The organism is Halolamina pelagica (assembly GCF_900115675.1).
Classification (GTDB): domain Archaea; phylum Halobacteriota; class Halobacteria; order Halobacteriales; family Haloferacaceae; genus Halolamina; species Halolamina pelagica.
In genome coordinates this window covers 108593-219653 of sequence record NZ_FOXI01000004.1, presented here as the reverse complement: position 1 = coordinate 219653, position 111061 = coordinate 108593, and the positions used below count along the sequence as shown (strand labels likewise).

106 protein-coding genes, 2 tRNA genes and 3 pseudogenes (2 of these 111 cut by a window edge) are annotated in these 111061 nt (G+C 68.0%); 60 read left to right on the top strand and 51 right to left on the bottom strand.

Going from position 1 to position 111061, the window contains the following annotated elements; genetic code table 11:
- Both mre11 and rad50 read left to right on the top strand, forming a co-directional pair.
- Window positions 1–784, top strand: partial view of a DNA double-strand break repair protein Mre11 gene (mre11, locus tag BMZ83_RS07600; RefSeq protein ID WP_074877286.1) — the 3' portion only. Its footprint begins 503 nt before the window's first position; the window shows 784 of its 1287 coding nt (coding positions 504–1287); its start codon lies off the left edge, out of view; the stop codon is at window positions 782–784.
- Window positions 781–3474, top strand: coding sequence for a DNA double-strand break repair ATPase Rad50 (gene rad50, locus BMZ83_RS07595; RefSeq protein WP_074877284.1), 2694 nt, complete (start codon window positions 781–783; stop codon window positions 3472–3474). Before mre11 ends, rad50 begins: the two co-directional genes overlap by 4 nt.
- On the opposite strand, the gene BMZ83_RS07590 is transcribed toward rad50, so the two are convergent.
- Genes BMZ83_RS07590 through BMZ83_RS16820 form a run of 3 tightly spaced genes read right to left on the bottom strand, consistent with a single transcriptional unit; the run spans window position 3471 to window position 4583 of the window.
- Complete coding sequence (locus BMZ83_RS07590) at window positions 3471–3914, bottom strand: DUF7346 family protein (RefSeq protein ID WP_074877282.1); 444 nt, start codon at window positions 3912–3914, stop codon at window positions 3471–3473. The genes rad50 and BMZ83_RS07590 overlap by 4 nt on opposite strands.
- A 46-nt stretch (window positions 3915–3960) precedes the next feature.
- The gene (locus tag BMZ83_RS07585; RefSeq protein ID WP_074877280.1) at window positions 3961–4362 is read right to left on the bottom strand and encodes a DUF7322 domain-containing protein; all 402 of its coding nucleotides are present in this window, start codon (window positions 4360–4362) and stop codon (window positions 3961–3963) included.
- A gap of 44 nt (window positions 4363–4406) precedes the next feature.
- On the bottom strand, window positions 4407–4583 hold the full coding sequence (locus BMZ83_RS16820; RefSeq protein WP_166623226.1) for a DUF7331 family protein: 177 nt from the start codon (window positions 4581–4583) through the stop codon (window positions 4407–4409).
- Window positions 4584–4685: 102 nt separating this feature from the next.
- Here BMZ83_RS16820 and BMZ83_RS07575 point away from each other — a divergent pair, with 102 nt between their 5' ends.
- The 6 genes from BMZ83_RS07575 to BMZ83_RS16815 all read left to right on the top strand — a co-directional run bounded on the left by BMZ83_RS07575 (window position 4686) and on the right by BMZ83_RS16815 (window position 13389).
- Entirely contained in the window at window positions 4686–11177 is a 6492-nt protein-coding gene (locus BMZ83_RS07575) for a DNA polymerase domain-containing protein (RefSeq protein WP_074877276.1), read from the top strand.
- A gap of 68 nt (window positions 11178–11245) precedes the next feature.
- A complete protein-coding gene (locus BMZ83_RS07570) occupies window positions 11246–12013 on the top strand; it encodes a glycosyltransferase (RefSeq protein WP_074877275.1) in 768 nt (255 codons plus the stop codon).
- Window positions 12010–12456, top strand: coding sequence for a GtrA family protein (locus BMZ83_RS07565; RefSeq protein ID WP_074877272.1), 447 nt, complete (start codon window positions 12010–12012; stop codon window positions 12454–12456). The genes BMZ83_RS07570 and BMZ83_RS07565 overlap by 4 nt, the downstream gene beginning before the upstream one ends.
- Window positions 12457–12525: 69 nt before the next feature.
- Window positions 12526–12600, top strand: a tRNA-Met gene (locus BMZ83_RS07560).
- A gap of 169 nt (window positions 12601–12769) precedes the next feature.
- Window positions 12770–13198, top strand: coding sequence for a Rieske (2Fe-2S) protein (locus BMZ83_RS07555; protein ID WP_074877270.1), 429 nt, complete (start codon window positions 12770–12772; stop codon window positions 13196–13198).
- Between the two features lie 41 nt (window positions 13199–13239).
- A complete protein-coding gene (locus tag BMZ83_RS16815; RefSeq protein ID WP_166623225.1) occupies window positions 13240–13389 on the top strand; it encodes a hypothetical protein in 150 nt (49 codons plus the stop codon).
- On the opposite strand, the gene BMZ83_RS07550 is transcribed toward BMZ83_RS16815, so the two are convergent.
- From BMZ83_RS07550 to BMZ83_RS07530, 5 genes are all read right to left on the bottom strand, one after another.
- Entirely contained in the window at window positions 13386–14264 is an 879-nt protein-coding gene (locus BMZ83_RS07550; protein ID WP_074877268.1) for an aminotransferase class IV, read from the bottom strand. The genes BMZ83_RS16815 and BMZ83_RS07550 overlap by 4 nt on opposite strands.
- Window positions 14261–14863: an anthranilate synthase component II gene (locus BMZ83_RS07545; protein WP_074877266.1), complete on the bottom strand. Its 603-nt coding sequence runs from the start codon at window positions 14861–14863 to the stop codon at window positions 14261–14263. Before BMZ83_RS07545 ends, BMZ83_RS07550 begins: the two co-directional genes overlap by 4 nt.
- Window positions 14860–16458, bottom strand: coding sequence for an aminodeoxychorismate synthase, component I (gene pabB / locus BMZ83_RS07540; protein ID WP_074877263.1), 1599 nt, complete (start codon window positions 16456–16458; stop codon window positions 14860–14862). The genes BMZ83_RS07545 and pabB overlap by 4 nt, the downstream gene beginning before the upstream one ends.
- 46 nt (window positions 16459–16504) lie before the next feature.
- Window positions 16505–17152, bottom strand: a complete 648-nt coding sequence (locus tag BMZ83_RS07535; protein WP_074877261.1) for a helix-hairpin-helix domain-containing protein — start codon at window positions 17150–17152, stop codon at window positions 16505–16507.
- 81 nt (window positions 17153–17233) lie between these two features.
- Window positions 17234–18043: a shikimate dehydrogenase gene (locus BMZ83_RS07530; RefSeq protein ID WP_074877259.1), complete on the bottom strand. Its 810-nt coding sequence runs from the start codon at window positions 18041–18043 to the stop codon at window positions 17234–17236.
- A gap of 90 nt (window positions 18044–18133) precedes the next feature.
- Between BMZ83_RS07530 and BMZ83_RS07525 the strand changes: the two genes are divergently transcribed.
- The 5 genes from BMZ83_RS07525 to BMZ83_RS07505 all read left to right on the top strand — a co-directional run bounded on the left by BMZ83_RS07525 (window position 18134) and on the right by BMZ83_RS07505 (window position 21653).
- The gene (locus BMZ83_RS07525) at window positions 18134–19471 is read left to right on the top strand and encodes a D-aminoacyl-tRNA deacylase (RefSeq protein ID WP_074877256.1); all 1338 of its coding nucleotides are present in this window, start codon (window positions 18134–18136) and stop codon (window positions 19469–19471) included.
- Between the two features lie 73 nt (window positions 19472–19544).
- A complete protein-coding gene (gene ftsZ, locus BMZ83_RS07520) occupies window positions 19545–20690 on the top strand; it encodes a cell division protein FtsZ (protein ID WP_074877254.1) in 1146 nt (381 codons plus the stop codon).
- A 93-nt stretch (window positions 20691–20783) separates the two neighbouring features.
- The gene (locus BMZ83_RS07515; RefSeq protein WP_074877253.1) at window positions 20784–20957 is read left to right on the top strand and encodes a protein translocase SEC61 complex subunit gamma; all 174 of its coding nucleotides are present in this window, start codon (window positions 20784–20786) and stop codon (window positions 20955–20957) included.
- Window positions 20958–21395, top strand: coding sequence for a transcription elongation factor Spt5 (locus tag BMZ83_RS07510; RefSeq protein WP_074877251.1), 438 nt, complete (start codon window positions 20958–20960; stop codon window positions 21393–21395). It abuts the gene before it with no gap.
- A 72-nt stretch (window positions 21396–21467) separates the two neighbouring features.
- Entirely contained in the window at window positions 21468–21653 is a 186-nt protein-coding gene (locus BMZ83_RS07505; protein WP_074877248.1) for a DUF7333 family protein, read from the top strand.
- A 122-nt stretch (window positions 21654–21775) separates the two neighbouring features.
- On the opposite strand, the gene BMZ83_RS07500 is transcribed toward BMZ83_RS07505, so the two are convergent.
- Window positions 21776–22075, bottom strand: a complete 300-nt coding sequence (locus tag BMZ83_RS07500; protein ID WP_074877246.1) for a DUF7565 family protein — start codon at window positions 22073–22075, stop codon at window positions 21776–21778.
- A gap of 122 nt (window positions 22076–22197) precedes the next feature.
- Here BMZ83_RS07500 and BMZ83_RS07495 point away from each other — a divergent pair, with 122 nt between their 5' ends.
- Complete coding sequence (locus BMZ83_RS07495; protein ID WP_074877464.1) at window positions 22198–22932, top strand: PHP-associated domain-containing protein; 735 nt, start codon at window positions 22198–22200, stop codon at window positions 22930–22932.
- Here the strand turns inward: BMZ83_RS07495 and BMZ83_RS07490 are convergent.
- From BMZ83_RS07490 to BMZ83_RS07475, 4 genes are all read right to left on the bottom strand, one after another.
- Window positions 22929–23423 carry a metal-dependent hydrolase gene (locus BMZ83_RS07490; RefSeq protein WP_074877244.1) on the bottom strand — a complete coding sequence of 165 codons (495 nt, stop codon included), beginning with the start codon at window positions 23421–23423 and terminating at the stop codon, window positions 22929–22931. The two genes, BMZ83_RS07495 and BMZ83_RS07490, sit on opposite strands and share 4 nt — an antisense overlap.
- A 61-nt stretch (window positions 23424–23484) precedes the next feature.
- Window positions 23485–24420 carry an HNH endonuclease gene (locus tag BMZ83_RS17105; RefSeq protein ID WP_074877242.1) on the bottom strand — a complete coding sequence of 312 codons (936 nt, stop codon included), beginning with the start codon at window positions 24418–24420 and terminating at the stop codon, window positions 23485–23487.
- A 26-nt stretch (window positions 24421–24446) separates the two neighbouring features.
- On the bottom strand, window positions 24447–24974 hold the full coding sequence (locus tag BMZ83_RS07480) for a CinA family protein (RefSeq protein ID WP_074877241.1): 528 nt from the start codon (window positions 24972–24974) through the stop codon (window positions 24447–24449).
- Window positions 24975–25017: 43 nt separating this feature from the next.
- Window positions 25018–26151, bottom strand: coding sequence for a tubulin/FtsZ family protein (locus BMZ83_RS07475; RefSeq protein ID WP_074877239.1), 1134 nt, complete (start codon window positions 26149–26151; stop codon window positions 25018–25020).
- A gap of 95 nt (window positions 26152–26246) precedes the next feature.
- On the opposite strand from BMZ83_RS07475, the gene BMZ83_RS07470 reads away from it, so the two are divergent.
- From BMZ83_RS07470 to BMZ83_RS07425, 10 genes are read left to right on the top strand one after another with little or no spacing between them, the layout of a single operon-like run.
- Complete coding sequence (locus BMZ83_RS07470; protein WP_074877237.1) at window positions 26247–26708, top strand: DUF7310 family coiled-coil domain-containing protein; 462 nt, start codon at window positions 26247–26249, stop codon at window positions 26706–26708.
- Entirely contained in the window at window positions 26705–27124 is a 420-nt protein-coding gene (locus BMZ83_RS07465) for a DUF7311 family protein (RefSeq protein WP_074877235.1), read from the top strand. The genes BMZ83_RS07470 and BMZ83_RS07465 overlap by 4 nt, the downstream gene beginning before the upstream one ends.
- A gap of 42 nt (window positions 27125–27166) precedes the next feature.
- Window positions 27167–29122, top strand: a complete 1956-nt coding sequence (locus BMZ83_RS07460) for an ATPase, T2SS/T4P/T4SS family (protein ID WP_074877233.1) — start codon at window positions 27167–27169, stop codon at window positions 29120–29122.
- A 23-nt stretch (window positions 29123–29145) separates the two neighbouring features.
- Window positions 29146–30873: a type II secretion system protein gene (locus BMZ83_RS07455; protein ID WP_143076910.1), complete on the top strand. Its 1728-nt coding sequence runs from the start codon at window positions 29146–29148 to the stop codon at window positions 30871–30873.
- 39 nt (window positions 30874–30912) lie between these two features.
- On the top strand, window positions 30913–31377 hold the full coding sequence (locus BMZ83_RS07450; protein ID WP_074877227.1) for a DUF7283 family protein: 465 nt from the start codon (window positions 30913–30915) through the stop codon (window positions 31375–31377).
- A complete protein-coding gene (locus BMZ83_RS07445) occupies window positions 31346–31753 on the top strand; it encodes a DUF7285 family protein (RefSeq protein ID WP_074877224.1) in 408 nt (135 codons plus the stop codon). Before BMZ83_RS07450 ends, BMZ83_RS07445 begins: the two co-directional genes overlap by 32 nt.
- Window positions 31750–32598, top strand: coding sequence for a DUF7284 family protein (locus BMZ83_RS07440; protein WP_074877222.1), 849 nt, complete (start codon window positions 31750–31752; stop codon window positions 32596–32598). Before BMZ83_RS07445 ends, BMZ83_RS07440 begins: the two co-directional genes overlap by 4 nt.
- On the top strand, window positions 32595–35663 hold the full coding sequence (locus BMZ83_RS07435) for a DUF7286 family protein (RefSeq protein WP_074877462.1): 3069 nt from the start codon (window positions 32595–32597) through the stop codon (window positions 35661–35663). The genes BMZ83_RS07440 and BMZ83_RS07435 overlap by 4 nt, the downstream gene beginning before the upstream one ends.
- Before the next feature lie 34 nt (window positions 35664–35697).
- Window positions 35698–36123 carry a DUF5791 family protein gene (locus BMZ83_RS07430; protein ID WP_074877220.1) on the top strand — a complete coding sequence of 142 codons (426 nt, stop codon included), beginning with the start codon at window positions 35698–35700 and terminating at the stop codon, window positions 36121–36123.
- On the top strand, window positions 36123–36998 hold the full coding sequence (locus tag BMZ83_RS07425) for an NAD-dependent epimerase/dehydratase family protein (RefSeq protein ID WP_074877218.1): 876 nt from the start codon (window positions 36123–36125) through the stop codon (window positions 36996–36998). The genes BMZ83_RS07430 and BMZ83_RS07425 overlap by 1 nt, the downstream gene beginning before the upstream one ends.
- On the opposite strand, the gene BMZ83_RS07420 is transcribed toward BMZ83_RS07425, so the two are convergent.
- Window positions 36999–38003 (bottom strand): DUF7115 domain-containing protein, encoded by a 1005-nt coding sequence (locus BMZ83_RS07420; protein WP_074877216.1) that lies wholly within the window; start codon window positions 38001–38003, stop codon window positions 36999–37001.
- Window positions 38004–38100: 97 nt separating this feature from the next.
- On the opposite strand from BMZ83_RS07420, the gene BMZ83_RS07415 reads away from it, so the two are divergent.
- Both BMZ83_RS07415 and BMZ83_RS07410 read left to right on the top strand, forming a co-directional pair.
- Window positions 38101–38251, top strand: a tRNA-Met gene (locus BMZ83_RS07415).
- A 255-nt stretch (window positions 38252–38506) separates the two neighbouring features.
- Window positions 38507–39298: an HpcH/HpaI aldolase family protein gene (locus BMZ83_RS07410; RefSeq protein WP_079990135.1), complete on the top strand. Its 792-nt coding sequence runs from the start codon at window positions 38507–38509 to the stop codon at window positions 39296–39298.
- 14 nt (window positions 39299–39312) lie between these two features.
- On the opposite strand, the gene BMZ83_RS07405 is transcribed toward BMZ83_RS07410, so the two are convergent.
- Both BMZ83_RS07405 and sod read right to left on the bottom strand, forming a co-directional pair.
- Window positions 39313–39627, bottom strand: a complete 315-nt coding sequence (locus BMZ83_RS07405; protein ID WP_074877214.1) for a DUF5827 family protein — start codon at window positions 39625–39627, stop codon at window positions 39313–39315.
- 133 nt (window positions 39628–39760) lie between these two features.
- Entirely contained in the window at window positions 39761–40363 is a 603-nt protein-coding gene (gene sod / locus BMZ83_RS07400; protein ID WP_074877213.1) for a superoxide dismutase, read from the bottom strand.
- 152 nt (window positions 40364–40515) lie between these two features.
- Here sod and BMZ83_RS07395 point away from each other — a divergent pair, with 152 nt between their 5' ends.
- On the top strand, window positions 40516–41703 hold the full coding sequence (locus tag BMZ83_RS07395; protein ID WP_074877211.1) for an MFS transporter: 1188 nt from the start codon (window positions 40516–40518) through the stop codon (window positions 41701–41703).
- Here BMZ83_RS07395 and BMZ83_RS07390 read toward each other — a convergent pair.
- On the bottom strand, window positions 41700–42317 hold the full coding sequence (locus BMZ83_RS07390; RefSeq protein WP_074877209.1) for a DJ-1/PfpI family protein: 618 nt from the start codon (window positions 42315–42317) through the stop codon (window positions 41700–41702). The two genes, BMZ83_RS07395 and BMZ83_RS07390, sit on opposite strands and share 4 nt — an antisense overlap.
- 99 nt (window positions 42318–42416) lie before the next feature.
- Between BMZ83_RS07390 and BMZ83_RS16810 the strand changes: the two genes are divergently transcribed.
- Window positions 42417–42560 carry a hypothetical protein gene (locus BMZ83_RS16810; RefSeq protein ID WP_166623224.1) on the top strand — a complete coding sequence of 48 codons (144 nt, stop codon included), beginning with the start codon at window positions 42417–42419 and terminating at the stop codon, window positions 42558–42560.
- Window positions 42561–42639: 79 nt separating this feature from the next.
- Here BMZ83_RS16810 and BMZ83_RS07385 read toward each other — a convergent pair whose 3' ends face one another.
- The gene (locus BMZ83_RS07385) at window positions 42640–44163 is read right to left on the bottom strand and encodes a cryptochrome/photolyase family protein (protein WP_074877207.1); all 1524 of its coding nucleotides are present in this window, start codon (window positions 44161–44163) and stop codon (window positions 42640–42642) included.
- A 250-nt stretch (window positions 44164–44413) separates the two neighbouring features.
- On the opposite strand from BMZ83_RS07385, the gene BMZ83_RS07380 reads away from it, so the two are divergent.
- Both BMZ83_RS07380 and BMZ83_RS07375 read left to right on the top strand, forming a co-directional pair.
- Window positions 44414–45376: a PGF-CTERM sorting domain-containing protein gene (locus BMZ83_RS07380; RefSeq protein ID WP_074877205.1), complete on the top strand. Its 963-nt coding sequence runs from the start codon at window positions 44414–44416 to the stop codon at window positions 45374–45376.
- Between the two features lie 96 nt (window positions 45377–45472).
- Window positions 45473–46840, top strand: a complete 1368-nt coding sequence (locus BMZ83_RS07375) for an MFS transporter (protein WP_074877203.1) — start codon at window positions 45473–45475, stop codon at window positions 46838–46840.
- A gap of 7 nt (window positions 46841–46847) precedes the next feature.
- Here BMZ83_RS07375 and BMZ83_RS07370 read toward each other — a convergent pair whose 3' ends face one another.
- Window positions 46848–48128 carry an HAD hydrolase family protein gene (locus BMZ83_RS07370; RefSeq protein ID WP_074877200.1) on the bottom strand — a complete coding sequence of 427 codons (1281 nt, stop codon included), beginning with the start codon at window positions 48126–48128 and terminating at the stop codon, window positions 46848–46850.
- A gap of 61 nt (window positions 48129–48189) precedes the next feature.
- Between BMZ83_RS07370 and BMZ83_RS07365 the strand changes: the two genes are divergently transcribed.
- Window positions 48190–49230, top strand: a complete 1041-nt coding sequence (locus BMZ83_RS07365; protein ID WP_074877197.1) for a glucose 1-dehydrogenase — start codon at window positions 48190–48192, stop codon at window positions 49228–49230.
- On the top strand, window positions 49227–49847 hold the full coding sequence (gene gfcR / locus BMZ83_RS07360; protein WP_074877195.1) for a transcriptional regulator GfcR: 621 nt from the start codon (window positions 49227–49229) through the stop codon (window positions 49845–49847). The genes BMZ83_RS07365 and gfcR overlap by 4 nt, the downstream gene beginning before the upstream one ends.
- Window positions 49848–49862: 15 nt before the next feature.
- On the opposite strand, the gene kdgK1 is transcribed toward gfcR, so the two are convergent.
- From kdgK1 to BMZ83_RS07345, 3 genes are read right to left on the bottom strand one after another with little or no spacing between them, the layout of a single operon-like run.
- Window positions 49863–50843, bottom strand: a complete 981-nt coding sequence (gene kdgK1, locus BMZ83_RS07355) for a bifunctional 2-dehydro-3-deoxygluconokinase/2-dehydro-3-deoxygalactonokinase (RefSeq protein ID WP_074877192.1) — start codon at window positions 50841–50843, stop codon at window positions 49863–49865.
- Window positions 50840–52075, bottom strand: a complete 1236-nt coding sequence (locus BMZ83_RS07350; RefSeq protein WP_074877190.1) for a mandelate racemase/muconate lactonizing enzyme family protein — start codon at window positions 52073–52075, stop codon at window positions 50840–50842. The genes kdgK1 and BMZ83_RS07350 overlap by 4 nt, the downstream gene beginning before the upstream one ends.
- Before the next feature lie 31 nt (window positions 52076–52106).
- Window positions 52107–53018 carry a dihydrodipicolinate synthase family protein gene (locus tag BMZ83_RS07345; RefSeq protein ID WP_074877188.1) on the bottom strand — a complete coding sequence of 304 codons (912 nt, stop codon included), beginning with the start codon at window positions 53016–53018 and terminating at the stop codon, window positions 52107–52109.
- 132 nt (window positions 53019–53150) lie between these two features.
- Between BMZ83_RS07345 and trmB the strand changes: the two genes are divergently transcribed.
- Entirely contained in the window at window positions 53151–54185 is a 1035-nt protein-coding gene (gene trmB, locus BMZ83_RS07340) for an HTH-type sugar sensing transcriptional regulator TrmB (RefSeq protein WP_074877186.1), read from the top strand.
- On the opposite strand, the gene BMZ83_RS07335 is transcribed toward trmB, so the two are convergent.
- Window positions 54182–55144 (bottom strand): ROK family protein, encoded by a 963-nt coding sequence (locus BMZ83_RS07335; protein ID WP_074877184.1) that lies wholly within the window; start codon window positions 55142–55144, stop codon window positions 54182–54184. The genes trmB and BMZ83_RS07335 overlap by 4 nt on opposite strands.
- A gap of 212 nt (window positions 55145–55356) precedes the next feature.
- On the opposite strand from BMZ83_RS07335, the gene BMZ83_RS07330 reads away from it, so the two are divergent.
- Window positions 55357–56460: a Gfo/Idh/MocA family protein gene (locus BMZ83_RS07330; RefSeq protein WP_074877182.1), complete on the top strand. Its 1104-nt coding sequence runs from the start codon at window positions 55357–55359 to the stop codon at window positions 56458–56460.
- Window positions 56461–56512: 52 nt separating this feature from the next.
- Window positions 56513–56962 carry a universal stress protein gene (locus BMZ83_RS07325; RefSeq protein ID WP_074877180.1) on the top strand — a complete coding sequence of 150 codons (450 nt, stop codon included), beginning with the start codon at window positions 56513–56515 and terminating at the stop codon, window positions 56960–56962.
- A 16-nt stretch (window positions 56963–56978) separates the two neighbouring features.
- On the opposite strand, the gene BMZ83_RS07320 is transcribed toward BMZ83_RS07325, so the two are convergent.
- The 5 genes from BMZ83_RS07320 to BMZ83_RS07300 all read right to left on the bottom strand — a co-directional run bounded on the left by BMZ83_RS07320 (window position 56979) and on the right by BMZ83_RS07300 (window position 62751).
- Window positions 56979–58127 (bottom strand): ABC transporter ATP-binding protein, encoded by a 1149-nt coding sequence (locus BMZ83_RS07320; protein WP_074877178.1) that lies wholly within the window; start codon window positions 58125–58127, stop codon window positions 56979–56981.
- A 31-nt stretch (window positions 58128–58158) separates the two neighbouring features.
- Window positions 58159–59058: a carbohydrate ABC transporter permease gene (locus BMZ83_RS07315; protein WP_074877176.1), complete on the bottom strand. Its 900-nt coding sequence runs from the start codon at window positions 59056–59058 to the stop codon at window positions 58159–58161.
- Window positions 59055–60098 carry a carbohydrate ABC transporter permease gene (locus BMZ83_RS07310; protein ID WP_074877175.1) on the bottom strand — a complete coding sequence of 348 codons (1044 nt, stop codon included), beginning with the start codon at window positions 60096–60098 and terminating at the stop codon, window positions 59055–59057. The genes BMZ83_RS07315 and BMZ83_RS07310 overlap by 4 nt, the downstream gene beginning before the upstream one ends.
- A gap of 21 nt (window positions 60099–60119) precedes the next feature.
- Entirely contained in the window at window positions 60120–61394 is a 1275-nt protein-coding gene (locus BMZ83_RS07305; protein ID WP_241729482.1) for an ABC transporter substrate-binding protein, read from the bottom strand.
- 169 nt (window positions 61395–61563) lie between these two features.
- Complete coding sequence (locus tag BMZ83_RS07300; protein ID WP_074877171.1) at window positions 61564–62751, bottom strand: pyridoxal-phosphate-dependent aminotransferase family protein; 1188 nt, start codon at window positions 62749–62751, stop codon at window positions 61564–61566.
- Between the two features lie 88 nt (window positions 62752–62839).
- Here BMZ83_RS07300 and BMZ83_RS16805 point away from each other — a divergent pair, with 88 nt between their 5' ends.
- The gene (locus BMZ83_RS16805) at window positions 62840–62989 is read left to right on the top strand and encodes a hypothetical protein (RefSeq protein WP_166623223.1); all 150 of its coding nucleotides are present in this window, start codon (window positions 62840–62842) and stop codon (window positions 62987–62989) included.
- Here BMZ83_RS16805 and thrS read toward each other — a convergent pair whose 3' ends face one another.
- The 4 genes from thrS to BMZ83_RS07280 all read right to left on the bottom strand — a co-directional run bounded on the left by thrS (window position 62990) and on the right by BMZ83_RS07280 (window position 70459).
- Window positions 62990–64918 carry a threonine--tRNA ligase gene (gene thrS, locus BMZ83_RS07295; RefSeq protein WP_074877169.1) on the bottom strand — a complete coding sequence of 643 codons (1929 nt, stop codon included), beginning with the start codon at window positions 64916–64918 and terminating at the stop codon, window positions 62990–62992.
- Window positions 64919–64989: 71 nt separating this feature from the next.
- Window positions 64990–65172: a hypothetical protein gene (locus tag BMZ83_RS07290; RefSeq protein WP_074877167.1), complete on the bottom strand. Its 183-nt coding sequence runs from the start codon at window positions 65170–65172 to the stop codon at window positions 64990–64992.
- 947 nt (window positions 65173–66119) lie between these two features.
- Window positions 66120–67064, bottom strand: a complete 945-nt coding sequence (locus BMZ83_RS07285; RefSeq protein WP_074877165.1) for a DUF368 domain-containing protein — start codon at window positions 67062–67064, stop codon at window positions 66120–66122.
- Entirely contained in the window at window positions 67064–70459 is a 3396-nt protein-coding gene (locus BMZ83_RS07280; RefSeq protein ID WP_074877163.1) for an oligosaccharyl transferase, archaeosortase A system-associated, read from the bottom strand. The genes BMZ83_RS07285 and BMZ83_RS07280 overlap by 1 nt, the downstream gene beginning before the upstream one ends.
- 307 nt (window positions 70460–70766) lie before the next feature.
- On the opposite strand from BMZ83_RS07280, the pseudogene glmU reads away from it, so the two are divergent.
- The 3 genes and pseudogenes from glmU to glmS all read left to right on the top strand — a co-directional run bounded on the left by glmU (window position 70767) and on the right by glmS (window position 74960).
- A pseudogene (glmU, locus tag BMZ83_RS07275) lies at window positions 70767–71962 on the top strand (bifunctional sugar-1-phosphate nucleotidylyltransferase/acetyltransferase).
- Between the two features lie 24 nt (window positions 71963–71986).
- Window positions 71987–73138, top strand: coding sequence for a sugar phosphate nucleotidyltransferase (locus tag BMZ83_RS07270; protein ID WP_074877161.1), 1152 nt, complete (start codon window positions 71987–71989; stop codon window positions 73136–73138).
- 2 nt (window positions 73139–73140) lie between these two features.
- Window positions 73141–74960, top strand: a pseudogene (glmS, locus tag BMZ83_RS07265) (glutamine--fructose-6-phosphate transaminase (isomerizing)).
- A 144-nt stretch (window positions 74961–75104) separates the two neighbouring features.
- On the opposite strand, the gene BMZ83_RS07260 reads toward glmS, so the two are convergent.
- Window positions 75105–76646, bottom strand: a complete 1542-nt coding sequence (locus tag BMZ83_RS07260; RefSeq protein ID WP_074877159.1) for a flippase — start codon at window positions 76644–76646, stop codon at window positions 75105–75107.
- A 203-nt stretch (window positions 76647–76849) separates the two neighbouring features.
- Here BMZ83_RS07260 and BMZ83_RS07255 point away from each other — a divergent pair, with 203 nt between their 5' ends.
- From BMZ83_RS07255 to BMZ83_RS07240, 4 genes are read left to right on the top strand one after another with little or no spacing between them, the layout of a single operon-like run.
- A complete protein-coding gene (locus BMZ83_RS07255; RefSeq protein WP_245748687.1) occupies window positions 76850–77860 on the top strand; it encodes an SDR family NAD(P)-dependent oxidoreductase in 1011 nt (336 codons plus the stop codon).
- Entirely contained in the window at window positions 77857–78807 is a 951-nt protein-coding gene (locus BMZ83_RS07250) for a dTDP-glucose 4,6-dehydratase (RefSeq protein WP_074877155.1), read from the top strand. Before BMZ83_RS07255 ends, BMZ83_RS07250 begins: the two co-directional genes overlap by 4 nt.
- Window positions 78800–79990 carry a DegT/DnrJ/EryC1/StrS family aminotransferase gene (locus BMZ83_RS07245; protein ID WP_074877153.1) on the top strand — a complete coding sequence of 397 codons (1191 nt, stop codon included), beginning with the start codon at window positions 78800–78802 and terminating at the stop codon, window positions 79988–79990. Before BMZ83_RS07250 ends, BMZ83_RS07245 begins: the two co-directional genes overlap by 8 nt.
- A gap of 34 nt (window positions 79991–80024) precedes the next feature.
- A complete protein-coding gene (locus BMZ83_RS07240) occupies window positions 80025–81074 on the top strand; it encodes an N-acetylneuraminate synthase family protein (RefSeq protein ID WP_074877151.1) in 1050 nt (349 codons plus the stop codon).
- On the opposite strand, the gene BMZ83_RS07235 is transcribed toward BMZ83_RS07240, so the two are convergent.
- From BMZ83_RS07235 to BMZ83_RS07220, 4 genes are read right to left on the bottom strand one after another with little or no spacing between them, the layout of a single operon-like run.
- Window positions 81075–81752 carry a formyltransferase family protein gene (locus BMZ83_RS07235; RefSeq protein WP_074877149.1) on the bottom strand — a complete coding sequence of 226 codons (678 nt, stop codon included), beginning with the start codon at window positions 81750–81752 and terminating at the stop codon, window positions 81075–81077. It lies immediately after the preceding gene.
- Entirely contained in the window at window positions 81749–82765 is a 1017-nt protein-coding gene (pseG, locus tag BMZ83_RS07230; RefSeq protein WP_074877146.1) for a UDP-2,4-diacetamido-2,4,6-trideoxy-beta-L-altropyranose hydrolase, read from the bottom strand. Before pseG ends, BMZ83_RS07235 begins: the two co-directional genes overlap by 4 nt.
- A 7-nt stretch (window positions 82766–82772) precedes the next feature.
- Window positions 82773–83426, bottom strand: coding sequence for a fumarylacetoacetate hydrolase family protein (locus tag BMZ83_RS07225; protein ID WP_074877144.1), 654 nt, complete (start codon window positions 83424–83426; stop codon window positions 82773–82775).
- Window positions 83427–83461: 35 nt separating this feature from the next.
- Window positions 83462–84112 (bottom strand): cytidylyltransferase domain-containing protein, encoded by a 651-nt coding sequence (locus tag BMZ83_RS07220; RefSeq protein ID WP_074877142.1) that lies wholly within the window; start codon window positions 84110–84112, stop codon window positions 83462–83464.
- Between the two features lie 397 nt (window positions 84113–84509).
- On the opposite strand from BMZ83_RS07220, the gene BMZ83_RS07215 reads away from it, so the two are divergent.
- From BMZ83_RS07215 to BMZ83_RS17335, 7 genes are all read left to right on the top strand, one after another.
- Window positions 84510–85835, top strand: a complete 1326-nt coding sequence (locus tag BMZ83_RS07215; RefSeq protein WP_166623221.1) for a capsular polysaccharide export protein, LipB/KpsS family — start codon at window positions 84510–84512, stop codon at window positions 85833–85835.
- A gap of 44 nt (window positions 85836–85879) precedes the next feature.
- Entirely contained in the window at window positions 85880–87025 is a 1146-nt protein-coding gene (locus BMZ83_RS07210) for a glycosyltransferase (protein ID WP_074877138.1), read from the top strand.
- A gap of 109 nt (window positions 87026–87134) precedes the next feature.
- Complete coding sequence (locus BMZ83_RS07205) at window positions 87135–88070, top strand: alkaline phosphatase family protein (RefSeq protein WP_074877136.1); 936 nt, start codon at window positions 87135–87137, stop codon at window positions 88068–88070.
- A gap of 14 nt (window positions 88071–88084) precedes the next feature.
- Entirely contained in the window at window positions 88085–89041 is a 957-nt protein-coding gene (locus tag BMZ83_RS07200) for a hypothetical protein (RefSeq protein ID WP_074877134.1), read from the top strand.
- Between the two features lie 126 nt (window positions 89042–89167).
- A complete protein-coding gene (aglJ, locus tag BMZ83_RS07195) occupies window positions 89168–90091 on the top strand; it encodes an S-layer glycoprotein N-glycosyltransferase AglJ (RefSeq protein WP_074877132.1) in 924 nt (307 codons plus the stop codon).
- 62 nt (window positions 90092–90153) lie between these two features.
- Window positions 90154–90363, top strand: a complete 210-nt coding sequence (locus BMZ83_RS07190; protein ID WP_074877130.1) for a ribbon-helix-helix domain-containing protein — start codon at window positions 90154–90156, stop codon at window positions 90361–90363.
- A gap of 135 nt (window positions 90364–90498) precedes the next feature.
- Window positions 90499–90627 (top strand): DUF7503 family protein, encoded by a 129-nt coding sequence (locus BMZ83_RS17335; RefSeq protein WP_255458092.1) that lies wholly within the window; start codon window positions 90499–90501, stop codon window positions 90625–90627.
- Window positions 90628–90655: 28 nt separating this feature from the next.
- On the opposite strand, the gene BMZ83_RS07185 is transcribed toward BMZ83_RS17335, so the two are convergent.
- Window positions 90656–92749 (bottom strand): hypothetical protein, encoded by a 2094-nt coding sequence (locus tag BMZ83_RS07185; protein ID WP_074877129.1) that lies wholly within the window; start codon window positions 92747–92749, stop codon window positions 90656–90658.
- Between the two features lie 149 nt (window positions 92750–92898).
- Window positions 92899–93672 carry a DUF7409 domain-containing protein gene (locus BMZ83_RS07180; protein WP_166623220.1) on the bottom strand — a complete coding sequence of 258 codons (774 nt, stop codon included), beginning with the start codon at window positions 93670–93672 and terminating at the stop codon, window positions 92899–92901.
- A gap of 166 nt (window positions 93673–93838) precedes the next feature.
- On the opposite strand from BMZ83_RS07180, the gene BMZ83_RS07175 reads away from it, so the two are divergent.
- From BMZ83_RS07175 to BMZ83_RS07165, 3 genes are all read left to right on the top strand, one after another.
- Window positions 93839–94705, top strand: coding sequence for a 3-hydroxyacyl-CoA dehydrogenase family protein (locus tag BMZ83_RS07175; protein ID WP_074877124.1), 867 nt, complete (start codon window positions 93839–93841; stop codon window positions 94703–94705).
- Between the two features lie 78 nt (window positions 94706–94783).
- The gene (locus tag BMZ83_RS07170; protein ID WP_074877122.1) at window positions 94784–96577 is read left to right on the top strand and encodes an acyl-CoA carboxylase subunit beta; all 1794 of its coding nucleotides are present in this window, start codon (window positions 94784–94786) and stop codon (window positions 96575–96577) included.
- Window positions 96578–96638: 61 nt separating this feature from the next.
- On the top strand, window positions 96639–96839 hold the full coding sequence (locus tag BMZ83_RS07165) for a hypothetical protein (protein WP_074877120.1): 201 nt from the start codon (window positions 96639–96641) through the stop codon (window positions 96837–96839).
- A 3-nt stretch (window positions 96840–96842) separates the two neighbouring features.
- Here BMZ83_RS07165 and BMZ83_RS07160 read toward each other — a convergent pair whose 3' ends face one another.
- Window positions 96843–97322, bottom strand: a complete 480-nt coding sequence (locus tag BMZ83_RS07160; RefSeq protein ID WP_074877118.1) for a MaoC family dehydratase — start codon at window positions 97320–97322, stop codon at window positions 96843–96845.
- Between the two features lie 91 nt (window positions 97323–97413).
- On the opposite strand from BMZ83_RS07160, the gene BMZ83_RS07155 reads away from it, so the two are divergent.
- The 5 genes from BMZ83_RS07155 (at window position 97414) to BMZ83_RS07135 (ending at window position 102734) form a co-directional block, all read left to right on the top strand.
- Window positions 97414–98262: an HpcH/HpaI aldolase/citrate lyase family protein gene (locus BMZ83_RS07155; protein ID WP_074877116.1), complete on the top strand. Its 849-nt coding sequence runs from the start codon at window positions 97414–97416 to the stop codon at window positions 98260–98262.
- Window positions 98263–98330: 68 nt separating this feature from the next.
- On the top strand, window positions 98331–99584 hold the full coding sequence (locus BMZ83_RS07150; protein WP_074877112.1) for a Glu/Leu/Phe/Val family dehydrogenase: 1254 nt from the start codon (window positions 98331–98333) through the stop codon (window positions 99582–99584).
- Window positions 99585–99707: 123 nt separating this feature from the next.
- Window positions 99708–100112 carry a 6,7-dimethyl-8-ribityllumazine synthase gene (gene ribH, locus BMZ83_RS07145; protein ID WP_074877109.1) on the top strand — a complete coding sequence of 135 codons (405 nt, stop codon included), beginning with the start codon at window positions 99708–99710 and terminating at the stop codon, window positions 100110–100112.
- On the top strand, window positions 100109–101266 hold the full coding sequence (locus BMZ83_RS07140) for a pyridoxal phosphate-dependent aminotransferase (RefSeq protein ID WP_074877107.1): 1158 nt from the start codon (window positions 100109–100111) through the stop codon (window positions 101264–101266). The genes ribH and BMZ83_RS07140 overlap by 4 nt, the downstream gene beginning before the upstream one ends.
- Window positions 101267–101453: 187 nt before the next feature.
- Window positions 101454–102734 (top strand): RNA-guided endonuclease InsQ/TnpB family protein, encoded by a 1281-nt coding sequence (locus BMZ83_RS07135; RefSeq protein ID WP_074877105.1) that lies wholly within the window; start codon window positions 101454–101456, stop codon window positions 102732–102734.
- A 54-nt stretch (window positions 102735–102788) separates the two neighbouring features.
- On the opposite strand, the gene BMZ83_RS07130 is transcribed toward BMZ83_RS07135, so the two are convergent.
- From BMZ83_RS07130 to BMZ83_RS07115, 4 genes are all read right to left on the bottom strand, one after another.
- The gene (locus tag BMZ83_RS07130; protein WP_074877103.1) at window positions 102789–103766 is read right to left on the bottom strand and encodes an aldo/keto reductase; all 978 of its coding nucleotides are present in this window, start codon (window positions 103764–103766) and stop codon (window positions 102789–102791) included.
- Between the two features lie 62 nt (window positions 103767–103828).
- Window positions 103829–104035 (bottom strand): hypothetical protein, encoded by a 207-nt coding sequence (locus BMZ83_RS07125; protein WP_074877101.1) that lies wholly within the window; start codon window positions 104033–104035, stop codon window positions 103829–103831.
- A 249-nt stretch (window positions 104036–104284) separates the two neighbouring features.
- Window positions 104285–104569, bottom strand: coding sequence for a DUF7545 family protein (locus BMZ83_RS07120; protein ID WP_074877099.1), 285 nt, complete (start codon window positions 104567–104569; stop codon window positions 104285–104287).
- A 92-nt stretch (window positions 104570–104661) separates the two neighbouring features.
- Window positions 104662–105759, bottom strand: coding sequence for an NAD(P)/FAD-dependent oxidoreductase (locus tag BMZ83_RS07115; RefSeq protein ID WP_074877097.1), 1098 nt, complete (start codon window positions 105757–105759; stop codon window positions 104662–104664).
- A gap of 116 nt (window positions 105760–105875) precedes the next feature.
- Here BMZ83_RS07115 and BMZ83_RS07110 point away from each other — a divergent pair, with 116 nt between their 5' ends.
- Window positions 105876–106175 carry a DUF357 domain-containing protein gene (locus BMZ83_RS07110; RefSeq protein WP_074877095.1) on the top strand — a complete coding sequence of 100 codons (300 nt, stop codon included), beginning with the start codon at window positions 105876–105878 and terminating at the stop codon, window positions 106173–106175.
- A 37-nt stretch (window positions 106176–106212) separates the two neighbouring features.
- On the opposite strand, the gene cysS is transcribed toward BMZ83_RS07110, so the two are convergent.
- The 3 genes from cysS to BMZ83_RS07095 all read right to left on the bottom strand — a co-directional run bounded on the left by cysS (window position 106213) and on the right by BMZ83_RS07095 (window position 108876).
- The gene (gene cysS, locus BMZ83_RS07105; RefSeq protein ID WP_074877093.1) at window positions 106213–107691 is read right to left on the bottom strand and encodes a cysteine--tRNA ligase; all 1479 of its coding nucleotides are present in this window, start codon (window positions 107689–107691) and stop codon (window positions 106213–106215) included.
- Between the two features lie 74 nt (window positions 107692–107765).
- The gene (locus BMZ83_RS07100) at window positions 107766–108260 is read right to left on the bottom strand and encodes a DUF7523 family protein (protein ID WP_074877091.1); all 495 of its coding nucleotides are present in this window, start codon (window positions 108258–108260) and stop codon (window positions 107766–107768) included.
- Window positions 108261–108336: 76 nt separating this feature from the next.
- Window positions 108337–108876 (bottom strand): DUF7524 family protein, encoded by a 540-nt coding sequence (locus BMZ83_RS07095; RefSeq protein WP_074877089.1) that lies wholly within the window; start codon window positions 108874–108876, stop codon window positions 108337–108339.
- Between the two features lie 127 nt (window positions 108877–109003).
- Between BMZ83_RS07095 and BMZ83_RS07090 the strand changes: the two genes are divergently transcribed.
- On the top strand, window positions 109004–109189 hold the full coding sequence (locus BMZ83_RS07090) for a hypothetical protein (RefSeq protein ID WP_074877087.1): 186 nt from the start codon (window positions 109004–109006) through the stop codon (window positions 109187–109189).
- Window positions 109190–109210: 21 nt separating this feature from the next.
- Here BMZ83_RS07090 and BMZ83_RS07085 read toward each other — a convergent pair whose 3' ends face one another.
- From BMZ83_RS07085 to nirK, 4 genes and pseudogenes are all read right to left on the bottom strand, one after another.
- Window positions 109211–109606 (bottom strand): OsmC family protein, encoded by a 396-nt coding sequence (locus tag BMZ83_RS07085; RefSeq protein ID WP_074877085.1) that lies wholly within the window; start codon window positions 109604–109606, stop codon window positions 109211–109213.
- A 62-nt stretch (window positions 109607–109668) separates the two neighbouring features.
- Window positions 109669–110391, bottom strand: coding sequence for a metal-dependent hydrolase (locus BMZ83_RS07080; protein ID WP_074877083.1), 723 nt, complete (start codon window positions 110389–110391; stop codon window positions 109669–109671).
- A gap of 156 nt (window positions 110392–110547) precedes the next feature.
- Entirely contained in the window at window positions 110548–110937 is a 390-nt protein-coding gene (locus BMZ83_RS17415) for a halocyanin domain-containing protein (RefSeq protein ID WP_394327193.1), read from the bottom strand.
- Window positions 110926–111061: pseudogene (nirK, locus tag BMZ83_RS07075) on the bottom strand (copper-containing nitrite reductase) (its annotated part continues 938 nt past the right edge of the window); the annotation flags it as partial. The gene BMZ83_RS17415 and the pseudogene nirK, both read right to left, overlap by 12 nt.

The window sequence follows — 111061 nt, the reverse complement described above, 5'->3', positions numbered from 1 at the left end:
GGAGGCGACCGTCGAGTTCGACGCGGTGCTGCTCGGGGACAACCACAAACCCGACACCGCCGAGGTCTCGGGGACGTGGGTGACTTACTGCGGGTCGACCGAGCGCGCGAGCGCGAGCGAGGAGGACGCCCGCGGCTACAACCTCGTCACGTTCGACGGCGAGGTGGACATCCGCCGGCGCAGCCTCGACACCCGGCCGTTCGCGTTCGTCTCGGTCGACCTCGCCGAGGGCGAAGGCGTCGAGCGCGTGCGCGAGCAGGTACGACAGCACGACCTCGCGGACGCGGTCTGTATCGTCGAGATCACCGGCGAGGGCGAACCCGTCACCCCAGCCGCGATCGAGGAGGCCGGCGAGGCGGAGGGCGCCCTGCTCGTCCGCGTCACCGACCGCCGGGAGATCGAGGAGGAGGCCGAGATCGGCGTCAGCTTCGCCGACCCGGACGACGCGGTGAACGAGCGCGTCAGCGAGATGGGGCTCTCGACGGCCGCCCGCGGCGTCGACGAGACCGTCCGCGAGAGCAAGGTGGCCGACTCGAACGTGCGGGGGGAGGTCAAGAACCGGGTGAGCGAACTGCTCGACGAGGAGCCCGACGCCTTCGAGAGTGCCGCCGGGGACGAGGCCGACGACCCCGCGGACGACTCCTCGGATACAGACGACCCCCCGGACGAATCCACGGACGACTCCTCGGAGGAACCGTCGGCGGCAGCCACGAAGGGTGAGGAGGCTGCCGACGAACCCACAGCCGAGTCCGAGAAACAGGGCACAATGGAGGAGTACCTGTGAAGTTCGACCGCCTGCGCCTGCGGAACTTCAAGCCCTACGCCGACACCGACCTGCGCTTCGAGGATGGCGTGACCGTGATCCACGGGCTCAACGGCTCCGGGAAGTCCTCGCTGCTCGAGGCCTGCTTCTTCGCGCTCTACGGCTCGCGGGCGCTCGACGGCACCCTCGACGACGCCGTGACGACCGGCGCCGACGAGACGGACGTCGAACTCTGGTTCACCCACGCGGGCGAGGAGTTCAAGATCACCCGCGAACTCCGCCGGTCCGGCGACTCCATCTCGACCCGGACCTGCACGCTCGACGGTCCCGACGGCGTCGTCGAGGGCGCCCGCGACGTGCGGGAGTTCGTCGGCGAGGACCTGCTCCGGATGGACAGCGACTCGTTTCGCAACTGCGCGTACATCCGTCAGGGCGAGGTCAACCGACTGATCAACGCCTCCCCGCGGGAGCGCCGGGAGATGATCGACGACCTGCTCCAGCTCGGCAAGCTGGAGGAGTACCGCGAGCGAGCCAGCGACGCGCGCCTCGGCGTCGAGGACGTGCTCTCGGACAAGCGCGGCGGCCTCAACAAGCTCGACGAGCAGATCGCGGCGAAGGAGGCGAAGGACCTCCACGACCGGCTGAACGAACTGGAGAGCGACCTGGCGGCGCTCGACGACGAGATCGAGCGCTTCGAGGGGAACCGCGAGGACGCCCGCGAGACGAAGGAGGAGGCCGAGTCGATCATCGAGCAGGCCGAGGAGCGCGAGAGCGAACTCGAGGAACTGAGCGGGGAGATCGAGGAGCTCGAGGCGTCGATCCGCGAGACCGAGAGCGAGCGCGAGGCGCTGCTCGAGGAGATCACCGAGCTCCGCGAGCGGATCGAGGAACGCGAGAGCGAACTCGAAGCGCTCGCCGACGACGCCGGGATCGGGGCCGCCACCGCGGACGCGGTCGCCGACGCCCGCGAGACGATCGACGATCGGGAGGCGGACCTGCGGGAGCAGCGCCAGGAGCAACGCGACGAGGTGAGGGCCCGCGAGAGTGAGGCTGAGAGTCTTGCGAACGAGGCAAGGCGGCTGCGGGAGGACGCCGGCGAGAAGCACGAGCGCGCCGACGAACTGGAGCGCGAAGCCGACGGCGACGAGGCCGACCTCGAGGAAGTACGTGCCGACCTGGAGGAGGTGGTCGAGGAACGCGAGGCGATCGAGTCACGGTTCGCCGACGCTCCCGTCGAGATCGGCGAGGCCGACGCCCACCGCGAGACGCTCCGCGAGGAACTCGACGAGGTGCAGGCGGAGATCGAGGAGACGGTCGGGACGCTCGCCTCGGCACGAGACCGCGTCGAGGAGGCCGAGGAACTGCTCGAGGAAGGGAACTGTCCGGAGTGCGGCCAGCCCGTCGAGGACTCCCCGCACGTCGACTCCCTCGAGTCCGATCGCGAGCGCGTGGAGGAGCTCTCTGCTGAACTCGGCCGGCTCAACGGCCGGAAGGCCGACCTGAAAGCCGAGATCGAGGACGCCGAGGCGCTGACCGACGCCGAGAGCCGCGCCCAGACGCTCGCGGAGCGCCGGGAGATGCTCGAAGCACGCGTCGACGAACTGGAGGCCGAGATCGAGGCGGACCGCGCGGCGACCGAGGAACTCCGCGAGGAAGCCGACGAACTCGAAGCGGAGGCCGAGGAGACGGAGGCCGAGGCAGAGGAGACGGAGGCCGAAGCCGAGCAGGCACGCAACCGTGTCGGCGAACTGGACGAGGAACTGGACGACCTCGAGGAGCGCCGCGAGCGACTCGACGCCGTGGCGGACGCCCTCGATGCCATCGACGACGACGAGGACGAGATCGAACGCCTGCGTGAGAAACGCGAGAGCAAGGCCGAACTCGCCGACGAGCGCCGCGACCGGCTGGAAGCCCTCCGGGAGCGTCGCGACGAACTCCGCGAACAGTTCGATCGCGATCGCGTCGAGGACGCCCGCACGCAGCGGGACGACGCGGCCGACTACCTCGAGAAAGTCGAGGCGAAACTCGACTCCCTCGCCGAGCGACGCGACGAGCTGACCGGGCAGATCGGCAGCGTGGAGAAGGAGATTCAGGAGCTCGAGGCGCTCCGCGCCGATCGCGAGGAACTCGCCGAGACCGTGGCCGATCTGGAGTCGCTTCACGAGGAGACCGAACGGTTGGAGCAGACCTACGGCGACCTCCGGGCGGAACTCCGCCAGCGCAACGTCGAGACCCTCGAGCGCATGCTGAACGAGACGTTCGACCTCGCCTACGGCAACGACGCCTACTCCCACATCGAACTCGACGGCGAGTACGACCTGACCGTCTACCAGAAGGACGGCACGCCGCTGTCGCCCGAGCAGCTCTCCGGCGGCGAGCGCGCGCTGTTCAACCTCTCGCTGCGGTGTGCGATCTACCGCCTGCTCTCCGAGGGGATCGAGGGCGCGGCGCCGACGCCGCCGCTGATCCTCGACGAGCCGACGGTGTTCCTCGACTCGGGGCACGTCTCCCGGTTAGTGAACCTGGTCGAGGAGATGCGCGGGTTCGGCGTGCGCCAGATCCTGATCGTGAGCCACGACGAGGAGCTGGTCGACGCCGCCGACGAACTGGTTACCGTCGAGAAGGACACGACCACGAACCGCTCGACCGCGCGCCGGGAGGACGCCGCGACGCTTGCCCGAGCGGAAGCGATCCTGGAGGGCGACGATTAGGCGTCGTCGGCCCCCGGCGCGTCGGCGCGCAGCAGTTCGACCGCTTCCGCGGCCGTCTCCGTCGCTTCGTAGCCACGTTCGCCAGCGACGCGGCACTCCGTAACCAGCCCCGCCGCACGGAGTTCGGCGAACAGCCCGTTGAAGTCGCTCTCACACAGCCCCGAGTGCGAGAGCAGGTCGACCACCGGGGTCGGCCCGTCGTCGACGAGCGTCACCAGCACCCCCAGCGTGCGCTCGTCGTGGGCCGCCGTCACTACCTGCCGCACTGGCTCCGGAACCCCCTCGGCGGCGACCGACAGCGCCTCGTCGTCGGCCGGTTCGATCGCGTCGGCGTCGACGGTCCGCTCCTCGCCCGTCGCGGGATCGCGGAGCCGCGCGGCTCCGTCGGTCGTCGACAGCAGCAGGTGGCGCTCCCCGTCGGGGGTCTCGACCGGTCGCATCGCTCGGCGAGAGGCGATCGTCGCGGAAAACGGTTCCGGGGCGGGCTCAGTTTCCGTCGCTGGCGTCCGATGCTTCCTCACCGGCCGCATCCTCCTCACCGGTCGCGTCGAACTCCCGGTACACCGAGTAGGCACGCAGGAAGGCTACCACGCCGCCAGCGACCAGGACGGCCGAGACCAGCGGGAGCCCCCGCAGCGCGTAGACGACGGGCCCAAGCGCGACCAGCAGGACGCCGGCGTTGACGTAGATCACCGCCGCCCAGAACGCCGAAGCCGTCTCGGAGTCGACCCCGGTTTCGAGCCCGGTGCCGCCGGCGTCGACGCCGGTTCGATCACGCAGTTCGGCCTCCATGTCCCGAGTTTTCGGCCCGTCGTAGCTCTCGTCGGACTCGTCGAACGGCTCGACCGATCCCTCGACGAACCCCTCGACCGGGTCGTCGTCGCTCACGGGTTCACTCCCGGACCGAGCGAGAAAAGGGTTCGCAGTCCGCCTCAGCGTCGCTCCGCGAGCGAGACCGTCGCGTCGCTCCGGAGCCACGCCAGCGGGGCCTCCGCGTCGTAGAACACGACGCCGCCGTCGACCTCGTAGGTTTCGACGGTCTCGAAGCCGTCGTCGGCCGGTCCCGGGCGCTCCGATGCCGCCTTCGGCAGACCGCTCTCGTCAGGCATGTTAATCACTACCAAGCGCCGGGGTAAATGCCTTTCGGGGGTGTGCGAGTTCCACACCCGCGGACCACCGTCGTTTTAACGGATCCCGGCAAACCACCGCCAATGAGTGACAGCGAGCAGTGGGGTCTCGACGAGTTCGAGGCTCCCGACGGTGGCCGACCCGACGAGGAGGCGGCCGTCGTCGCCGGGGACGCCGGGCAGACAGTCAGCGAGGTGGTCGACGCCGCGGACCTGAAGTTCCCCGACAGCGAGGGCGTCGTCCAGCTGAAGGTCACGCAGGTGGACTACACGGTCGAGGGCTCCGGCGCCGAGGAGTACCCCGTCGTCCACGTGTTCGGTCGCACCGCCGACAACGAGTACGAACACGTCCGCGTGCTCGGCGTGGAGCCGTACTTCTACGTCCCGACGGAGGATATCGAGAACCGCGCGCTGACCGAGGAGTACGACGTGGTCCTCGACACCCGCGAGGAGGACCCCAACGGCGAGCGCTTCGAGTCGATCCGTGGCGAGCCGCTGACGAAAGTGATCGGCCGGACGCCGCGGGACGTGGGCCAGATCCGCGACGACTTCGACGAGCACTACGAGGCGGACATCCTGTTCCCGAACCGATTCCTGATCGACAAGGACGTGAGCGCCGGCCTGCAGGTGCCCGAGCGCCGACTCGACGACGGCCGGATCCAGGTGCGCTACGACGACGAGGAGCTGGTCGCGGTCGACGCGCCGACCGAGGCCGACCTCCGAGTCAACACGTTCGACATCGAGGTCGACGACCGCTCCGGCTTCCCCGAGGACGGCGAGGAGCCGATCGTCTGTCTCACCTCCCACGACTCCTACGACGACGAGTACGTCGTCTGGCTGTTCGACGCGCCCGACGCGGAGGTCGACGCCCCGGCGGTGCTCGACGAGTACGAGCAGATCGCGGACTCCGGCAGCGTCGACGTGCGCGTCTTCGACGAGGAGCCGGCGATGCTCGACGCGTTCGTCGAGTACATCCAGGAGACCAACCCGGACGTACTCACGGGCTGGAACTTCGAGGACTTCGACATGCCGTACGTGCTCGACCGGCTGGAGATGGTCGACCCCAGCACCGAGTACGACCTCGACATCGACCGGCTCTCCCGGGTGAACGAGGTGTGGCGTTCGGACTGGGGCGGCCCGGACGTGAAGGGGCGGGTCGTCTTCGACCTGCTGTACGGCTACAAGCAGATCGTCATCAAGGAGTTGGAGTCGTTCCGCCTCGACGCCATCGGCGAGCGCGAACTCGACGTCGGGAAGGAACACTACTCCGGCGACATCGGCGACCTCTGGGAGCAGGACCCCGAGCAACTGCTGGAGTACAACCTCCGGGACGTGGAGCTCTGCGTCGAGATCGACCGCAAGCAGTCCGTCATCGCGTTCTGGGACGAAGTGCGTTCGTTCGTCGGCTGTAAGCTGGAGGACGCGCCGACGGCCGGCGACGCCGTCGACATGTACGTGCTGCACAAGGCCTACGGCGAGTTCGGGCTGCCGTCGAAGGGCCAGCAGGAGGCCGCCGAGGACTTCGAGGGCGGTGCCGTCTTCGAGCCGATCTCGGGCGTGAAGGAGAACGTCACCGTGCTCGACCTGAAGTGTTTCAGCGGCGACACCGACGTACTGACGCCTGACGGGCCGCGGAACATTCAGGATCTGAACGTCGACGACGAGATATACACGCTGAACCCCGACACGTTCGAGTGCGAGGTGAAGCCCGTCGCGGAAACACATAGCTACGAGAACTCCTTCGGGGAACTGCATCACCTGAGCGGCAACACGCACGACTTCAAGGTGACCGAGAACCACCGGTTCCTCGCCTCGAAAGAGCGCAGGTGGGACGAGCAGGACCCGGACGACTTCGAGTTCGCCGAGTACCGGGAGTTCACCGACACCGAACGGTTCGCCTTCCCGAACCACCAGCCGATGGACGGCCGCACGCCGTCGACGTTCGACTTCATCGACGAGGTCGACCGCGGGAACGTCGTCGTCTACTCGGACGACGACCTCGGCGTTTTCCGTGGCGCGATGCCCGACGCAGTTCAGACGGAGCTGGATCTCGCACACGGGAGTTCCGAGGCGATAGGGCTTCAGCAGAAAGTCGGGAAGTACCTGCTCCCGCTCGACTGCTACCGCGAGCATCAGGAGGTCGTCGACGAACACGCCGACGACCTGTTCCTCAAGTTCGACCGCGGACACCGCGAAACGCCGATCTCGTTCGAGATGTCGAACTGGCTGGAACTGCTCGGCTGGTACGTCACCGAGGGCAGTATCGACCGATCGGCCGGTCGATTCACGCTCCACCAGAACGACGAGCAGGGGCGGGAACGAATCCGGACGCTCCTCGACGAGATGGGGATCAACTACAACGTCGACGAACGGGGAGTCAACATCTCCAATCTCTACCTGCTCGACTGGCTGAGCGAACACTGTGGGAAGGGGTACGCGGACAAGCAGCTACCTGAGTGGGTGTTCGATCTCGACGGTGAGCTCCTCCGTGGACTGCTCGATGCCCTCGTCGCCGGTGATGGGAGTACGACCGACACCGGCCTGCAGAAGTTCTGGACGAAAAGCGACCATCTGAAGGAGGCCATCGTCGACATCGCGGTCCGGTGCGGTGAGAAGCCGACGGCCACGAAGCAGGACGATGGAACGTGGTACGTCTCGATCGGCAAACAGGGCTCCTTCCAGAAGTCCACGAACGCGACGGTCGAGTCCCACGACGGGAAGGTCTACTGCGTAACCGCAGAGGACAACCACGTCGTGCTCGCCGGCCGGAACGGCCACTACCAGTGGGTCGGTCAGTCGCTGTACCCGATGTCGATGGCGACGATCAACTCCTCGCCGGAGACGAAAGTCGACCCCGAGGAGTACGACGGCGAGACCTACCACGCGCCGGATGGCACCCACTTCCGGAAGGAGCCCGACGGGATCATGCGGGAGATGATCGACGAACTCCTCACCGAACGCGAGGAGAAGAAGGAACTCCGGGACCAGCACGACCCCGATTCCGAGGCGTACGAGCGCTACGACCGGCAACAGGGAGGTGTCAAGGTAATTATGAACTGCTTCGCGCCTGACACCGACGTGCTGACGCCAGAGGGCGTGCGAAACATCCGAGACCTCGGCGTCGGCGACGAGGTCTACTCGCTGGACCCCGATTCCGAGGAGATGGAGGTCAAGCCCGTCGAGGAGACCCACGCCTACCCCGACTACGAAGGTGAGCTGGTCGACATCCAGACGAGCAAGATCGACTTCAGCGTCACGCCGAACCACCGGATGCTCGTCCGGAAGAACGAGACCAACGGCATCACCGAGGACGGGTACAGCTTCGTCGAAGCCGGCAACCTCGACCGGGCGACGAACTACGAACTGCCACACGACTGGTCGATGGAGCACGGGAGCGACCTCGAAGAAGTCGACCTCGTGGACTACCTCGAAGGCGATTACGAGGTATGGGTCCGGCCGGAGGTCCACGGACACACGTTCGCCGCAGAACTGGGCTACTACCCCGACAAAGTTCTCAAGAACGACGTCGGCGAGGAGGGGTACGTCTTCGACGCCGAGGAGTACGAGGAGCACCGGGAGTACATCGAGTCGGTCTGTGAGCGGAGCTTCGTCCACCGCGAGTCCGGCCGGAAGTGGATCCCTCGAACGTTCGGCGGCGACGACTTCTTCGACCTGCTGGCGTGGTACGTCACGGAAGGCAACGTCTACACCTCCGAGGAGAAGCAGTTCGGCGAGAAACTCCGCGGGTCGGCGACGACGATCCAGATCGCTCAACAGCCAGCAGTCACCGACGGCGGCGACGACGACCACGCCACCATCGGCGACCTGCTCGACCGGATGGGGTTCGACTACTACGTCGACGAGAACGGCTACCAGTTCACCTCACGGCTACTTGCGGAAACGCTCGAACGGCTCTGTGGCAGCGACAGTTTCGAGAAGCAGGTCCCGGAGTTCGTGTTCGACCTGAGCGAGCGCCAGAAGCGACGCTTCCTCGATACGCTCGTCGCGGGCGACGGCGACCGCCAGCCGAACTCGTGGCGATACACCACCTCCAGCGAGCGACTCAGAGACGACGTACTCCGGCTCTGTACTCACCTCGGGCTGACCGCCAACTACGGGAAAAACGGCGGCTCGTGGCGAATCTACGTCGACGAAGGGTCGAAGAACACGCTCCGGATGCACCGGAGCGGGTCGACCAGCACCGCCGACGACGGCGTCTACTGCGTGACTGTCGCGGACAATCACAGCCTGCTGGCCGGACGGAACGGAACCTTCCAGTTCGTCGGCCAGTCGCTCTACGGCGTATCGGGGTGGGACCGTTTCCGCCTCTACGACACCGAGGGCGCCGCCGCGGTGACGGCGACGGGCCGGGAGGTCATCGAGTTCACCGAGACCGCCAGTGAGGAGATCGGCCACGAGGTGGCCTACGGGGACAGCGTTACCGGCGACCGGCCGGTCGTCGTACGCGATCCGGAGGGGAACGTGCGCGTCCTCCCAATCGAGACGCTGTTCGAGCAGGCCGAGGAAACGGCGGCGGGCGAGGTGCGGATCACCACCGACGGCGGGACGGTCGCCGCCGCCAGTCCTGGCAAGTCCCGCCGGGAGTTACCAGGTTGGGAAGCGCTCTCCGTCAACGGGGACGGCGAGTCGGAGTGGCAGCCGATCACGCAGGCGATCCGCCACGAGACCGATAAGCCGGTAGTGAACCTCCAGCACAAGTTCGGCGAGTCCACGACGACGCGGGATCACTCCTACGTCGTCGAGGATGGCGACGAAATGGTCGAGGCCGCGCCGGAGGACGTCGACGAGCCGCTTCGCGTTCCCGGGCTGCCCGCGGTTGACGAGCAGGGGACTGTCGACGTGTACGAAGTCCTCGCCGGCTACACCCGAACCTACGAGGACGGCCGGAGCGTCGGCGCCGAGAACGCCGAAGAGAAAGGCAAACGCGTCCACACCGACGGCGAGTACGTCTGGTTCGGCCACGAACACCACGGCGAACTCGACTCGACGCCGAAGGCACGGCGCTACGTCGACCTCGAGAGCGAGGACGGGCGAGCGCTGGTCCGCCTGCTCGCCGCGTACGTGACGGAAGGGAGCGCATCGACCGAAGAGACGACGGACCGCAAATTCGGTGCGAGCATCGCCGAATCACGCTCGGAATGGCTCGAGGGGCTACGCGAAGACTACGAGCAGTTGTTCGAGAACGTCACGGCCAGCGTGATCACCGGCGACACGAAGGCCGAACGAACCGTCGCGTACGAAACCGCCGACGGCGAGTCGTCGGTGACGTACGACGACGGCACCCGGAAGCTCCAGATGATGAACGAACTCGCGGCGGTGTTCTTCCGCGAGTTCGCGGGCCAGCGTTCTCGCGGGAAGCGGATCCCCTCGTTCGTCTACCACCTTCCGGAAGGTCTCCAGTCACTGTTCCTCGATACGCTCGTCGAGGGTGACGGCTCACGGGAGTTCCCCCGGTACAGCGACGAGTACGCAGAGCGGAACTTCGACTACGAGACCGTCAGTCGCGAACTCGCAGCGGGGCTATCGACGCTGCTCACCCAGCGGGGGAAGAAGCACTCGCTGAAGTATCGCGACTCGAAGGACTCCTACACGATCAGAACGTGTGACTCCTACCGCAGCGGGCAGGACCCGGTCGTCGAAGAAGTCGAGCACGACGGCTCCGTCTACGACCTCAGCGTGGCTGAGAACGAGAACTTCATCGACGGCGTCGGCGGGGTCGTGCTCCACAACACCGACTCCGTGATGCTCTCGCTGGGCGGCGACATCTCCAAAGACGACGCCATCGAGCAGTCCTTCGGCATCGAGGAGCACATCAACGAGCGCTACGACGACTTCGCCCGGGAGGAGCTCAACGCCGGGAGCCACCGGTTCCAGATCGAGTTCGAGAAGCTCTATCGGCGGTTCTTCCAGGCGGGCAAGAAGAAGCGCTACGCCGGCCACATCGTCTGGAAGGAAGGGAAGGACGTCGACGACATCGACATCACCGGCTTCGAGTACAAGCGCTCGGACATCGCCCCCGTCACCAAGCGCGTCCAGAAGGAGGTGATCGACATGATCGTCCGCGGCGGCGACCTCGACGACGTGAAGGAGTACCTCCACGACGAGATCACCACCTTCGAGGAGGGCGACGCCGACCTGGAGGAGGTCGGCATCCCCGGCGGCATCGGGAAGCGCCTCGACGCCTACGACACCGACACCGCGCAGGTCCGCGGGGCGAAGTACGCGAACCTGCTGCTGGGGACGAACTTCCAGCGCGGCTCCAAGCCCAAACGGCTCTACCTGAAGAAGGTCCACCCCGAGTTCTGGCAGCGCATGGAGAACGAGGAGGGGTTCGACCCCCAGACCGATCCGCTCTACCGGGAGTTCAAACGCGACCCGGACGTGATCTGCTTCGAGTACGCCGAGGAGGTGCCCGCGGAGTTCGAGATCGACTGGCCGAAAATGCTCGACAAGACGCTCAAGGGCCCGATCGAGCGCGTGATCGAGGCGCTGGGGCTCTCGTGGGACGAAGTGAAGTCCGGACAGGAGCAGACCGGGCTCGGGCAGTGGGGCTGAACCGGGCGTCCCCCCGAGAGCCACAGGAGTTCGGACGCTTTTTCCCCGATGGCGCGGAACGCCGCCACATGTCTCGCTCCGTCGGCGTGGTGGTCCCCGCCTATCGGCCGGACGTGGACCGCCTCTCGCGCTACGTGCGCGCGCTCGACGAGCGACTCGACCCCGCGGAGTTCCGGATCGAACTCGACGACCCGTCGCCGGGCGACCGTGAGGCCCTCGCCGACCTCCCGGCGACGGTGCACGTCGCCGACCGCCGGCGCGGGAAGGGGGCCGCCATCACCGAGGGGTTCGACGACCTCTCGACGGACGTGTTGGCGTTCGCCGACGCCGACGGCTCGACGCCCGCGGACTCGGTGGCGGACGTGATCGACCCCGTGGCTTCGGGCGAGTTCGACCTCGCGGCGGGCTCGCGGCGCCACCCCGAGGCGACCGTCCAGTCCCACCAGAAGACGCTGCGGCGCTTCCTCGGCGACGGGTTCGCGTGGCTCGCCCGACAGCTACTCGACCCCGACCTGTACGACTACCAGTGCGGCGCGAAGGCCGTGTCGGCGAACTTCTGGTCGCGGCTCCGGCGCCACCTCACCGAGTCGGGGTTCGCGTGGGACATCGAACTGCTCGCGATCGCGGGCGCGCTGGGCGGAAAGATCGCGGAGGTGCCGGTGGTCTGGGAGGACCAGCCCGAGTCGACGGTCGACCCCGTGAGCGACACCCTCTCGCTGTTCACCGGATTGCTGACCGCACGCCACCGCGCGAAAGCGGTTCGCGGTGATCGGCTCCACGAGCTGCTGGCTGCACGGCTCGACCGACCACTGTTGATCGAGCGAGGTGGGCGGTGAGAGGAGTTCCCGACGAACTGCTCGCCGTCGACCGCTTCGGCCAGTTCGTCTCGGTCGGCGCCGTCGGCGCCGTCTTCGACCTCACGACGAGTTCGGTGTTGAGCGCCGGCGTCGGCGTCCCACCCGAGATCGCGAAGCTGGTCGGCGCCGAAGTGGCGATCGTCGTCATGTTCGTCGTCAACGAGCGCTGGACGTTCGCGGCCCACGGCGACGACGGCGGGTGGGCGATCCTCCGCCGGTTCCTGAAGTCGAACCTGGTGCGCAGCGGCGGCGTCGCCGTGCAGGTCGGGGTGGTAGCGGCCCTGACGCGGCTGCCGGTCGCGTTCAAGGCGCTCGGCGTCAACCTCTGGGAGTTGGCGACGTTCCCCATCGCGATCGGCTGCTCGCTGCTCCTGAACTACGTGCTGGAGAGCCTGTTCACCTGGCGCGTGACCGCCGACTGACCACGGGAATAACCGACAGAGGGCGACCGAAACAGAACGCTTAACCGTCGTACCCGGTTTGGTACAGGTAGCGGGATGGGATAGCCAGGAGATTCCGCCGGGCTCATAACCCGGAGATCGGTAGTTCAAATCTACCTCCCGCTATGTTCTCCAGCCGACGACGACGAACAGCGAACCCGTAGCTGAGAGTCCGGTCGGCAGGAATATAGCACCGAGTGACCGTGGTTCAGATCTCCCCCCGCCGTGGGACCGTCGAAGACCCGTCACCCACAGACCCCAACGCCCTTCAGCACCGGTTGTGTAAGCCGGCCAAATGCCCGCCGGGGACCGCATCGCCGACGTCGACGCCGTACCGGACGACAGCACGCTCCTGGTCACCGTCGCGGACCGCGAGAGCGACGAGGAGCGCGAGGTCGTCCTCGTCCGGACGGGCGACGGCGTCGCCGCGTGGTTCAACTACTGCCAGCACTGGCGCGACGTGAACCTCGACACCGGCGACGGCGCCGCGATCCGGGACGACGAACTCGTCTGCAAGCGCCACGGCGCCACGTTCGAGTCCGACAGCGGCGAGTGCACGTTCGGCCCCTGCGAGGGCGCCGTCCTCGACGAACTCCCCGTCGAAATCGCCGACGGCACCGTGTTCCTCGACGACGACGGCTACGGGTTCGTCCGCGTGGGCGCGAGCGAGAGCGGCGAGGACGACGACATCCACCGGTCGACCGAGTCCCGGATCGGCTTCTGAGGAAGGACGGATTGATACGGTCGGGCCCCCTCGCTCCGACAATGAGCGAGGAGGACGGCGACCTGTACGACGACAGCCTGCCCGACGGGGAGACGCCCGAAGAGGACGGGCGAGTGCTCAAGTTCATCGTCGCCGCAGTGCTGTTGATCCTACTGTACGCCGTCGCGACGATCCTGCTGGCCGCGAGCTAGTAGTACGCGTCCTCGACGCGCTCGCGGTAGCGCTGGGCGAGCAGTTCGGTTACCGGGCCGCCGCCGACGGTCGCGCCGTCGACGGACTCGACGGGCCGGACCTCCCACGTGGAGTTCGTACAGAACACCTCTTCCGCCGAGCGAAGCGTCTCGGGACCGAACGTGCCCTCGCGGACGGGGATGTCCTCCTCCGCGGCGATGTCGAGCACGGTCGCCCGAGTGATCCCCGGGAGCACCGGGCCCGAGAGCGCCGGGGTGAGCAGTCCGTCGGCGTCGACCGCGAACACGTTGCTGGTCGCCCCCTCGGCGACGTGACCCGCCGAATCGAGCATGAGCGCCTCGTCGGCGTCGGTACCACGGAGTTCGAGCCGGGCGAGGATCCCGTTCAGGTAGTTGTGGGTCTTCGCCCGCGCGGGCACGGCCGCGTCGGGGATCCGCTGGGTGGCGACCGTCCGCAGCGTCGCCGGGCCGTCCCAGACCGGTTCGCCAGCAAGACCGCCACGCGGGAGCGGTTTGACGACGACGACCACCGTCGGGTCGACCTCGGGGTCCGGATCGAGTTTCCCCGGTTGCACCCCCCGAGAGATAGAGAGCCGGACGTAGGCGTCGTCGAGGCCGTTCGCGTCGAGCGTCGCCAGGATCCGGTCGTGCAGGTCCTCGCGGGGCAGCCCATGGTCGATCGCCAGCAGGTCACAGGTCTCGTCGAGCCGGTCGGCGTGGGCGTCCCAGCCGAACACCTCGCCCCCGTAGGCCCGGAGCGTCTCGAAGGCGGCGTCGCCGTACTGGAACCCGCGGTCCTCGACGGAGACAGTCGCCTCGTCGGCCGGAACGAGCTCGCCGTCGGCGTGGAAGACGCGGTCGGATCCGTCGCTCATGGCTCCCACTCTCGGCTGATCGCGAGAAAGTTCTTGATCATCGTCTTGCCGTGTTCGGTGAGGATGCTCTCGGGGTGGAACTGGACGCCGACGTGGGGCTTCTTCCGGTGGCGGACCGCCATAACCACGTCCTCGTCGTCGGTCGTCGCCGTCTCGGCTAGCCGGTCCGGGATCGCCGAACGCTCGACCGCCAGCGAGTGGTAACGCCCGACGGTGATCCCCTGGGGCAGGTCAGCGAACACGCCGTCGGCGTCGTGACTGATCCCGGATGGCTTGCCGTGAACCACCGCGTCGGCGTGGCCGACCGGTGCGCCGTTAGCCGCACAGAGCGCCTGATGGCCGAGACAGACACCCAGCGTCGGGTACTCGAGGTCGGCGAACACGGCCATCGAGACGCCGGCGTCCCGGGGCGTCCCCGGGCCGGGGGAGACGACGATTCCGGCCGGATCGACGTCGCGGATGTCGGCCGCATCAACGGCGTCGTTGCGCCGGACCGTCACCTCGCCGTCGATCGGTTGGACCGCCTCGCCGACGTACTGCACGAGGTTGTAGACGAACGAGTCGTAGTTGTCGATCACGAGGATCTCGGGGCCGCTCATCGCTCGGCCCTCGGCTCTCCGTCGACGGGTTCCGCGGCCGCGTCGCCGCCGTCGGCGCCCGGGTCCTCGGCGACCCCGAGTTCGCCCTGCTCCAGGGCGTCGTCGACTGCGCGGATCAGCGCCCGGGCCTTGTCCAGCGTCTCCTCGTACTCCGCGTCCGGCTCGGAGTCGTGGACGATCCCGGCGCCGACGCTGAGGTGGTACTCGTCGGCGTGGCGCACCAGCGTCCGGATGACGATGTTGAGCGTCGCCCGACCGTCGAAGCCGAAGATCCCCATACTCCCCGTGTACGGGCCCCTTCGACGGCCTTCGAGTTCGTCGATGATCTCCATCGTCCGGGGCTTCGGTGCGCCGGTGATGGTGCCACCGGGGAACGTCGCGGCGACGGCGTCGGCGAGCGTCGCGTCCTCGCGGAGCCGCCCTTCGATCAGCGACACGAGATGCATCACCTCCGCGTACCGGTCGATCCGGCGGTACTCGGTCACCTCGACGCTGCCGTACTCGCTGATCTTGCCGAGGTCGTTGCGCTCCAGATCGACCAGCATCGCGTGCTCGGCGCGCTCCTTCTCGTCGGCCGCGAGGTCGTCGGCCAGCGCGGCGTCCGCATCGTCGGTGTCACCTCGCGGCCGCGTGCCGGCGATGGGTTCGGTGAGCAGGCGGTCGCCGTCGCGATCCAGCAGGAGTTCGGGGCTCGCACTCACCAGGTCGACGCCCCGGAACTCCAGCAACCCGGAGTACGGTGCGGGGTTCACCGCTCGGAGTGCCGCGTAGGCGTCGACGGGGTGGACCGCCGCGGGCGCGGCGAGGCGCTGGGAGACGTTCGCCTGGAACGTGTCGCCCTCGCGGACGTACGCCTTCACGCGGCGCACGCGCTCGCGGAACTGCTCGCGGCCACAGGTGCTCTCGAAGGCTGCCTCGTCCGCCGCCGCTGGGGCGGGCCCGACATCGGGGTCGCCGACGTGAACCTGCCGAGCCAGCTCGCGGGCGTCGGCCAGCGCGCGGTCGTAGCAGGCGTCGAGGGCGGCTTCATCCGGGTCCCCAGCCACCTCCGGACAGGCAGTGATTCGTAGCGTCGTGTCGCCGTCGCGTGGCTCCTCCCACGCGGCGAGGCAGTGGTAGACGGCGACCTGGAGCGCCGGGAGCCCGCGGTCGTCGCGGTCGCTCTCGGGCAACGACTCCAGTTCTCTAGCGATGTCGTAGGAGAGCCAGCCGATCGCGCCACAGGGGTAGGGCACGTCGCAGTCGCCGCGGGCCAACTGCTCGCCGCCGAGCAGGCCGTCGAGTGCCGCCAACGTCTCGGAGCGCTTCGAGCCGAACCGGCGGTCGGCGTCGTCGGCCCGCCAGTTCCCGGCCAGCACGGCGTCGCCGGAGACGGTGAGCCTGTCGACAGGATCGACACCGAAGTAGCCCCAGCCCGCCTGCCCGCCGGTGGTTTCGAGGAACGCCCCGCCGCGCTCATCTCGGGCCCGCCGGTAGGCGTCGAACGGGTCGGCGACGACGGTCCGAACCTCGACGGGTACCCGGGCGTCCGCCGGCGCGTCGGCAGCCACGGCGTGGAACTGCTCGCGCGTCGTGACCACCGTGGTTTCAGTCATGACTCCACCGTCGGCGGGAAGGCGCTAAAAACGGGCGGGTCCGTCGTCAGTCCCGGTCGTTCGCGCGGTCGATCCACTTCTGAACCGTCCCCTTTGGGGCCGTCGTCCGCTCGGCCACCTCCGCGGCGTCGGCGTCGCGGAGTTCCGCGATCGTCTCGATCCCGATCTCGCCCAGTCGCTCGGAGTAGGCAGGGCCGATCCCCTTGATCTCGTCGACCGACGGCGAGTCCTCGTCCGTCTCGGATGCCTCCTCCTCGACCTCGGGGCCAGTCTCGTCGACGTCGGTCGTCTCGTCCTCGGACTCGGGGCCGGCGGCTTCGGCCGGTTCCGCGCTCTCCGAGGGCTCCTCCTGAGCGGCCTCTTCGTCGACGAGCGACCCCGTCGACGCGCCGGCGTCGGTGTCAGTGGCGACGGGTTCGTCGTCCGGTTCGGACTCCGGGGACGGCTCGGTTTCGTCATCGGCCGACTCCGTCCCCGTGGTCGGTTCGTCCGCCGCAGTCGACGCCGCGTCGGCCGTCGACTCGCTCTCGTCGGTCTGTTCGTCCCCGGCCGACTCGTCGACGCCCTTCACCGCCGCCTCGGTCTCGGCGTCGGTGTCGTCGCGGTCCTGCACCGTCACGTCGCGCTCGGACCGCCCGGAGTCGTTCGAACCGGAGTCGAGTCCGAGGAGCCGTTTGAGCTTCCCGAGTACCATGCTGTCGGCGAAGATGACCCCCGATCGTAAAAAGCCAGCGTCGCCCTCGGCCGTTTCGCCCGGGAAACACGGGCTTCAGTGTCAGAGCCGGTCCCGGAGCGCCGCGTTCATCGCCGCGACGGGAGCGTCGACGCCGGTCCAGCGCTCGAAGGCCGCGACGCCCTGGTACAGCAGCATCCACGCGCCGTCGACGGTCGTCGCGCCCGCGTCGGCCGCGTCACGCAGCAGCCTGGTCCGGAGCGGCGAGTAGACCGCGTCGAGCACCGCGAGATCGCCGTGGAGCAGGGCCGCCGGCACCGGCGAGGCGTCAGGGTCGTCCATCCCGACGCTGGTGGCGTTCACCAGCAGGTCCGCCCCGGGGAGTCGTTCGTCGAGGTCGTCCAGTCCGCCGGCCTCGACACCGAGGTCGGCGAACTCGTCGGCGAGCGTCGCCGCCCGCTCGACGGTGCGGTTGGCGACGAAGGTATCGGCGCCGGCGTCGGCGAGCGCGTAGGTCGCTGCTCGACCCGCCCCGCCCGCGCCGACGACGACGGCCGACTGGTCCTCGACGGCCACGTCGTGGTGCTCGAACGCCCGGATCACGCCCTCGGTGTCGGTGTTGTGGCCCTCCGGCGTCCCGCCGTCGAAGGTGATCGTGTTGACGGCGCCGACCGCTTCCGCGGTTGGGGTCGGGTCCAGGGCCGGGAGCACGTCCTGCTTGAACGGGACCGTCACGTTGAGCCCGGCGACGCCCAGCGCGTCGGCGCCCGCGATCGCCTCGTCGATCCGTTCCGGCTGGGGTTCGAGCGTGACGTATCGCGCGTCCAGCGAGCGCGCCGCGTAGGCGGCCTCGTGCATCGGCGGCGAGAGGGAGTGTTCGACCGGTCGCCCGATCAGCCCGTACACGTCCATGGCTCCCGTGGGGTGAGCGCGGCGGAAAAAGGTCGCGGGCTGGAGCCGGAGCCGACGGCTACTTGGCCGACGGGGGCCGAGTCGGGAGCAATGAGTATCGGCATCGTCGTCTCGCGGGCCGACCGCGCGTCGGAGCACATCGGCGAGCAGCTGCTCGCCCAGGGGGACTGGACCGAACACGAGGACGAGGACCGGCCGGACGCGGCGGGCGGCGGCACGTACTACCGCGACGGGCCGTTCGAACTCCGGGCGTTCGACGACCTGCACATCCACCTCGACGATCCGGCGCCGGCGTTCAGCGAGGCGCCGCGCCTGCTGGTGTTCGTCTCGCGCCACGCCGGCGAGACGGGGGCGTTGCTGACCGGCCACTTCACGGGGAACTTCGGCGAGGCGGAGTACGGCGGGGAGGACGGCGACCTCGCCGAAGCCGCACCCAGCGCGCTGTCGGCGTACGTGAGCGCGCTCGACGCGCACGCGCCAGCGGGGTACGACGTGGCCATCGAGGGGACCCACCACGGCCCGACCGCGCTCGACACGCCGTCGATGTTCGCGGAACTGGGCAGCGCCGAGGAACAGTGGGAGGACCCCGACGGCGCCCGTGCGGTCGCGCAGGCCGTGCTCTCGCTCCGGGGCGTCGACGCCCACCGCGAGCGCCAGCTTCTCGGGGTCGGCGGCGGCCACTACGCCCCGCGGTTCTTTCGCGTGCTCCGGGAGACGCCGTGGGCCGTCGGCCACATCGCCAGCGACTGGCAGCTGTCGGAGCTGGGGCACCCGCGAAGCAACGAGGCGCGTGCGGTGCTCGAAACCGCGTTCGAGCGCAGCGGCGCCACCCACGCGCTGCTCGACGGCGACCACCCCGAACTCGCCCGCACCGTCGAGGAACTGGGCTACCGCGTCGTGAGCGAGACGTGGGTCCGGACCGTGGGCGATCGCCCGCTCCCGCTCGTTCGGTCGCTCGAGTCCACCGTCGCAACCGTCGACGAGGGGCTCCGGTTCGGCGCCCACGTCCCCGACGAGCCCGAGAACTGGACGGCGGTGAGCCTCCCCGACGACCTGCTCGCGGCCGCCCAGAACGTCGACGGCGAGGCGACCCGGGCCGCGGTGGCCGGGGCGACGGTCGCGTTCGACACGATCGAGAACGGGACCCGCGCGCGAGGAGCGGCCGCCGTTCCTGACGGGGAGCACTATGGGGAACTGGTCGACGAACTCGCCGCGATCCTGCGAGCGTCCTACGACGAGGTTCACGTCCACGACGACGCCGTAATCGCCCGTGAGGAGGCCTTCGACCCCGAGAAAGCCCAGAAGCTCGGCGTCCCGGAGGGGCCGAAGATGGGACGGCTCTCGGGCGGCGAGCCCGTCGAGGTCGGCGACGAGGAGATCCCGCCGTCGGCGGTGCTGAGCGAACGTGAGGAGCGGTTCCCGGTCTGAACCGCCGTCGACGCCGCGCTGGGAGCCGGAAAGGGAGAAAGATGAATAGGCTCCACCGTATAGCCAGGGTCAAATGGACTCTATCGTAGAGGAAGCTATCGACGAGGCCGAGGGCGAGGAGCCCGACGCGACGGCCGAGGAGGAGACCCCGTCGGACGGCGGCGCCGACGAGGCGCCGACGTCGGGGAAGATGACCGACGAGCAGCTGCAGGACGTCCTGCAGGACCTGAAGACCAACATCACCGTCGTGGGCTGCGGTGGCGCGGGTGGCAACACGGTCAACCGGATGCACGAGGAGGGGATCCACGGCGCGAAGCTGGTCGCGGCCAACACCGACGTCCAGCACCTCGTCTCCATCGAGGCCGACACGAAGATCCTGATGGGCAAGGAGAAGACCCAGGGCCGCGGCGCCGGCTCGCTCCCGCAGGTGGGCGAGGAGGCGGCCATCGAGTCCCAGGGGGAGATCAAGGACTCGATCGCCGGCTCGGACATGGTGTTCGTCACCGCCGGCCTCGGCGGCGGTACCGGCACCGGCTCGGCGCCCGTCGTCGCCAAGGCCGCCCAGGCCGCCGGCGCGCTGACCATCTCGATCGTCACCACCCCCTTCACCGCGGAGGGCGAGGTCCGGCGCACGAACGCCGAAGCCGGGCTCGAACGGCTGCGTGACGTGTCCGACACCGTCATCGTCGTCCCCAACGACCGGCTGCTCGACGCGGTCGGCAAGCTGCCGGTCAAGCAGGCGTTCAAAGTCTCCGACGAGGTGCTGATGCGCTCGGTCAAGGGCATCACCGAACTCATCACCAAGCCCGGACTGGTCAACCTCGACTTCGCCGACGTGCGGACCGTGATGGAGAAAGGCGGCGTCGCGATGATCGGCCTCGGGGAGTCCGACACCGACGACAAGGCCGAGGACTCGGTGCAGTCGGCGCTCCGGTCGCCGTTACTGGACGTGGACATCTCCGGCGCCAACTCCGCGCTGGTCAACGTCACCGGCGGCTCGGACATGTCCATCGGCGAGGCCGAGGGCGTCGTCGAGGAGATCTACGACCGGATCGACCCCGACGCCCGCATCATCTGGGGCACCTCCGTCGACGAGGAGATCGAAGGCCGGATGCGCACGATGATCGTCGTGACCGGGGTGGAGTCACCGCAGATCTACGGCGGCGGCGACGGCGCCCAAGGTAGCCCCTCGCCGGAGCAGCTGCAGGACGTGAACTGATCGGCGCGGCCGCCATCCGCTCGTTTTCGGTCGCGACGCACGGAGCACGTATTCAATAGATAGAAAAGGCGCCGGGGAGAAGTTCCCGCCAAGATGGACGTCAAATACGACCTCTCGGAGTACATCCGCGTGCTCAAACTCGCGAGCACCCCCGAGTGGGAGGAGTTCTCGATGGTCGCCAAGGTCGCCGGCGCCGGCATCTTCCTCATCGGGCTGCTCGGCTTCCTGATGTTCGCGATCATGAGCTTCATTCCGGGTGGTGCGTAGATGCCGATCTACGCCGTCAAGACCACCGCGAGCCAGGAGGAGACCGTCGCGGACATGATCGCCTCGAAGGAGATGCCCGAGATCCACGCCGTGTTGGCGCCGGACTCGCTGACCTCCTACGTGATGGTCGAGGCCGAGGACGACTCGATCATCGAGCGCATCCTCGACGAGATCCCCCACGCCAACGGGATCGTCCCGGGCACGTCGTCGATGACCGAGGTCGAGCACTTCCTCTCGCCGACCCCCGACGTGGAGGGGATCGCCGAGGGCGACATCGTCGAACTCATCGCCGGCCCGTTCAAGGGCGAGAAGGCGCAGGTCCAGCGCATCGACGAGGGGAAGGACCAGGTGACCGTCGAGCTCTACGAGGCGACGGTGCCGATCCCGGTCACGGTGCGTGGCGACCAGATCCGCGTGCTGGACAGCGAGGAGCGCTAAGCGACGCGATCCCGGACAGCTACTGACTGCTGGTTTCTCAACGACTTTGTCTGTCCGGCCACAAGGGCGGGTATGGAGTACGACTTCACACGGTCGGTCGCCCCACTCGTCGTGATCGTCGCCGTCGCGACGGTCGCGCTCACGGCCATGATGACGCCCTCGACGGTGTTCATGATGGTGCTCCCCTCGATGATCGTCTTCTCGATCGTCGCGTTCTTCTTCGGGATGAAACACGGCGAGTTCCGCGCCAGCCCGTAGCGGTCCTGCTGGCTCACCGATTCGCAGCCTGAACTCGGCGAGCAGGCTCCAAACCGATCACCAGTGGACGCTGCAACGGAGCCAAAACAGTTCCTCGTCGAGTGCGGCGTCGGCGCCGCGAGCTACTCCGAGCGCGCGTTCAACTGGCGGACGACGCTCTGGAGGTCGGCGTTCTCCTCGATCTCCTCTTTGACCGCCTCGCGGGCGCGCACGTCGCTGCTGTCGGCGTCGTAGGCGCGGACGTACTCCGAGCGCGTGTGTTCGTCGAACGCGTGCCGGATCGCGAAGTACCCCTCGGGGACGATCGTGCCACAGACCGCACACTCGTGGCGCTGGTGCTCGGTTGTCTGGTGGACGATCACGTCCTCGGGACCGTCGAACGCCCGACCACAGCCGTCGATCCCGCAGTTCCAGCGACTCATACCCGCTCGGTCGGGTGGGGACGCCAAAAGGGTTCTCCCCGACGCCCGGACCGGAACACGGAGGCTATTTGGGGGGCGACCGACTGCAGTCGTACGTGACTACGGCGCCGACGCGGGTCGACATGCACGTCAAGGTGCTCGACGGCAGGGTCGTCGAGCGGGCGAAGGCCCGTGGTATCGACGTGCTGGTGTACGCCCCCCACTTCACGCGGCTGCCGACGATCCGGAAGCGGGCCGAGCGCCACAGCGACGACGAACTGCTGGTGGTTCCCGCCCGGGAGATCTTCACGGGCAACTGGCAGAACCGTCGGCACCTGCTCGCGGTGGGGATCTCGGAGCCGATCCCGGACTTCATCTCCTTCGAGGGGGCGCTCTCCGCGCTGGCCGAGCAGGACGCCGCGCTCTGTGTCCCGCACCCGACGCTGCTGAACGTCAGCCTCGGCCGCCCGGAGATCCGGGCCTACGCCGACCACATCGACGCCGTCGAGAGCTACAACGTCAAATCCCCGCCCCACGTCAACAAGCGCGCCAAGCGGATCATCGAGGAGGCCGGGCTGCCGTCCTTCGGCTCCTCCTACGCCCACCTTCGGGGGAGCGTTGGCGGGGCCTGGACGGAGTTCGAGGCCGACGTCGAGAGCGAGGCCGATCTCGTCGACGCACTCGTCTCGAACGCCGACCGAGACGTGGTCCACCGCGCCGGCCCGCGCCACCGCTTCTGGAACGCCGCGGAGTTCGCCCACCTGGGCTACGAGAACTCCTGGGGGAAGATCGACCGCCTGTTCCTCTCGGGCACCGAGCCCACCCACCCCGACCACATCGCCTACGACGGCCGGTTCGACGACGTGGCGGTGTACTAGATCATCGTCGTCACGCCGCTGAGCTCGAGCCCCGGCGGGAGGTACTGCGGCAGCAGGTAGACGAAGGCCGCGAACACCGCGATCTCGATCAGCGTGACGACGATGGTGACTATCTCGGCGAACCTGCTTGTGGTGGTGACACCCGTCGGCGACCCGAACTCCTCGCTCCAGAGCGGGTAGAACAGCGCGATGCCGCGCTTGCTCCCCAGCATGTCCAGCACGTAGTGGCTCAGGATCCCCGCCCAGACGAAGCTCAGGTTCCCGAAGAAGAAGGGGTACGCGAGGAAGATCCCGAGCACCGGGAGGTTGTGCAGCGCCTTGCGGTGCTTGCCGAAGGCGGTGTCCACGTCGGGGAAGAGCGCGCCGAGCACCAGCGGCATCGAGACCTCGGCGATGGCGACGAAGGTCGGCACGTCGCCGGATGGTTCGAGGACGTACCCGACGCCGATCGCCAACAGGACGGCGTTGAGCACGTGGCCTTTCTTGTCCATACCCGTGCCAGCGACCGCCTCCCCGCAAAACGTTTCGGTCGGTGAAAGGCGTGTCAGCGGCTCAGAACGACGCGATCCGGTCGTTGTGGTAGGCGAGAACCGCCGGGTCGAGGTCGTGATCGGCGTCGACGGTCAGGAACGTCCCGTCGACGGCGTCGTCGTAGGCGTGTTCGACGACGAGCGAGTCGGGGTCGACCCGGACGCGTCCGTAGTCGAAGTCCGCGTGGTGGTTCGGACAGAGCACGAGCAGGTTCGACGCGGTGTCCGGGCCGCGGTGGGGGTCCCCCAGCGGTTTGACGTGGTGGGCCTCCGCGTACGCGCCCCCGTCGCGGCGCTCGCGGCGGTCGCCACAGAGCTGACACCGGTGGTCGTACAGTTCCTTGGCCATCGTGGAGAGCTTCGTGTCCCGGATCGTTCGGGTCGTCGTGTACTCGGTCCGCGCCGGCGGGTCGCTATCGGCGGCGCGGACCCCGCCGGTCGCTGGCGTCTCCAGCGCGTCCCGGAGCCGCCGTTCCGCCGTCTCGGAGACCCCGTGGTCGATCAGCGCGTTCACGTACGCCGCCCGGTCGTCGCCCTCCATCGCGATGCCGGTCCCCGTCAGCTTCGAGTGGTGGAACGGGAACGAGCCGCCGAAGTCCTCCCGCATCGGCGGCTCGACCTCGCGTTCCGGGCTCCCGCGACAGTAGAGCAGCCAGTCGTAGTCCCGCGTCTCGCCCTCGTGGTCGCGCCACACGTCGGGGACGATCTCCTGATCCTCGACCTCCCGCGCCGCCTCGAACGTCCAGACCCCCGAGACGCCGACGCCGCCGGTCCGCCGGACGACGAACAGGTCCTCGCCGGGCGTGAGCTCGCGCGGGTCCGGGGCGCGTCCGCCCGACGGGATGCCGTGCCACGGGTGGCCCAGCTGTCGCTCCGGGTGGGCGTCGGCGTCGGTCGGCCCGTCGCGACAGCGCTCCCAGTGGGCGGGGAGCGTGTTGAGCACCCAGAGTCGAACCATGCCCCGGCAGAGCGCCGACGGCCTAATCAGCGTTCCGACAGGTCCTCGCGAACGTCGGCGAGCAACAGTTCCAGTGCCTTCCGCGCGATCTGCTCTTTGATCGCGGTCCGGTCGCCGTCGAACTCGTGCCGGGAGACCTCCGTGTACGAGCCGCCAGTCCCCCAGTCGGCGGCGTAGGCGCGCCCGATGAACACCGTCCCGACGGGTTTCTCCTCGCTGCCGCCCTCCGGGCCGGCGATCCCCGTCGTCGAGAGGCCGAAGGTCGTCCCCGCACGGTCGCGCACGCCGGCGGCCATCTGCTCGGCGACGGGCGCCGAGACCGCGCCGTGGCCGTCGAGGCTCTCGCGGGAGACGGCCAGTTCCTCGAGTTTGGCGTCGTAGGAGTAGGTGACCAGCGACCGATCGAAGTAGTCCGACGAGCCCGGCACGTCCGTCAGCAGCGAGCCGATCAGCCCGCCGGTACAGGACTCGGCGACGGCGACCGTTACGTCTCGCTCGCGCAGGGCGTCGCCGATGCGCTCCTCGATCGGTGGATCGTCGGCGTACTCGCGCATACCGGCGACAGGGGCGCCGGGGAGAAATAGGCGGTGGGGACGTTCAGAGCAGGTCGTCGAGTTCGTCGTTCTGGAACGCGTCGGCGGCGTCGCGCTTGCGCTCTCCCTCGCTTCGCCCGTCGGTTTCGGCCTGTGCCTCGGCGGCGCGGTTCATGAACTCCTGGATCCGGGGCGAGCGCTCGACGCCACCCAGCAGCACCAGCGAGGCGATCTGGTCGGTCGCAAGTGGCAAATCCCCACCCCGGACCGCCATGCTGCCGGTCTCCTCCTCGACCCACGAGCGCGCCCGCTCGACCCCCTTCCGCGAGAGGCTCTCGGGGCGTCCAGCGGCGACAAGCAGCGCGGCGTCGGCCGTCGAGGCGTCGGGCAGGCTGGTCCCCGTCAGGAGCGCCTGCCGGGTCGTACTGGTGACGACGTTGACGTTGTCGTCCGCGTCCTCGCTGGCCGGGGACTCGGCGTACCCGACCGCGGCGAGCCCGCCCGTCCGGAGCGTGTTGATCACTTCGCTGGTGTCGACGACGCTCTGGGCCACGTCCCGGTCGACGCACTCGCCGCCCAGCCCCAGCGAGCGGTCCTCGATCGGTTCGCCGGCCGCGAGCAGCAGGCCGATCCGGCGCGCGATGCGCTCGTTGATCGCCGCCATCCCCTCGGCGACGCTGTCGCCGCTCTCGCGCCAGGCGTCGTTGTCGATCAGGATCGTCGAGTCGGCCTCGCGGGCCAGCGTCTTCAGCGACCGTCCCGCGTTGGCCTGGTACAGCGCCCCCTCGTCCCGGCCGGGGAGGATGCCGACGGCGTAGACGGGCACGTCGTAGACGCGTTTGAGCTCCTTCGCGAGCACGGGCGCGCCGCCGGAGCCCGTCCCGCCGCCGAGGCCGGCGACGACGAACACCGCCTCCGTCTCGGAGTCGATCCGGTCGCTCAGCTCGGTCATCACCTCGTCGGCATCGCTCTGCATCACCTCCGCGCCGAGTTCGTTGTCACCGCCGACGCCGTGGCCTTTGACCACGTCCTGTCCGATCAGCACCGTGTCCAGTGGGAGCCCCTGGAGGTCCGCCTTCGCGCTGTTGATCGCCAGGGCGTCCCGAACGGCGCGAAACCCCATCTCGTCGTCGTACTCCGCCAGCGCTGTCGCCACTTTCCCGCCCGCCTGCCCGACACCGACGAGGACACTCTTCATGGCCAGCCGTTCGGCCGGAATCGACTTAAGTTCACCCCGCAACCGGGGAAATCGCCACCCCGACGCTTATCACCGATCGGGCGACCAGCCGCCCCATGGCCGACAGCGACGACGCGTTGGAACGACGGATCGCGGCTGTCGAACGCGCCGTCGACGGGGAGGCGGCGACGGATCGAACCGACCCCCCCGTCGACAGCGAGGATCTCGAGTCCCGAATCGCGGATCTCGAAACTCGCGTCGACGAACTCGACGCCGCCCTGCAGGCGGTCCGCGGGTTCCTCGGCGGCGTCTCCGCGGTGAACGAGAGCGTCGAACGACGTGCCGACGCCGCCGTCGCGGCAGTCGACCGGCTGGAACGCCGACTCGACGAGGACGGGGCGCCGGTTCCGACCGAAGCACACGACCGAGTCACGCAGTCAACCGGCGACGACGGTGGGGGGATCGAGACCGACGGTGGTGCGGGCGACTCCGACGGCGGGTCACCGATAGCCGACCCGTCGTCGAACGACGACGCGGACGACCGGCAACTCCGCGATCGGCTGCGCGATCTGCAGTGATCCGGGCGCTGTTGGCCGTCGTACTCGCGGCGGCGCTGCTCTCGGCCGCCCTGCCGGCCGTCGAGTCGGCCGCCGCCGACCGCACCGCATCGGCGCTCGACCGCGACGTGGGCCGTATCGAGCGCGCCGGGGCGTCACTGTTGGTCGACGACGACCCCGGTGCGCGCCGGGTCGTCACCGTCTCGCTGCCGGCGGGGTCGCTCGTCGCCGCCGGCGTCGATTCCTTCTCGGTGCGCTGTCACCCGGACTGTGTCGTCCGGTACGCGCTCGACACCGGGGGCGTCAGGACGCGCCGGCTCGAACCCCCGCTCGCGGTGCGGGACGGACCCGTCCAGTTCGGGACGCCCGGCGATCACAGACTCGTGCTGGGGCTCGCCGATGGCGACGATGGGCGGGTCGTCACCATCCGGGGGTGATCGGTCCGAGAGTTCAAGTACGAAAGCGGGGCCAGCCGGGCTATGTCACTGCTTCCGCGAAGCGCCGACGAAGGAGCCTGTGGCTGCCGCCCGTCGTTCGTCGAAGTGGGCGCCACGGGAACCGAGGACCGCGTCGAACTCCGGATCGACGCCGACGACTGCGCAAGCGACGGCGACCTCGTCGACGAGCCCGCCTGCCGGGCGACGACGATCGACGCGCTCGCGGACCGGGACGCCGACGCCGTCCGGGTCCGGTCGGCTGGCTACGAGCGCTGGTACACCGACGAGGCGGTCGGCCTGCTCCACGCCGCCGGGCGGTTCGCCGCGCTCGTCGAGCACCACGACGCCGAACTCGCCGCGACCGCGCGGACGGACCCACTGGCTGCAGCCCACGAAGCGACCGGTCGGACCGGACCTGTCGGCCGACTCGCCGCCGAAACCGGGCTCGCCTCGGGCGCGGGACGCGCGGACGGCTACGACGCCGCGCTGCGCTCCCACGACGGGCCGACGATCGCGCGAGCCAAGGTCGACCACCGACCGCCGGCGGACGCCCGATTGCGGGACACGACCGCGCTCTCGACAGGCGGAACGGTCCGGCGGTACGCGCTCGAGGCCGACGCGGATCCGGGAGCCCGCTACCACCTCACCCCCGTGTCGGCGTCGTTCGACGCCCGGGCGTTCGAACTCCTCGACGAGGCGGCGACGTGGCTCGCCGAGTCGGGCGAGACCGGGAATCTCGCCCCCGCTCGCGCCGTGCGGCGGGTCGCTGACGCCGATGCGGGCCGGGACGCCGACGTACCCCTCGCGGATCTCTCGGCCACGCTCCGAAAGCACACCCGCGGGAACGGCGTGCTCGCCGACCTGTTCGCCGACGAACGCGTCTCGGACGCCTACGTCACCGCGCCGGCGGCGGAGACGCCGATCCGTGTGGTCGTCGACGGCGAGACGATGCCGACGAACGTCAGGCTCACCCCCGAGGGCGTCGGCGCACTGGCCTCCCGGGTACGGCGGGCGAGCGGCCGTGCGTTCTCGCGGTCGACGCCGCAGGTCGACGCGACGTTGTCGATCGGCCCGCCGGAAGACCGCGAGCAGGTCAGAGTCGCCGGCGTCACGCGCCCGCTCTCACCCGGGCCGGCGTTCGCGGTCCGCCGGCACGACTCGGAGCCGTGGACGCTCCCGCGCCTCGTCGCTACGGGCTCGCTATCGGCGCGGGCAGCGGCGCTGCTCTCGCTCGCCGTCGAGCGCGGCTCGACCGGGCTCGTCGCGGGCGCCCGCGGGGCCGGGAAGACGACGACGCTCGGCGCACTGCTGTGGGCACTCCCACGCAGAACGCGTACGGTGCTGATCGAGGACACGCCGGAGCTCCCGGCCGCCGCGCTGCGTGCTGCCGGCCGGGACGTCCAGTCGCTCCGGGTCGCACGCGGCGACGACGACTCCGGGGAGACCAGCCCCGCGTCCGCGCTCCGGACCGCGCTCCGACTCGGGGAGGGCGCGCTGATCGTCGGTGAAGTCCGGGGCGAGGAGGCGGGCACGCTGTACGAGGCGATGCGCGTCGGCGCCGCTTCGGGCACCGTCCTCGGGACGGTTCACGGCGACGGCGCCGAGGCGGTTCGGACCCGGATGACCGAGGACCTCGATGTGGGCGAGTCGGCCTTTGCCGCAACGGGGTTCGTGCTCACGCTGGCAGACACGGAACGCGGCCGGCGTGCGGTCGCGATCGAGGAGGTCGAGTCAGTCGCCGACGGCACCGAACTCCACCCGCTGTTCGAACTCGACGACGACGGGGACCTCGAACCCACAGGCCGGCTCGACCGCGGTGAGAGCAGCCTCCTCACGACGCTCACGACGCCGGCAGAGGACTACGGCGGGACCCTCGCGGCGCTCGCCGACCGGGCCGATCACCTGGGCTCCCTCGCGAGTGACGGCGTCACGCGACCGGCGGCGATCCGGGCGGAACGACCGACCGACCGGGCGGATCCGGCTGGGGAACCGTGGTAGCACGGCCGCCGGCCGATCGGTCAGTGAAGCCGGATCGACTCGTCGGTTCGATCGCGTCACGGTGGCCTCGTGAGCCGGCGGTCGAGGAGGAGCTAGCCGAGGCCTGCGAGCGCCTGGGGTTGCCTGCCGCACCCGAACTCGTGGCGGCAGCCGAGGCGATCGGCGCGACGGTCGCAACCGTTGGCGTGTTCGCCACTCTCGCCGCCGGGTCGCTCCCGCTGATTCCGCTGGCGATCGGGCTCGGCTCAGGTCCACCGCTCGTCGTTCGCTACGTCCCCGTCGCCGCTGCCGAACTCTCGCGCACGCGTGCCGTCGGCGACGCTCCGGCCCTGTTCGGCCGGCTGACCCTCCGGCTCCGGGTCGAGCCGAGCCTGGAGCGGGCGGTCACGTTCGCCGCCCAGTCGGGCGATGGCGATCTCGCGGCGTCGCTGTCAACCCACGCGAGTCGAGCGCGCGGGACCCCAGAGGCGGGGTTGGCGTCGTTCGCCGCCGAGTGGGGGGAGCACGCTCCCTGGATCGAGCGCGCCGCCGCACTCGTCGTCGACGCGGCCGACGCACCGACGGACGTGCGCGACCGGGGGACTGAGCGCGCGCTGGCGGCCGCTCGGTCGGGCGTCGAAGAGCGCGCGGCGTCGTTCGCCGGCGAGATCCGGGCGCCCGTGACGGGGCTGTACGCGTTCGGCGTCCTGCTCCCGCTCGCGCTTGTCGGCGTGCTCCCCGCGGCTCGGCTCGCGGGTGTGAACGTCGGTATCGGCACGTTAGCGGTGCTCTACAACCTGCTCCTCCCGATAGGCCTGCTCGGGGCGAGTGGGTGGCTCCTCGCAGAGCGTCCCGTCTCGTTCCCGCCGCCGCGGATCGACACCACCCACCCGGAGGTCCCGGACCGTCGCCGGAGCGCAGCCCTCCTCGGGGGAGTGGCCGGCGGTAGCGCGGGCGCCGGGTGTGCCTTCCTTCTCCCGTGGGCGGTGCCGATCGTCGCCGTCGGCGCGGGGACCGGCACCGCGTTGCTGTGGCTGTTCGCTCCCGTCCGGGAGCGCCACCGAGAGGTCCGTGCGGCCGAGTCCGGCCTCCCGGACGCGCTCGCACTCGTTGGTCGACGCGTCGGCGACGGCGTCGCGGTCGAACGGGCGCTGGAAGTGGCCGCCGAGGAACTCGGCGGCGACACCGGCGAGTTGCTCGCCGCCGCGTCGAGTCGGGGTTCGCGTCTCGGGCTACCGGTCGAAGCAGCCTTCTTCGGACGGTTCGGTGCGTTCCGACACCTGCCCAGCCCGCGGCTCCGCGACGCCGGGCGATTGATCGCACTCGCGGCGACGGAGGGGCCCCCGGCGGGTGACGCCTTGGTCGCCGCCGGGGACCACCTCCGCGAACTCGCTCGGGTCGAACGCGACGCACGACGCGAACTGGCGGCGATCACCGGCACGCTTTCGAACACCGCCGCGCTGTTCGGCCCGCTCGTCGGCGGCGTCTCCGTCGCGATGGTCGGCCGGATCCCGGCCGACGCTGGCGGCACCCTGAACGCCGGTTCGGGGGCGACAACGAGCGCGGCACCGGCGACGGCGCTCGGTCCCGGCGCACTGGGACCGGTCGTCGGCGTCTACGTACTCCTGCTCGCTGCGATCCTGACCGGGCTGGCGACGGCGCTGGAGCGCGGGATCGACCGGTCGCTCCTGGGCTATCGGATCGGCCTCGCACTCCCCACCGCGACGGCAGCGTACGTGGCCGCGGTCGTCGCCGCGGGGGCGGTGCTCTGAGCCGAGAGTTCAAGTACGAAACCGGGACCACTCCGTGCCATGCTCGGACCTCCGACGGAGTCGCCGGCCCTACACGCCGGGCTCGTGGTAGCCGCCGTCGCGTTTCTCGCCGTCGCCGGAACGCTCCCGGCTCGGCCCGCGCCGGACGCGACTGGCGTCGCGGACACCGTCGACGCGGTCGCGGCCGGTCCCGCGCCGGCGGGGGCGAGCCACGACCACGGCGCCGACGCTGTCCGGCTCCGCCCGCACGGTATCGCGATGCGTAACGACGCCGGCACTGCGCGGGCGACGTTCGCGTTCGGACCGGTCGTCCCAGTCGACGACGGTGAGCTACGCGCGGTTCTCCGGGAGGGAGCACCGCAGGCGGTGTTCTCGACCCGCGCGGCGTTCCGTGAAGCCGTCGAAGCGGCACTGGCACGCGAGCCGAGTTGGATCGCGTCCGACGAGATCACCGTCACGGGGGTGGACTGGGATGGCTACCGCGTCACGCTCGTCGGCGCCTGAACGCGGCCAGGCGTCGCCGACGGCGGCGCTCGTCGCCGTCGCCGCGGTCGGGCTCGGCCTCTCGCTGTACGCGACGGTGTTCGCCGGCGTCGCCCCGACGGCCGATCGCGAACTCGCGGAGCCGACGCTCTCGCGGGTCCACGACGTCGTGGCCCCGGCCGGCGTCGCGACGGCCGAGCGACTCGACGACGCCCGAGCGGCGGGGCCGGCCGGTTGGTCGGTCCGTGTCGAACTACGGGCCGGGTCACAGCGCTGGTCGGCCGGTGACGTCCCGCCACCGGGCTCGGAGTTCCGGACGGCGGGTCGTCACGTCCCAGTTCGGACTGCGCCGGGCCGGGTACGTGCAGGGTGGCTCCGGGTGGTGGTTCACCGGTGACGGCAGCCGCCATCGACGCCTGTCTCTGTCTGCTGTTGATCAGTGCGGCCGCGGTCACCGTGACGAGCGTGCCGGCGTCGCCGGGGGTGGCACACGCCGACCGGGCCGATGCGGTCGCGGAGACGCTGGCGGCGACGACCGCGGACGTCGCGTACACGCTCGAACCGACGCCGAAGGGCGCGACCGACCCCGACACGAACTCCGAGTACGAACGCGTCGCCCACGGGACGTTGGCGTCGCTGTTGGCCGACGTCGCCATCAGGACCGTCCACGTCGACGGTGACGCGCTGACGCGGACCAACACGGGGTTCGCAACGGCGGTTCGCGCGGCTGTCGACGAACGACTCCCGCCACGAACGCGGGTCGTCGTCCGCTGGCGGCCGTTCCCGGACGCCCACCTCGGCCGGGAGTTCGCCGTCGGCAACGCGCCGCCACAGTCGGCGGACGTGCACGCCGAGACGATCCGCGTTCCGAGTGGCGTCGATCCCCCCGAAACTGCCGGAGTGGCGTCCGAGGAGAGGTACGCCGGTCTCGCCCGCGTCGTTGTGAACTCGATCGTCGACGGGATCCTGCCCCCCGAGAAGGGGCGACTTGCGCTCGCCGACGACGCGCCGCTCGACGACCTCGTTCGTCACCGTTACCAGCGGGTAAGTGATCGCTACGGCGTCGACACGAGCGCAGCAGTCGAACGTGGCGACACCCGCGCCGCCAACAGACAGATCGCAGCGGCGATGGCCGATCGTGTCGCGAGCGACCTCCGGCAGGGAACCGGGAGCCCGGAAGCGGCCGTCGAACTGCTCGCGCTGGACACCGTCGAGATATCCGTCCGGACGTGGTCGCCATGAGGTTGGCAGACGACGATCGCGGCCGGGTCCCCTTCGCGCTCGTCGGGGTGCTGCTCCTCCTCGGCGCCTCGGTGTACGCGACGGGGGTCGCTGATCGGGCACGGCCGTCGATCGAACGTCCCGCCGCGGCGGCGATGGACGACGTGGTCCGGGACGCGCGGCCGGCGCTCAGCGACGCGGTCCGTGATGCCGCCCACGACGCCGCCCGCGAGCCTGTCACGACGCCGGCCGACACGGCAGCGGGGCGGGCGATCAACGACTCCCGACCGTTCCTCGACGGACTCAGACTCCGCATCGCGCTCGCCGCTCGCGAATCGCTCTCCGGCGTCAGGCGGGAGCACGGCGCGGCCGAGGCACGAATCGGCCTCCCCACAGTCGACGGGTCGACAGCGTCGCTTCGGCGTGCGAAGTCTGGGGTCGAGGTCGTCCCCGTCGACGGCGGCGCGGCGATGCGCGTGACCGTCCGGAACGTCACCGTCCGGGCCATAGAGGAAGGGCGGACTGTCGCTCACCGACGGATGAACGTTACGCTCACCGTCGAGACGCCAGTGTTCGCGCTCCACCAGCGAACCCGCGAGTACGAACGGCGGCTGAACCGTGACGCCCTGGCCGGCGAAGGCCTGGCACGCGGGCTGACGACGCGGTTGACCGCAGTAGCGATGGCTCGAGGCAACGCCCGCTACGCCGGCGCGCCGATCCGAAACGTGCTCGCCAACCGGCACGTCGAACTCTCGACCAACGCCGCCGTACTCGCCCAACAGCGGGCGGTTTTTGGGCGCCACGACCCCGCCGGTGCCCGCGCAGTCGACGTTGCGACAGTCGGGGTCGGCGTGCTCGACATCCTCGGCGGCCGCCACGGCGACGCCGCAACCGCGACGAAAGCACTCGTGAACCCGAACGCGGTCGATGGCGCCACGACCGATCCAGCGTCCGGAGAGTTCGACCCCCAACAGCCGACCACGGAGCCGATCGACGCCGGTCCGGAAGCGGCCGCCGATCGGGCGTATCTCGATGCCATCTCCGAGTCATCGACGGCCGGAAGCTACCGCGTCCGGAGCGAGCTCCGTGTCACAGTGCTCACGCAATCGAGCGCGCGGACCCCGGAACATAGACTCGACAACTGGACGCTCGTCGATCGCGAACACACCGAGCGAACGGTCGTCACGACAGTCCAGGAGCCGGAAGCCGAGTCGGCGGAGACCGTGGTCGACACGGTTCGGAAAGTAACGATCCACCACACTGTCGAACGACGCTGGCGACGCAACGGGACTACCCGGACGACGACCGCCGAGTGGACCGAGACCGCTCGCGTCGCAGTACGCGTGACTGCGGCCTACGCGCCGGCCGACGCAGCGCCGGACAGGCCGACAGAGCCGCTGTTCGAGCGTGGCGGCGCGCTCGGGGGGCCGAACCTCGCAGGCGCCCGCGAGCGCGCCGCCGACGCGCTGCTCCAGGCCAACGGCGGCCTCGATGCCGTCGCGGCGCGTGCCGTGGCTGCTGACGGCAAGAGCGCCATCGTTCACCAGCGGACCGTCACCTCGGCCCGGCCGAGCGCGCTCGACGCCTGGATCGCCGCCGATCTCCGGGGGCTCCGCCGCGAGGTGGCGAACGTCTCGGTCTCTGTGCCGCGCTCGGCGATCGCGAGCGGCGACGCGAACGCGCCAGCCAGACTGGCCGAGGAACTCCGGGACCGCCGCGCGGAACTGCTGGACGTGCCCACAGCCTACGACGGTGCCGCCGACCGTGCGCGCGTCGCGGCCCGCGCTGCGTTCCTCGAGCGCGTGCTCGCGGAACTGGACGCGCGTGCGGCCGACGCCCGCGACCGGAACGTCGACTACCGGGACGAGTTCGGTGATCGGGCGACGGCCGGGCTCTCGAAGCTGATCGAACTCGGTCGGACTGAGGCCAGGACGTTCAGCGGGGTCGACAGCTACGAACAGTCCGCGGCAGTCGAGGACGGACTCGTCCTCACGCCCGACGGCGGGCCAGCCTACCTCACGCTCGGGGCGATCGACCACGAGCTTGAACCGAGCGTGCCGCCCGGTGCGTCCGCACACCCGTTGACCGCACGCACGACCAACTGGGTGGCGGTGCCCTACGGCGACGCGGCCGACGGAATCGTCGACACGCTGATGGGCGGCGGAACCCGGAGGGTGAGCCTCGAGACGGCCGCGGGAACGCTGATCGCGGCGAACCGCACTGCCGGGGCTGGTGGCGACGGTGGTTCCGCGGCATCGACCGCCCTCGCGGCGAACCGCGCCGAGTTGGCTGCGGCGGTCGGGAGTTCGGTCGAACGCGCAGAGGCCGCCGTCTGCGACGCCGCGACGAACGGGACGGGGATCGGCCAGTCCACCTGCCGAGCAGCGGTCGTCGACGCTCGGGACCGCTGGCCGGCGCTCGGCTCCCGGGCCCAGTCGATGGCCGACGGGAGCTACGCGGCCGCGTTCGAGGGCGCGCTGACGGCACGGGGCGTCGACGCGGCGACGGCCGACGAGGCGGCCGTCCGCGTACGGGTCCGGCTCCGGCAGCTCAGCGAGGGGCAGGCGACGAGCGTGCCAGCGGCGACGACCAACCAGACCGCCTCGGTGGTCAGGCGGGCCGCTCGCGAGACGGCAAGGAAGCGGGTCAGCGGCGCCCTGGAGAACGCCAGCGCGACGGCGACCCGTCGGCTGACCGGCGCCTCGCGGCTGCCGGCAGGGTTGCCTGTCGCGCCACCGCCGTACACCTGGATCGCGACCGTCAACGGCTGGAGCGTCACCGTCCGCGGCGAGTACCAGCGCTTCACCGTCCGGGCACGGGCTCCCGCGCCCGACGGTGCCGGGAGCACGGTTCGGTACGTTCGGGACGGCGCCGCGGCTCGGCTCGACGTCGACGGGGACGGCGAGCAGGAACGGCTCGGGCGGAGTGAGCGGGTCGACTTCGAGGCCGCGACGACGGTCGTGGCCGTCGTGCCGCCGGGGATGCCCGGCGTCGGCGACGTGGACGGCAACCGGGACGAGAAGTCGCCCGGCTGGCCCTGCCCCGGTGTCGACGACGGCTCCTGTACCGCCGACGAACCGGAGTAACAACGGTTTTCCCCGGCGGGCGCCGAGGTCAGGTATGCTCTACGACGCAGTCGCGGCCGACGAGGAGGGGTCCCCCGAGGCCCTCCTCGCGGCCTACTTCGAGGAACTCGCGTCGGTCGTCGCCGACCTGGGCGTCGACACCGTCGTGGGCGGCACCGGCCTCGACCGGGAGACCGTCGAAGCGATCCAGTCGGGAGCCCGGCCCGAACTTACCCTCGAGGAGGCCAGTGAAGTGCTCGCGCTTTCGGACGGGGCACCCGACGCCGACAGCATCGCGTGGGAGAGCCGCGATCACGTGCTGATGGGGATGACGACCGCCGTCGTCGACGTGGACACCATCGCCCGCGAGATCGACACCGAGCTCGACGGCAAGGAGATCCAGCAGGCCGTCGAGGGGCGACTCCCGACCACGCTCGAACAGTTCGCCGCGATCCAGGCGTACGTCGACGCCCGTCGCTGATGGACGTTCTCGTTCTCGGCTGTGGCTACGTCGGCCGCGAACTCGGCCGCCGACTCGGCGACGCGGGCCACGACGTGATCGGCGTGGTCCGCTCCGAGTCGAGCGCCGTCGCCGCGGCTGAGGCGGGCATCGAGCCGATTCAGGGGGATCTGACCGATCCCGGGGACGTGTCCGCACTCCCCGACGCCGACGCGCTCGTCTTCGCGGCCTCGGCGGGCCGGGGCAGCGTCGCCGAGGCGCGCGCGCTCTACGCCGACGGGCTCCGGGCGGTGGTCTCGACGTTCGCGGCCCGCGAGTCGCCGCCGGATCGGCTGCTGTTCACCTCCACGACCGGCGTCTACGGCGACCACGACGGCGACTGGGTGGACGAGTCGACGCCGATCGCCCCCCAGCGCCCGAAAGCCGCGGTGATCGCGGAGGCCGAGGCGATCGTCCATCGCAGCGATATCGCCGCCACCGTCGCCCGGTTCGCCGGGCTCTACGGCCCGGGGCGCTACCGGGTCGAATCGTACCTCGATTCGGTGACCGCCGGCTGGCGGAACTCGGTCCACCGGGACGACGCCGCGGGCGCGCTGGCGTGGTTCCTGACCGAGGACGTGGGCCGCGGGGAGACGGTGCTGGTGACCGACGGTAGCCCGGTCGACCGCTGGGAGTTCGCGGACTGGCTGGCCGAGCGCTGTGGCGTCCCCGAACCCGAGAAGCTGACCGTGGAGGAGCGACTGGCGGAACTGCCCGCGTCGGCGGCGCCGCGGGTGGCGAGTCGGAAGCGCTGTCGGAACGACCGGCTGCTGGAGTTAGGGTACGAACTGGCGTACCCCTCCGTGTACGAGGGGTACGAACCGGCGATCGACGCGTTCCGTCGTGGCGAGCACTGACTACCGGCCCTGCCGGAGCTCTTCGATCAACTGCTCGATCAGATCGTTCTGGCGTTCGAGTTCGGCCTGCTGCTGCTCGATCACGCCCCGGAGGTCGTCGATCTCGGCCGCGAGGTCGCCCACGTCCGGATCGGTCTCCACGTCGGTGTCGAGGTCGGTCGGCTCCGCGTCGGCCGTCGCCGCCTCGACCTGTTCGATGAGCCCGTCGGTGTCGTCGTCCGTCGGGGCGGGCTCCTCCGGCGCTTGCTCCTGCTCCGCGGATCCCTCCGGTTCGGCGTCGGGGACGGGGGTCTCGCCCTCGTCGAACAGGTCGGGCCCGTCACCGAACGGTGACTCCCCCGCCGTGTCGGCGTCGGCGGCGTTCTCGTCGGCGTACTTCGCTCGGAGTTCGTCGATGTCGCGTACGTCGTGGTAGGAGAGCAGGGCGTCGGTGATGGCTGCCTCGACCGCACGGGCGTCCTCGTTTGGCGCCTTGAACCGCTCCTGCCGGCCGCCGTGGGTGAGGACGACGCTCGTGGCGACGTTGCCGGGCTCGAAGTCGAGGTCGGTGACGTTCTCGAAGGGGTACTCCTCGAACTCCTCGTCCCAGACCGCCTGGCCGATGTGTTTGACCACGCGCTTGCTGGTGACGATGAGGGTGAGCTCCGAGAAGCGGAACGTGCGCTTGACGGTCTCGCCGGCGTCGGTGATCCCGTTGGCGTCGAGCACCCCAGCTAGCAGCGGGTGGAGTACCTCGCCGAACTTCCCCTTGGGCACCGAGAGCGTCTCCTCGCCGTCGAGGCCGTAGTCGAGGGTGAGCTTGGCCTTCCGACGGCTCGTCGAGAGGGTGATGCGTTCGGCGTCGTGGGGGAACTCCTCGACGGTCTCGTCGGAGAGCAGCCCCTCGGCGCGGTAAACCAGCGTCCGAGTGGGCGTGACCAGCAGTCGGTCCTCGCCGCCCAGATCGACCTCCGCGACCGGCTCCTCGCCCTCGAGGTGTGCGGTGACGGTCTCCGGCAGGCTCATGGGTAGGCGTTCACCCCGGAGGCCATAAATCCGCGTGGCTCGCGCCGTCGAGAGAGATGGGAGGGTTTAAGTCCGAGATACGATTACGCCGTAGTGCGGCCGGGTGGCTTAGCTGGACATAGCGCCGCACTCATAGGGTATCGAGATTCGGTGCGGTACGCCTTGGAAGATCCGCAGCGCCCACGGGGCCCGCCGAGCCTCGGACCTGGGTCATGCGGAGATCGCGGGTTCGGAGCCCGCCCCGGCCATTCTCGCGGTTCGAAACGACGACGAGCGAACGGAGTGAACGAGGAGTCCGAGAACCGTATGTCGGGCCGTCGCGGGCGGAGAACCCGGAACGGTCGCCGTGAACGGCGCATCGCGGAGTGAACGGCGATACGGGAGAGCGAAGCTCTCCCGGAAGTTCGAGCCCGCCCCGGCCACTCTACCTGTAGTTCAGATGGCTAGCGACCGCACTAGCCGGAACCCGCCGACTTTTGCCCGTCGGGGACGCCACCTGAGGCATGACCACCCACGAACGGACCGAGGAGATGGCGCTCCGGGAGAAGCTCGCGGGCGGCGACGCACCGATCGGGAGCTGGGTGTCGATGGGCTCCCCCGCCGCCGCGGAGATCGTCGGCGACCTCGACTTCGACTTCGTCGTCGTCGACACCGAACACACGCCGCTGTCGGTCGAGAGCGCGGGCGAACTCGTCCGTGCCGTGGACGCCGCGGGCGACACCGACACGGTGGTTCGAGTCCCCGAGAACGACGCCACGCAGGTCAAGCGGGCGTTGGATCTCGGCGCCGCGGGCGTGATGGCGCCGCGGATCGAGAGCGCCGCCGAAGCCGAGGCGCTGGTCTCGGCCGCACGCTACCCACCCGAGGGCGTCCGCGGCGTCGCCGGCAGTCGCGCCAACGGCTACGGCGCCCGCCTCGACGAGTCCTTCGCGTCGGCCAACGACGCCGTCGCGGTGCTACCCCAGGTCGAGTCCGCCGCCGGCGTCGAACACGCCGAGGCGATCGCCCGCGTCGACGGCGTCGACACGCTGTTCGTCGGGCCCGCCGACCTCTCGGCGGATCTGGGCTGCTTCGGCGAGTACGACGACCCGGCGTTCCGCGACGCGCTCGAACGCGTGCTCGATGCGGGCGCGGCCGCGGACGTTCCCGTGGGCACGCTCGCGACCAGTCCCGCGGAGATCGACGCCTGGCACGACCGCGGCCTCGACTACCTCATCGCCGGAACCGACATCGGCTACCTCCGACGGGGCGCTCGATCCGCCAGCGAGCGCTACGCGTCGCAGTTCCGGGAGTAATCGGTCGCGGCGGGCTACTCCGAGTCGGTCGGTTCCGAGGCGGCCTCGTTCTCGAGGTCGGTCGGTCGACGCAGGCCGTAGTAGCCCGGCGCGTCCTCCGCGGGCGGATCGGCGACGACGAGGTCGTCGGCGTTCGTCATCACCCACGGGATGGCCCAGTCCAGCAGCACCGACTCGGTCTCCTCCTCGATCTCGGCGTCCGGTTCGAGCCCCTGCAGCAGGCGAGCGATCTCGTAGACCGTGTACATGCGATCCTCGACCAGTAGCTCCTCGGGCGTGTAGAAGTCACACGGGTGGAGCCGGTCGAAGCTCTCCTTGGCGCGTGGCATACGCCGGCGTTCGGCCGGGGCGGCGTAAACGCTACCGGTCCGGGGCCGACGGCGGCACTACGGGGCGAGCCTCGAAAGAAATCGGGACGGCGACGCGTTCCGGCTTCGTGCTACCCCATCGGGGGTAGCGGTTCTACTCGAACAGCTCGACGGCCTGCTCGTACCGCGCGGCAGGCTCGTCCCAGTCGACGACCTCGAAGAACGCGTCGACGAAGTCCCCGCGGGCGGGACCGTAGTCGTAGTAGTAGGAGTGCTCCCACACGTCCAGCGCGAGGATGGGGTGCGAGCCCCAGAGTGCGCCCTGGTCGTGCTTGTCGACGACGACGTTGCGGAGCTGGTTGCTGTAGGAGTCGTAGACGAGGAGCGCCCAGCCGCCGGCGGCGCCGGCCGCGGCCTCGAACTCGCCCTTCCAGGCGTCGTAGGAGCCGAAGTCCTCGGCGATGCGGTCTCGGAGGGAGCCGGACGGTTCGTCGCCGCCCTCGGGGCTCATCGACTGCCAGAACAGGTCGTGGAGGATGTGGCCCGACCCGTTGTGGGTCACGTCGCCGATCGCGCCCGGCGACGAGCCGAACTCGCCGTTCTCGCGGTTCTCGGCCAGCGTCTCCTCGGCGCTGTTCCAGCCGTTGACGTAGCCCTGATGGTGGGTGTCGTGATGCCACGTCAGCACCTGCTCGGAGATGTGCGGTTCCAGCGCGTCGTAGTCGTACGGGAGCGGCGGTAGTTCGTACTGGGTCATCAGTGAATCACCACTCGTTTGTTGGGTTGCGGTTCATGTTAAATCTTGAGGAAACGTGTGTTAACAGGCCGCAGAGACGGGCTCAGCGACGTGAGGCTAGCGGACCGTGCCGCAACGGGCACGCACTTACGTGGCTGCACCACAGGGTCGATATGGGCTGGCGCGGCGTCTCACTCGTCTCGGGCTGGCAGTTCACCGCCAGCCTCTGTTTCTACACGGTGTTCGCCGCCACCGCGTTCGTCCGCGAGGGGTTCGGCGTCTCGCTCGGCGTCACGGGATTGACCGTGACGGCGGTGATGCTGGGGTACACCGCGCTGCTGTTCGGGACCGGCGCGGCCACCGACGCGTTCGGCGAGCGGCCCCTGCTGGTGTACGGCCTGCTCGCGCTCGCGGCGGGGATGGCGTTCGTCGCCGTCGCCCCCACCTTCCCGATCCTGCTCGTGGCGCTGTTGTTCGTGGGGTTCGCGTACGCGACGGCGATGCCCGCGACCAACCGGGCGGCGGTCAACGTCGCGCCCCCCGGTCGGGAGGCACTGGCGATGAACGTCAAGCAGGTCGGCGTCACCGCGGGCAGCGCCGCCGCGGCACTCCTGGTCACGTGGATGGCGACGACCGACGCCGCGACCGTGTTGGGGCCCGTCCGGTTCGACTGGCAGGCCGCCTTTCTGGCCGGTGCGGGCCTCGCCGTGGTCGTCGCCGTCGTCACCGCGTTGCGGTACGAGGGGATGCCCGCCAGTGGGTCGCTCTCGGTGCCCGACGTGCGCTCGCTGCTTGACGACCGCGCCTACCGCGGGCTGCTCGTCTCCGGGTTCTTCCTCGGCGCCGCGGTGTTCACGACCACCAGCTACGCGGTCCCGCACGTCACCGACACCGTCGCCGCCACCGCTGGCGTCGGCGGCGCCGTGCTCGCGACCGTGCAGGTAACGGGCAGTCTGGGCCGGCTCGCGGGCGGGGAACTGGCGGACCGCATCCCGGGTCGACCCACCCGCGGGCCGGCGCTCGTCCTCGCCGCGCAGGCCGCAGTCGCCGGCGCGGGCTTTCTGGCCGTCGTCGTCGCCGACGGCCAGACTGCGACGTGGCTGGCGTTCGGCTTCCTCGGCGTGTCCATGCTCGGCTTCCCCGGCGTCTACTACGCGACCATGACCGCGCTGGTCGACGACGACGAGGTCGGCGCGGCCACCGCCGGCGGGCAGAGCGCGCTCAACGCCGGCGGCCTCGTGGCGCCGCCGCTGTTCGGGACGGTCGCCGAGACCGTCGGGTACGACGCGGGCTGGACCGGCCTCGCCGTCCTCACGACCGCCGCGGCCGCCGCCGTCTGGGTCGCCATCGCGCGGACTTAACGATCGACGAGCACGTCCCCGCGGCGCTCGTACTCAAGCGTCGTCGCCACGCTGTCGGCCACGTCGGCGCCGAACTCCCGCTCCACGAGGTACAGCGCCAGGTCGATCCCGCTGGTGACCCCGCCGGCGGTCACGACGTCGCTGGTGTCGACGACGCGCGCGTCGGGCACCTCGACGCCGGCCGCCCGGAGGTCCCCGACCGCCGACTGGTGGGTGACGGCGGGGCCGTCGCCGAGGAGGCCGGCGCGTTCGAGCAGCATCGCGCCGGTACAGACCGACGTGATCGTCGCGCCAGCGTCGTGGTGGGCCGCGATTCTCGGTGGGAGGTCGCCGGCGTCGTACTCCCGGCGGACGCCACCCTCGCCGCCGGACCAGCCACCGCCCGGCACCACGAGCAGGGCCGGCGCCGCGGCCTCGTCCGGGTCCGCGAGCGTCCCGTCGACGCCCACGTCGAGGCCGTGGCTCGCGGTGACGCGGTCCCGCGGATCGGCAGTGACCAGCGAGACGGTGCAGTCGGCGCCGGCACGCGCGGCGTTCTGGAACACCTCGAAGGGGCCGACGGCGTCGAGTTCGTCGAAGCCGTCGTACAGCAGCACGTCGATGCGTGTGGTCATACCACCCAGTGGGCGCCCGGCGAGCAAAAGCCCGACGGCGGCGGGGGGATCCGGTTCCGCGAGGGAAACGGTTAATCCCGGGGCGCCGGGAGCCGAACTATGACCAACTGTCCGTCCTGCGAGCGGGAGGTGCGGAAGTTAGAGCGCGCGTTCATCGACGCCGACTGGGGCGAACCGGTGATCTGGCAGTGCCCCCACTGCGAGACGATCCTGGGGACGACGGATACCGCAACGCACGGGTAGCGAGCCAGCCTCGGCGCGCGCCCGGCAGCGACCGACAGGTCGCTGCAGGAAGCGTGATGCCGTGGCGATGTGAGAACCGTTAGGCCTCGTCCGGCTCCTCCCCCCTCGCTCGCTTGTACATCGCCAGCGCCTGCTCCCGGCGCTCGCCGTGGTCGACGATGGGGTCGGCGTAGTCGGGCGCGAGTTCGGTACGCTCCTCGTCGGTCAGGTCCGGCCAGTCGTGGATCGCGTCGGCGTCGACGCCCCGGAGCTCCGGCACGTACTCCCGGATGTACTCGGCGTCCGGGTCGTAGCGCTCGCCCTGCGTGGCCGGGTTGAAGATCCGGAAGTAGGGCTGGGCGTCGGTGCCCGTCGACGCCGCCCACTGCCAGCCGCCGGTGTCGTTGGCGGTGTCGTGGTCCGCGAGGTGTTCCCGGAAGTGGTCGTACCCCGCGCGCCAGTCGATCAGCAGGTCCTTCGTGAGGAACGAGGCGACGATCATGCGCACGCGGTTGTGCATCCACGCCTCGTCGCGGAGCTGGCGCATCCCGGCGTCGACGATGGGGTAGCCGGTCTCGCCGGCCTTCCACGCCGCGAGTTCCTCGGGATCGTCGCGCCACTGGATCGGCTCCTCGTACTCCTTGTAGTTCTGTGAGACGACCTCGGGGTTGAAGTAGAGCACCTGTGCGTAGAACTCCCGCCAGGCCAGTTGGGACTGGAACGTCTCGACGCTCGATGCGGCGGGCCCCAGTTCGTCGTCCTCCGTTTCGGAGTCGTCGTCGGTCCGCTCGTCCCGCTCTCTCGCGTCGGCCATCGCCGCCTCGGTCGCCTCGTACACCGTCCGGATGCCGATCGTCCCGAACTTGAGGTGCGGGGAGAGCCGGGAGCTCCCCGCCCGGGCGGGGTACTCGCGATCGGCCTCGTAGCTGAAGACGGGCTCGTCACGGAAGCTCTCGAGGCGGTCGTGTGCGGCCGCGGTTCCGCCGGCTTGCACGTCGGCCTCCGGCTCCCCGAAGCCGAGGTCCTCGATCGACGGCAGGTCCGAACGGAGCGCGTCGTCGATGTCGAACTCGCCCGCGAGGGCGTCGGCGAGCTCGCCCGCCGCGAGCGCGTCGCCGTCCGCGAGGTCACCGCTGTCGGGCGCCGGGAACGGGTCGGGCTTCTCGCGGTCGCGCCACTTCTTCCAGAAGTACGTGTACACCGAGTACGGCTCCCCCGCGTTGGTGCGGATCGTCCCGGGTTCGTGGAGCACCGCGTCGTGGTGGGTCTCGGCGGCGACGCCGGCGTCGGCGAGCGCGTCCTCGACCCGCGCGTCGCGCTCCTGTGCCAGTCCGGAGTAGTCAGCGTTCCAGTGGACCGCCTCGGCGTCGACGGCCGCCGCCAGCGCGGGGAGCAGTTCGGCTGGGTCCCCCCGGGCGACGACGAGGTCGCTCCCGCGCTCGCGGTACGCCTCACGGAGTTCCGCGAGCGAGTCGAGCATGAACCGGACCCGCGCGTCGCCGGCGTGGTCGAGGACGGCGTCGTCGAAGACGAACACCGGCACCGTGTCGCCGTCGGCGGCGGCCGCCGCCAGCCCCCGGTTGTCACTCGCCCGCAGGTCGCGGCGATGCCAGAAGATCGTCATGGGGACGGGTCGGCCGGCGGCGCCGTGAAACTACTGGCTCGGCAAAACCTGCCGATACAGTCCAGTTAACGCCTACCAGACGGCGTCCGGAAGGGAACCGTTTAGTTCGTCCTCACGAATCAGGGGACAGCGGCCGATTTACTCGGTCCGGCTCCGCCCCGCTCGCCCTCCGTACGGCGTCGCACCCCACAGCGTCCGCTGACGCACCCGGACACCCGTCTCGGCGAGCGGGGCTGGGCCCCACCCAACCATGAACACACGGTACACTGCGCTCTCGCTCGCGTTCGTACTGCTTCTCGCAGCCGTCGCCCCCGCGGCGGCCGCGACCGCACCGGTCGGATCGGACGCCGTCGGTGACCTCACGGTGACCACGGCGCCGGCGACCACCTCCGCCTCCGCCGCCGCCGAGGCCGGCAGCCAGTCCGACCCGACCAACAGCATCGTCGCCGCCAGCGACGTCGTCGTCCTCCGGCTCAACGCTTCCGGCGTGCCCGCCGAGGCCGACGACGACGGCACGCTCCTGGGCGACGAGCTCGAGGTCTCGCTCCAGCAGACCGAGAGCAGCGTCGGCACCGACGAGTCCGCGAAGACGCTCGACGCCGCCGCCGACACCGAGGGCGTCGCCGTCGACGCCACCGAGAACGCCGTCTACGTCGCCGTCGACCTCGACGAGACGACGTTCCAGCAGGGCAACGGCACCGCAGCCGCCGAGGTCGGTGACAGCTTCACCGCGTCGGCGACGCTGACCGACGCTGTCACCGACGGCGAGAACTACACCCGCACCGCCACGTTCGGCGTCGTCGAACCCAAGGTCAACTTCCTCGACGGTGTGAGCGAGGCGCCCGCCGGCCAGGTCGTCAACTACCAGGTCGCGACCACGCTCGCGCCCGGCACCTCGCTGACGTTCTCGCTGGTCTCCGGTACCGGCGACGACACCGGCGCCGAGACCACGACGCAGGTCACCGTCAACCGGAACGGTCGCGCGACCGGCCAGTTCTCCTTCTTCACCTTCGAGGCGAACGAGGAGTACACGATCAGCATCACCTCCGAGGAGGCGGGGCTGAACGAGACGTGGACGGGCACGGCCCAGGCCACGGGCACCCAAACCCCGACTGACACCTCGACCGAAACGACCACCTCGGCGCCCGGCTTCGGCGTCGTCGCCGCCCTGATCGCACTGATCGGCGTCGGCTTCGTCGCTCGCCGCGAGTAACGCCGCCGATACCGGTTTTTTTACTGCAGCACCGGCGCCCGGTAGTCCCGCGTATCGAAACGAAACGTCTTTTCGGGGGTCACACGCAGTCGGCGTGTGAACGAGGAACGGCTGCAGTTCTGGTCGCTCTACCTCTCGCGGTTCGCCACGGGCTTCGGCTACTCGACGCTCGCGCTGTTGATCCCGTTCTACATCGAGGTGCTCAACGCCTCGGACTTCATGGGCGGGCTGTTCATCACGGGCTTTACGCTGGCACAGACGATCGTGGTGATCCCGCTGGCGTGGGCGGGCGACCGGTACGACAAGAAGAAGGTACTGCTCGCGGTGCTGAGCGTGAGCGTGGTTGCCTACGTCGCGTTCGCGAACGTCCAACCCATCGGCGACGCGGTCGCCGTCGCCGCGGCGTCGATGTTCGGCATCGAGCTGGCGACGAGTTTCGCCGACAGCACGGCGTTCATCGGCGTCCGCGCGCTGCAGGGCGCCGCCGTCACCGGCTCGGGGCTGATGACGCTCTCGCTCGTCGGCGAACTCGCCGACCACGGCGAGCGCGCCAACGCCATCGGGAAGGCAAACTCCGTGCGCTTTCTGGCGTCGATCCTCGGGATGATCATCGCCGGCGGGCTCTACCAAGTCGTCGGGTTCACGCCGATCTACACGGTCATCGTCGTCTCCTTCGCGCTCGGCCTGGCGGGCGTCTGGCTCTACCTCCCGGCCGACGAGACGCGCTCGTACGGCAACCCCTTCTCCGGCTTGGCGCTCAACAAGCGCATCATCACGCTGACCTCCTTTCGCGCGCAGTACGCCGTCGCGGTGACCGTCGTCCGCTCGTGGGTGGCCATCTACGCCGGCGTCTCGGCGGCCCGGGGCGGACTGGCCTACGCCGGGCTCGCGGTCGCCTTCGTCCTCGTCGCCGAGAAGCTGACGAACATGCTCTGCCAGCCGTTCACCGGCCGGCTCTCGGACGGCTACGGTCGGTCGCTGTTCGTGTTCGCCGGCGGCGGTGCCTACGGGCTGGTCGCGCTCGCGGTCCCGTTCACGCCGGCCATCGGCACGGCAGTCGGCCTCCCGGGGAGCTACGAGCTGATCGTGCCGTCACTGCTCAGCGACCTGACCGGGGTCGGCGCGGGCTACTCGCTGCTCGGGAAGCTCGGCCCGGCGTTCGTTCCGCTGCTCGTCATCAACGGCCTGCTCGGCGTCGTCGACGCGTTCCGCGAACCCGCGAGCATGGCGCTGTTCGCCGACGAGGGCGCCGACGAGGGCGGCATCGCCGCCAGCTTCGGCATCCGCGAACTCGTCTGGCGGCCCGGCAGCGTGCTCGGGCCGATGATGGCCGGGTGGCTCTGGAGCCGGTACGGCATCGAGACGGTGTTCTACGTCGGCGGCGCGTTCGCCGTGACGGGCGCGATCACCTTCGCGGTCGTGCTCACGCACTTCCACGGCCGGGGCGCGCTGACGGAGTGGTAACGAGCGGTCAGCGGCGGCCCGTCTTCTCGATCGCTGCGAGTTGGTTCAGCGCCAGCACCGTCCGGAGGGGCGTCCCGGCGTCGCCGCGGTCGAACAGCAGGCCGTCGGCCTCCCGGACGTGGTCCAGCACCACCTCGGAGGCGTGCTCGGGCGCGCCGGGGATGCCGGCGTCGTGGTGGTCGACCCACTCCATCACCCGGAGGTCGGACTTGGAGTCGCCCAGCACCAACGCGAAGGGGTCGTCGATGCCGAGCACGTCGAAGGCGGCCTCCACGCCCGCCACCTTGTCGAGTTCGAGCGACGTGATCTCCGCGGCGTCGGCCTCGTAGTAGCCCACGTCGATGCGCTCGAACAGCTCCCGGACCGGCTCCGGGATCGTCGTCTCGGGCACCGCGGCGTCGACGCGGTCGAGCACGGCGGCGATCTCGGCGTCGGCGGCGGCGTAGTACGCGCGGGCCCACCCAGTTGCGTCGCTGTCGGCGTCGCCGTCGATACCCGTCTCGTCGGCGACTGCTCGCCCGAGGGAGTCGATCTGGTGGCGCAGCGCCTCGTCGATCACCCCCCGCGCCTCGTGGCTCCCGGTCTCGTGGTTGGGTTTGAGCGTGACGCTGAACTCGTTACCCTGCAGGTGACAGCCGCGTGCGACCGCGGTCGGCGCCTCCCCGAGCGCGCTCGAGCGCACCTGCTCGAACACGCGCCGGACCGACGGCGCGAGCTCCTCGTAGAGCAGCTGCTTGGTGTCGGAGCCGTGCCCCGGCGTGAACACGCCGTTGCCGGCCTCGTACACCACCGAGAGCTCGCCCGAGTGCACGAGTTCGCTGCCCAGCCCCTGCACGAGGAACCCCTTCACGTTCTCCAGGGTCTGCCCGGTACAGATGACGATCGGGACGCCGGCGTCGTGGAGCTCGGTCAGCAGGTGGAGCGTCTCGCGGGGGATCTCGTTGTCCGTTCCCCCCGCCGAGCGCAGCGTCTCGTCCACGTCCAGGACGAGCGCGTTGACCGCACGCCCCTCCCGCTCCCAGAGGTCGACGGCCCGCCCCGCCGTCTCTCGGGTCGCGCGGCCCGCGATCTCGGCGTAGGAGTCGCCGAAGGCGTCGGCGACGCGGGCGTTGCGGCTCTCGAAGTCCGCGCGGGCGGTCTCCCACCGCTCCAGCGCCGCGGTGGAGTCGACCGGCGGGAACAACTCCACGAAGTCACGCAGCGAGCGGATCGACGCGGTGTCGAACTCGTCGTAGAGCCGATCGAGCCGATCGCGGTGGTCGACGCCGGGGCGGTCGCGGTTTCGCATGGCTCAAAAGTTTACTCACTATAGGATAAACGTTTTGTGCAGGTGTGCGGTACGAGGTGACATGGACGCAGTCGTACTCGAGGAGAACGGGTCGCCGCGGCTCGTCGACCGGCCGCGGCCGGAACCGGGTCCGGGTGAGGTGCTGGTCCGGATCGACCGGGTCGGCGTCGACGGCACCGACCGCGAGGTCGTCGGTGGCAACCACGGCGGCACCGAGGGGGCGATGGTGCTGGGCCACGAGGCCGTCGGCACCGTCGCCGACCCCAACGGGACGGCGTTTTCGGCCGGCGAGCCGGTCGTTCCCACCGTCCGCCGGCCGCCGGGGGACTACAACGAGTACTTCCGGCGGGGCGAGCCCGACATGGCGCCGATGAACGCGACCGTCGAGTGCGGCATCGACGGCGCCGACGGGTTCATGGCCGAGTTCGTCGCCGTGCCCAGCGAGTACCTCCTTCGGCTCCCCGAGCGGCTGGCGCCCGCGGGCTTCCTCGTCGAACCGCTGTCGATCACCGCGAAGGCGCTGGAGTTGGCCGAAGCCTCCCGCGAGCCGTTCACGTGGGAGCGCGACCGCGCGCTCGTGCTCGGGACGGGGTCGCTCGGCCTGCTGACGCTGCCAGTCCTCGACGAGCGGTTCGAGGAGGTGTACTGTCTGGGTCGCCGGGACCGCGACGACCCCGCGGTCGAACTGGCCCGGGAGATCGGGGCGACGTACGTCGACTCGCGGAAGACCCCGGTCGACGAGGTCCCCGCCGCACACGCGCCGATGGACCTGGTCGTCGAGGCGACCGGCCACGCGCCACACGCCGTCGAGTCGGTGTCGGCGCTCGCGCCCAACGGCGTCGCAGCGCTGCTGGGGGTGCCGGGCGACCACGAGGCGTCGGTGGAACTCGGCGAACGCCACCGCGAACTCGTCGTCGGCAACCGGGCCGTGATCGGCTCGGTCAACGCCGGGTACAGCCACTTCGAGCGGGCCGTCGAGTGGCTCGACTCCCTGCCGCCCTCGGTCGTCGACGCGTTCACCGAGCACGTCTACCCCCTCCGCGAGTTCGAGGCGGCGCTGGACCGCGACGTTATCAAGACGGCGGTCGAAATCGGGCCATGAAGAACGTCGACGACCTGATCGAGGACGCGCGATCGCTGGCCGACCGGGGCTTCTCGAAGGGGGAGATCGCCGACGAACTCAACGTCTCCCGGGAGACCGCCTCGTGGCTGGTCGAGCGGGCGGGCGCCACGCCGGTCCAGAGCGGCGGGCCGGGCGACATCCACGTCGACTGGTCTGCGGTCGGCCGTGACTCCGCCCGGCTGGGCCACGTCGCCGCGGCGCTCGCGGACCTGCTCTCGAAGAAGGGCGAGGACGTGGACCTGACCGTCGGCGTCGAGAAGGCCGGCGGCCCGCTGGCGACGACGGTCGCGACGGAGTTGGATACCGACCTCGCCACCTACACGCCCCGCAAGCACCAGTGGGAGGAGGGGAGCATCGACGACCTCGAGGGGGGCTTCTCCCGCAACTTCGCGGAGGTGCGCGAACGGGACTGCTACATCGTCGACGACACCATCACCTCGGGGACGACGATGCAGGAGACGATCGACGCCGTCCGCGCCCGCGGCGGCGAACCGGTCGCCTGCGGCGTGCTCGCGGACAAACACGGGCTCGACGAGGTCGACGGCGTCCCGGTGTACTCGCTGCTGCAGGTGATCCGGGTGGGCGACGGCGACTGAGCGTCGACGCCCGTCTCAGCGGTCGATCCCGCCGTCGGCGCCGTCGAGAACCGCGGCCACTTCGTCGGGCGTCACCACCGCAGCGTCACCCGCGACGGTCCGCTTCAGCGCCGCCGTCGCCGCGGCGACTTCCAGCGCTTCCGGAACCGTTCCGCCAGCCAGCCGGCTGGCCAGCAGCCCGCCGACGAACGCGTCGCCCGTGCCGACCGGATCCGCCGTCTCCGTCTCCAGCGCGCCCTGTTCGTGGATGTCGCCGTTGTGTGCCGCAACGGCCCCAGCGTCGCCCCGGGTGACGACGACCAGTTCGCAGTCGTAGTCGGCGGCGAGGGTTCGGGCGACCGTTTCGGGTTCCGCATCCCGGTCCAGCACGGTCGCGGCGTCCCGCGCGGCGACGACCAGCACGTCGACGTGGTCGAACAGCGGCCGGAGCGTCTCGGCTGCCGCGTCCGGGGACCAGAGCTTCCCACGGTAGTTGAGGTCGAACGCACGCGTGGCCCCGGCGTCGCCCGCCGCCGCGAGCAGTTCCTCGGTCGTCTCCGCGAGCGTGTCCGAGAGCGCGGGCGTGATCCCGCTGGTGTAGAACGCGTCGGCAGCGCGGATCCTGTCGACGGCGAGTTCGTCGGGGGTCGCCGTCCGAACCGCGGCGTCCGCACGGTCGTACACGACAGAGGTGCCCCGGGGTTTCCCGCCCGGTTCGAGGTAGTAGGTCCCCACGCGACCCTCGCCGGTCGCGACGGCCGGCTCGACGCCGTGTTCGCGAACCCCGCGCTCGACCCGGCGGCCGAGCGGCGAATCCGGGAGCTTGGAGAGCCACGCCGCCTCGCAGCCGAGTCGGCCCGCGGCGACGGCGACGTTGCTCTCGGCGCCGCCGACGTGGACCGCGAGGTCGTCGGTCGTCTCGAGCCGTTCGCCGGCCGGGGGGCTGTACCGGAGCATGCTCTCGCCGAACGTCGCGAGCGTCGGCGCCGGGGCGTCGTCGAAGGCGGGCAGGCTCATACGGGATCGAACAGTTCCTCGCCCTCGACCAAGTGTTCCTCGACGGTGTCGAGGTCGAGCGTGACGCCCAGGCCGGGCTTCTCGGGCACTTCGATGGTCCCGTCGACGATCACGTCCTCCTCGACCAGGTCCTCCCACCAGCCGAGTTCGTAGGAGTGGTACTCGACGGCTAGCGAGTTCGGGACCGCGGCGCCGACGTGGGCCGCCGCGACGGTGGCGATCGGCGAGGCGACGTTGTGCATCGCCACGGGGACGTAGTACTGGTTGGCCACGTCGGCGATCTTCCGCGTCTCGCGCATCCCGCCGACCTTCGGCAGGTCGGGCGCGACGATGTCGACGGCCTGGTCCTCGATCAGTCGGCGGAGCTCGGTCACGCGGTAGCGGTTCTCCCCGACGGTGATCGGCGTCGTCGTGGAGTTGGTGACCTCCGCCTGCACCTCGAGGTTCTCGGCCGGGACGGGATCCTCGAGCCACCACACGTCGTACGGTTCGAGCTTCTCGGCGAGGCGCTTGGCGCTGCCGCCGGAGAACGTCCAGTGGCAGTCGAACGCCACGTCCGCGCGGTCCTCGACGCGCTCGGTGACGGCCTCGACGATGTCCACCTTGTGCCTGATCTCGCCCGGCCGGAGGTGGCGGTTCGCGCGGTCCTTCTCGTGGCCGCTGGGCACGTCGAGGTCGAACTTCAGCGCGTCGTAGCCGAGCTCCTCGACGACGCGTTCGGCCTCGTCGGCGCAGGCTTCGGGGTCCGCTTCCTCCTCCGTGTGGCAGTCACAGTACACTCGAACCTCGTCGCGGTACTTCCCCCCCAGTAGCTGGTACGCCGGCAGGTCGAGGATCTTCCCCGCGAGGTCGTGCAGCGCCACCTCGATGCCGGAGATGGCGGTGACGGTGACCCCCTCGACCGATCCCTCGCCGGACATCTTCTGGATCAGGTGCTCGTAGAGGCGGTCGATGTCCAGCGGGTTCTCGCCGATCAGGAACGGCTTCATGCGCTCGATCAGTTCCGGGACGCCGGCGCCCCAGTAGGCCTCCCCAGTGCCGGCGACGCCGGCGTCGGTGTAGATCCGCACCAGCGTCCACGGGAAGTTCCCGTCGACCATCGCCGTCTGCACGTCGGTGATCTCCACGTCCCGGCCGCCGCCGCGCTCGCCGGTGGCGCCCATCGTCTCGGCGGAGAGCTCCCGCATCGTGTACTCCGCGTTCGGGTCGTGGAGCCGTGAGTAGTCGACCATGACGAAGGGTTACTACACGCGTAGTAAAAGATTACTCCAACAGCCCCAGCTCCGCCAACTCCGTCCGGAGCGCCTCGCTGTCGTCGTCGTCCATCCGGCGGAGTGGGGAGCGCAGGGGGCCGGCGTCGAAGCCGCGGTGGGAGAGTGCCTCCTTCACGCCGGCCATGTAGGGGCCGCGCTTGATTGCCGAGCGGACCGCGTAGACTCGCTCCTGGAGTTCCACGGCGCGCTCCCGGTCCCCGTCGTTGTAGGCCTCGTAGAGGTCGACCACCAGTTCGGGGAACGCGTTGGCGACCGCCGAGACCATCCCGGTACAGCCGAGGTCCAGCCCGGGCTTCAGTAGCGAGTCCGAGCCGGCGAGGAACGTGAGGTCGTCGTGGGCGGCGACGGCCTGGCCCAGCCACGGCACGTCCTTCGAGGAGTCCTTCAGGCCGGCGAGGTTGTCGATTTCGGCGAGTTCGTCGAGCGTCTCCAGCGAGAGGTCGTTGCCCGTCTTCGAGGGGATGTGGTAGACGTACACCGGGCAGTCGACGGCCGCACAGACGGTTCGGTAGTGCTCGACGGCCGCGTCGCCGTCGAGCGGGTAGTAATACGGCGTGACAGCGACGACGCCGTCGACGCCCGCGCGCTCGGCGGCCCGTGCGCGCTCGACCGTCCGGCGGGTCGCGGGTTCGCCGACGCCGGCGATCACCGGCACCTCCTCACCCACTTCGTCGACGACGGCGTGGACGACTTCGTCGCGCTCCTCGGGCCCGAGGAGGGCGAACTCGCCGTTGGTCCCCAGCGGGAACACGCCGTGGACGCCGCGGTCGACGACGAAGCGGGCGTGGGCGGCGGTCGTCTCGGCGTCGAGACCGCCGTCGTCGTCGAACGCGGTCACCGTCGGCGGGACGACGCCGTGCAGCGAGAGCGGGTCGGCCGAGCCGGGGTCGGGTGCGGACATAGCCGGCGACAGGGGCGCGGGTCTCTTGGAACTACCGGGACGGGTATTCGGACGCGAGTGAACGTTTATTTCACCGTCCGGCGGCGGGACGGACGGACGGTGTTTATGTGACCGGGCGGGCATCCCCGGAGTATGCACGACGACGACCTGCGCGTGGCGCTCGAGCGGGTCGGGGAGACGTTCGACTTCGGCGAGTACGAGATCGAGGCGTACCTGGCCGTGCTCGAACACGGCCGGCTCTCCGCCACCGAGATCGCCGAGCGGACCGACATCCCCCAACCCCGGGTGTACGACACCGTTCGGAGCCTCGCGGAGCACGGCTTCGTCGAACTCCAGGAGTCCCGGCCGATGAAGGTGCTCGCCGTCGACCCCGAGGAGGCGTTCGGCGGCGTCAGGTCGTCGCTGGACGACCTCGTCAGCGGGCTCGAACAGCGCTACACGGCGCCGGCCCGCGACGCCGAGGCGGTCACGCTCATCAAGTCGCCCGCGACCATCGAGCGCTACCTGCGGGAGATCGTCGAGTCCGCGGAGTACGAACTGCTGCTGTCGCTGACGCCAGACCTGCTCGCGGAGTTCGAGTCCGCACTCCGGGCGAAACGCGAGGCCGGCGTCACGATCGAACTGCTGGTCTCGCCGACCGCCGAGGTGCCCGACGCCGACGCGTACGAGTACACGGACGTGGCGACGACGGTCCGTTCGCGCCGCGGCGTCACGACGCCGGTCGCGGCGGTCGCCGACGGCCAGTTCTCGCTGTACGCGACCCGCGAGGCGCTCCACGGCGGCGAGGAGCGCTACGGCGTCGTGTTCAACCGCTCCGAACTCGGCTTCCTGGTCTCCGGGTTCGTCTCGACGGTGCTCTGGGCCTCGGGGGAGACGCTCGCAGTGACGCCCGAGCGGGAGCTTCCGCGGCGCTACGCGTCGCTCCGGCGCTGTGTCGAGGAGCTACAGGCGCTCTCCGGGCCGCTCCGGGCGAGCGTCGAAGGCCGGGACGTGCTGACGGGCGAACCCAGGGACGTGTCCGGCGAGGTCGTCGACACGACGCTCAACGACGAGGAGTCGATCGCCGCCTTCACCGTCGAGACCGACGACGGGCCCGTACGCGTCGGCGGCCGCGTCGCGGCGCTGGAGGACGTCGAAGCCCACGAGATCGAGATCGAGCGCGCCTAGGGGCGGACCTGCGAGCGGTCGTTCGCGCCGGCGGTGATCGCGGCCGCCAGCGCGCCGCGAACGGTCGCCTCGTCGCCCAGCGACGTGAGCCGGACCTCCGGGACGTTAGTCATCACCAGCTCCGGCAGGCGCTCGCGGACCGGCTCCACCACCTGCTCGGGGTTGTTCCGGGCGACTGCGCCGCCGACGTACACCACCAGCGGCGCGTACGCGTGGACCAGGTCCGCGACGCCGGCCGCGTTGTACGCCTGCATCCGCTCGATCACCCGCCCGGCGAGGGGGTCGTCCGCCGCCTCGAACACGTCCTTCGCGTCGATCTCGTCGAGCGACAGGTCCGTCGGAACCCCCTCCGTCTCGTGGACGTGGCGCGCGTGGCGGGGAATGTTCGCCCCCGAGCAGTACGCCTCCCAGTGGCCGTCGGCGCCGCAGCCGCAGGTGAGCCCGCCGATCTCGACGGTGTTGTGGCCGACCTCCGCGGCGTTGCCGTCCCAGCCCGAGAGCACGCGGCCGTCGACGGCGACGCCGGCGCCGATGCCCGAGGAGATGGTGAGGTAGGCCATGTCGTCGGGGGTCCGGTCGGCGTAGAACCGCTCGCCGACGACGCCCGCGTTGGCGTCGTTGAGCACCGTCACCTCCGCGCCGAGCAGGTCGGCCAGCGGATCGGTCAGCGGGACGCGGTCGATCCCGGGACCGAGGTTGGCCGACCGGCCGAGTTCGCCCGCGGCCTTGTCCAGCGGGCCGATCGACGCGACGCCACAGCGGACGACCGCCTCGGGGGCGACGCCCGCGTCGTCCAGCGCCGCGCGCGTCGCCGCGACCAGGGCCTCGGCGACCGCGTCGCCGTCCGGCCCAGGCGGGGTCCGGCGGCGCGCGCGGCTGACGACGCTGCCGCTCTCCTGGCCGACGACCGCCTTGATGTTGCTCGCACCGAGGTCGACGCCGACGTACCACGCGGTCATGTCGGCACCGCCGGACAGGAGACAGGCGTCGGGACTCGGTGCGGGCGCATGCTGTGAACTATTCTTTCGAACGTAAGTAAATTTCTTACGCGTCCGTCGCGACGGTGTGGTATGACTGACGCCGGCATGCTGCGTTCGAGTCACCGCGCGATTCGCCCGCGCCGATTTCCGGAGGGGATCCCGCCGACGACGACGACCGTGGAGGTACCGACGTGACGCTCTCGGTCGGGATGCTTGGCTACGGCTTCATGGGGGAAGCCCACGCGAACGCGTTCGCGCGGCTGCCGATGTTCGTCGACGACGCGCCGGCGGTCGAACGCGACGTGCTGATCGGCCGCGACGAGGCGGCGCTCGCCGAGGCGGCCGACCGACTCGGCTTCGCCCGGACGGCGACGGACTGGCGCGAGGTGGTGGACGAGGTGGACGCCTTCTACAACCTCGGTCCGAACGACGTCCATCCGGAGCCCACGATCACCGCACTGGAAGCGGGGACGCCGGTACTGTGTGAGAAGCCCCTGGCGCCGACCCTTTCCGCGGCCGAGCGGATGGCGACGGCGGCCGCCGACGCCGGCGTCCCCACGGGGGTGGGGTTCAACTACCGCTACGTGCCGGCGATCCAGTACGCGAAGGAGCTGATCGAGGCGGGCGAACTCGGCGAGATCCGGCAGTTCCGCGGGCGATACCTGCAGGACTGGCTGGTCGATCCCGACGCACCCGCGAGTTGGCGAACCGACGCCGAGCGGGCCGGCAGCGGCGCGCTGGGCGATCTGGGTGCCCACACGGTCGACCTCGCACGCTTCCTCGTCGGCGAAATCGAGCGAGTGAGCGGGCAGACCACCACGTTCGTCGACGAGCGCCCCGCTGCCGACGGCACGGGGACCGAGCCGGTCACCGTCGACGACGCCTACGGCGCGCAGGTTCGGTTCGACAACGGCGCCGCGGGGACCCTCGAAGCCTCCCGGGTCGCGCCCGGCCGGAAGAACGACCACACGATCGAGGTCGAGGGTACCGAGGGCGCCGTTCGGTTCTCGCTCGAACGGCTCAACGAACTCGAGGTGCTGGGGTCGGAGAACCGCGGCTTCGAGACCGTCCTCGTGACCGAAACCGACGACCCGTTCCTCGACCACTGGTGGCCGCCCGGGCACGTGCTCGGCTGGGAGCACACGTTCGTCCACGAGAACGACGCCTTCCTCTCGGCGGTCGCCGACGGTACGAGTTACAGCCCGGGTTTCGCCGACGGGTTGGCGGTCCAGCGGGTCCTCGACGCGATCCAGGCCAGCGACGAGCGGGGCGAGTGGGTCGCGGTAGGCCAGTGACCGGCCGAGGCCGCCCGAGCGGTTATGTGGCCGGCGGCAGTGAGCGTCACCTATGAGTCTCGAAACGGTCGTCGTCGCGATCGGCGACGACAACGAGGAGCGGGTCGCGTCGATCGCGGAGACGGCAATCGACATCGCGGAACCGGCGGGTGCGACGGTCCACCTCGTCCACGTGTTCTCGGAGGAGCAGTACGAGGCCGTCAAACGCCAACTCGACTTCGACCCCGCCGCGGCGGTCTCCCCCGGCATGGTCGCCAAGCGCCACGCGACGATCCGGGAGGTCGGGACGATCCTGGACGAGGCCGGCGTCGACTACGCGTGGCACGGCGCCGTCGGCGACACCAGCGACGAGGTGCTCGGGCTCGCCGGGGAGTTCGACGCCGACTTGCTGATCGTCGGCGGGCGCGGCCGCTCGCCCACGGGGAAAGCGGTCTTCGGGTCGACCGCACAGGAGATCCTGCTCAACGCGAACTGTCCGGTGACGTACATCCGGGAACCCTGAAAGGAGGAGCGCCGCCTCAGGTCGACGTGACGCCGTCGACGTCCGCGAGCGACCGGTTGCGCAGCGCCGCACCGGTCCGGTCGTCGAACAGGTGGATCGCCGACGGCGGGATCGTGGCGCCCACGCGGTCGCCCGCGGCGACGTTCCGCATCCCGCTGATCGTCGCGATGAACGTCTCGCCCTCGGGTGCGTCGGCGAAGCGGAGGTAGACGTTGTTCGACTCGCCGACCGGTTCGACGACGTCGACGACACACGCGAAGTCGTGGTCGCCGAGGTCGTCGACCGCCGGCCGCACCTCCACGTCCTCCGGGCGCACGCCGAGCGTGACCTCGGTCGCGTCGCCCAGCGAGGACGCGACCGCCTCGGGCAGCGGGTAGGTGAACTGCTCGGCCGAGAGCGTGTCGCCCGACCGGGCCGTCGGGAAGAAGTTCATCGACGGCTCGCCGATGAAGCCGGCGACGAAGCGGTTGTTCGGCGTGTGGTAGCACTCCAGCGGCGTCCCGACCTGCTGGAGCACGCCGTCGTCGAGCACGGCGATGCGGTCGCCCATCGTCATCGCCTCGGTCTGGTCGTGGGTGACGTACACCGTCGTCACGCCGAGGTCGGCCTGGAGCCGCTGGAGCTCGGTCCGCATCGTCGCCCGGAGCTTGGCGTCGAGGTTCGAGAGCGGTTCGTCCATCAGGAACGCCGACGGGTCGCGTACGATCGCCCGCCCGAGCGCGACGCGCTGCTGCTGGCCGCCGGAGAGCTCCGAGGGCTTGCGGTCGAGCAGGTCCTCGATGCCCATCATCGCGGCCGTCCCCTCGACTTTCGACCGGATCTCGTCGTCGGGCATGTCGGTGGATTCCTCGAGCCCGAAGCGCATGTTCTCCCGGACGGTCATGTGGGGGTAGAGCGCGTAGGACTGGAACACCATCGCGATGTCCCGGTCCGCGGGCGAGCTGTCGTTGATCGTCCGCTCGCCCAGCCGGATCTCGCCGTCGGTGACGGTCTCGAGCCCGGCGATCATGCGCAGCGTCGTCGACTTGCCACAGCCCGATGGGCCGACGAGCACGAGGAACTCGCCGTCCTCGATCCCCATCGACAGGTCGTCGACGGCGACGACCTCGTCGCTCCCCCCGTCGTTGAACACCTTCGTTACCGAATCGAGCGTTAGTTCTGCCATAGTGAATCACCTCTGAACCGTTCCGCGACGCTCATGCGGTCACCCCCTCGGCGAACTTGTCGCCGAACAGGACGTAGACCACGAGCGTCGGGAGCGCCGCCAGCAGTGCCGCCGCCATCCGCAGCGGGAAGTTCGTCCCCGCCTGCGAGACGCCGATCCCCACCAGCTCCTGCGTGACGACGGAGGCGTCGCCGAACTGGACGATCGTCAGCGCGAAGAGCAGATCGTTCCAGATCTGGGTGAACTGGTAGATGAACACCACCGCGAACATCGGGATCGAGAGCGGCAGCACGATCCGGCGGTAGATCGTCGACACCGAGGCGCCGTCGAGCCGGGCGGCCTCGATCATCTCGTCGGAGAGTTTCTTGTAGTGTGCACGGAACAGCAGCGTACAGATCGGGATCCCGTAGGCGGTGTGGGTGACGATCAGCGCCACCAGCTTCCAGTGGTACGCCTGGACCAGCGGGAGCCCGGCCAACGGGGCGAACAGCGACTGTAGCGGCACCACGTTGTACCAGAACTGCGTCAGCGGCACCAGCACCGCCTGGTACGGGATGAAGATCCCGGCGACGAACAGGGCGTAGATCCCGACCTGTCCGCGCCAGTCGACGTTCGTCAGCCCGTAGGCGGCCATGCTCCCGAACAGCCCCGAGAGGATCGTCGCGGGGATCACCAGGATGAAGCTGTTCGTCAACCCGCGTGCGAGCCCGTCGAACGCGTTCCCCCACGGCTGCAGGGAGAACGAGCCCGTCTCCGGGAGCAGCGGCTCCATCGGCGGCAGGAACGGCGACTGCCCCGTGTAGCTCTCGGGGCTGGTGATCGACGTGAACAGCCCCGTCAGGATGGGCAGGAGGTAGAACCCGGCCATCGCGATCAGCACCGCGTACAGGGCGAGCCGCTTGAGCCGGGCGTCGGTGTCGGCGGTGCTCATAGCTCACCCCGCCGGTACTGCGAGTAGATGTACGGCGCGACGATACACAGCGCCATCACGAACAGGATGACGGCGATCGTCGAGCCGTACGCCCAGTTCTGGTTGGCGTACGCCTCCCTGACCATCCGCGTCGCGAGGATGTCCGCCGACGGCCCCGGCTGGTAGCCGCCGTACATCGAGAACAGGAAGTCGAACGCCTTGAGCGCGAAGACGGTGATGACCACCAGCGCGCTCACCGTCGCCGTCCGGAGCTGGGGGACGATCACGCGCCAGTACATCTTGATCGTGCTCGCGCCGTCGACGCGCGCGGCCTCGAAGTGGCTCGACGGGATGCCGCGCAGCGCCGCGAGGTAGACGATCATCGCGTAGCCGCTGAACTGCCAGATCAGCGCGAACGCGACGGCGCCGAGCTTGAGGTCGGGGTTCTGGACGATCTGGACCGGACCGATGCCGAACACGCCGAGGGCGATGTTGATCAGTCCGGTCTGTGGGTTGTACATGTAGAGCCAGAACTTCGCCGTGACGACGAACGAGAGGCTCATCGGCAGCAGGTAGATCGTCCGGAACGTGTTCTCGAACCGGATCCCGCGGTCGACGAGGATCGCGAGCAGCAGGCCGAGCGCGAGACAGACCGCCGAGAACCCGATCATCAAGGCCAGCGTGTTGCCCAGCGAGTTCCAGACGGGATCGACGGTCAGATCCGACCACGCCGGCGTCCCGCCGCTGACTTCCCCGCCCATCCCGAACATCGACAGGAACCCGTCGACGGGATCCGAGAAGGCGACGAAGTAGTTCTCGACGTCCAGATCGGAGTAGTCCGGCTCGCCGATCCCGGAGAAGTCGGTCAGCGAGAGGAAGAAGTTCCAGACGACGGCGCCGTACACGAACAGTCCGACCAGCAGGAACGGGGGGACCCAGAACGGGGCCGACCGAACGGAGTCCCGGTCGAGGAACGACCGCTCCGAGGCGGGCTCGCCGCCGTCGGTTCGGGCGTCGCTGTCGGACCAGCGGTTGCGGAGTGTGGCTATCGGGTTACGCATAACTGTGCTTCCAGGGGGTCGTTACTCGAAGGCGCCGACGAGCGCCTCTGCGGTCGCGTCGGCGTCGTAATCCTCGAGGAAGCCACTGAAAGCACTGGTGATGTTCGTCTTGATCCCGGTCGAGACGGCCAGGCCGTGCTGGATCGACGGCGGCTGGCTGTCCGCGCTCGTGAAGTCGTCGTACTGGTCCTGCTGGAACGTGTTGAGCTCGGACACGTCGGCGTCCTTCCGGGGCGGGATCGACCCCTTCTCGCGGTTGAAGCGGACCTGCGCGTCCGTGGTGCCGCAGTAGCTGAGGAACGTCTTCGTCGCCTCGGGCGACGGGTTGTTGTCGAAGTACGGGAACGAGTCCATGTTGAGCAGGTAGCTCCCCTCGGAGCCGGGGTAGGTGACCTGTCCCCAGTCCTCGCCGTAGTTGAACTCGTCGTCGCCGCTGTAGGCGCCCGCCGCCCAGTCGCCCTGGTGGATGAACGCGGCGTCGCCCTCCATCACCATCGTGTTCGCCTCCGTGAAGCTGATCGAGGAGGAGTCACTCGGGTAGTACTCGCTGAGTTCGACGACGTTCTCGAGTGCGCTCCGGACCTGATCCACGTCGCCCTCCCCCTGTATGAACGCCTCGTAGCCGTCGATGCCGGCCTGGGCGAGCAGCACGGTCTCCCAGAGCTGGATCGTCGACCACGAGCCGCTGGTCTGCTGGGCGAACGGCACGGCGTCGGTGTTCTCGGCGACGGCCGCACACGCGTCGACCACGTCGGCGGGCGAGGAGAGCGATTCGGGATCGACGCCGGCCTCCTCGAGCACCGCCGTGTTGTAGAACAGGTTGTTGATACGGTGGATGTTGAGCGGGACCGTCACGTACGTCCCGTCGAGCTTGGCCTGCTCCTTGGGGCCCGGCAGGTAGTTCTCCTTGAGGTCGTCGGTCCAGACCTCGCCCTCGATGTCGGCGTAGGCCTCGCCGAACTTCTCCAGGGTCGCGCCCGGCCACGTCTGGAACGTGCTCGGCGGGTCGTTGGCCTGCAGTCGGTTCGAGATGACGTTGTCGAGGTTGCTACGCGCGGCGCCGTTGACCGGCTCCTCGGCGAACTCCACGTCGGGGTGCGCCTCCTGGAACCCCTCGATGAGGGCGGCGACGGCGGCGTTGCCGTCGCCCGAGGACCACGCGTGCAGCAGTTCGATCGGGTTCTCCGGCTCGTCGCCGCCGCCACCCGTGAGGCTGCTACAGCCGGCCAGTCCCGTCGCACCCGCCGCGGCGGCGGACGCGAGCACAGTACGCCGCGAGAGCCCGTCTCCGTTCATGTCCGAGGACATATGTGACGAACGTATACACACTTACGAGTAAATCTTGTGGTAACGCCTCACAGGACACAGCTCGTTGAAAAATCGCCGGCGACGGGGGTCACGAGTGACCGAGCCACGCAGGAGGCAGCAGCCGAGAACTACCGCGGAAAACGAGGAGCGTCCGCCGTTACTGCTCGAGTTCCCGGGCCGTCGCCTCGACGGCCGCGCCAACGTCCACGTCGACGCCCTGCCGAGCGAGCGCGTCGCCGAGCGCGCTCACGACCAGCGAGACGTTCTTCGGGTTCGCGGAGTAGCCCATGCAGCCGATGCGCCAGATGTCGCCCTCCAGATCGCCCAGTCCGGAGGCGATCTCGAGGTCGTACGCGTCGAGCAGGTAGTCGATGACCTCGCCGTCGTCGACGCCGTCGGGCACGCGGACGGCGTTCAGACTCGGCAGCCAGTACTCTTCCGGTGCGTTCATCTCCAGCCCCATCGCCTCGAGCCCGGCCTTCAGTGCGCCCGCGACGCGTCGGTGGCGCGCCCAACGTTCCTCGATGTCCTCCTCGGCGACCAGTCGGAGCGCCTCGCGGATCGCGTAGACGTTGGTGATCGGCGCCGTGTGGTGGTACGCGCGCTCCTCGCCCCAGTACCCCTCCAGCAGCGAGAGGTCGAGGTACCACGATCGGGCGTCCGCCTCACGGTTCAGCACCTTCTCCATCGCCTCGTCGTTCAGCGTCAGCGGCGACGCCCCCGGCGGGCAGGAGAGGCACTTCTGCGGGCCCGCGTAGGCAACGTCGACGTCCCACTCGTCGACGCGGAGTTCGACGCCGCCGATCGAGGTGACGGTGTCGGCGATCACCAGCGCGTCGTGGTCGTGCGCGATGCTGGTGAGCGCGGGCACCTCGGGCTGGAGCACGCCCGTCGAGGTCTCGGCGTGGACGAAGCCGAACACGTCGACGTCGTGGGCGTCGAACGCCGCGGCCACGTCGTCGGGGTCGAGGGGCTCGCCCCACGGCGCGTCGACCTCGACGACGTCGCCGCCCGCGCGCTCGGCCATCTCGGCCATCCGCCCGCCGAAGTAGCCGTTGGTCGGGACGAGCATCGTGTCGCCCGGTTCGACGACGTTGCCGATCGCGGCCTCCATCGCCGCCGAGCCGGTCCCGGAGACGGGGATCGTCCACTCGTTGTCGGTGCGGAACGTGTAGCGCAGCAGCTCCTGCACCTCGTCCATCAGTTCGACGAACGAGGGGTCGAGGTGGCCCACCAGCGGCGTCGACATCGCGCGCAGCACGCGCGGGTGCACGTCGCTGGGGCCGGGACCCATCAGCGTGCGGTTCGGCGGTGAGAGCTCTCCCACGTCGGGTGCGTCGGACATACGTGGGGGTTCGGCGTGAGACTGCTAAAAGGCGGGGGAAGCGGTCGATGCGGCGAGGGTTGATGCCCGCAGCGCGAGAAGGTGGGGTATGAGCGACGGATCGCGGGGCGGGCTCTCGCCGCTGTTCCCGGCGGAGACGCCGACGTTCCGCGGCAACGGGCGGAAGTGGGTCGCGATCCTCCTCGCGATCACGCTGATCGTCGGCGCGCTCGTCGGGTTCGTGAACGCGCTGCTCTAGTTACTCCTCGAGGAAGTCCGGCTCGAGGCGCTTCTCCTCACGCTCGGCTTCGAGGTACTCGCGGAACGCCTCGGGGTCGATGTCGTCGGCCTCGCGCTCGTAGCGGTCGCGGACCGAGATGGTGCCGGCCTCCTCCTCGTCACTCCCGACGATGATCATGTAGGGCACGCGGTCGTCGTGGGCCTCGCGGATCTTCCGGCCGACGGTCCAGTCGCGGTCCTCCACCTCGACGCGGAAGTCGTCGAGGTCGTTCTTCACGCGGTGGGCGTAGCCCAGCGCGTCGTCGGAGACGGGCAGGATGCGCACCTGCTCGGGCGCGAGCCAGAGCGGGAACCGGCCCTTGAAGTGCTCGATCAGGACCCCCATGAACCGCTCGAAGGAGCCCAGCAGCGCGCGGTGGACCATCACGGGGTAGTGCTCGTCGTTGTCCTCGCCAACGTAGGTGAGTTCGAGCCGGCGCGGGATGTTGAAGTCGAGTTGGACGGTGCCGACGGTCCACTGGCGCCCGATTGCGTCCTCGGCGTCGATGGCGATCTTCGGCCCGTAGAAGGCGGCTTCGCCGGCCTCGATCTCGTAGTCGAGCCCCTCACCCGAGAGCGCGGCCTCCAGCGACTCGGTGGCGTCGTCCCACATCTCGTCGGAGCCGACCGCGTTGTCGCCCTGGGTCTCGAGCTTGTAGCCGATGTCGAAGCCGAAGTCCTCGTAAATCTCCTTGACGACGCCGAGGGTGCTCCGGATCTCCTGCTCGATCTGGTCGGGACGGATGAACGCGTGGCCGTCGTCCTGCGTGAACCCGCGCACGCGGAGCATCCCCGAGAGCTCGCCGGACTGCTCGTTGCGGTAGCAGGTGCCGAACTCCGAGAGCCGGATCGGGAGGTCGCGGTAGGAGTGGCTCGACGTGTCGAACACGTGCGCGTGGTTCGCGCAGTTCATCGGCTTCAGGCCGTACTCGGTGTCGTCCTGCTCCCAGTTGAACATCTCGCCGTTCTCGGTGAAGTTGTCGTAGTGGCCCGTGGGCTTCCAGAGTTCGGCCTTGTTGAGTTCGGGCGTCCACACCTCGTCGTAGCCGAGCTCGTCGTTCTTCTCCCGGATGTACTCCTCGAGTTCCCGTCGGATGGTCATCCCCGGCGGGTGGAAGTGGACACAGCCCGGCGAGTGGTCCGGCACGGAGAACAGGTCCATCTCCTTGCCGATGCGGCGGTGGTCGCGCTCCTCGGCCTCGTCGAGCATCTCGAGGTACTCCTCGAGGTCGGACTCGGACTCGAAGGCCGTGCCGTAGACTCGGGTGAGCGACTCGTTCTCCTCGTCGCCGCGCCAGTACGCCGAGGAGATGTTGAGCAGTTCGACGGCGCCGATCTCCCCGGTGGATTCGACGTGTGGGCCCTGACAGAGGTCCTCCCAGCCGTCCTGGCGGTAGAAGCTGACCGTCTCGGCGTCGCCGGCCTCCTCCTCGAGGATCTCGCGTTTGAACCGGTTGTCCGCGTACTGCTCGAACGCCTCCTCCCGGGAGCGTTCGAGCCGCTCGATCTCGTAGTCGGCCTCGATGATCTCCGCCATCTCCGCCTCGATGGCGTCGAGGTCGTCGTCGTCGAGGTCGACGTTCGTCACGTCGTAGTAGAACCCGTCGTCGGTCGAAGGGCCGATGGTGAGCTTCGCCTCGGGATGGATGCGCTGCAGCGCCTGCGCGAACACGTGGGCCGCGGAGTGACGCAGCACGTCCAGGTACTCGTCGGACTGGTCGGTAACGATTTCGAGCCGAGCGCCGTCGTGGAGTTGGTCCTCCTTGGCGACGAGTTCGCCGTCGACGACGCCCGCGACGGTGTCGTCCCCGAGCCCGGGACCGATCTCGTAGGCGGCGTCCTCGACCGTGGCGTCCTCGGGGACGGAGAGCTCCGACCCGTCCGGCAGCACGACCGTGATTTCGCTCATACGCCACGCAACTGGCCGCGGGGATTAAGCCTTGTTGAGACGCGCTGGCGGGGCGCCGCAACGGGTGCCACTCAGATGTCGATCGCCTCGCCGCCAGCGGCCCAGTCGGCGGCGACGACCACGGCGGCGACGACGACCGCTGCCGCGGCGAAGCTACCGAGCGCAGTCGGGGTCCAGCCGGCTTCGAGGCGCGTCGCCGTCTGCACCACCGGCGCCCGGAGCGCGCCGACGACCAATGCGACGAGGAACGTCATCGTCGCCGCCCGGCGAAGCGCGAGTGTCCACTTTACGCCGTGGGAGCCGGTGAACAGCCCGAAGACGTCGCCCGCAAGGAGGTGATGATCGCGATGAGGCTGGACCGACAGTCAGCGGGTTCCTCGTCAACCCTGAACCGGCCGTCCCACGTTGTCGCGCTCTCGTTCGACGTCCCCTAAAGAAACTACAGACGGTCATCAGTCCGGAAAACACCCGTTCGAGACAGCTGTAGGCAGTCTGCGTCGTGATGAATACCGGAGCAGCGAGTGAGCAGAGTGAACCACTCCAGCGGCGAGACTGAAAGCCAACCGCCGGGCCGCGTAGCGACCAGTCAAAGAGGGCAGCGATCGCGATCGGACCACTGCCGGCCGACACGGCGCCGCGTCTACGAGTTCGACACTGGACGAACTACAGACCCGTAACTGCTGGCAATTCGTCACTATGCGCCGGGCACAGCGAGGCTGAAACAGCGTGGATCATCTCCGGTCTCCTACTCGTCGATGGGCATGCGTGGCTTGAGCGGTGCTCGGTCGTCGACGCCCAGTCCTGACTCGCTGAATCGCCAGTGCGGGAGCAGTCACACGACGACAGCATCACCAGACAGCGGGCTGCAGGCGGTGTGCCGGAAGACAGTCGGACGGAGCGCGATGGCGGCCAGCCAGTAGGTCGTCGTGCGATGGCGGCTGACCAGTTCCCTCACACCGTGATTCTCACGGGGACACCACGGCATCGCTGGAGCGGCGCTGCGCGTGGCTTGTACGCTGTGCCGCCAAGGCGGTTGTTGCGGATGTGCCCAGCTCTGTAGTTCGCTGCACCAGCCGCCGTCACCGCTGTGTGGCGCACAGGCCACACTCGGAGGGACGGTGGCCGTTGCTGTGGCGGTAGGCACCGAAACACCCGCACCAGCAATCGCTTGGGCCAAGCACTTCCCGCGATGCGGGGACGCCTACGCGTCTGGCGTCACCATCTCCCCGCTCGTCGCCCACTCGATCCCGATGACGACGGCGGCGCCGACGACCGCCGCGACGGCGAACAGGCCGATCGCTGCCGGGGACCATCCGGCCTCGAGTCGCTGGCCAGTCTGGACGACCGGCGCCCGGAGCGCGCCGACGACCAGCGCGACGAGGAACGTCATCGTTGCCGCCCTCCCGCGGTCGAGCGCCCACCGGACCGCGTGTGCGACCGTAAACAGGCCGACGACCGCGCCCGCGAGGAACGTGACGATTGTCGGCGTCCCCGGCGGGAGCGCAACTGTGCCGCCACGTGCGACTGCGAGGAGCGCATCGATGAACGCATTCAGGTGATCGATCATGTAGGCGTACTGCCCCAGCAGGAGCAGGAGTAGCGATCCCGAGACCCCCGGGAGAATCATCGCACTCACTGCCACCGTCCCGGCGAGGAAAGTCACGACGGGGCTGTGTCCCAGCGCCCCCTCCGCCTGCCCGGAGAGCAGGAAGGCAACGGCGAACCCGGCAACTGCGGCGGCCTGCTGGTCGCGGGTGTCGAACCGCATCTCGCCGCGTAGCAGCCACGCGGAGGCGCCGATGAAGCCGAAGAACCCGCCGAACGTCGCCGCGGGGTAGGCGGCCATCGCGTGCTCGAGCACGCGCGAGACGGTGACGAGCGCGGTCGCGATCCCCAGCCCCAGCGCGGCGAGAAAGGACCCGTCGATCTCTCGGAACGCGTCGACGGCGTCGGCCCGGCGGGCCGGCAGCGGCGCCGCCGCGATGTTGAGCAGTCGGTCCGGTTCGACGGCGGTGATGGCGGCGATCAACCGGGGGTAGATGCCGGTCAGCAGCGCGATGGTCCCCCCCGAGACGCCGGGCACCGCGTCGGCGGCGCCCATCACGATCCCGCGGAGGTAGACGCCCAGGGACTCCCGTCCGCGCATCAGTTCGTCACGCGAGCAGCCGGTCCGAGCGCGTCAGTCGAGAGCTCGTTCGTCGTCGGCCCGTCCACGCTCCCGGCGTCCGCCGAGAACTCACCGCTGCCGTCCGTCGAGTCCGCGGTGAACGAGTCAGGCGCGGTCAGGCTGCTGGTGTTGGTGTCGTTCCCGCCGGCGTCGGAGCCGTTCTGGGCGCCCTCCGGCGCCTGCGTGCGCTCCTCGAGGGTGATCTGCTTGGGCTCCTCGTCGACGCCCAGCACCTTCCCCTCCGAGAGGTTGAACTCCTGTCCGTACTGGATCGCGTAGCCGGACTCGTTGGTCGTCGACGGCGTCGTGACCGTGTAGCTCCCGTTCGCGCGGACGCTCACGTTCGTGTAGCCGTTCTCCGGGCCGAACTCGTCGTAGCCCGTCGTCGAGTACGGCAGCGTCAGCGTGAACTCGCCGTCCGCGTTCGTCTCGGCGTGCTGCGTGTAGACGAACGTCCCGTCCGAACTCGGCATCCGCATCTCGACCGAGGCGGTCACCTCGGTGTTCGCGGGCGCCCCGGAGCCCTCGACGGTCGCGCCGGGCACCTTCTCGAACGTCTTCACCCACGAGGGCGTCGTACTCGTGGACTGATAGATCAGCCCGTAGAGCTGGTCGCCCGCCATCGCGGCCTGGCGCCGGTCGTTCAGCTGGAAGTTCCGGTTCTGTGCCTCGCTGGCCTTCGCCAGCCGGTAGTGCTCCAGCGCGGGCACGTCCTCGCTCGGGAACGGCCCGACCCCGCCGATCTGGGCGCTGCCGTCCTCCTCGACGTACTCCTCGGCCGCGGTCATGTTGGGGAAGCGCTTGACCATCGACTCGTTGTCGCCGACGGTCCGGACCTCGACCGTGCTGCCGTCGGCGGCAGTCAGTTCGCGGGTCTCCCAGTCGACGACGATCGGCTGGGCCTCCTGTGCGGAGCCGTGGTAGCGGTAGAGCCGCACCATCAGGCTGTCGTAGTAGCGCTGCTCGTACACCTGCGAGCTCCTGTCGACGAACGTGCCGCGCTCGGTCTCCTGGAGGCTGTACACGCGCTCCGCGAAGTCGCCGTAGGAGACGTTCTCGTCGTCGTAGAACGTCACCGGCGCGCTGAACTTCGAGGTGACCGAGGCCATCTGGTAGTCGACCATGACGTAGCGGGTCTCCTCACCCGGTTGGGCGCGGCGGTCGAGAACCGCCTGGGCCTGGCTCTCGTTGGGCGCGAGGAGGTAGTTCGCCGCGTTGGTCGCGCCCTGCTGGAACGGGTTGGCGTTCGGGATCCGCTCGCTCTGGGTGGTGATCCAGTGGCCGTAGTCCCACCAGGACATCACGCCGTAGGCACCCTCGGGGTACTCGAAGTCGTCAGTCCGCTCGTAGGCGCCGTAGTACTCCATCCGGTCGGCGTTACCGGCGCCGCCGAGGTTCCCCTCCTCGGGCGTGTTGTTCTGCATCCAGTCGAACGTCCCTTCCCACGCGAGTACCGCGCCCGGACCGGTGCTGTTGCCGGTCTGGACCGAGGTGGCCGTCTGCGTCCCGCCACTCTGGGCCGAGCCGCCGAGCGTGACCGGGACCGCGAGGACCGGCGCGGCGACGAGCAGGAGGACGGCGGCGATGGTGAGCACTTGGTGACCCTCGAGTTCATCGACGAACATGATCGCCGAGACCAGGACGGCTGCGGCGACGACGATCGCCGCGAGCGTCTGGTCGAGCAGGAGCAGCCCGAACACGACCGGGACCGTCGCGAACCCGATCGTGCGGGCCTCGAGGTCGGCCGCCGCGAGCGCGGCGTCGACGTCGATGTAGTCGAGCACGCGCGCGAACAGGTACGCGTTCGCGACGACGACGACGACCGCGAGGTAGTAGTTGAAGCGGATTTGGGTGAACGCCATCGAGGTGAGGAACGCGGCCCAGACCACGAACAGCAGGTCGGTCGCCTCGTACTCGGCGACCAGCGGCGCGCCGGCGAGGAGCACGGCGACGATCAGGAGGCCGAGCACCTGCTGGTCAATGCCGACGGCGCCGCCGACGACGCTCGGCAGCGGCGTCAGGAAGATCAGCGCGGTGATCACGAGGCTCCCGCCGAGGTAGGTGTAGGCGCGCTGGGTCCCCTTCCGGAGCAGGGGCCGAGCGTGCATGAGCACGACACCAAGGACCGCGGTGAAGAACGTGATCCCGTACTCCATCACGACGCGCTCGGAGGCGGAGTTGAGCCCGTACTGCTGGATCGAGGTCGGGCTGATGAACGGCTGAGCCTCGGAGATGGTTCGGGTGGCGGCGTCGGCGCTGAAGCCGACGATCCGGAGGAGGTTGGAGGCGACGAGGTCGTAAGCGCTCCCCAAGAGCAACGCGACGAGAGCGACACCGACGATCCCGAGCCCCGCGACGACAGCCGGGAACTGGGAGGCAGGACGCTCCTCCCCTTCCCAGAAGCGCGCGAGCCAAGAGAGGCCTACCGCGGCCCCAGCGACCGCGAGAGCTGCGAGCGGTTGGAGGAGCGAGAGCACGTTCGTCGAGAAGCCGAACGTATCGATCGCGAGAAGGCTCATCAGCGCGGTGACGAGCATCGACACGGCCACCGCGAACGAAACCGGCTCCGGTGTGTTGCTGTGAACGACGTCCGTGGTGACGTTCACGACCAGGAACAGGCCGACGATCCCGACGAGGAACACAGCGGGCGGCCACGTCCAGATGAACAGCCCGAAGAGGAACCCGGCGGCGAGCGACCACGCGAGCGGCTCCCGGAGCGTATCGATCTCACGGGATTCGAACAGCTCCTCGCGGACCACCTCCCAAACGGGAGTGGTGCGCTGGGCGGCCGCGACGGCACCGAACATCCCGGCCATCGCCAGCCCCATGAAGAACGGCTCGGCCGCGTTGTGGTCGGCGGCCCCGACGAGCGTCCGCTGGAGGAACAGCCCGGGCAGGAGTGCGAGAAGGAAGACACCGAACAGCCCCCCGATACGGCTGCTGAAGCGTTTGCCGATGAAGTAGACAGGGATGACGGCCAGCGCACCGAACACTGCCGGTGCGACGAGGAGGGTCTTGGCGATGAGGGTGTCGGTCGGGGAACCGAGGCCGATGACGAGAGCGACGAGTGCGATCAGTTGGTCGTAGAGGGTCCCGAACTGGCCGACGAAGTTCCCGATCGGGAAACCGGTCCAGATGTCGTACGGCATGGAGGACGGGAAGTTCCGGACGATGTAGTTCGTCTCCCGGAGGTGGTACCAGGCGTCGTTACCGGAGAAGTATACCTCCCCGTTTCGGAGGAAGTTCGAGTAGTTCTGCATCCGCACCCAGAACATCCACGCCATCGCGAGGAGGAGCGCGGGGACGTGATACCAGTCAGTTGCCGTACGGCGGAGTGACTGGAGTAAGTCGTCACTTTCGCTGCGCGAACTCATTGGCGTGAATCGTAGCAAAACGGGGATAAGGTTTGTGTATTCGAGGAGGAAGTCGCCTCCCTACTTCGGTCGAAGGGGGGCGACTGTCCGATCCATTGCTCTCGTCTCGGCTGGTCTTCCGTCGTGTCTCGTGAACGCTACGCTATTCAGTCAGGCTGTGCAACGACGGGCATGGTCGAGGATTCGCCATCGACGACGTTCCGGAAGGGAGGTCGATCCGGGGGACGGCTACCGGCGTACCATCCGTGTCCTGGGAGACCAGCCCCAGAGACGACACAACAGAAGAGCCGGGTTCGGAGACGAACTGATGCAGACAGTTATCCTCGCCGCCGGCGAAGGGACGCGGATGCAGCCACTTACGGCGCGTCGCCCCAAACCGATGCTCCCGGTCGGTGACAGGCCGCTAGTAGCCCACACAGCCGATGCGGCCGTCGAGGCCGATGCCTCACGGCTCGTGTTCGTCGTCAGCTACGAAGCCGACGCCGTTCGGGAGTGGTTCGGGACGGAGTACGCCGGCGTCCCCGTCGAGTACGCCGTCCAAAGGCACCAGCGCGGAACCGCCGACGCCGTCCGCGCGGCGAAGGAACGACTCGACGACGAGCCGTTCGCGGTTCTCAACGGCGACGGCCTGTACGATTCCGCGTCGCTCGAGAGGCTGTACGACGCGGCACCGGCCGTCGGCGCCCACGAAGTCGACGATCCCCGGCCGTTCGGCGTCATGGACGTCGAAGACGGCGTCGTGACCGACGTGGTCGAGAAGCCCAACGACCCGCCGTCGAACCGGGTCAACGTCGGTGCGTACGCGTTCCCGGCGACGGCACGCGAGTGGCTCGACGTACCCGAAAGCGAGCGGGGCGAACACGAGATCACCGACGTGCTCGCACGCGTCGTCGACGCGTTCGACCTGACCGCCGTCGACGTCGGCTTCTGGCTCGGCGTCGGCCGACCGTGGGAACTGCTCGAAGCCAACGAGTGGTTCCTCGACGGGATCGATCGACGGGTCGACGGCGACGTGAGCCCCGACGCGGAGCTCTCGGGACCGGTTGTCGTCGAGGACGGAGCGACCGTCGAGTCGGGCGTGATCGTCGAGGGACCGACGCTGATCCGTTCGGGGGCGAGCGTCGGCCCGAACCGTACGTCAGGGGCAAGAGCGTGGTTGGCCCGGACGCGAAGGTCGGCCACGCGGTCGAGGTGAAGAACTCGGTGCTGATGGAGGGCGCCACGATCGGTCACCTCTCCTACGTGGGCGACTCGGTGTTGGGGCGCGACGTGAACTTCGGTGCCGGCACTGTCGTCGCCAACCTCAGACACGACGACGGGACCGTCCAACTCAGGGTGAAAGGGGAGTCGACGGACACCGGCCGCCGGAAGTTCGGTGTCGTCGGCGGCGACGGCGCGAAGACCGGGATCGACACCACCCTCAACGCCAGCGTGAAACTCGATTCCGACGCTCGTACCGGACCGGGTGAGACAGTAACGCGAGACATCCACACGGAGTACTAACACCATGCACACACAGGGACGACCATGAAGGCGATCGTGCTCGCGGCTGGTGAGGGGACGCAGCTCCGGCCGCTGACCCGAACCCGCCCCAAACCGATGCTGCCGATCGGGAACCGACCACTACTCGAACACGTGATCGACGCGTGTCGCCAAGCGGGGATTGACGAGTTCTTGTTCGTCGTCGGCTACAAGCGCGAGCGGATTCAGAACTACTTCGGCGACGGCGACGCGTGGAACGTCGACATCGAGTACTCGGTCCAGCACAAACAGCTCGGCACAGGGCACGCGGTGTTGCAGGCCCGAGACCAGGTCGACGAGGAGTTCATCGCGCTGAACGGCGACCGGATCGTCGAACCCGACGCGATCTCGGCGGTCGTCGACGAGCACCGCGGCCGGGACGGACCCATGATGGCGATCACGCGGGCCGAACGACCCGAGAACTACGGCGTCGTCGAACTCGACGGCAGGGAAGTCCTGTCGATCACCGAGAAGCCGCCGGCCCGAACGGTTGCGACGGAGTTCATCAACGCAGGAGTGTACGGCTTCGACCCGTCGGTGTTCGAGCTGCTCGAGTCGGTCGACTCCGACGGTGAGCTCGCGGTCACCGCGGCGATCCAGGAGGCGGAGACGCTCCGTGCGGTGCCGTTCGACGGGCTCTGGCTCGACGTATCTCACCTCTGGCACCTGCTGTCGGTCAACGCCCGCTCGCTCGATCGGTTCGCGGCAACGACGGCCGAAAGCGTCGGCGTCCACGACCAGTCGACCGTCGTGGAGCCGGTCGCGCTGGGTTCGGACGTTCGGGTCCGGCCCGGTGCACGGGTGCTCCCCGGCACGTCGCTCGGGGACAACGTCGAGATCGGCGCGAACGCGGTCGTCTCGAACGCGGTCGTGTTGTCCGACGCCACGATCGGTGACGGCGCCGTGGTGAGTGATTGCGTCGTGGGCGAGAACGCGACGATCGAGGCCAACACGACCGTCGCCGGCGGGGAGACGGACGTCGTCGTGGGGACGATCCACGAGGGCGTCCGACTCGGCGGTGTCGTCGGCGACAATGCGACCGTCGGCGGCGGAGCGACGCTCGCGCCAGGGACGGTACTGGGCAACGATACGACCGTGGGGATCGGCACCGCGGTCGACGGGCGGATCGAGGACGGAACGGAGGTGCGGCGGGGCTAACCATGTGTGGCATCATCGGCTACTTCGGCGAGGAACAGGCGCTCCCGATCCTGACCGAGGGGCTGGTGAACCTGGAGTACCGCGGCTACGACTCCGCGGGGATCGCGCTCCAGAACGAGAACGGTCTCGACGTGTACAAGCGGGCGGGCGAACTCTCGGCGCTCCGCGAGGTGCTCCCGGCCGACGCCCCGGCAACCGGTGGGATCGGGCACACACGGTGGTCAACCCACGGCGAGCCGACGAACGCGAACGCGCATCCCCACACCGACGAGTCGGGGGAGGTCGCGGTCGTTCACAACGGGATCATCGAGAACTGCGATACGCTGAAGACCGAACTCGAAGATCGGGGTCACACGTTCACCAGCGAAACCGACACCGAGGTCGTCCCCCATCTGGTCGAGGAGCGGCTGGCCGCCGACGAGTCGCTCGTCGAGGCGGTCGAGCACGTCGTCGAGGAGCTTTCGGGGAGTTTCGCGATCTGCGTCGTCGCGGACGGGCACGAGGGTATCGTCGCCGCACGCAAGGACAGTCCGCTCGTGGACGGGCCGGCCGAGCACGGTACGTTCCTCGCGAGCGACGTGACGGCGTTTCTCGAGCACCCGCGGCGGGTGAGCTACGTGCAGGACGGCGACGTGGTTCACGTCACCGACGACGGGACCACCACCTACGAGGATGGCGAGGTCGTCGACCGCGAAGTCGAGGAGATCGAGTGGGAGGCCGAAGCCGCCGAGAAGGGTGGCTACGACCACTACATGCTCAAAGAGATCCACGAGCAGCCACAGGCGCTCCGGCAGGCCCTGTCGGGTCGCGTCGACGAGATGAAAGGCGAAGTGGATCTCGAAGTCGACCTCCCGACCGAGTACCTCCAGTCGGTGGATGAGATCCAGTTTGTCGCTGCTGGCACGTCCTACCACGCCGGGCTGTACGCCGCGGAACTGTTCGAGGCCCACGCCGACGTGCGCACGTCGGTCGAAATCGCCTCGGAGTACGAGTTCGGCAGCGGCCGGGCCCGTGGCGGACGCTCGTGGTCGCGGTCACGCAGAGCGGTGAGACCGCGGACACGCTCTCCGCACTTCGAAAAGCGGATCTCGCGGGCGCGCGGACGCTCGCAGTCACGAACACCCTCGGGAGCACGATCACGCGCGAGGCCGACGACACGGTGTTCATCCGTGCCGGTCCCGAGATCGGCGTCGCCGCCACCAAGACGTTCTGCTCACAGGTGGCGACGATGGCGCTCCTCGCGGTCCACGTCGGTCGACGACGCGACGTGATCTCCCCTTCGGAGGCGCGGAGCCTGCTGGAAGACGTTCGCGGCCTCCCTGGGGCCGTCCAGCAGGCCTTGGACGCTGAGGCCGAGGTCCGGGAGGCCCCGGTGACGTACGCCGACGGTGATGCGTTCTTCTTCCTCGGTCGATGGCTCGGTGCCCCGGTCGCGCTGGAGGGCGCGCTGAAGCTGAAGGGGATCAGCTACGACCACGCAGAGGGGTTCCCAGCGGGCGAACTCAAACACGGTCCGTTGGCGTTAGTGACGCCGAATACGCCGGTACTGGCGGTTCTGACGGCGGGGTCGAACGCCGAGGAGACGCTGAACAACGTCAAGGAGGTCGAGTCCCGTGGGGCGCCCGTGTTGGGTGCCGTCTCCGACGATCATCGGGATGCAAGCAAGTTCGTCGACGAGTCGTTCCCGGTACCGGAGTTGGGGGAGATGGAACCGCTGGTGGCGAACGTGTACTTCCAGCTGTTCAGTTACCATGTGGCCGACCTGAAGGGGCGGAGTATCGACAAGCCCCGGAACCTGGCGAAGAGCGTCACCGTCGAGTGATCCGCACCGGCAGGTGGTTGAATCGGGAATCCGCGCTTTGACGCGGGACCAACCGTCGTCACGTCGGTGCTCGGGACTGCCGGTCGAACTGTTCGGGCCTCCCTGAACAGTTCCGGTCCATCGTGGCCCGCCACGGGTGAACGCTCACCGGTCCTTGATCAGGGCTTTCGCGATCGTCTTGAACGGTCCCAAGTCGATCCCGAACTGCTCCTCGAAGCTCAGCACGAGGGTGACCTCCTCCTCCTCGACGCCGCCAAAGCGGAGGATGACGACCCCGTACGCGGAGAGGAACACGAGGAACATCGCAACGAGCACCGGGATGGTGACGGTGAAGTACGTTCGAGTGACCCAAGCGACGACCGCGACGAGGCCTCCCCCCATGAGACCGGGGCGGACGAGCCCCGACGAGAACGGGTGGATCCCCGTTTCGCGGTAGAGCTGCAGGGAGTAGAGAAAGTTCAGTAGGAGATACGATGCGGCGGTCGCGATCCCGGCTCCGAGGAAGCCGTAGCGCGGTATGAGTAGGAGGTTCAGGATCGTGTTGACGACCGCGACGACGATGTTGTCCCACATGATCGCGCGGGTCCGCCCGATGGACGTGAGGACGTTCGCGTTCGGTCCGGCGATCGAATGCGAGAAGAAGGCGATGGAGAGGATCGACAGCGCGGTTGCACCGACGCGGTACTCGTTCCCGAACGTCATCGAGATGGTGAGTTCGGGGAACAGCGCGATGACCAGGAACGCGGGCAGCGTGGCCATGAAGATCCACTTCGTCACGACTTGATAAACTCGTTTCATGTCCTCCGTCTCGCCTTCGGCGTCCAGCCGGGATATCACCGGGACGAAGAGGAAGCCGAACGCCGTCAAGGCGGCCATCAGAAGGTGAGCGAGCGGGTATATGACGTTGTAAACCCCGACCGCGTTCGTCGTCGCAAAGTACCCGAGCATGAAGGTGTCCAGATCCGTCAGGACGAACCCCATGGCGCTGCTCACGATGAGCGGGGCCGAAAACGAGAGGAGTTCACGGTGCATCGATGTCGGTTTCACGCTCGAAAACATCGGGGTCTTTCGAACTACGAAGTACAAGCCGACCAGCGCGGCCGCGACGTACGCGAGCGCGTACGCTGTCGCGATGCCGACGGCACCCGCACCGACTACGAGGGCGATGGCCACGGCGGTGAACCGTGTTATCGGCGGCGTGAAGTTGTTGACGATGACCTTCGGTCTCGCCAACTGGACCCCCTGAATGCCACCGACGGAGAGTTTCATCAACGCCGCGAACGGGACCGTGAGGCCGAACGTTCGAATGATCGGGACGATCGAGGGGTTATGGAACGCGTACGTGGCGATCGGCTCCGCCGAGACGGCGACGATCACCCCCACCAACACCGAAACAGGGAGGACGATCTGGAACGCCGACCACATCACGCCTCGGCGGTCGGACTCGTCATCGAACCGGGGGAGGTATCTGCCGACCCCGGTGTTGAGTCCGAGAAGCGACAGCGTCGAAAGGAGGGCGAGCATCGTGATTCCCAGCGAAACGGCGCCGTAGTTGGACGGTCCCAGATACCGGGCGATGAGTGCTTTCGCGAGGAAGGAGACCCCGAGCTCGACGACGAGGCCAAAGAAGAGTATCCCACCCCCTTTGAACAGTTTCTCGAACGCATCGTCGAGGTTTACCGCCATTCGAGAGCAACTGGATACTCCGGCGCCTAGTCCTTGTCGAAGGGCAATCGAAGCCGGTGGACCGACAGACGCTTTCCGATGGGAGTCACGGTGCGGTCTCTGCTGGGCAGTCGTAGCGTTCATAATGGCGACGTGAGAACTTGGAGTAACGGCTCGGCCTACCGTTCTCAAACTCATACAGACAGATGATACAAGGAAACGATGTGTTAGTCACTGGCGGTGCCGGATCGGTCGGGAGCTACCTCGTCGAGCGGCTACTCGAGGAAGATCCCAACGTGGTTCGGGTGTTCGACAACAACGAGGCGAACATCGCGAGCCTCAAGCGATCGCTCGACGACGAACGGTGCCGGTTCCTGACGGGCGACGTTCGTGATAAGGACCGTCTCAGCCGCGCGTTCAACGGTATCGACATCGTCGTACACACGGCTGCGATGAAACACGTCGACATCTCCGAGTACAACCCGTTCGAAGCCGTCAAGACGAACGTCCTCGGGCTTCAGAACGTCGTCGACACGGCGATCGACGCGGGCGTCGAACGGGTCGTCTTCACGAGTAGCGACAAAGCCGTCGACCCCGCGAACACGATGGGGACGACCAAACTCCTCGGCGAGAAGCTGATCACGGCAGGGAACAAGTACAAGGGGCGACCGGGAATAAAGCTCGCGTCGGTCCGGTTCGGGAACGTCATCAACTCCTCCCAGTCCGTTATCCCTCTCTTCCGTGAGCAGATCCGCGACGGCGGCCCGGTAACGATCACCGACGAGCGGATGACTCGCTTCTTCCTGACTTGGGAGCAGTTGGGCGACCTCGTTATCGAAGCTATCGAGAAGACGAAGGGAGGAGAGGTGTTCGTCCACAAGATGGATGCGATTGGGATCGAGGACCTGGCCGAAGTGATGATCGAGTCACTCGCACCGAAGTACGGCCACGACCCGGACGAGATCGAGCGGAAGTACATCGGGAAACGAATCGGCGAGACGATCCACGAAGAGACACTGACCGAGCGCGAGGCACAGCGTACCCTCGAAGGGTCGTCGACGTACGCCGTCGTCCCCGAGACGAAGGGGAACAACGGCTACTTGACCCACGAGGGGATCGACGGCTACTCTCCGACGGATTCAGTTGTGCGTTCCTCGGGGGCTGCGGAGAAGCTCACGGAAAGCGAGATCGAGTCAGTTCTCGACGAGAACGATGTGCTCGAGGTGGACGCATGACTGGCGGTTCGGTCGTCGTAACGGGGGCAGCGGGGTTCATCGGCCGTTGGGTCGTCCGCGAACTGTTGGAGCGTGGCTACTCCGTCACCGGGATCGACGATCTCTCTAACGGAAGTAAGCGGAACGTCGCCGCCTTCGCGGACGACCCCGACTTCGAGCTGGTGGAGGGTGACGTGCGGAACGCGTCGGTGGTCGAGTCGGCCATCCACGACGACGTGGACGCGTGCTTCCACCTCGCGGCCGAGATCGACGTCCAAGAGAGCCTCGACGATCCGGAGTCACACTTCGAGACGAACGTCGTGGGGACACAGAACGTGCTCGAGGAGTGTCGAAAGACGGACACTCGGCTCGGACTCGTCGGCACGTGTATGGTGTACGACATGGTCGACTCCGATAGCGGGATCGACGAGGACCATCCCGTAAAGCCGGCATCCCCGTACGCGGGGTCGAAGCTGGCAGCCGAGAACATGGCCGAATCGTACTACCACGGCTACGACCTGCCGGTGACGATCCTCCGGCCGTTCAATACGTACGGACCGTTCCAGCAGACTGGGATGGCTGGCGGTGTGGTGTCCATCTTCACCGATCGGGATATCCGCGGAGATACGCTGAAGATATACGGCGACGGCACGCAGACTCGAGACCTGCTCTACGCGACCGACTGTGCCCGCTTCATCGTGGAGGCGACCTTCAGCGATGCAGCAGTCGGTCAAGTAATCAACGCAGGAACAGGGGTCGACATTTCGATCAACGAACTCGCGGAGTCAATCGCCAGTGAGGGGACGGAGATCACACACGTCGAGCATCACCACCCCCAGAGTGAGGTCCAGAAACTCCGGTGCGATCAGAGCAAGGCGGAGGAGTTGCTGGGCTGGGAGCCCGAAGTCTCCCTCGAGGAAGGTATAGAGCGACTTCGGGAGTGGATGCAGGAGCAGGAAGATGTCTGACGGTACGCCAGCGAAGTACGGCGGCGAACCGGTCCGTGAGGAACTACTGGGGTACGGCGGCCAACAGATCCGGCAACAGGACAAGACCGCTGTTTCTGACGCGCTTGACGGAGACTACATAACCCGCGGGCCGACAGTCGAGCGATTCGAGGATAGGGTTGCAAACGTTGTCGGCGTCGATCACGCGGTCGCGACGACATCGGGGACGACTGCTCTCCACCTCGCGGGCCGAGCAGCAGGTTGGGGGAAAGGAGACGAGGTCGTGACAACACCACTCACGTTCGCGTCGACCGCCCACGCCGCGACCTACACGGGTGCCGAGCCGGTGTTCGCGGACATCGACCCCGAAACGAGAGGGCTCGATCCCGATGCTGTTCGGGAGCGGATCACGGAAGACACCCAGGGACTGATCCCGATGCACTACGGTGGGCATCCGGCCGACATCGAGGGGCTGCTGGAAGTCGCCGACGATCACGACCTAACGGTCGTCTGGGACGCCTGCCACGGGTTCGGCGGGACGTGGCGAGGGGAAGGTCTCGGCGCACAACGGGACATGGGGGTGTTCAGCTTTCACCCCGTCAAGAACATCACGACGGGAGAGGGAGGCATGGTCGTCACCGACGACGGCGACCTCGCCGATCGATTGCGCCGCCTCCGATCGTTCGATATGGACTACGCCCCCGAAGGCCACGAGGGCGAACCGTGGTACCAAGTCGTCGAAGGTGAGGGGTACAACTACAACATCACGGATATGCAGGCGGCGCTGGGACTCTCACAGCTCGATCGGTTGTCCGAGTTCAAATCCCGACGTAACGAGATCATCGCCGAGTACGACGACGCGTTCGGGGATATGGCCGGCATCCACACACCCCCGGCTACGGAAGAAGCGGACCCGTTCTACCATCTCTACGCGGTCGAGATAGACGAGCGGTTCGGCTGTAGCCGGAAGGAGTTCGTGAACGCGATGCACGCGGAGAACATCGGGGTCCAAGTTCACTACGTGCCACTTCACTATCACCCGTTCTTCCAAGAGGAGTACGGGTACGAACGCGGGATGTTCCCGGAGGCGGAGTCGGTGTACGATGGGGTGGTGAGTCTCCCGTTGTTCCCGGAGATGAGTGACGGCGACGTCGAAGACGTGATAGCCGGAATCCGGCGGCTTCACCGCTACGTTGGAGAGTAGGTGCTTTTATTCTGTCGCTGGCCCTTGCCAGGGCATGAGCGATTGTACTATCGGAGATCACGAGATCGGTGACGACTCTCCGACGTTCGTCATCGCCGAGGCGGGATCGAACCACAACGGCGATCTCGAACTCGCGAAGGAACTCATCGATGCCGCGGCGGACGCCGGCGCCGATGCGGTGAAGTTCCAGACGTTCCGTGCCGACGACCTCTACGTGGAGGACAGCGGGGAGGTCGAATACCTGGACGACGAACGCAGGATCTACGACATCATCGAGTCGATGGAGATGCCCTACGAGTGGATCCCCGAACTCCACGAGTACTGTCGGAGCCGAGATCTCTACTTCATGTCGACTCCCTTTGACGAGCGGTCGGCGGAGGAGCTCTCGGAGTACGTACCCGCTTGGAAAGTCGCCAGCTACACCAGCAGCCACCACCCCTTCCTCCGACATCTGGCAGAGAGCGATAAGCCCGTGATCATGTCCACGGGAGCCCACGAGATGGGCGAGATTCGGGAGTCGGTCGGCGTGCTTCGGGAGGCCGGCTGTGAAGAGTTGGCGCTGCTACAGTGCGTTGCTGCCTACCCCACCCCGATAGAGGATGTCAACGTTCGAGTGATCGAAACCCTCCGGAGCGAGTTCGACGTGCCGGCGGGACTCTCCGACCACACGCTCGATCCGACCGTGGCACCGGCGGCAGCGGTGGCCCTCGGCGCGAGCGTGGTGGAGAAACACTTCACCCTCGACAAGACGATGGAGGGTCCTGACCACCAGTTCGCGTTGGAGCCGGACGAACTCGACCAGATGGTGAGCGCGATCCGTGCCACCGAGTCCGCGCTAGGGACGGGTGAGAAGCGTGTCCTCGACGTCGAGGAGGAGCTGTTCGAAAAGGCACGCAGAAGCATCCACGCCGTCGAGGAGATCACTGCGGGGACCGAGATCACCGAGGACAACGTGGCTGTACTCAGACCGGGTGAACGTGAGTCCGGACTGCATCCCAAGTTCTACGATGAACTCCTCGGCACTGTCGCGGACCGGCGGATTCCCGAAGGAAAGGGTGTCGACTGGGAGGACGTGGAGCGGTAGCTACTCCGCCCGCTCAATTTCGACGTCGACGTAGAACCGCTCCCCCTCCAACTCGATGAAGGCGTTGTCGTACGGGGGAAACGTCAGCGCGCGCAACCGGTTCAGTAGTTCTTCGACCCGCATCTCCTCGTCGGGGTTCAGCTCACAGAGTTCCTCGAAGTCGTCGGTCCGATGGTACGTCCCCTCCTCCGGCTGTGCGGTGACAGACTCCTCTCCGGCTTCGATCTCCGGCCAATGCTGCTTGAACAGTTCCACCTGCGCGTCTTCCAGTCGCTGGTGGAGGCTCTTTCCGGTGTCCGCGAAGTCGGTCGATACCCCCTTTCGGGCGACGATATCCCCGGTGTCCAGAGATTCGTCCATGTAGTGCAGCGTTGCCCCGGCGGGGGTATCGTCGACTATGCTCCAGACGTTGGGGTTGGCTCCCCTGTTGTACGGTAGATACCCCGGATGGAGGTTGAGACAGCCACCCGATGGGATCGACAGGATATCGTCCGGGACGATGTGGCTGTACCCGCAGGAGACCACGAACTCCGGTTGGGTCTCTCGAACGGAGGATAGTTGCTCCCGGGTCGTGAGAAGTGAACGGACGAACACCCCATTACGGTCACAGAGCCAGTTGTACACCCTCATACCGGCGTCGTTGATGCCAAGGAAGACGATCTCAGTGTCGTCGCTCATTGACTCCACCGTTCCTGCTCTACTAGTGAAAGCGTTCTGTTGCAGATTCGGAGGGCTCCGCGTCCGTCGACAGTTTCTCTCCCGCCGCATCTATGTTTTGTTCTCAGATCCGGGTGTTTGATACTCCTGTGTATTGCCGATCGAATATCAGACTGTTTCCGATCCTCGTCGAGAACGATCGCTAGTTCTCGTTCTCGCAGCGATTCGGCGATCAATCGTTGGTTGTCGACGACTGGAATCGAGACGGTAGGGGTTCCTAGTGCGAGCAGTTCGTAGATGGTACTGCCACAGGCGCTCACCGCGAGGTCAGCATCGAAGAGGATCTGGCCAAAGTCAGTCGGATCGCGAAGTACTGTGACCTCGGTGTCGACCGCGGATGCAGCGTCCCGTACTGATCTCTCGTTGGAAGAACCGGGACCGACAACGGCAGTAATACTGATATCGGTCCCATCGAAAGCCCTGACCGTGCGCGGGGTTAAGTTCTTGATATCGCTTCCTCCGAAGGTGATGACTGCTTTTTGCGGCGGTTGACGCCAAGCTGGAAGTTTCTGTGCGAGCGAGGAGATCGAACTCCGGACCGGGAGGTACTTCGGGCCGAGACATCGTATCGGTTCATCACCGACGATGTCGTATTCCAATTCCTCCGCATACAGGTTCCCATTTATCAGAACGTCTGCACAAACCGCTTGTTGCGCATCGTCTTGTAGCACAGCAAGCGGTATCCTTTCACGGAGTAGTGATTGGTAGTTTGTGTCAACGGGATACGCATCCACGAAAGCGAAATCGGGATCGTTCTCACCGATCCAATCCAGGAGCTCAGCAGGACTGGTTCTGTCAGATAGAGGAATCAGTCCGACATCTTGCGGACACATCCTTTCTGCTGATTCGGGGGTCGTAGTGGCGTAACTCACCCGATGACCCCTCTCAAGTAGGATTTCGGCTAAAGCACTTGTACGGGCTAGGTGTCCATAACCGATCGTATCGCTACCGTCAGCCCGTATTACGGCATGCATCCGACCGTTATACGCGTTCGATAGGGTTCGTTAGTTCACCGACCCCTTCGATGGAGCAGCTGACTGAGTCCGCGTCGTCGAGATTGTGGGTCGGGTTCCCCGGATCACCCAGAGCGACGACATCGCCCTCGTGGAGTTTACAAACGTTGCTGGCGAACGAAACCATCTCGGCGATCGAGAAAGCCATCTCAGACGTTGATCCAGACACGGCGACCTTATCGTCAACCCGAACTTCGACGGAGAGGTCATCGTACTCCAGGCTATCCTTCTTTTCCACGTAGTCGCTCAGAATCGGTGAGAACGTTGGGAGGAGCTTATAACCGACCCCAGTCACCATTCCATGGTCGGGGTCGGACCAACCGGGCCAATCCCCGGAAGCGGTTACGTCGTTGGAGATAGTGAACCCCTTGATTGCCTCCCATGCTTCGGCATCGTCGGCCTCGTAGATTTTGTCACCGATGACAGCTGAAATCTCGGCTCCAGGCTTTATTTTCTCGACTCGCTCGGGGATTCGGATGGGCTCGTTCTCGTTGATGATCGCCTCATCGGGAACGACCCACAGATCCGGCCAGCGGTACGTCCGCTCCTTCTCTTCCTGATGAGTCATAAAGGTCCCACCAAGTGCGACGAATTTACCGATGCTGTCCCTTGTGAGAGTCATACCGTTCGCTTGATTTGGGCAGAATATATAGGTACTTATTCGGAAATCCAGTCCGCGACTTCGGAGAAGTCGTCCCCGACAGCATCCAGCGCGTCAACTAGCGTCCAGTAGTCATTCGGTGTGTCGACGGCTAGATCGACATCCGGGACAGAAGACCACGATTCGTTGCTCGTGAAGGTCGTCTTCCACTCGTCGGTATCAGATCGGGGGCGCTTCACAGGGTGTGTTTCTCCGAGTTCGTCTAACTCTTCAAGCACATCAGGGTTTATCGCGTCGACAGCGGTGCCGATCGGCATTTGATCGGTCACGTTAGTGGTGTATCGGCTATCGTTTGATGAATGCTCATTGACGACGCGGTCGATCTCCTGGCTTGGCAGGAAAGGACAGTCCGCAGTAATTCGTACGAGTATATCACAATCTGTCTCTTTCGATACTGAAAGGTGACGCGAGAGTAAATCATCCTCGGGTCCGACGGAGTAGCTAACATTGTAGCGGTCACAGAACTCACGTAACGCATCGTTCTCTGGCCGGTCACCAACAGCAACGACGACCTTGTCGATCGAGTCGGCCTGTTTTGCGCGATCGATGCACCGCTCCAGTATCCGCTTTTCACCGAGGGGATACAGCACCTTTCCGGGAAGTCTCGTTGAGCCCAACCGTGCTTGGATGCTTGCAACGACGTTCATGCCAGTAGCTACTATTCGGCTCCATATAGTAGTCGTTCATCACGAGCTGTGATGCGTCGACAAAGCTCATTGAAGCGGTAGTATCCAGGCGTTATCGGCGTGTAGTGTTCGTGCTTACTTCTGTTGGTGCTGTTGAACGAGTGGACTTATCGACGACGTTTCGCCACAGACAAATGATATCATTTGAGAACAATCCAAGAGTGTAGAAATCGAGGCGGAGTGCTTGGCCACCCTCGGGCAGTTCCATTGCTCCCGGAAACAGTCTCCCCGACTAAGACTGTGATCGTTCAAAACGCTTTTAATAAAACTGAGAGACCATCAGACCATGAGCGACCGTAGTTCTCGCGATCTCATCATCCCTCTCGTCTCGTTCAACAACACGGAGTTCGTCCGCGGATTGTACGACGAGTTCACCGACGCAGACCGTGACTGCGTCGTCCTCCCGAAAAACGACTACGTGAAGGGAGAAGCAGAACGCGTGTTCCCGGCGGAGGCCGTCTTAGAGACGGCCGAGAACCACACCCCGAGCACGGAGTTGGACGAGCTACTGTCGAAGTACGGTGTTCGGTCGTCTCGGAACTTCGTATTCCCCGATATGGCGTACGACTACGACTACGTCTCCCCGAACTACACCTTCTACCTCCCAAACAACGAAATTCCGTACGACGAGTACGTTGATCGCCTCCACAGATGGCTCGACAAACTGGATTCGCTATACTCCGAGAAGGGCTATATTCCCGTACAGAACCAAGGTGGCGAGATATTCCGCCAGTGTCTCAATCGCGTCGCAATGCATCACGGGTTACCCGTGGTCTGTCGTGGGTTCTCACCGAAGGCGGGGATGTGTTCGCTCCACGGAGACGACACCCTCTCGTGGAATGCGTTCGACGACGTGTCCTACGACGAACTCTCCTCCGGACAGCGCAAGGAAGCAGAAGCGTTCGTCGAGGAGATTACCGGGGAACGAGAGCAGATCGGTTCCTCCTCAAAGAGTCTCCTGGATCAGATCGCACAGAAGGTCCAAGCGATCCGGAACTATCGCGGAGACCTTCTCGGCCCGACAGTCGGGTGGTTACGGCGGTCGGCAGTCGGAGACCTGAAGGCGAAGTACTTCGCTCGGGAGTATTTGGACGAGCGTGAGTCTCGGAAGGTGATTGAGGAGGAGAACTTCGTCTACTTCCCGATCCAGTACTTCCGGGAGTCCCGTGTCACGTATCGTGCGAACGCGTACTACAATCAACTGTGGTTGATCGAGTACGTCGCTCGATCGCTTCCACACGGGTACAAACTCGTCGTCAAGGACCACCCACGGCGAATCGGTGAGCTTCCGCTGCCGTTCCCACGGAAGATTTCTCGGGTCGCTACCGCGATCGATCACACTCTCAACTCCAGGGAGATCATCGAGAACGCGGGCGCCGTCGTGACGCTTAACAACACTGTCGGTTTCGAATCGCTGATGTTCGGGAAACCGGTCGTCGCCTTCGGACGCGGGTTCTATGCCGACTCGGAGTACGTACACGACGTCGACGACATCGACGACGTGGAGGGGGACCTGTACGCGGCAGTGAACTCGGAGGGTCTGTCCGACGAGGAAGTACTCGAAGTCGCGTCCGCCATCGTCGAAGGAAGCTACCCCGGCGTTTGGGGGGACAGTTCCCCACGAAACGTCGCTCAGTTCGCGAACTCCGTCTCCGAGTTCCTCGACGGGGAACCCGAAGCGTAGATCCAACCGCGGGTGTTTTTCAACGGGGGCGGAGAAGAACGCCCATGAATTGGCTCGGCAGATACGTCGGTAAGCTCTTGGCGCTTACCGGACTACCGTACTTGGCCTATCTGGCACTGTACGCGGTGAAACGTCCGGAGGGCTCGCCGATCGAGAAGGAGTCGTGGGAACCGACGGTCAGTATCGTTCTCCCAACGTACAACGAGGAGGATATCGTCGTTTCGAAGCTCGAGGACGTTCTCGACCTCGACTACCCGATGGAGAAGGTGGAGCTGGTGGTCGTCGACTCCAGTGAGGACACGACGCCGGAGCTCATCCGGGAGTTCTTCGACGAACGGAGCGATCCGGAGCTCACGCTGATACGCGAGGAGGAACGCCGTGGTCTCGCCGTCGCGCTCAACGAGGCTTACGAAGCCGCGAGCAACGAGGTCGTCGTGAAGACCGACTGTGACTCCCGGGTCGCGCCGGGCGCGTTGCGGGAAGCGACGGCGAACCTCTCCGACCCGTCCGTCGATGCGGTAACGGGTCGAAACGCGGAGGTTCTGGGCGGTAGCGAGGTCGAGCGTGGATATCGTGACATCCAAGCCAGGATCCAGACGCTCGAGTCCCACATCGATTCGACGTTCATCTTCCACGGCCCGTTCTCCGCGTTCCGGAACGATGCCATCGTTCCGATCGACAGCGATTCGATCGCCGACGACACCGAGTTGGCCCTGAAGATCAGGAAAAACGGGGGGAGAGTGGTTTTCGACCCCGAGATCGAGTACAAGGAAGCAGCCCACTCCGAGTTCACGAAGCGCCGGCAACAGAAAGACAGGCGGGCGATGGGCCTGCTTCGGCTCCTCTGGCGCCAACGGGGTATGCTCGGCCGCTTCGGAGGGTACGGGCGGGCGGTACTACCCTTCAACTGGTGGTTCATGATCGTCACCCCCTGGCTGCTTGCCACATCAGTCGTCGGAACGGTCGCGATATCGTTCGGTCTCGCGGGTCCGCTCGGAGCCATCACGCCGCTGGTGCTCGGATCGTTCGTCCTGCTCGGGTCGAGAGAGCGCCTCGGTTCCGTACAGCCGGTCTATTCGATTCTCGACACACAGTTCTCACTCGTCCGCGCGAGCGTGCTACTACTGAGTGGGAAGGGCGACGGCACGTGGTCGATCGACGAAGAGTTGCGGGAGGCGTTCGATCAGTAGGCTATCGGCGCCCGACGACCCCCACCGATTCACGCGAAAAGTCCGCGTGATCGTGGAGAGGAGTAACCTTATAAGCCAATCCGACCACCTTCGAACAAGTAGCTAGCATATGGGAGCCTCTGAGTTACTAGTAAACACTGTCCGATACGCCAGAGAGCACGGCGTTCGTGAAACGCTACGTCGTGGAACTTCCTTCGCGAGAGAAGCGTCCTTCCGGTGGTGGTACTCCGTTTCGGGACAGGCCGCCGGCGGGGAGCACGTGTTCGAACGGAACTGGGACCTGCTGATAGTTCTCGACGCCTGTCGAGCGGATGCCCTCTCCGAGGTAGCTGACGAGTACCCCTTCCTCGACACGCCAGGAACGTTCGAGTCAGTCGGGAGCTACTCGTTGTCCTGGATGGAGAACAACTTCCGTGAGAAGTATTCAGGGGAGATGTCGAGAACGACGCTCGTCACGGGGAACCCGTTTTCCGAAACCGCACTCGACGGGGCGGAGTTCGAGCGCCTTGAGGAGGTCTGGAAGCATACGTGGGACGAAGCGGTCGGCACGATCCCCCCGAGACCGATAACCGACCGAACCGTATCGCTCTTCCGGGAACACGATCCCGACAGAGCAATCGTCCACTATATGCAACCACACGAGCCGTTTACCACGCATCCGGAGCTACAGGAGGGGTCGTCGGCTGCGGAGTGGGGAGACGCGGTCGACAAATCGGTGTGGAAGCGTGTCGAAGAGGGAGAGATCGAGGAAGAGAGAGCTCGTGAGGCCTATATGGACGAACTCAGGATGATCCTCGACGAAGTCGCTCTCCTCCTCGACAACGTCGATGCGGAGAAGGTGGTTATCACCGCGGATCACGGGGAGGCAATGGGCGAGTACGGGATATACGGCCATCCACGCGGCATCGCCATCGACGAACTTCGAGTCGTTCCGTGGTACGAGACGACTGCTCGGGATAGCGGAACACACGAACCGGCCGTCAACTCGAAGCAGTTGGAAGGGGATCAGACGGAGCGTCTCCGCGATCTGGGATATCTGGAGTAAGTCGATCCATACGCATGATCGACCTAAACGAGAACGCGACCTTCGCGATAACTGCCGACAGCGGTGAGTTGGAGCGGCAGGCTGTTCTGTTGGTTCGGTCGATCAAACGCTACGCGCCAGACGCGAACGTCGTCGTTTTTATTCCAAGGGCGTCCAGGGGCGAGGTCTCAGGTGACGCACTAGCCACGTACCGATCGGCTGGGAGCGTCGTCTGGGGGGAGATACCAATCTCGGAGTACCCCATCTCGGCGCTGCTCGGTGCGTTCGTCGCTGCAGAGGAGCGGAGTGAAACCGAGTACCTCGTCGCCATGGACACGGATACGCTGTTGTTGGACCGTCTCAGGGTTCAACAAGGGGGAGACGTGTGGCTTCGACCGGTCGATGTTGGTGCTCAGTACTGGGGGTCGCAGGACTCGATGGGCGACTGGAAGCAGCTGTACGAACGTTTCGGACTATCCATTCCCGACCGGGGTGAGTACGTTGAGGCGGCTATCGACGGACGGGCGGTACCGCCCTACTGGAACAGTGGTGTAACGATCACGACCGACAGGTCACTCCCCGAACGGTGGCTGAGATACACGAAGGAGATGTACTACGACGACGAGCTTCCCGTCTCCCGTGACGAGTTCTTCATCGACCAACTATCACTGTCGGTCGCGACAGCTCGAAACGAGGTGCAGGAGCTGGACGAACGGACGAACTACCCCCTTGGAGGTCGGCTATCCGTCCCGTCGAACGTCTCCGTGATCCATTACGGTGACCGACGCAACCTTGCGAGGGTGTTTTCGCAGCCAGTGCGGAGAGAACTTCGGGAGTCGGGAGCGATACCGGACATCACGAGTGGGGACATGCTCCGAACGCTTCTCGACGTCTGCTCGACAAAGAGCGGCCGAGTGCTTGACTACGAACAGAAGAACCGATTGCGAGGGTTGGTTTCGGCGGTGCTCCCGCAGTCTGTCGTCGATCGCTGACTACCGGTACCCGCGGCCGGCACCGGAGAACAGTCGGACAGGCCGACTATTCTTGTTAGCGTTGTTTCGCTGTCCCTACCACAAGTAGAAGCCTTTTCACTCCACCCCTCACCACACGAAAACGAGATGCCCGAGCGCGAGCAGGTCACCGTCCTCCTCCCGACCTACAACGAGGCGGCCACCATCGGCGACGTCGTCGACGACTTCCGCGAGCAGGGGTTCGACGACGTACTCGTGATCGACGGGGACTCAGAGGACGGCACTCGCGGGATCGCTCGCGAGCACGACGCGCGCGTGGAGACTCAGTCCGACTCGGGCAAGGGCCAAGCGATCCGCGAGGCCGTCCGCGAGCACATCGACCGGGAGTACGTCCTGATGGCCGACGGCGACGGCACGTACCGACCCGAGGACGCCGACGCCATGCTCGCGCCGCTCGACGAGGGGTACGATCACGTCATCGGCGACCGGTTCGCCGACATGGAAGAGGGCGCGATGACGCGCCTGAACCGGATCGGGAACACACTCATCAACTGGCTGTTCGGGACGATCCACCGCGAGGAGTTCACGGACATCCTCAGCGGCTACCGGGCGTTCAGCCGCGCGTCGTTCGAGCGCCTTCGCCTCTCGGCCGAGGGGTTCGGTATCGAGACCGAGATGGCCGTCGAGTGTGCGAAACAGGGGATCCCGACCACGATCGTGCCCATCACGTATCTCGAACGCCCCGCGGGGTCGAACACGAACCTGCATCCGGTTCGGGACGGCGGGATCATCTTCCTCGAACTGTTCCGCCGGGCGAAGACAAGCAACCCGCTGTTCTACTTCGGGAGCGTCGGCGTCGCCTCCGGCGTCGCCGGCTCGCTGATCGCGGTGTACGTCGCCGTCGAGTGGTTCGTCTACGGCGTCCCGCACGAGGTCTGGGCGCTCGCGGGCGCCGCGGGGATCCTGCTCGGCGTCCAGCTCCTGATGTTCGGCGTCCTCTCGGACCTGATTCTCACCCTCCACCGCGAACAGCTCAACCGGATCGAGACCCTCGCCGACGCGGACGACTGACGGGACCATCGACGCCACAGCGGGCCGGCGTGTTTTTCCGCGCCGCCGACTGACTACCGGGTATGACCGACTACACCACCGTCTCGATCCCCACCGAACTCGCCGACCGCGTCGACGAGACGATCGAGGGGACCAGCTTCTCGAGCACGAGCGACCTCGTTCGGTTCCTGCTCCGCAGCATCGTGATCAAACACCAGGAGCGCGGGGAACTCACCGAAGCCGAGTTCGAGGAGATCGCGGAACAACTCGAGAACTTGGGGTATCTCGATTGAGTGGTCGTGTCCCGACCAAGGGGCACAGCCCGGGTTTCCTTCCGCCGTTTTCACTCACGTATCGTTTATGATGGCCTAGAATCAAACCGGGTAATATCTATCCACTTATATAGCGAACTGTTCGCATGGAGTGTAATGTCCGAACTCAAGTCGTTCCTGGCCGACAACCCGAAGATGATGGGCGTCCTGTTCACGATGATGCTGTTCCTCTCGCAGGCGGGGAGTGTTGCCGCCGACTCCGCAGTTGTGACGTGCGGTCCGTAAGGTTTCGGCGATTGTTACGCAGAGTTTCTCAGAGGTCGATGTTCGATGACCAGTCGATCTCCCCGTCGTACTTGATTAGGTCGCCTTCCACGTCCTCACGGAGTTTCTCTGTATCCGTGTAGTAGACTGGACCGAGCGTCCCGGGAACGAGGTGTTGTCGAATGTCCGAACCGATCGTGGGCGATGCCATCGCACCCGCGGTTACGTCGTCATCTGGATATATGTGCACCACCACCTCAAGCCCATCGCCAGAACTACTGATTTCGGTGATGATCCCACCGAGCCCGTCCCCCTGAACCACATCTAAGTTCCCGTTTCCAACTACGGAATACTGGCCCCCCACGAACGACTGCTGGCTCGCGACCGATAGGGCAGCGTTGAGCGAGAACCCGTGATTCAACAGCTTCACCATGGCCTTCCCGACCCGCGTGGCGCCACTGTTTACCACCTCCGTCAGCGTGACGACGCCGCCTGTTGCACCGTTCTCCAGTAGCCCCATCCCCTGGTCGTAGGAGGCACAGCCGTTGAGGAAGAACGCGTCGACGCCGACGAAGTCGAGGTCGCGAGCGTCGAGTCGGCCGTCTGTACACTCGAACCCGTCGGCCTCGATGTGACCGACGTAGTGGAGGAACTCCCGCTCGGTCTCCAAGACGGCCTTGAGCCGATCCGTCGTCAGATTGCGGTACACCCGGAGGTCGAAGGGGAACTCCGCGTCGTCGCCGTACACCTCCTGGGCCACGTCGCCCTCCTCGGTCATCCCCTCGTCGTTGACCACGACGGTGACGCCGATCTCCTCGGAGGGCGTGTGTTCGAGCCCGTTCCGGTAGCCGTCGATCGACGCCTTCGTCGCCCCGACTGGGACGCCGTCGTCGGCCCAGACCGTCTCGAACGCGCCGGTCGGCTCCGGTTCGACGAGGTCCGGGAGCGGCCCCTGGGGCGCCTGTGCCCGGCCCGTAGCGCGCGTGGCGCTTCTGGTCGGGCCCGTGATCGCGTCCGTGCTCGGCGCCGAGTCGGCGGCGCGCGCGAAGTCGAACAACGAGTCGGTCTGGACCTGCTCGGCCGTCGTCGGCTCGCCCGCCGGCGTCTTGATCGTCGCGAGATCGTCGATCAGGTACGGCAGCAGTTCGGCGTTCTCCGGGTCGGGCGCGACGTAGCCCGCCGTCTTCCACTCCGGGACGCAGTCCGCGATCCGGTCGTAGGGGATCGAGAGGTACGCGTCCAGTCGCGCCGAGAGCGAGCGCCCGTACAGGTCGGCCCAGTCGAGGTCGACCGCCGCATCGACGTCCTCGCGCTCGGCGAGATCGACGGCGTAGAACCCCTCGGTCCGGGCGACGCAGTCGAACAGCAGCGTCTGCTTCAGCGTCTCGGCGACGGTCGCCTCGAACCCGTCGGGGCCGTCGAGTCGGTAGCTGAACCCCGCCTCGCCGACGAGTCGGGGGACGTTCCCGGGTACTACCTCGGCGCCGAGGTAGAACGCCAACGGCGCGACCGGATAGACGAACCGCAGCTGCGGCGGCACCTCGATCCGGACGCCCGCGTCGGCCGCGGCCATCCCGTCCGGGACGGCGAGTTCGTCGCCGAGTTCGATCTCCGGCGGGTGGCCACGCAGCGTCGGGTAGGACCGCTCGACGGAGGTGGTCTTCAGCGACGACGACATCGCCGAGACGGCGCGCATCATCTCGCGGGGGTCCTCGGTCGTCGTGATCGTCCCCGCCGGGTGGTTGTGCCGCGAGCGCCCGGCGACGAACAGGTCGCCCCCCGTACTCACCGTCGTCGTCATGCCGTTGGTTTCGACCGTGAGCGATCCCTCGATCCGGACGTACAGCTTCACCGGCTGCTCGAGTTCGATCAGGTACTCGCCCGGATCGAGGCTGAGTTCGTCCGTCCGGTCCATCTGGGCGACCACGTCGCCGTCGCCGTCCCGGACGAACGTCGCGACGTAGCTCCCGAGGGTCACGCTCCGGGTGTCGATCCGCGCGGCGGCGTCGACGGGGAAGTAGAACCGATCGCCGTCGATCGACTCGGTCGCGGCGGGTTCGGGCATCCGCAGCACGCACTGGCGCTGCTCGATGCTGTCCGTCACGTGGAGCGAGGTCCCGCGGGTCGCGATGTCGATGCTCATCGGCGGCCCACCACCGAACTACCGGCCCGTCGGACCGCCGCCCCGGAACCCGTCATCCATCTATCGGTGCTGATTCTGTGAGCATAAAGGCTTCGTCGCGTCAGACGTTGCAGCTCCGCGATACGAACGGGTGATCGGCGACCCCCACGTCAGTCGGCCTTCTCGCTGGCCTCGCGGTGCCAGCGTCGGAGTCGCTCCTCGGCGATACCGGTCACGTCCGACAGCAGTTCGGGACTGGCGGTCGCGAGCGAGCGCACCGAGGTGACGCCCGCCTCCGCGAGTCGGTCGGCGTAGCTCTCGCCGACCCCCGAGAGGTCGGTCAACGGCGTCGGCTTCGACCGCTCGCGCCACGCCGCCTCGGCCGCCAGCGGGTCCCCGCTCCCGTCCGCGGTCGCCGAGGCGTCGTCGCTGGTGGCGTCGGCGACCCACGCGGTCTCCTCGTCCACGGCGTCGTCGGACTCGGCCGAGTCATCCGTCGACGACTCGGCGGCCCGTGTCGAGGCCTCGACCCACGCCGCCTCGTCGGCGTCGCTCTCCTCGCCCGGTGTCGGATCGGGGCGGGCGTCGGCCGAATCGTCGGCGGGCCCCGTTTCCTCGTCGTGGCTGGAGGCGACCCAGGCGGCTTCGTCCTCCTGGAGCCCCCGCACCTGCTCGGACCGGCGGTCCAGGTCGCCGTCGTTGTCGAACGACCACGCCAGCGAGTGGTGCCGGCGGATCTTCGCCGCCACCCCGGCGTTGACCCCCGCTTCCAGCAGCATCCGGTAGGAGACCTCCTTGTCGGCGATGGCCTGGGCGGAGAACGCCGCCGCCTCGACGGCGTCAGCCGTGGCCGGGCCGACGAACTTCAGGTCGGTCGGCGCGTCGACCGACCGACGCTCCACGTCGTCGACGTCGACCATCAGATGCTCCAACAGGCGGGTCACGTTACCCTGTTCTGCGAACCAAAGATACTTCAAGGTTTGTGCGAAACGATGGTGATCACACGGACGTAGAGTGGCTGAGCGTTCGGTTTTTGGCCGTTCACCGGGGTGTCGCCGTCGTCCGGCGGTTGTCGCTACGCTTACGGTGGTCCCGGGCCGAACGCCGTCCATGTACGCACTGGAGGACGTGGAGACGGTGGGCGTCGTCGGCGCGGGTACGATGGGCGCAGGCATCGCACAGGTCGCCGCGACGGCGGGCTACGACGTGGTGATGCGGGACATCAAGCAGTCGTTCCTCGACAGCGGGTTCGACACCATCGACGGCTCGCTCTCGCGGCTGGTCGACCGGGACGCGCTCTCGGAGGAGGAGGCTGCGGCCGCGAAAGACCGCATCACGGGGACGACCGAGCTCGACGACCTCGCGGGCGCCGAGATCGTCGTCGAGGCCGCGCCCGAGGAGATGGAGCTCAAGCAGTCGATCTTCGCGGATCTTGACGAGACCCTCCACGACGAGGCGCTGCTCGCGACCAACACGTCGACGCTCTCGATCACCACGATCGCGAGCGCGACCGAGCGCGCCGACGCCGTGGTCGGCCTCCACTTCATGAACCCCGTCCCGATCATGGACGGCGTCGAGGTCGTCACCGGCGAGCGAACGAGCGACGGGGCGACGGACCTCGCGCACGCGTTCGCCGAGGACCTGGGGAAGGAGACCTGGGAGTCCGACGACAAGCCGGGGTTCGTCACCAACCGCATCCTGATGCCCTGGATCAACGAGGGGATCCGCGCGTTCGACGAGGGCGTCGCCGAGAAGGAGGACATCGACCGCGGGATGACCCTGGGCACGAACGTCCCCATGGGTCCGCTGGAACTCGCTGACCACATCGGCCTCGACGTGTGTCTGCACGCCACCGAGACGCTCCACGAGGAACTGGGCGACCGGTACACGCCGGCGTACCTGCTGAAGCGGAAGGTCGAGGCCGGCGACCTCGGGAAGAAGACCGGCCGCGGCTTCTACGAGTACGGCGACGAGTAGCCGACGGCGGCGGGCGGCGGCCCACGCGACCGATCGCGCTTCGGACCCTTTTTGCCCCGCTCGGCCGACCACCCCCCTATGCACGTGCGCATCGGCGAGGGTGCGACCGACGAGGAAGCGTCGGCGGTCGCCGCGGCGCTGGCCGAACATCTCGGCGCGGAGATCGAGGTGCTGGTCGGCGACGCCGACGAACCGGCGGCGACGGCCACACCGCCCGAGACGGAGTACCCGCTCGACGACGACCTCGGACCGACCGAGCGCGAGGGGAAACTCCGCGAGGAGATCGAGGAGATCCTCGACGGCGGGCCCGAGAAGTACAAAGAGCGCCTGCCCGACCAGGGCAAACTGTTCGTCCGCGATCGACTGGACCTCTGGTTCGGCGACGACGGCGACGGCGGGCCCGGCGACGCCGACCGCGAGGGCGGCGCCGACGGGATCCAGTTCGAGGACGGGAAGTTCGCCGCCTTCGACGAGTGGCACCCCGACTCCCCCGAGGTCGAGGAGTACGACGAGGGGAACCGGCTGCCCGGCGACGGCCTGCTCACCGGCGCGGCGACGTTCGAGGGCCGTGACGTCCACTGGATGGCCAACGACTTCACCGTCAAGGCGGGGTCGATGGCCGGCCGCGGCGTCGAGAAGTTCCTCCGGATGCAGCAGCGCGCGCTCAAGTCCGGGAACCCCGTGCTCTACCTGATGGACTCCTCGGGCGGCCGGATCGACCAGCAGACCGGCTTCTTCGCCAACCGCGAGGGCATCGGGAAGTACTACTACAACCACTCGATGCTCTCGGGCTACGTCCCGCAGATCTGCGTGCTCTACGGGCCCTGTATCGCCGGCGCGGCCTACACGCCCGTCTTCGCGGACTTCACGATCATGGTCGAGGGGATGAGCGCGATGGCGATCGCCTCCCCGCGGATGGTGAAGATGGTGACCGGCGAGGAGATCGACATGCAGGACCTCGGCGGCCCGGCGGTCCACGCCAAACACTCCGGGAGCGCCGACCTCGTCGCGAAAGACGAGCAGGAAGCCCGCGCGATGGCGGCGAAGCTGATGACGTACCTCCCCGACAAGGCGGGCGAGAAACCGCCGCGCTCGGAGCCCGAGAACCCCAAGTTCTCCCCCGAGGGGATCGACGAGGTGATCCCGAGCGAGCCGAACAAGGCCTACGACGTCCACGATCTGCTCGACCGGATCTGCGACGCCGAGTCCGTCTTCGAGATGCAGCCGGAGTACGGCGAGGAGATCGTCACCGCGTTCGCCCGGATCGACGGCCGGCCGGTCGGCGTCGTCGCCAACCAGCCCAACCACCGCTCGGGCGCGATCTTCCCGGACGCCGCCGAGAAGGCCGCGGAGTTCATCTGGACCTGCGACGCCTACGAGATCCCCCTCCTCTACCTCTGTGACACGCCCGGCTTCATGGCCGGCTCCGACGTGGAGAAGGACGCCATCCTCGAGAAGGGGAAGAAGTTCATCTACGCCACCTCCTCGGCGACGGTGCCGAAACAGACCGTCGTCGTGCGGAAGGCCTACGGCGCCGGGATCTACGCGATGGGCGGCCCCGCCTACGACCCCGAGAGCGTGCTCGGCCTCCCCTCCGGCGAGATCGCGATCATGGGCCCCGAGGCGGCGATCAACGCGGTGTACGCCAACAAGCTCGACGCCATCGACGACCCCGAGGAGCGCAAACAGCGCGAGCAGGAGCTCCGCGAGGAGTACCGCCAGGACATCGACGCCCACCGGATGGCCAGCGAGGTCGTGATCGACGACGTGGTGCCGCCGTCGACGCTGCGGGGGGAGCTGGTCAACCGCTTCGCGTTCTACGAGGATGTCGACAAGGACCTGCCCGACAAGAAACACGGTACGGTGCTGTAGCGCCGGCCGTTCGGCGGGTAATCGCGGGGAGCCCGAGGGGACTCTCGGACCCTTTTCCCGATTGGTCGACCGATGCTGGTCGACGATCCCCGACGCCAGCGCAGCGGTCACGGGTCGCGGCGCGCCCGCACGCGCTGGGCCGACGCTCGCGCGGCCGGGAACGCTCTGGCTGGTCGCCGTGATCGCGATGGTGCTCGACGTGGCGTTACCGTCGTGGGCGGCCGTCGCGGTCAACGCGGCGACGATCCCCGTGGTGATCTAGTCCTCACTCGGCGTGCTCGCGCTTCAGGCTGAGCGCGGTGCGGTCGAACTCGCAGACGAGGGTGTCGCCGTCGGGGCCATTCCCCCCTTCGTCGACCTTGAACGCCTCCACGTGCATCTCCACGATCCCGCGCTCGCCGTCGCTGGTCTCGCGTTTCTCCGTCACCGTCGTCTGCGCGTAGACGGTGTCGCCGTGGAACACGGGGTTGGGGTGCTCGACGCTGTCGTAGGAGAGGTTGGCGACGATGGTGCCGTCGGTGGTGTCGGGGATCGTCAGCCCGACCGCCAGCGACATGGTGTAGAGCCCGTTGACGAGTCGGTCGCCGAACCCCGTGTCCGCGGCGAAGTCGGCGTCCAAGTGGAGGGGCTGCTGGTTCATCGTCATGTCGCAGAACGTCTGGTTGTCCGACTCCGAGACGGTTCGGCGCTTCTCGTGCTCGATGGTCTCGCCGACCTCGAACTCCTCGTAGTAGCGGCCCGTCATACCGTCTCCCTCGGCCGGTCGGCGCAAAACGCTGCCGACTCGGGGCGACACGATCCCGACCAGTTAACTCCGGGCCGTTCGAGGCGGGAGTATGGCACGCAGAAGCCTCCTGTTCTCCCCGGGCGACCGCCCGGAACTGATGCGCAAGGCGCCCGCTGCCGGCGCGGACACCGTCTGTTTCGACCTCGAGGACGCCGTCGCCCCCGCCCGGCGCGACGCGGCCCGGTCGGCGGTCCGCGAGGTGCTCACGGATCCGGGGTTCGATCCGGACTGTGAAGTGACCGTGCGCGTGAGCGTCGACGCCGCGGCCGACGTCGACGCGCTGTTCGACGACGCCGAGTCGGTCCGCCTCGACGGCGTGATGGTGCCCAAAGTCGCCGAGCCCGCCGACGTGCAGTGGATCGCCGACCTGCTTGACGAACACGACGCCGAGCCCGCGCTGCTGGCGCTGGTCGAAACCGCCCGCGGGGTGCTGCGCGCCGAGGCGATCGCCGACGCGCCCGCGACCGACGCGCTGGTGTTCGGCGCCGAGGACCTCGCCGCGGACATCGGCGCGACCCGGACCGACGAGGGGACGGAAGTGCTCCACGCCCGCGAACAGGTGGTGCTGGCCGCGAGCGCGGCGGGCGTCGACGCCATCGACACGGTCCACACCGACTACGAGGACGAGTCCGGACTGCGCGAGGCGACCGAGTTCGCGCTCCAGTTGGGGTACGACGGCAAGCTCGCGATCCACCCCGCGCAGGTGCCGGTCATCAACGACGCGTTCACCCCGTCACCCGAGCAGGTGGAGTGGGCCGAGCGGGTGCTCGACGCGCGCGACGAGGCCGAGGCTGAGGGGCGAGGGGTGTTCAGCGTCGACGGCGAGATGATCGACGCGCCGCTGATCGCGCAGGCCGAGCGGGTGCTCGAACGGACGGCCGCGGGCGACAGTCGATAATCGTTCACGAACGTTTCCATCAGGACTTCGGCAGGCTTATTCGAGCTACGGGCGAATTCCACGTCGAAATGTCTGACGAGGCTAACCCGTTCGAGAGCCTGCAGGAACAAATCGACGACGCGGCCGCGTACCTCGACGTCGACGACGACGTCATTCACCGGCTCAAGTACCCCGAGCGGGTCCTAGAGACGAATCTCTCCGTGGATATGGACGACGGGTCCATCGAGCGGTTCCAGGCGTTCCGGTCGGAGTTCAACGGCGACCGGGGCCCCTACAAGGGCGGGATCCGCTACCACCCGGGCGTCAGCCGCGACGAGGTCAAGGCGCTCTCGGGCTGGATGGTGTACAAGTGCGCCGTCGTCGACATCCCCTACGGCGGCGGGAAGGGCGGGATCGTCGTCGACCCCGCCGACTACTCCGCGGCGGAACTCGAACGGCTCACGCGCTCGTTCGCCGAGGAACTGCGCCCGTTCATCGGCGAGGACACGGACATCCCCGCCCCCGACGTGAACACGGGCCAGCGGGAGATGAACTGGATCAAGGACACCTACGAGACCCTGGAGAACACGACCGAACCCGGCGTCGTCACCGGCAAGTCCATCGAGGCCGGCGGGAGCGCGGGCCGGGTCGAGGCGACCGGTCGCTCCACGATGCTCACCGCCCGCGAGGCGTTCGACTACCTCGGCAAGGAGATCGAGGGCGCCTCCGTCGCCGTCCAGGGCTACGGCAACGCGGGCTGGATCGCCACCAAACTCATCGACGAACTCGGCGCCGACATCGTCGCCGTCTCGGACTCCTCGGGCGCCATCCACGACCCCGACGGGCTCGACCCCGTCGCAGTCAAGGAGTTCAAGCGCGAGACCGGCTCCGTCAGCGGCTACGAGGGCGTCGAGGAACGCAGCAACGAGGACCTGCTCACGATGGACGTGGACCTGCTGGTCCCCGCGGCGCTCGAGAACGCCATCGACGGCGACCTCGCCGCCGACGTGCAGGCCGACGTGATCGTCGAGGCCGCAAACGGGCCGCTGACCCCCGACGCCGACGACGTGCTGACCGAGAAGGACGTCCACGTGTTCCCGGACATCCTCGCCAACGCCGGCGGCGTGACCGTCTCCTACTTCGAGTGGGTCCAGAACCGCCAGCGCTTCTACTGGAGCGAGGAGCGGGTCAACGAGGAGCTCGAGGTCATCATCACCGACGCCTTCGACAACCTCACCGACGCCTACGAGGCGTTCGACGTGCCCAACTTCCGCACCGCCGCCTACGTCGTCGCGATCCAGCGCGTCGTCGACGCGTTCATGGACAACGGCAACTGGCCCTGATCCCGGGTCCCGAACTCCTCGCCGTCCGCTGCCGTCTCACCGCCCCGGCGTCTCACCACCCGGAAGCGTCGCACGCGTCGCCCGCTTCGGTAGTTCTTTCTTCGCCCACGGCAAGGTGAGGGTATGGTGAATCTCGGACTCGTGGTGGCGGAGTTCAACGCTTCCGTCACCGAGGAGATGGCGGCGGCCGCCGAAGACGCCGCCGCGGATCGGGGCGTCGGCATCGAAGCGACCGTCCGCGTGCCGGGCGTGTACGATAGCCCGCTCGCGGCGGACCGGCTCGCACGCCAGGACGACATCGACGCCGTCGCCGTCGTCGGTGCGGTCGTCACCGGCGACACCGACCACGACCAGGTGATCAGCGACGCGACCGCCTCGTCGCTCCAGTCCGTGGGGCTGGACCGGGACACGCCGGTGACCTTCGGCATCACCGGGCCGGGCCAGAGCGGCGCCGAGGCGCGCGAGCGCGTCGAGAAAGGTGCGGCGGCCGTCGACGCCGCGGTCGACATGGTGGAGGTGCTGGCATGAGCGAGCACCAGTGGGACTTCGCCGAGCGCGTCGGCCGCGTCGAACCGTCGGCGACCGTCGCCGTGGGCAACAAAGCCAGCGCGCTCGAGGAGGAGGGCGTCGACGTCGTCGACCTCTCCGTCGGCGAGCCCGACTTCCCGACGCCCGAACGCATCCGGGAGGCCGGCCGGCAGGCCATCGCCGACGGCCACACGGGCTACACGTCCTCAAACGGGATCACCGAACTGCGGGAGGCGATCTCGACGGATCTGAAGGCGAAGAACGTCCCCGCCGAACCCGACAACGTCGTCGTCACCCCCGGCGCGAAGCAGGCGCTGTTCGAGACGGTCCACGCGCTGGTCGACGAGGGCGACGAGGTGATCCTGCTCGACCCGGCCTGGGTCTCCTACGAGGCGATGGTGAAACTCGCCGGCGGCGACCTCACGCGGGTCGACCTGGGCGAGCACGAGTTCGAACTCGAACCCGCGCTCGACGATCTGGCCGCCGCGATGTCGGACGAGACGGCGCTGCTGCTGGTCAACTCCCCCTCGAACCCGACGGGCGCGGTGTTCTCCGACGAGGCGCTCGCGGGCGTCCGGGATCTCGCGGTCGACCACGACGTGACGGTCGTCGCCGACGAGATCTACGACCGGATCACCTACGACGCCGACCCGACCTCGCTGGCCTCCTTCGACGGGATGGCCGACCGGACGGTGACGGTCAACGGGTTCTCGAAGTCCTACGCGATGACGGGCTGGCGGCTGGGCTACCTCGCCGCGCCCGAACCGCTCGTGGACCAGGTGTCGAAGATCCACAGCCACTCGGTCACCTGCGCGCCCAACTTCGTCCAGCGCGCCGGCGTCGAGGCGATCCGTAGCGTCGAATCCGACGTCGCGACGATGGTGAAGGCGTTCGAGCAGCGGCGGAACCTGGTCGTCGATCTGCTGGAGGAGCACGGCAAGTCGATCCCGCGGCCGGAGGGCGCGTTCTACGCGATGATCCCGACCGCGGGCGACGATATGGCGTGGACCGACGCCGCCATCGAGGACGCCCACGTCGCCACCGTTCCCGGCAGCGCGTTCAACGCCCCTGGCTACGCCCGCATCTCCTACGCCGCCGGCGAGGAACGGCTGAAGGAGGGGTTCGAGCGGCTGGCCGCGGAAGGGCTGCTCTAGTCGGTCGTCCCGTCCCAGCCAGTCGAAACGCGTTTCTACAGCTTACGGAAGTACGAGGAGAAAGCCCCGCCCTGAAGGGCGGGGATGAATCCGACAACCGACTACGCAATCCACCGTTCGATTGCACGGCAGGATATTCCACTCTCGAATCCATACCTTCAAGTAAATTTGACTACATAGGTTACGTATGGCGAAACAGGTCGTCACCCGCACCTATACTGCTTCCATACGGAACCAGACACAGGTGTCTGACGACCTCGATTCGCTCGGGTTCGCCGCATCGAAACTCTGGAACGTCGGACGGTGGGTCTGCGACCGCGTGTGGAGCGAAATCGGCCATGTCCCCGGTCGCAACGAACTCACCTCGTACCTCAAGTCGCACGAACGCTACGATGACCTACATTCTCAGTCAAGTCAGCGAGTTTTGCAAGAACTCGCTGAGGCGTTCAACGGCTGGTACGCCAAACGACGCCACGGAGACACACGAGCGAACCCGCCGAAGTACCGCAAACACGGCGACGACCACCCGCGAAGTACGGTCACGTTCAAAGCCGCTGGCTTCAAACTCGACACCGAGTACGAGAGAGTCCGACTTTCAAAAGGCTCGAACCTCAAGGAGTATTGGTCGGACTTCATCCTCTGCGAGTATCACACCCGGCCTGACGTTGACCTCTCCACCGTGGAGAGTGCCCAACAAGTCAGAGCCGTTTGGACTGGTGACGAGTGGGAATTGCACTTCGTGTGCAAGGTCGAAATCGAGGTTTCTGACGCACCCGGTGAGAAGACTGTTGGTGTTGACCTCGGTATCAACAACTTCGCCGCACTCGCCTACGAGGACGGTCACAGCGAACTGTACCCGTTGAACTGCTTGAAGCAGGATGACTACTACTTCAGCAAGCAGATTGCCCGCTGTGATGACTCCGATTCTGAGCAGGCCACGCGGTTGAACCAAAAGAAGTCGGCTCGCCGCACCCACTACTTCCACTCCCTCTCCAAGCACATCGTCCAGCGGTGCGTAGACGAAGGTGTTAGAACGATTGTGGTTGGCAACCTCTCCGGCATCCGCGAGGATGAGGAGAACAGCGGGTCGAAAAACTGGGGCAAGCACGGCAACCTTGACCTGCACTCGTGGGCGTTCGACCGCTTCACCTCGATGATTGAGTACAAAGCCGAGATGGAAGGCATCACAGTTGAGCAAGTATCCGAGCGTGATACGTCGAAGTCGTGTTCGTGCTGTGGTCGTAAGCGTGACGCGAACCGCGTTGAGCGCGGTCTGTACGTCTGTGATGATTGTGGTACGGTGGCGAACGCTGACGTGAACGGTGCTGAGAACATTCGGCAGAAAGTATCTCCGAGTTCACCGAGTCTTTCGGTGAATAGGAGTAACGGCTGGTTGGCACAGCCTTCGACGTACCTGTTCGATTCAGAGAGCGGATGCTTCGCACCGCGAGAACAGACCACGCCGTAAACCACAATATCCCAACGCGGTCGGGAATCCTCGCCCTTCAGGGCGGGGAGGATGTCAATCGTGCCCGGAGACCTCGACCGGCCGGTAAGGCTCCTCCAGGTACTCGATCTCCGAGGAACTGAGCGACACCGAGAGCGCCTCGACGGCGTCCTCGAGGTGCTCGACGCTGGTCGTGCCGACGATGGGGGCGTCGACGGCGTCCTTGTGCAGCAGCCACGCCAGCGCGATCTGGGCCATCTGCAGGTCCTTCTCGGCGGCGAGTTCCTCGACGCGCTCGTTCACCTCGCGGCCGCCGTTCTCGAGGTACGGGTGCCGGGCCGCGTCGGACTCGCTCCGGCCGCGGGTCGTCGCTTCGAGCTCCTCGTGGGGGCGTGCGAGGAACCCGCGGGCCAGCGGCGACCACGGGATCACGCCGACGTTCTCCCGCTCACAGAGCGGCAGCATCTCGCGTTCCTCCTCCCGGTAGAGGAGGTTGTAGTGGTTCTGCATCGTCGCGTAGCGTTCGAGTCCCTCGCGGTCGCTGGTGTGGAGCGCGTCGGCGAACTGGTGAGCCCACATCGACGACGCCCCGACGTGGCGCGTCTTCCCGCGGCGGACGGCGTCGTCGAGCGCGCGCATCGTCGTCTCGATCGGGGTGTCGTCGTCCCAGCGGTGGGTCTGGTACAGGTCGACGGTGTCCATGCCGAGGCGGTCGAGCGAGGCGTCGAGTTCCTGCTCGATCGCCTTCCGGGAGAGGCCGCCCGAGTTGGGGTCACCCTCGCGCATCTGGAAGTACCCCTTGGTCGCGACCACCATCTCGTCGCGGTCGTACTCCGCGAGCGCATCGCCGAGGATGCGCTCGGACTCGCCCTCGGAGTACATGTTCGCGGTGTCGAAGAAGTTGATCCCCAGCTCCACCGCGCGGTCGATCAGTTCTCTCCCCGCCTCCTCGCCGAGGACCCAGTCGCGCCAGTCGGGGTCGCCGAAGCTCATACAGCCGAGCGCGATGCGCGAGACCTCGATCCCGGTGTCACCGAGCGTGGTGTACTCCATGGGGGCCGGTCGCACTGTGGCGGCAAAAAGCCACGCACGCCGGCGGACCTGCGACGACCGGGTTAGTCCCGGAAACTCGCGGTGTAGACGAGGAACGCGCCGGTGATCAGCACGAACGCGAGGAACGTGACGAGGGCGAGCACGACCACTAGCGGTTCCAGTACGCCGAGGTACGACTCGCCCGCGGGCGTCGTCGACAGCGCGATCGCCGCCAGCAGTGCGGCGATCAGTCCGAGCAACCAGTCGCGGAGGAAGTTCTCGTACTCCATACCGGGAGTCGCCCGCCCAGCAGGGAAACTCCTCCGGCCGATCGGTGAGCCCGGGGCTGTCGACCCGGCGTTGACGGACAGGCGACCCGGAAGTACCGCGGGTCGGTGGATCGCGCTCCCGCCTCGGTCGACCCGCGGCCGTGTTCACCGCACGGGGAGGCTGGTCCCGTCATCGCTCATAAGCGCTCGGCAGCAGCGGCGCTAGCGCGACCACGGTCGAACGGCGAAGAAGTGGTGCGAACCGCCGCCTCAGTGCTGGTGGCCCATCGCTTCGGACAGCGAGATGCCGAAGCGGTCCTCGAACAGCTCCTCGAGCGTGTCGTTTGCCGACTCGACCTCGTTGCTCACGCCGCCCTCGGCGTGGTGGACGCGGGCGTGGGCCTGCTGGGCGAACGCCTGCAGCACGATGTCGGCGATGATCTGGGCGTCCGGCTCGTCGCCGTCACGCATCAGTTCCAGCATGACGGGCGGCAGCTCGACGGTGTCAGTTTCGCCCTCGGGGCCTTCGATGGTGAACGTCTCCGTATCAGCCATACGCGAGGATCGTGGGTCGGACGTAAGGTTCTGTGGGTCTCGGACGGCGGGAGGGGGTCAGCCCTCGCCGACCGTCCGTGGCGGCAACGCCCTCAGTCGTCGCCGGCCGCGGCTTCGGCCACGGCGTCGACGCCGAGCTCGCCCGCACGCTCGCGCTCCTCGAGCCAGTCGTCGGCGTCGAGTGCGGCCTCGCTCCCCATCCCGGCGGCGGTGACCGCCTGCTGGTAGTGGTGGTCGACCACGTCGCCGGCGCCGAAGATACCCGGCACGTCGGTCGCGGTCTGCCCGCCGTCGCGGCCGCCCTGCGTGACGACGTAGCCCTCCTCGTCGAGTTCGACGCCGGTCCCTTCGAGGTAGCCCGCGTTCGGCGTGTGGCCGATGGCATAGAACACCGCGCCCACGTCCATCTCGAACGCCTCGACGTCGTCGTTCCCGGCCTCGAACTTCTCCTTGGGGTGGCCCTCGGGGTGGCGGACGAGCGAGGCGTGGTCGATGCCGTCGTCGGGGGTGCCGTGGATCTCCGTGAGTTCGGTGTTCCAGAGGATCTCCACGTCGCCCTCGTCGACCTTCTCCATGATGCGGTCGACCCAGTAGTCCTCGGCGCGGAACTCGTCGCGGCGGTGGGCGATGTAGACCGTGTCGGCGAACTTGGTGAGGAAGTTCGCCTCCTCCATCGCGGCATCGCCGCCGCCGATCACGAGCATGTCCTCGTCGCGGAAGAACGCGCCGTCGCACGTGGCACACGTCGAGAGCCCGTAGCCCATGAGTTCCTCCTCGCCGGGGACGCCCAGCGTGCGCGCGGAGGCGCCGGAGGCGGCGATGAACGCGTCGCAGGTGTACACGTCGCCGTCGCGCATCTCCACGCGGAACGGCGGCGCGTCGGTGCCGTCGTCGCTCTCGCCGAGGCCCGTCACGTCGACGACGATCCCGTGGTCGAGTTCGGCGCCGAAGCGCTCGGCCTGCTCCTTCATGTTGTTCACGAGGTCCGGCCCGGAGATGCCCTCGGGGAAGCCGGGGTAGTTGTCGACCTCGGTCGTGAGGGTGAGCTGGCCGCCCGGTTCGTCGCCCTCGAACACGAGGGGTTCGTTGTTCGACCGGCCGGCGTAGATGGCCGCGGTCAGCCCGGCGATCCCCGTTCCGGCGATGATCAGGCGACGGTGCTCGACCGCCTCCTCGACGTGCTCGCTCATGGCCGCCGCTACGGCGGTGTCGGGTATGTAGGTTATGCTGTCGGTTGCTGTCCGTGCAAGACCGCCCCCGGCGACGCCTCCGACAGCCTTACCGCCCGAGCGCCGGACGCTCGACCATGGCCGCCGATCTGGAGGAGAAGACCGACCGGTACGGCCGGATGCTCGCCGACGCGCTCGACGCCGCCGAGCCGGCGGCGCCGCCGGGCACGCCGCTGGGCGAGGCCGCCGCCGAAACGTACGAGATGGCCGAGTCGTACCTCGACGACGGGCGGCACTTCCGCGAGGCCGACGACCCCGTGAACGCGCTGGCGTCGTTCTCCTACGGCTACGGTTGGCTCGACGCCGGCGTGCGGTTCGGGCTGTTCGAGATCCCCGAAGACACGGAACTGTTCACGACCGACGCCGGCGAGGCGTAGTCGCGGCGGCGGCGAGTAGCCGAGCCGTCGACGCCCGTCAGTCGAACCGGTAGGTCGGCCCGTCGTCGCCGTCCTCCACCTCGACGCCGAGTGCCTCCAGTCGGTCACGGAGGTCGTCGGCGCGCTCGTAGTTGCCCGCGTCGCGCTCCGCCTCGCGCACGTCGAGCACCAGTTCCACGAGGCTCTCCGCGATCTCGGCCTCGCCCGCGGTCACGTCGCCGAACTGGAGGCCGAGCACGTCCCCGCCGTACTCCTCGAAGAACTCGATCGACTCCCGAAGTGCTTGGTAGTCGTAGGGCGCGCCGGCCTCGACGTGGCGGTTGACCGCGGTGGCGACCTCGAGCAACTCGGCCATCGCCTCGCGGGCGTTGAGGTCGTCGTTCATCGCCGCCTCGAACCCGGCGCGGGCCGCGGCCAGGCCGTCGCGGAACTCGCCGTCCTCCGTCTTGGTGAGCGCGTCGGCGCCGTCGGCGTGCTCGACGGCGGTCTCGTAGGCGCGTTCGAGTCGCTCCCAGCGGCGGCGCGCCTCCTCGATGGTCTCCTCGGTGTAGGCCTGCTGGGAGCGATACTCCGCGGAGGCGTAGAACGTTCGGAGGACGTTCACGCCGAACTCCCGGACGGCGTCGGCGACGGTGAAGTAGTTGCCCAGCGAGGAGGACATCTTCTCGCTGCCGGCCTGCATGAAGCCGACGTGGAGCCAGTGGTTGGCGAAGCGCTGCCCCGTCGCGGCCTCGCTCTGGGCGATCTCGTTCTCGTGGTGGGGGAACACGAGATCCTGGCCGCCCATGTGGATGTCCAGAGTCTCCCCGAGGTGGGTCATCGACATGGCGGAGCACTCGATGTGCCAGCCGGGACGGCCCTCGCCCCACGGCGACTCCCAGGTCTGGCCCTCCGGGAGCGGCCCGTCGTGTTCGTGCTTGCGGTGTTCCTCGACCGCGTCGGCGTCGACGCCGCCGGCCTTCCAGAGCGCGAAGTCGGCGGGGTTGCGCTTCTCGCTGCGCTCGTCGGGGTCGCCCTGCTCCTCGACGGCCTCGATCTCCTGGTTCGAGAGCTTGCCGTACTCCTCGAAGGATGTCACGTCGAAGTAGACCGAGCCGTTGGACTCGTAGGCGTGGCCCTGCTCGATCAGCGTCTCGACGAGGTCGACGATCTCCGGGACGTGCTCGGAGACGCGGGGGTAGACCTCGGCCCGGAGGAGGTTCAGGTTCCGCATCTGATCGAGCACCTCGTTGGTGTAGTGGCGGGCCACGTCGGCCTCGGTCTCCCACTCCTCGCGTTCGCCGACGCGGGCCGTGATCTTCTCGTTCACGTCGGTGACGTTCTCGACGTGGCGCACGTCGTACCCCTCGTGGGCCAGCCAGCGGTGGAGGATGTCCGCCTGCGCCCAGAGGCGGGCGTGGCCGAGGTGCGGGTCGTCGGAGACCGTCAGCCCGCAGACGTAGAGCAGCACCGAATCCCCGCTCGCCTCGAACGGCTCGCGCTCGCCCGACAGGGTGTCGGTCAGCGATAGAGTCATGCGGGAGGCTTCTCCAGCCGGCGGTTTGAAGCCGTCGGAAACGGGGCTCCGGCTGGCGTCAGCCGGCTAGCCGCTCACTGTGGAACGCGCGACAGCGCGTCCTCGACCGCCCGGAGCGCGGTGACGCCCGCCCGGCGACCGACGACGACCAGCAGCGTCCCGTCGGCGACCGCGGCGGCCTCCGCGTCGATGTCCTCGGCGTCGAGGCGGGCACAGACGGCCCCCAGCGCGCTCGGTCCCACGTCGCCCGTCGCGATCACGGCCGTCAGCGAGCCCGCGTCTGGGACGACTTCGACCCCACCGACCGCGAGGAGGGTGCCGGTCGGAGCCCCGTCCGTCGCGTCGACGAGGCCGACGCCGCTCTCCATCCGGACTCGGGCCTCCGCGTCGCGGGGCGCGAGCGTCGGGAGATCGTCGGCGAACCGGCGGAGCGCGGTCGCGACGGGCTCGGTCTCGCCGGCGTCGAGGAACTCGGCCGTCGCGGTGTAGTTGAGGACGCCGGCGCGGAGCGCCAGCAGGAGGAACGGGCGCTCGCGGACGGCCTCGCGGGTCGCTTCTGCGGTGGACATACACGGGCGTGACGCCGGCGGCGGCAAAAGTCCATCCACCCGCGGGCATCGGGGGAGCGCGGTTCCGGTGCGCGGTTCACGTCAACGCGAGGACGACGCCGACGACGGTGACCAGCGCCACGAACGCCGCGGCCGCGACGACCACGGCGCTCTGGACGAGAACGGCGACGGCGACGGCCGCGACCAGCGTCAGCACCGCGAGCACCAGTAGGCCGACCGTCTCCGCGTCGAACGGCTCCCGCGCCTCGGTCTGTGGCTGTGCGAGCTCCTCGTCCACGTCGATCCCGTAGCCGCCGGCGCGGGACGGCTCGATCCGGAGTTCGACCGTCTCCGTCTCCGCACCGTAGCCTGCGGAGACCGTCAGTCGACCGGTGACCGGTTCCGACAGCGGTTGGGTGTCGACGCCGATACGGGCCGTCGTGTCGGCCTCGACGTACCGGCTGTCGTCGCGGAGCCGCGCCGCCCGCGAGAGCGACTCGTCGAGTCGGACGTGGACGTGCGAGCCCTGGCCGTGGTTCTGGAGCGCCACGTCGAAGGGCTCGTCGGCCACGTACGACGCCGGCGCGTCGATGTCGCGAGGGCGGTCCCGGTTGAGGTGGACTGAGAGCGCCGGCACGGGTGGCGGTCGCACCCCCGTGGGCAAAAAGCTTCACCCGAATGGTCGGTCCGGAAAACCGTCGATAAACGTCCGCTCCGGGGGGTTCCGGGCAAAGACTTATGCGATCTCCCTCGTAGTTCGAACTATGGGTACCAGTAGCACACCACCCGTCGTCCGCGACTCGCCGCCGCGCGATCGCGGTCCGGACCTGTCGCCCGTCGGCACCGACCTCGTCATCTGCGACGGCGAGGTGATGACCTACGGGGAGTACCGGCGCGAACGGGACGCGTCCACGGGGGAGCGCGAACGGGTCGCAAAAATCGAACGCTGAGTCGCTCGGCGGGTCGCCGGCTCAGAAGGCGTCGCCCTCGAACGTCGTCTCCGCGTGGAGTTCGCTCTTGAGCGCGTCGTGGACCTTACAGAGGTCGAACGCGCGGTCGATCGCTTCCGCCCCGTCGGCCTCGCTCACGTCGTTCTCGACGGCGACGTCGAAGTGGACGCTCTCGAGCTTGTCGTCGTCGTTGAGTTCGCCGGTGATGGAGAGTTCGATCTTCCCGAGTTCGCCCACGTCGCGCTGTTTCGCGCCGACGCGGAGCGCCGGCACGTAGCAGGCGCCGTAGGAAGCGAGTAGCGACTCCAGCGTGTCGGGTGCCGACTCGCCGCCCGGGTCGATGTCGACGGAGAAATCGCGGACCTCGGTCGTCGACGCGTAGCCGTCCTCGGAGACTGTGGTGACTTGTTTGCTCATCGCGACCCGAAGTTGGGGTGGTCGCGGCCTAAATCTTGCTGCCCCGGCCGAGGGCGGACGGGCTACTCGGCCAGCGTGTAGGACTCGTCGCCGTCGAGGACGACGACCTCGGTGTCGCTGCCCGTCGCTTTGACCTCGCGGACGAACTCGTCGGTGTCGATCTCGATCGGCGGGAACGTGTCGTAGTGCATCGGGAACGCCACCTCCACGTCGAGCCAGTCGACCGCGACGGCGGCCTGTGCCGGCCCCATCGTGAAGTGGTCGCCGGCCGGGACCGCGGCGGCGTCGGGTTCGAGGAAGGGCGCGATCACGTCCTTCATCTCGGAGTGCAGCGAGGTGTCGCCGGCGTGGTAGAACGCGGTCGAGTCGGCGTCCGACTCCTGCGTGGGCTTCGTGTCGCTGATCACGTAGCCCGCGGGCATGCCGCCGGAGGCGGCGTAGTCGGTGTCGGGGCCGTTGGAGTGGTCGGCCCGCACCATCGTGACGAACGCGTCGCCGAGTTCGACGGTGCCGCCGAGGTTCATCCCCGTCGAGTGCTCGACACCGTAGTTGTCGGCGAGGTAGCTCGTGATCTCCGGGGTTGAGACGAAGTGGGCTCCCCCGAACCGGTCGGCGTCGCCGATGTGGTCGGCGTGGCCGTGGGTAATCAGGACGTGGTCCGGGTCCAGCTCCGCCGGATCGGTGTCGGTGAACGGTGTGTCGAAGAACGGGTCGATCAGGAACTCGGTGTCGTCGACGGTGACGCCCCAGGTCGAGTGGCCGTACCAGGTGAGGTCGAAGGTCATTACGTCCGCCCGTACGGTTTCGCGCATCCTGAATGTTACTGCTGCCGCGGTAATTCTCTCGCGGTGATAGCTATCGCCGGGGGGCAGTGAGCCCCGAAGGGTCGATCCCGGAGAACGCGACGACGCGAAAAACGTGTTCGGCGGGGCAGGGTTCGGTTACTCGACCACGATGGCGCCCTTCATGCCCATCGTCTTGTGGGGCATGCAGTAGTACTTCGTCGTTCCCGTGTCGTCGAAGGTCTGGCTGAACGTGTGGCCGGCCTCGCCCGACAGCTCGCTCGCGAACGAGCCGTCGTCGGCCTGCACGTCGTGGCTACCACCCTTCCCGGTCCACTCCCAGGTGACGGTCGTCCCGGGCGAGACCGCGACGGCCGCGGGCGCGAACCCGAAGCCGCCGCCGTTGGCCTGCGAGCCCACCTGGACGGTGATCTCGTCCTCGCCGGTCCGGTCGACGACGCCGTCGTAGTTGTCGACGTTGTCGAACCAGCCGTCGAACTCGGCGGGGCCCCCGCCCCCGCTGCTCGACTCCTGGCCGGGGTCGAACACGTCCGGGTTCGGGTCGCCCTGCACGTCGACGACGGCAAGCGCCCCCTTCCGGCCGACCCGGGTGAGCGCGTGGTCGACGATCTTGATCGGGCCCGGAACGGGCGAGTGCAGCTCCGCGATGACC

Excerpts from the sequence above, each read along its gene's own strand:
- BMZ83_RS07590 (WP_074877282.1), bottom strand. The coding sequence starts at position 3,914 with ATGCGACCGGTCGAGACCCCCGACGGGGAGCGCCACCTGCTGCTGTCG.
- BMZ83_RS16820 (WP_166623226.1), bottom strand. The coding sequence starts at position 4,583 with ATGCCTGACGAGAGCGGTCTGCCGAAGGCGGCATCGGAGCGCCCGGGA.
- BMZ83_RS07575 (WP_074877276.1), top strand. The coding sequence starts at position 4,686 with ATGAGTGACAGCGAGCAGTGGGGTCTCGACGAGTTCGAGGCTCCCGAC.
- BMZ83_RS07570 (WP_074877275.1), top strand. The coding sequence starts at position 11,246 with ATGTCTCGCTCCGTCGGCGTGGTGGTCCCCGCCTATCGGCCGGACGTG.
- BMZ83_RS07555 (WP_074877270.1), top strand. The coding sequence starts at position 12,770 with ATGCCCGCCGGGGACCGCATCGCCGACGTCGACGCCGTACCGGACGAC.
- BMZ83_RS16815 (WP_166623225.1), top strand. The coding sequence starts at position 13,240 with ATGAGCGAGGAGGACGGCGACCTGTACGACGACAGCCTGCCCGACGGG.
- BMZ83_RS07550 (WP_074877268.1), bottom strand. The coding sequence starts at position 14,264 with ATGAGCGACGGATCCGACCGCGTCTTCCACGCCGACGGCGAGCTCGTT.
- BMZ83_RS07545 (WP_074877266.1), bottom strand. The coding sequence starts at position 14,863 with ATGAGCGGCCCCGAGATCCTCGTGATCGACAACTACGACTCGTTCGTC.
- pabB (WP_074877263.1), bottom strand. The coding sequence starts at position 16,458 with ATGACTGAAACCACGGTGGTCACGACGCGCGAGCAGTTCCACGCCGTG.
- BMZ83_RS07535 (WP_074877261.1), bottom strand. The coding sequence starts at position 17,152 with ATGGTACTCGGGAAGCTCAAACGGCTCCTCGGACTCGACTCCGGTTCG.
- BMZ83_RS07530 (WP_074877259.1), bottom strand. The coding sequence starts at position 18,043 with ATGGACGTGTACGGGCTGATCGGGCGACCGGTCGAACACTCCCTCTCG.
- BMZ83_RS07525 (WP_074877256.1), top strand. The coding sequence starts at position 18,134 with ATGAGTATCGGCATCGTCGTCTCGCGGGCCGACCGCGCGTCGGAGCAC.
- ftsZ (WP_074877254.1), top strand. The coding sequence starts at position 19,545 with ATGGACTCTATCGTAGAGGAAGCTATCGACGAGGCCGAGGGCGAGGAG.
- BMZ83_RS07515 (WP_074877253.1), top strand. The coding sequence starts at position 20,784 with ATGGACGTCAAATACGACCTCTCGGAGTACATCCGCGTGCTCAAACTC.
- BMZ83_RS07510 (WP_074877251.1), top strand. The coding sequence starts at position 20,958 with ATGCCGATCTACGCCGTCAAGACCACCGCGAGCCAGGAGGAGACCGTC.
- BMZ83_RS07505 (WP_074877248.1), top strand. The coding sequence starts at position 21,468 with ATGGAGTACGACTTCACACGGTCGGTCGCCCCACTCGTCGTGATCGTC.
- BMZ83_RS07500 (WP_074877246.1), bottom strand. The coding sequence starts at position 22,075 with ATGAGTCGCTGGAACTGCGGGATCGACGGCTGTGGTCGGGCGTTCGAC.
- BMZ83_RS07495 (WP_074877464.1), top strand. The coding sequence starts at position 22,198 with ATGCACGTCAAGGTGCTCGACGGCAGGGTCGTCGAGCGGGCGAAGGCC.
- BMZ83_RS07490 (WP_074877244.1), bottom strand. The coding sequence starts at position 23,423 with ATGGACAAGAAAGGCCACGTGCTCAACGCCGTCCTGTTGGCGATCGGC.
- BMZ83_RS17105 (WP_074877242.1), bottom strand. The coding sequence starts at position 24,420 with ATGGTTCGACTCTGGGTGCTCAACACGCTCCCCGCCCACTGGGAGCGC.
- BMZ83_RS07480 (WP_074877241.1), bottom strand. The coding sequence starts at position 24,974 with ATGCGCGAGTACGCCGACGATCCACCGATCGAGGAGCGCATCGGCGAC.
- BMZ83_RS07475 (WP_074877239.1), bottom strand. The coding sequence starts at position 26,151 with ATGAAGAGTGTCCTCGTCGGTGTCGGGCAGGCGGGCGGGAAAGTGGCG.
- BMZ83_RS07470 (WP_074877237.1), top strand. The coding sequence starts at position 26,247 with ATGGCCGACAGCGACGACGCGTTGGAACGACGGATCGCGGCTGTCGAA.
- BMZ83_RS07460 (WP_074877233.1), top strand. The coding sequence starts at position 27,167 with ATGTCACTGCTTCCGCGAAGCGCCGACGAAGGAGCCTGTGGCTGCCGC.
- BMZ83_RS07450 (WP_074877227.1), top strand. The coding sequence starts at position 30,913 with ATGCTCGGACCTCCGACGGAGTCGCCGGCCCTACACGCCGGGCTCGTG.
- BMZ83_RS07445 (WP_074877224.1), top strand. The coding sequence starts at position 31,346 with ATGGCTACCGCGTCACGCTCGTCGGCGCCTGAACGCGGCCAGGCGTCG.
- BMZ83_RS07435 (WP_074877462.1), top strand. The coding sequence starts at position 32,595 with ATGAGGTTGGCAGACGACGATCGCGGCCGGGTCCCCTTCGCGCTCGTC.
- BMZ83_RS07430 (WP_074877220.1), top strand. The coding sequence starts at position 35,698 with ATGCTCTACGACGCAGTCGCGGCCGACGAGGAGGGGTCCCCCGAGGCC.
- BMZ83_RS07425 (WP_074877218.1), top strand. The coding sequence starts at position 36,123 with ATGGACGTTCTCGTTCTCGGCTGTGGCTACGTCGGCCGCGAACTCGGC.
- BMZ83_RS07420 (WP_074877216.1), bottom strand. The coding sequence starts at position 38,003 with ATGAGCCTGCCGGAGACCGTCACCGCACACCTCGAGGGCGAGGAGCCG.
- BMZ83_RS07410 (WP_079990135.1), top strand. The coding sequence starts at position 38,507 with ATGACCACCCACGAACGGACCGAGGAGATGGCGCTCCGGGAGAAGCTC.
- BMZ83_RS07405 (WP_074877214.1), bottom strand. The coding sequence starts at position 39,627 with ATGCCACGCGCCAAGGAGAGCTTCGACCGGCTCCACCCGTGTGACTTC.
- sod (WP_074877213.1), bottom strand. The coding sequence starts at position 40,363 with ATGACCCAGTACGAACTACCGCCGCTCCCGTACGACTACGACGCGCTG.
- BMZ83_RS07395 (WP_074877211.1), top strand. The coding sequence starts at position 40,516 with ATGGGCTGGCGCGGCGTCTCACTCGTCTCGGGCTGGCAGTTCACCGCC.
- BMZ83_RS07390 (WP_074877209.1), bottom strand. The coding sequence starts at position 42,317 with ATGACCACACGCATCGACGTGCTGCTGTACGACGGCTTCGACGAACTC.
- BMZ83_RS16810 (WP_166623224.1), top strand. The coding sequence starts at position 42,417 with ATGACCAACTGTCCGTCCTGCGAGCGGGAGGTGCGGAAGTTAGAGCGC.
- BMZ83_RS07385 (WP_074877207.1), bottom strand. The coding sequence starts at position 44,163 with ATGACGATCTTCTGGCATCGCCGCGACCTGCGGGCGAGTGACAACCGG.
- BMZ83_RS07380 (WP_074877205.1), top strand. The coding sequence starts at position 44,414 with ATGAACACACGGTACACTGCGCTCTCGCTCGCGTTCGTACTGCTTCTC.
- BMZ83_RS07370 (WP_074877200.1), bottom strand. The coding sequence starts at position 48,128 with ATGCGAAACCGCGACCGCCCCGGCGTCGACCACCGCGATCGGCTCGAT.
- BMZ83_RS07365 (WP_074877197.1), top strand. The coding sequence starts at position 48,190 with ATGGACGCAGTCGTACTCGAGGAGAACGGGTCGCCGCGGCTCGTCGAC.
- gfcR (WP_074877195.1), top strand. The coding sequence starts at position 49,227 with ATGAAGAACGTCGACGACCTGATCGAGGACGCGCGATCGCTGGCCGAC.
- kdgK1 (WP_074877192.1), bottom strand. The coding sequence starts at position 50,843 with ATGAGCCTGCCCGCCTTCGACGACGCCCCGGCGCCGACGCTCGCGACG.
- BMZ83_RS07350 (WP_074877190.1), bottom strand. The coding sequence starts at position 52,075 with ATGGTCGACTACTCACGGCTCCACGACCCGAACGCGGAGTACACGATG.
- BMZ83_RS07345 (WP_074877188.1), bottom strand. The coding sequence starts at position 53,018 with ATGTCCGCACCCGACCCCGGCTCGGCCGACCCGCTCTCGCTGCACGGC.
- trmB (WP_074877186.1), top strand. The coding sequence starts at position 53,151 with ATGCACGACGACGACCTGCGCGTGGCGCTCGAGCGGGTCGGGGAGACG.
- BMZ83_RS07335 (WP_074877184.1), bottom strand. The coding sequence starts at position 55,144 with ATGACCGCGTGGTACGTCGGCGTCGACCTCGGTGCGAGCAACATCAAG.
- BMZ83_RS07325 (WP_074877180.1), top strand. The coding sequence starts at position 56,513 with ATGAGTCTCGAAACGGTCGTCGTCGCGATCGGCGACGACAACGAGGAG.
- BMZ83_RS07320 (WP_074877178.1), bottom strand. The coding sequence starts at position 58,127 with ATGGCAGAACTAACGCTCGATTCGGTAACGAAGGTGTTCAACGACGGG.
- BMZ83_RS07315 (WP_074877176.1), bottom strand. The coding sequence starts at position 59,058 with ATGAGCACCGCCGACACCGACGCCCGGCTCAAGCGGCTCGCCCTGTAC.
- BMZ83_RS07310 (WP_074877175.1), bottom strand. The coding sequence starts at position 60,098 with ATGCGTAACCCGATAGCCACACTCCGCAACCGCTGGTCCGACAGCGAC.
- BMZ83_RS07305 (WP_241729482.1), bottom strand. The coding sequence starts at position 61,394 with ATGAACGGAGACGGGCTCTCGCGGCGTACTGTGCTCGCGTCCGCCGCC.
- BMZ83_RS07300 (WP_074877171.1), bottom strand. The coding sequence starts at position 62,751 with ATGTCCGACGCACCCGACGTGGGAGAGCTCTCACCGCCGAACCGCACG.
- BMZ83_RS16805 (WP_166623223.1), top strand. The coding sequence starts at position 62,840 with ATGAGCGACGGATCGCGGGGCGGGCTCTCGCCGCTGTTCCCGGCGGAG.
- thrS (WP_074877169.1), bottom strand. The coding sequence starts at position 64,918 with ATGAGCGAAATCACGGTCGTGCTGCCGGACGGGTCGGAGCTCTCCGTC.
- BMZ83_RS07290 (WP_074877167.1), bottom strand. The coding sequence starts at position 65,172 with ATGACGTTCCTCGTCGCATTGGTCGTCGGCGCGCTCCGGGCGCCGGTG.
- BMZ83_RS07285 (WP_074877165.1), bottom strand. The coding sequence starts at position 67,064 with ATGCGCGGACGGGAGTCCCTGGGCGTCTACCTCCGCGGGATCGTGATG.
- BMZ83_RS07280 (WP_074877163.1), bottom strand. The coding sequence starts at position 70,459 with ATGAGTTCGCGCAGCGAAAGTGACGACTTACTCCAGTCACTCCGCCGT.
- BMZ83_RS07270 (WP_074877161.1), top strand. The coding sequence starts at position 71,987 with ATGAAGGCGATCGTGCTCGCGGCTGGTGAGGGGACGCAGCTCCGGCCG.
- BMZ83_RS07260 (WP_074877159.1), bottom strand. The coding sequence starts at position 76,646 with ATGGCGGTAAACCTCGACGATGCGTTCGAGAAACTGTTCAAAGGGGGT.
- BMZ83_RS07250 (WP_074877155.1), top strand. The coding sequence starts at position 77,857 with ATGACTGGCGGTTCGGTCGTCGTAACGGGGGCAGCGGGGTTCATCGGC.
- BMZ83_RS07245 (WP_074877153.1), top strand. The coding sequence starts at position 78,800 with ATGTCTGACGGTACGCCAGCGAAGTACGGCGGCGAACCGGTCCGTGAG.
- BMZ83_RS07240 (WP_074877151.1), top strand. The coding sequence starts at position 80,025 with ATGAGCGATTGTACTATCGGAGATCACGAGATCGGTGACGACTCTCCG.
- BMZ83_RS07235 (WP_074877149.1), bottom strand. The coding sequence starts at position 81,752 with ATGAGCGACGACACTGAGATCGTCTTCCTTGGCATCAACGACGCCGGT.
- pseG (WP_074877146.1), bottom strand. The coding sequence starts at position 82,765 with ATGCATGCCGTAATACGGGCTGACGGTAGCGATACGATCGGTTATGGA.
- BMZ83_RS07225 (WP_074877144.1), bottom strand. The coding sequence starts at position 83,426 with ATGACTCTCACAAGGGACAGCATCGGTAAATTCGTCGCACTTGGTGGG.
- BMZ83_RS07220 (WP_074877142.1), bottom strand. The coding sequence starts at position 84,112 with ATGAACGTCGTTGCAAGCATCCAAGCACGGTTGGGCTCAACGAGACTT.
- BMZ83_RS07210 (WP_074877138.1), top strand. The coding sequence starts at position 85,880 with ATGAATTGGCTCGGCAGATACGTCGGTAAGCTCTTGGCGCTTACCGGA.
- BMZ83_RS07205 (WP_074877136.1), top strand. The coding sequence starts at position 87,135 with ATGGGAGCCTCTGAGTTACTAGTAAACACTGTCCGATACGCCAGAGAG.
- BMZ83_RS07200 (WP_074877134.1), top strand. The coding sequence starts at position 88,085 with ATGATCGACCTAAACGAGAACGCGACCTTCGCGATAACTGCCGACAGC.
- aglJ (WP_074877132.1), top strand. The coding sequence starts at position 89,168 with ATGCCCGAGCGCGAGCAGGTCACCGTCCTCCTCCCGACCTACAACGAG.
- BMZ83_RS07190 (WP_074877130.1), top strand. The coding sequence starts at position 90,154 with ATGACCGACTACACCACCGTCTCGATCCCCACCGAACTCGCCGACCGC.
- BMZ83_RS17335 (WP_255458092.1), top strand. The coding sequence starts at position 90,499 with ATGTCCGAACTCAAGTCGTTCCTGGCCGACAACCCGAAGATGATGGGC.
- BMZ83_RS07185 (WP_074877129.1), bottom strand. The coding sequence starts at position 92,749 with ATGAGCATCGACATCGCGACCCGCGGGACCTCGCTCCACGTGACGGAC.
- BMZ83_RS07175 (WP_074877124.1), top strand. The coding sequence starts at position 93,839 with ATGTACGCACTGGAGGACGTGGAGACGGTGGGCGTCGTCGGCGCGGGT.
- BMZ83_RS07170 (WP_074877122.1), top strand. The coding sequence starts at position 94,784 with ATGCACGTGCGCATCGGCGAGGGTGCGACCGACGAGGAAGCGTCGGCG.
- BMZ83_RS07160 (WP_074877118.1), bottom strand. The coding sequence starts at position 97,322 with ATGACGGGCCGCTACTACGAGGAGTTCGAGGTCGGCGAGACCATCGAG.
- BMZ83_RS07155 (WP_074877116.1), top strand. The coding sequence starts at position 97,414 with ATGGCACGCAGAAGCCTCCTGTTCTCCCCGGGCGACCGCCCGGAACTG.
- BMZ83_RS07150 (WP_074877112.1), top strand. The coding sequence starts at position 98,331 with ATGTCTGACGAGGCTAACCCGTTCGAGAGCCTGCAGGAACAAATCGAC.
- ribH (WP_074877109.1), top strand. The coding sequence starts at position 99,708 with ATGGTGAATCTCGGACTCGTGGTGGCGGAGTTCAACGCTTCCGTCACC.
- BMZ83_RS07140 (WP_074877107.1), top strand. The coding sequence starts at position 100,109 with ATGAGCGAGCACCAGTGGGACTTCGCCGAGCGCGTCGGCCGCGTCGAA.
- BMZ83_RS07135 (WP_074877105.1), top strand. The coding sequence starts at position 101,454 with ATGGCGAAACAGGTCGTCACCCGCACCTATACTGCTTCCATACGGAAC.
- BMZ83_RS07130 (WP_074877103.1), bottom strand. The coding sequence starts at position 103,766 with ATGGAGTACACCACGCTCGGTGACACCGGGATCGAGGTCTCGCGCATC.
- BMZ83_RS07125 (WP_074877101.1), bottom strand. The coding sequence starts at position 104,035 with ATGGAGTACGAGAACTTCCTCCGCGACTGGTTGCTCGGACTGATCGCC.
- BMZ83_RS07120 (WP_074877099.1), bottom strand. The coding sequence starts at position 104,569 with ATGGCTGATACGGAGACGTTCACCATCGAAGGCCCCGAGGGCGAAACT.
- BMZ83_RS07115 (WP_074877097.1), bottom strand. The coding sequence starts at position 105,759 with ATGAGCGAGCACGTCGAGGAGGCGGTCGAGCACCGTCGCCTGATCATC.
- BMZ83_RS07110 (WP_074877095.1), top strand. The coding sequence starts at position 105,876 with ATGGCCGCCGATCTGGAGGAGAAGACCGACCGGTACGGCCGGATGCTC.
- cysS (WP_074877093.1), bottom strand. The coding sequence starts at position 107,691 with ATGACTCTATCGCTGACCGACACCCTGTCGGGCGAGCGCGAGCCGTTC.
- BMZ83_RS07100 (WP_074877091.1), bottom strand. The coding sequence starts at position 108,260 with ATGTCCACCGCAGAAGCGACCCGCGAGGCCGTCCGCGAGCGCCCGTTC.
- BMZ83_RS07090 (WP_074877087.1), top strand. The coding sequence starts at position 109,004 with ATGGGTACCAGTAGCACACCACCCGTCGTCCGCGACTCGCCGCCGCGC.
- BMZ83_RS07085 (WP_074877085.1), bottom strand. The coding sequence starts at position 109,606 with ATGAGCAAACAAGTCACCACAGTCTCCGAGGACGGCTACGCGTCGACG.
- BMZ83_RS07080 (WP_074877083.1), bottom strand. The coding sequence starts at position 110,391 with ATGACCTTCGACCTCACCTGGTACGGCCACTCGACCTGGGGCGTCACC.